The 96,909-nt window shown below is 71.1% G+C and carries 91 protein-coding genes and 2 pseudogenes; 50 read left to right on the top strand and 43 right to left on the bottom strand.

Annotated features, from left to right (window positions below):
• A partial coding sequence (locus tag ABD205_RS10355; protein WP_486348419.1) for a Y-family DNA polymerase occupies positions 1 to 490 on the bottom strand: 490 nt, incomplete at its 3' end.
• Between the two features lie 190 nt (positions 491 to 680).
• Here ABD205_RS10355 and ABD205_RS10350 point away from each other — a divergent pair.
• From ABD205_RS10350 to ABD205_RS10340, 3 genes are read left to right on the top strand one after another with little or no spacing between them, the layout of a single operon-like run.
• Complete coding sequence (locus ABD205_RS10350; RefSeq protein ID WP_344044724.1) at positions 681 to 1,688, top strand: DUF4192 domain-containing protein; 1,008 nt, start codon at positions 681 to 683, stop codon at positions 1,686 to 1,688.
• Positions 1,689 to 1,697: 9 nt separating this feature from the next.
• A complete protein-coding gene (locus tag ABD205_RS10345) occupies positions 1,698 to 2,822 on the top strand; it encodes a carboxylate-amine ligase (RefSeq protein WP_344044723.1) in 1,125 nt (374 codons plus the stop codon).
• Positions 2,823 to 2,835: 13 nt separating this feature from the next.
• The gene (locus tag ABD205_RS10340) at positions 2,836 to 4,296 is read left to right on the top strand and encodes a glutamate-cysteine ligase family protein (protein WP_344044722.1); all 1,461 of its coding nucleotides are present in this window, start codon (positions 2,836 to 2,838) and stop codon (positions 4,294 to 4,296) included.
• Here the strand turns inward: ABD205_RS10340 and ABD205_RS10335 are convergent.
• Positions 4,293 to 4,733, bottom strand: a complete 441-nt coding sequence (locus ABD205_RS10335) for a hypothetical protein (RefSeq protein WP_344044721.1) — start codon at positions 4,731 to 4,733, stop codon at positions 4,293 to 4,295. The two genes, ABD205_RS10340 and ABD205_RS10335, sit on opposite strands and share 4 nt — an antisense overlap.
• A 110-nt stretch (positions 4,734 to 4,843) precedes the next feature.
• On the opposite strand from ABD205_RS10335, the gene ABD205_RS10330 reads away from it, so the two are divergent.
• From ABD205_RS10330 to ABD205_RS10320, 3 genes are all read left to right on the top strand, one after another.
• Complete coding sequence (locus ABD205_RS10330; RefSeq protein WP_344044720.1) at positions 4,844 to 5,248, top strand: universal stress protein; 405 nt, start codon at positions 4,844 to 4,846, stop codon at positions 5,246 to 5,248.
• Positions 5,249 to 5,275: 27 nt separating this feature from the next.
• Positions 5,276 to 5,851 carry an HhH-GPD-type base excision DNA repair protein gene (locus ABD205_RS10325; RefSeq protein WP_344044719.1) on the top strand — a complete coding sequence of 192 codons (576 nt, stop codon included), beginning with the start codon at positions 5,276 to 5,278 and terminating at the stop codon, positions 5,849 to 5,851.
• A 138-nt stretch (positions 5,852 to 5,989) separates the two neighbouring features.
• Positions 5,990 to 7,468: an RNA polymerase sigma factor gene (locus ABD205_RS10320; protein ID WP_425573052.1), complete on the top strand. Its 1,479-nt coding sequence runs from the start codon at positions 5,990 to 5,992 to the stop codon at positions 7,466 to 7,468.
• A gap of 52 nt (positions 7,469 to 7,520) precedes the next feature.
• On the opposite strand, the gene ABD205_RS10315 is transcribed toward ABD205_RS10320, so the two are convergent.
• The 3 genes from ABD205_RS10315 to ABD205_RS10305 form a co-directional block, all read right to left on the bottom strand.
• Entirely contained in the window at positions 7,521 to 8,375 is an 855-nt protein-coding gene (locus tag ABD205_RS10315) for an EamA family transporter (protein ID WP_344044718.1), read from the bottom strand.
• Positions 8,375 to 8,851, bottom strand: coding sequence for a DUF456 domain-containing protein (locus ABD205_RS10310; protein ID WP_344044717.1), 477 nt, complete (start codon positions 8,849 to 8,851; stop codon positions 8,375 to 8,377). The genes ABD205_RS10315 and ABD205_RS10310 overlap by 1 nt, the downstream gene beginning before the upstream one ends.
• Before the next feature lie 84 nt (positions 8,852 to 8,935).
• Positions 8,936 to 9,163 carry a DUF7455 domain-containing protein gene (locus ABD205_RS10305; RefSeq protein ID WP_344044716.1) on the bottom strand — a complete coding sequence of 76 codons (228 nt, stop codon included), beginning with the start codon at positions 9,161 to 9,163 and terminating at the stop codon, positions 8,936 to 8,938.
• 376 nt (positions 9,164 to 9,539) lie between these two features.
• On the opposite strand from ABD205_RS10305, the gene ABD205_RS10300 reads away from it, so the two are divergent.
• The 3 genes from ABD205_RS10300 (at position 9,540) to ABD205_RS10290 (ending at position 12,518) form a co-directional block, all read left to right on the top strand.
• On the top strand, positions 9,540 to 11,567 hold the full coding sequence (locus tag ABD205_RS10300; RefSeq protein WP_425572801.1) for a DNA gyrase/topoisomerase IV subunit B: 2,028 nt from the start codon (positions 9,540 to 9,542) through the stop codon (positions 11,565 to 11,567).
• Positions 11,568 to 11,662: 95 nt separating this feature from the next.
• Entirely contained in the window at positions 11,663 to 12,061 is a 399-nt protein-coding gene (locus ABD205_RS10295) for a hypothetical protein (protein WP_344044715.1), read from the top strand.
• 4 nt (positions 12,062 to 12,065) lie between these two features.
• A complete protein-coding gene (locus ABD205_RS10290; protein WP_344044714.1) occupies positions 12,066 to 12,518 on the top strand; it encodes a PaaI family thioesterase in 453 nt (150 codons plus the stop codon).
• Between the two features lie 4 nt (positions 12,519 to 12,522).
• Here the strand turns inward: ABD205_RS10290 and ABD205_RS10285 are convergent, their stop codons facing one another.
• Together ABD205_RS10285 and ABD205_RS10280 are read right to left on the bottom strand one after the other, a co-directional pair.
• Entirely contained in the window at positions 12,523 to 13,194 is a 672-nt protein-coding gene (locus ABD205_RS10285) for a cytochrome b/b6 domain-containing protein (RefSeq protein ID WP_344044713.1), read from the bottom strand.
• Complete coding sequence (locus tag ABD205_RS10280; protein WP_344044712.1) at positions 13,181 to 13,960, bottom strand: molybdopterin-dependent oxidoreductase; 780 nt, start codon at positions 13,958 to 13,960, stop codon at positions 13,181 to 13,183. The genes ABD205_RS10285 and ABD205_RS10280 overlap by 14 nt, the downstream gene beginning before the upstream one ends.
• A gap of 44 nt (positions 13,961 to 14,004) precedes the next feature.
• Here ABD205_RS10280 and ABD205_RS10275 point away from each other — a divergent pair, with 44 nt between their 5' ends.
• The gene (locus ABD205_RS10275) at positions 14,005 to 14,208 is read left to right on the top strand and encodes a hypothetical protein (protein ID WP_344044711.1); all 204 of its coding nucleotides are present in this window, start codon (positions 14,005 to 14,007) and stop codon (positions 14,206 to 14,208) included.
• An 81-nt stretch (positions 14,209 to 14,289) separates the two neighbouring features.
• Here the strand turns inward: ABD205_RS10275 and ABD205_RS10270 are convergent, their stop codons facing one another.
• Complete coding sequence (locus ABD205_RS10270) at positions 14,290 to 15,378, bottom strand: TIGR03118 family protein (RefSeq protein WP_344044710.1); 1,089 nt, start codon at positions 15,376 to 15,378, stop codon at positions 14,290 to 14,292.
• Between the two features lie 184 nt (positions 15,379 to 15,562).
• Here ABD205_RS10270 and ABD205_RS10265 point away from each other — a divergent pair, with 184 nt between their 5' ends.
• Positions 15,563 to 18,160: a WD40/YVTN/BNR-like repeat-containing protein gene (locus tag ABD205_RS10265; protein ID WP_344044709.1), complete on the top strand. Its 2,598-nt coding sequence runs from the start codon at positions 15,563 to 15,565 to the stop codon at positions 18,158 to 18,160.
• A gap of 40 nt (positions 18,161 to 18,200) precedes the next feature.
• Here the strand turns inward: ABD205_RS10265 and ABD205_RS10260 are convergent, their stop codons facing one another.
• The gene (locus ABD205_RS10260; RefSeq protein WP_344044708.1) at positions 18,201 to 18,989 is read right to left on the bottom strand and encodes a PhzF family phenazine biosynthesis protein; all 789 of its coding nucleotides are present in this window, start codon (positions 18,987 to 18,989) and stop codon (positions 18,201 to 18,203) included.
• Positions 18,990 to 19,008: 19 nt separating this feature from the next.
• Between ABD205_RS10260 and ABD205_RS10255 the strand changes: the two genes are divergently transcribed.
• Complete coding sequence (locus ABD205_RS10255; protein WP_344044707.1) at positions 19,009 to 20,163, top strand: lysylphosphatidylglycerol synthase transmembrane domain-containing protein; 1,155 nt, start codon at positions 19,009 to 19,011, stop codon at positions 20,161 to 20,163.
• A 30-nt stretch (positions 20,164 to 20,193) separates the two neighbouring features.
• Positions 20,194 to 20,451, top strand: coding sequence for a hypothetical protein (locus ABD205_RS10250; protein WP_344044706.1), 258 nt, complete (start codon positions 20,194 to 20,196; stop codon positions 20,449 to 20,451).
• Between the two features lie 45 nt (positions 20,452 to 20,496).
• Here the strand turns inward: ABD205_RS10250 and ABD205_RS10245 are convergent, their stop codons facing one another.
• From ABD205_RS10245 to ABD205_RS10210, 8 genes are all read right to left on the bottom strand, one after another.
• The gene (locus tag ABD205_RS10245; protein ID WP_344044705.1) at positions 20,497 to 23,043 is read right to left on the bottom strand and encodes an ABC transporter permease; all 2,547 of its coding nucleotides are present in this window, start codon (positions 23,041 to 23,043) and stop codon (positions 20,497 to 20,499) included.
• A gap of 1 nt (position 23,044) precedes the next feature.
• Positions 23,045 to 23,812, bottom strand: coding sequence for an ABC transporter ATP-binding protein (locus ABD205_RS10240; protein WP_344044704.1), 768 nt, complete (start codon positions 23,810 to 23,812; stop codon positions 23,045 to 23,047).
• A gap of 109 nt (positions 23,813 to 23,921) precedes the next feature.
• The gene (locus ABD205_RS10235) at positions 23,922 to 24,101 is read right to left on the bottom strand and encodes a hypothetical protein (protein WP_344044703.1); all 180 of its coding nucleotides are present in this window, start codon (positions 24,099 to 24,101) and stop codon (positions 23,922 to 23,924) included.
• A 66-nt stretch (positions 24,102 to 24,167) separates the two neighbouring features.
• Positions 24,168 to 24,581 carry a DUF7144 family membrane protein gene (locus ABD205_RS10230; RefSeq protein WP_344044702.1) on the bottom strand — a complete coding sequence of 138 codons (414 nt, stop codon included), beginning with the start codon at positions 24,579 to 24,581 and terminating at the stop codon, positions 24,168 to 24,170.
• 93 nt (positions 24,582 to 24,674) lie between these two features.
• Positions 24,675 to 25,169 (bottom strand): beta-class carbonic anhydrase, encoded by a 495-nt coding sequence (locus ABD205_RS10225; protein WP_344044701.1) that lies wholly within the window; start codon positions 25,167 to 25,169, stop codon positions 24,675 to 24,677.
• 11 nt (positions 25,170 to 25,180) lie between these two features.
• Entirely contained in the window at positions 25,181 to 26,959 is a 1,779-nt protein-coding gene (locus tag ABD205_RS10220) for an MFS transporter (RefSeq protein WP_344044700.1), read from the bottom strand.
• A complete protein-coding gene (locus ABD205_RS10215; RefSeq protein WP_344044699.1) occupies positions 26,956 to 27,648 on the bottom strand; it encodes an LppX_LprAFG lipoprotein in 693 nt (230 codons plus the stop codon). Before ABD205_RS10215 ends, ABD205_RS10220 begins: the two co-directional genes overlap by 4 nt.
• 5 nt (positions 27,649 to 27,653) lie before the next feature.
• On the bottom strand, positions 27,654 to 30,131 hold the full coding sequence (locus ABD205_RS10210; protein ID WP_344044698.1) for a DNA gyrase/topoisomerase IV subunit A: 2,478 nt from the start codon (positions 30,129 to 30,131) through the stop codon (positions 27,654 to 27,656).
• A gap of 132 nt (positions 30,132 to 30,263) precedes the next feature.
• Between ABD205_RS10210 and ABD205_RS10205 the strand changes: the two genes are divergently transcribed.
• The 4 genes from ABD205_RS10205 to ABD205_RS10190 are packed head-to-tail and all read left to right on the top strand — an operon-like array spanning position 30,264 to position 35,343.
• A complete protein-coding gene (locus ABD205_RS10205) occupies positions 30,264 to 30,839 on the top strand; it encodes a dihydrofolate reductase family protein (protein WP_344044696.1) in 576 nt (191 codons plus the stop codon).
• Between the two features lie 45 nt (positions 30,840 to 30,884).
• A complete protein-coding gene (locus tag ABD205_RS10200) occupies positions 30,885 to 33,587 on the top strand; it encodes a bifunctional acetate--CoA ligase family protein/GNAT family N-acetyltransferase (RefSeq protein WP_344044694.1) in 2,703 nt (900 codons plus the stop codon).
• Positions 33,588 to 33,616: 29 nt separating this feature from the next.
• Positions 33,617 to 34,198, top strand: a complete 582-nt coding sequence (locus tag ABD205_RS10195; protein WP_344044693.1) for a DUF5998 family protein — start codon at positions 33,617 to 33,619, stop codon at positions 34,196 to 34,198.
• Entirely contained in the window at positions 34,195 to 35,343 is a 1,149-nt protein-coding gene (locus tag ABD205_RS10190; protein WP_344044692.1) for an alkaline phosphatase family protein, read from the top strand. The genes ABD205_RS10195 and ABD205_RS10190 overlap by 4 nt, the downstream gene beginning before the upstream one ends.
• Positions 35,344 to 35,510: 167 nt before the next feature.
• On the opposite strand, the gene ABD205_RS10185 is transcribed toward ABD205_RS10190, so the two are convergent.
• Together ABD205_RS10185 and sepH are read right to left on the bottom strand one after the other, a co-directional pair.
• The gene (locus ABD205_RS10185) at positions 35,511 to 36,173 is read right to left on the bottom strand and encodes a thymidine kinase (RefSeq protein WP_344044691.1); all 663 of its coding nucleotides are present in this window, start codon (positions 36,171 to 36,173) and stop codon (positions 35,511 to 35,513) included.
• Between the two features lie 44 nt (positions 36,174 to 36,217).
• Complete coding sequence (gene sepH, locus ABD205_RS10180; protein WP_344044690.1) at positions 36,218 to 37,246, bottom strand: septation protein SepH; 1,029 nt, start codon at positions 37,244 to 37,246, stop codon at positions 36,218 to 36,220.
• 117 nt (positions 37,247 to 37,363) lie between these two features.
• Between sepH and ABD205_RS10175 the strand changes: the two genes are divergently transcribed.
• A complete protein-coding gene (locus ABD205_RS10175; protein ID WP_344044689.1) occupies positions 37,364 to 37,999 on the top strand; it encodes a trimeric intracellular cation channel family protein in 636 nt (211 codons plus the stop codon).
• Between the two features lie 7 nt (positions 38,000 to 38,006).
• Here ABD205_RS10175 and ABD205_RS10170 read toward each other — a convergent pair whose 3' ends face one another.
• The 3 genes from ABD205_RS10170 to ABD205_RS10160 form a co-directional block, all read right to left on the bottom strand.
• Positions 38,007 to 39,149 (bottom strand): hypothetical protein, encoded by a 1,143-nt coding sequence (locus tag ABD205_RS10170; RefSeq protein WP_344044688.1) that lies wholly within the window; start codon positions 39,147 to 39,149, stop codon positions 38,007 to 38,009.
• The gene (locus ABD205_RS10165; RefSeq protein WP_344044687.1) at positions 39,146 to 39,670 is read right to left on the bottom strand and encodes a SigE family RNA polymerase sigma factor; all 525 of its coding nucleotides are present in this window, start codon (positions 39,668 to 39,670) and stop codon (positions 39,146 to 39,148) included. The genes ABD205_RS10170 and ABD205_RS10165 overlap by 4 nt, the downstream gene beginning before the upstream one ends.
• A 152-nt stretch (positions 39,671 to 39,822) precedes the next feature.
• Entirely contained in the window at positions 39,823 to 41,118 is a 1,296-nt protein-coding gene (locus ABD205_RS10160) for a D-arabinono-1,4-lactone oxidase (RefSeq protein ID WP_344044686.1), read from the bottom strand.
• A gap of 61 nt (positions 41,119 to 41,179) precedes the next feature.
• On the opposite strand from ABD205_RS10160, the gene ABD205_RS10155 reads away from it, so the two are divergent.
• The 3 genes from ABD205_RS10155 (at position 41,180) to ABD205_RS10145 (ending at position 43,497) form a co-directional block, all read left to right on the top strand.
• Positions 41,180 to 42,277, top strand: a complete 1,098-nt coding sequence (locus tag ABD205_RS10155) for a ferrochelatase (protein WP_344044685.1) — start codon at positions 41,180 to 41,182, stop codon at positions 42,275 to 42,277.
• Positions 42,274 to 43,068 carry an inositol monophosphatase family protein gene (locus ABD205_RS10150; protein WP_344044684.1) on the top strand — a complete coding sequence of 265 codons (795 nt, stop codon included), beginning with the start codon at positions 42,274 to 42,276 and terminating at the stop codon, positions 43,066 to 43,068. Before ABD205_RS10155 ends, ABD205_RS10150 begins: the two co-directional genes overlap by 4 nt.
• Before the next feature lie 138 nt (positions 43,069 to 43,206).
• Complete coding sequence (locus ABD205_RS10145) at positions 43,207 to 43,497, top strand: DUF4193 domain-containing protein (RefSeq protein WP_344044683.1); 291 nt, start codon at positions 43,207 to 43,209, stop codon at positions 43,495 to 43,497.
• Positions 43,498 to 43,610: 113 nt separating this feature from the next.
• On the opposite strand, the gene ABD205_RS10140 is transcribed toward ABD205_RS10145, so the two are convergent.
• Positions 43,611 to 43,919, bottom strand: coding sequence for a DUF4235 domain-containing protein (locus ABD205_RS10140; RefSeq protein ID WP_344044682.1), 309 nt, complete (start codon positions 43,917 to 43,919; stop codon positions 43,611 to 43,613).
• A gap of 21 nt (positions 43,920 to 43,940) precedes the next feature.
• The gene (locus ABD205_RS10135; protein ID WP_344044681.1) at positions 43,941 to 44,432 is read right to left on the bottom strand and encodes a DUF3093 domain-containing protein; all 492 of its coding nucleotides are present in this window, start codon (positions 44,430 to 44,432) and stop codon (positions 43,941 to 43,943) included.
• 94 nt (positions 44,433 to 44,526) lie between these two features.
• Here ABD205_RS10135 and dut point away from each other — a divergent pair, with 94 nt between their 5' ends.
• The 4 genes from dut to ABD205_RS10115 are packed head-to-tail and all read left to right on the top strand — an operon-like array spanning position 44,527 to position 46,754.
• Positions 44,527 to 44,985, top strand: a complete 459-nt coding sequence (gene dut / locus ABD205_RS10130; RefSeq protein ID WP_425573051.1) for a dUTP diphosphatase — start codon at positions 44,527 to 44,529, stop codon at positions 44,983 to 44,985.
• Positions 44,986 to 44,998: 13 nt separating this feature from the next.
• Complete coding sequence (locus tag ABD205_RS10125) at positions 44,999 to 45,628, top strand: DUF3710 domain-containing protein (RefSeq protein WP_344044680.1); 630 nt, start codon at positions 44,999 to 45,001, stop codon at positions 45,626 to 45,628.
• Positions 45,628 to 45,981 carry an OB-fold nucleic acid binding domain-containing protein gene (locus ABD205_RS10120; RefSeq protein WP_344044679.1) on the top strand — a complete coding sequence of 118 codons (354 nt, stop codon included), beginning with the start codon at positions 45,628 to 45,630 and terminating at the stop codon, positions 45,979 to 45,981. The genes ABD205_RS10125 and ABD205_RS10120 overlap by 1 nt, the downstream gene beginning before the upstream one ends.
• Positions 45,978 to 46,754 (top strand): DUF3159 domain-containing protein, encoded by a 777-nt coding sequence (locus ABD205_RS10115; RefSeq protein ID WP_344044678.1) that lies wholly within the window; start codon positions 45,978 to 45,980, stop codon positions 46,752 to 46,754. Before ABD205_RS10120 ends, ABD205_RS10115 begins: the two co-directional genes overlap by 4 nt.
• A gap of 100 nt (positions 46,755 to 46,854) precedes the next feature.
• Here the strand turns inward: ABD205_RS10115 and ABD205_RS10110 are convergent, their stop codons facing one another.
• Positions 46,855 to 47,526, bottom strand: coding sequence for a potassium channel family protein (locus tag ABD205_RS10110; protein WP_344044677.1), 672 nt, complete (start codon positions 47,524 to 47,526; stop codon positions 46,855 to 46,857).
• 1 nt (position 47,527) lies between these two features.
• On the bottom strand, positions 47,528 to 48,190 hold the full coding sequence (locus ABD205_RS10105) for a potassium channel family protein (RefSeq protein ID WP_344044676.1): 663 nt from the start codon (positions 48,188 to 48,190) through the stop codon (positions 47,528 to 47,530).
• 59 nt (positions 48,191 to 48,249) lie between these two features.
• Here ABD205_RS10105 and ABD205_RS10100 point away from each other — a divergent pair, with 59 nt between their 5' ends.
• The 9 genes and pseudogenes from ABD205_RS10100 (at position 48,250) to ABD205_RS10060 (ending at position 58,606) form a co-directional block, all read left to right on the top strand.
• Positions 48,250 to 50,274 carry an APC family permease gene (locus ABD205_RS10100; RefSeq protein WP_344044675.1) on the top strand — a complete coding sequence of 675 codons (2,025 nt, stop codon included), beginning with the start codon at positions 48,250 to 48,252 and terminating at the stop codon, positions 50,272 to 50,274.
• Positions 50,275 to 50,325: 51 nt separating this feature from the next.
• Positions 50,326 to 51,522 carry a class I SAM-dependent RNA methyltransferase gene (locus tag ABD205_RS10095; protein ID WP_344044674.1) on the top strand — a complete coding sequence of 399 codons (1,197 nt, stop codon included), beginning with the start codon at positions 50,326 to 50,328 and terminating at the stop codon, positions 51,520 to 51,522.
• A 4-nt stretch (positions 51,523 to 51,526) separates the two neighbouring features.
• Positions 51,527 to 52,402, top strand: a complete 876-nt coding sequence (locus ABD205_RS10090) for an LLM class flavin-dependent oxidoreductase (protein WP_344044673.1) — start codon at positions 51,527 to 51,529, stop codon at positions 52,400 to 52,402.
• Between the two features lie 145 nt (positions 52,403 to 52,547).
• Positions 52,548 to 55,385 carry an aconitate hydratase gene (locus ABD205_RS10085; protein ID WP_344044672.1) on the top strand — a complete coding sequence of 946 codons (2,838 nt, stop codon included), beginning with the start codon at positions 52,548 to 52,550 and terminating at the stop codon, positions 55,383 to 55,385.
• Between the two features lie 143 nt (positions 55,386 to 55,528).
• Complete coding sequence (locus ABD205_RS10080) at positions 55,529 to 56,608, top strand: glycoside hydrolase family 6 protein (RefSeq protein WP_344044671.1); 1,080 nt, start codon at positions 55,529 to 55,531, stop codon at positions 56,606 to 56,608.
• A 28-nt stretch (positions 56,609 to 56,636) separates the two neighbouring features.
• Positions 56,637 to 56,936, top strand: coding sequence for a thiamine-binding protein (locus tag ABD205_RS10075; protein WP_344044670.1), 300 nt, complete (start codon positions 56,637 to 56,639; stop codon positions 56,934 to 56,936).
• 282 nt (positions 56,937 to 57,218) lie between these two features.
• Positions 57,219 to 57,572, top strand: a pseudogene (locus ABD205_RS10070) (thioredoxin-like domain-containing protein); the annotation flags it as partial.
• A gap of 76 nt (positions 57,573 to 57,648) precedes the next feature.
• On the top strand, positions 57,649 to 58,095 hold the full coding sequence (locus ABD205_RS10065; RefSeq protein ID WP_344044669.1) for a Calx-beta domain-containing protein: 447 nt from the start codon (positions 57,649 to 57,651) through the stop codon (positions 58,093 to 58,095).
• Positions 58,096 to 58,201: 106 nt separating this feature from the next.
• Positions 58,202 to 58,606: a YjbQ family protein gene (locus ABD205_RS10060; RefSeq protein WP_344044668.1), complete on the top strand. Its 405-nt coding sequence runs from the start codon at positions 58,202 to 58,204 to the stop codon at positions 58,604 to 58,606.
• Between the two features lie 3 nt (positions 58,607 to 58,609).
• On the opposite strand, the gene ABD205_RS10055 is transcribed toward ABD205_RS10060, so the two are convergent.
• Positions 58,610 to 58,813, bottom strand: coding sequence for a hypothetical protein (locus ABD205_RS10055; protein WP_344044667.1), 204 nt, complete (start codon positions 58,811 to 58,813; stop codon positions 58,610 to 58,612).
• Positions 58,814 to 58,936: 123 nt separating this feature from the next.
• Between ABD205_RS10055 and dxs the strand changes: the two genes are divergently transcribed.
• Complete coding sequence (dxs, locus tag ABD205_RS10050) at positions 58,937 to 60,820, top strand: 1-deoxy-D-xylulose-5-phosphate synthase (protein WP_344044666.1); 1,884 nt, start codon at positions 58,937 to 58,939, stop codon at positions 60,818 to 60,820.
• Between the two features lie 9 nt (positions 60,821 to 60,829).
• Here the strand turns inward: dxs and ABD205_RS10045 are convergent, their stop codons facing one another.
• Both ABD205_RS10045 and ABD205_RS10040 read right to left on the bottom strand, forming a co-directional pair.
• Positions 60,830 to 62,071: a cation:proton antiporter gene (locus ABD205_RS10045; protein ID WP_344044665.1), complete on the bottom strand. Its 1,242-nt coding sequence runs from the start codon at positions 62,069 to 62,071 to the stop codon at positions 60,830 to 60,832.
• 8 nt (positions 62,072 to 62,079) lie between these two features.
• Positions 62,080 to 62,793: a L,D-transpeptidase family protein gene (locus tag ABD205_RS10040; RefSeq protein ID WP_344044664.1), complete on the bottom strand. Its 714-nt coding sequence runs from the start codon at positions 62,791 to 62,793 to the stop codon at positions 62,080 to 62,082.
• 72 nt (positions 62,794 to 62,865) lie between these two features.
• Between ABD205_RS10040 and ABD205_RS10035 the strand changes: the two genes are divergently transcribed.
• The 3 genes from ABD205_RS10035 (at position 62,866) to ABD205_RS10025 (ending at position 66,332) form a co-directional block, all read left to right on the top strand.
• Positions 62,866 to 64,359, top strand: coding sequence for an APC family permease (locus ABD205_RS10035; protein ID WP_344044663.1), 1,494 nt, complete (start codon positions 62,866 to 62,868; stop codon positions 64,357 to 64,359).
• A 147-nt stretch (positions 64,360 to 64,506) separates the two neighbouring features.
• A complete protein-coding gene (locus ABD205_RS10030; RefSeq protein ID WP_344044662.1) occupies positions 64,507 to 65,448 on the top strand; it encodes a proteasome assembly chaperone family protein in 942 nt (313 codons plus the stop codon).
• Positions 65,445 to 66,332, top strand: a complete 888-nt coding sequence (locus ABD205_RS10025; RefSeq protein WP_344044661.1) for an acyl-CoA thioesterase — start codon at positions 65,445 to 65,447, stop codon at positions 66,330 to 66,332. Before ABD205_RS10030 ends, ABD205_RS10025 begins: the two co-directional genes overlap by 4 nt.
• A 105-nt stretch (positions 66,333 to 66,437) precedes the next feature.
• Here ABD205_RS10025 and ABD205_RS10020 read toward each other — a convergent pair whose 3' ends face one another.
• Both ABD205_RS10020 and ABD205_RS10015 read right to left on the bottom strand, forming a co-directional pair.
• The gene (locus ABD205_RS10020; RefSeq protein ID WP_344044660.1) at positions 66,438 to 67,334 is read right to left on the bottom strand and encodes a MaoC/PaaZ C-terminal domain-containing protein; all 897 of its coding nucleotides are present in this window, start codon (positions 67,332 to 67,334) and stop codon (positions 66,438 to 66,440) included.
• A gap of 1 nt (position 67,335) precedes the next feature.
• The gene (locus ABD205_RS10015; protein ID WP_344044659.1) at positions 67,336 to 68,670 is read right to left on the bottom strand and encodes a 3-oxoacyl-ACP reductase; all 1,335 of its coding nucleotides are present in this window, start codon (positions 68,668 to 68,670) and stop codon (positions 67,336 to 67,338) included.
• 127 nt (positions 68,671 to 68,797) lie between these two features.
• Here ABD205_RS10015 and ABD205_RS10010 point away from each other — a divergent pair, with 127 nt between their 5' ends.
• Together ABD205_RS10010 and ABD205_RS10005 are read left to right on the top strand one after the other, a co-directional pair.
• Positions 68,798 to 70,090, top strand: a complete 1,293-nt coding sequence (locus tag ABD205_RS10010) for an acetyl-CoA C-acetyltransferase (RefSeq protein WP_344044658.1) — start codon at positions 68,798 to 68,800, stop codon at positions 70,088 to 70,090.
• A gap of 69 nt (positions 70,091 to 70,159) precedes the next feature.
• Positions 70,160 to 71,347 carry a serine/threonine-protein kinase gene (locus tag ABD205_RS10005; RefSeq protein ID WP_344044657.1) on the top strand — a complete coding sequence of 396 codons (1,188 nt, stop codon included), beginning with the start codon at positions 70,160 to 70,162 and terminating at the stop codon, positions 71,345 to 71,347.
• On the opposite strand, the gene ABD205_RS10000 is transcribed toward ABD205_RS10005, so the two are convergent.
• Together ABD205_RS10000 and ABD205_RS09995 are read right to left on the bottom strand one after the other, a co-directional pair.
• Positions 71,348 to 72,028 carry a TetR/AcrR family transcriptional regulator gene (locus ABD205_RS10000; protein WP_344044656.1) on the bottom strand — a complete coding sequence of 227 codons (681 nt, stop codon included), beginning with the start codon at positions 72,026 to 72,028 and terminating at the stop codon, positions 71,348 to 71,350.
• A gap of 52 nt (positions 72,029 to 72,080) precedes the next feature.
• On the bottom strand, positions 72,081 to 72,377 hold the full coding sequence (locus ABD205_RS09995) for an ATP dependent DNA ligase (RefSeq protein ID WP_344045853.1): 297 nt from the start codon (positions 72,375 to 72,377) through the stop codon (positions 72,081 to 72,083).
• Positions 72,378 to 72,430: 53 nt separating this feature from the next.
• Here ABD205_RS09995 and ABD205_RS09990 point away from each other — a divergent pair, with 53 nt between their 5' ends.
• Positions 72,431 to 72,793, top strand: coding sequence for a hypothetical protein (locus ABD205_RS09990; RefSeq protein WP_344045902.1), 363 nt, complete (start codon positions 72,431 to 72,433; stop codon positions 72,791 to 72,793).
• Between the two features lie 96 nt (positions 72,794 to 72,889).
• Here the strand turns inward: ABD205_RS09990 and ABD205_RS09985 are convergent, their stop codons facing one another.
• Positions 72,890 to 74,446: an ATP-dependent DNA ligase gene (locus tag ABD205_RS09985; protein ID WP_344044655.1), complete on the bottom strand. Its 1,557-nt coding sequence runs from the start codon at positions 74,444 to 74,446 to the stop codon at positions 72,890 to 72,892.
• A gap of 77 nt (positions 74,447 to 74,523) precedes the next feature.
• Here ABD205_RS09985 and ABD205_RS09980 point away from each other — a divergent pair, with 77 nt between their 5' ends.
• Entirely contained in the window at positions 74,524 to 75,444 is a 921-nt protein-coding gene (locus ABD205_RS09980; RefSeq protein ID WP_344044654.1) for a DNA-3-methyladenine glycosylase family protein, read from the top strand.
• 21 nt (positions 75,445 to 75,465) lie between these two features.
• On the opposite strand, the gene ABD205_RS09975 is transcribed toward ABD205_RS09980, so the two are convergent.
• Complete coding sequence (locus ABD205_RS09975) at positions 75,466 to 76,728, bottom strand: phospholipase D-like domain-containing protein (RefSeq protein WP_344044653.1); 1,263 nt, start codon at positions 76,726 to 76,728, stop codon at positions 75,466 to 75,468.
• A 48-nt stretch (positions 76,729 to 76,776) separates the two neighbouring features.
• Between ABD205_RS09975 and uvrB the strand changes: the two genes are divergently transcribed.
• The gene (gene uvrB, locus ABD205_RS09970) at positions 76,777 to 78,915 is read left to right on the top strand and encodes an excinuclease ABC subunit UvrB (RefSeq protein ID WP_344044652.1); all 2,139 of its coding nucleotides are present in this window, start codon (positions 76,777 to 76,779) and stop codon (positions 78,913 to 78,915) included.
• Positions 78,916 to 79,057: 142 nt separating this feature from the next.
• Here uvrB and ABD205_RS09965 read toward each other — a convergent pair whose 3' ends face one another.
• Positions 79,058 to 80,203: a flavin-containing monooxygenase gene (locus tag ABD205_RS09965; protein ID WP_344044651.1), complete on the bottom strand. Its 1,146-nt coding sequence runs from the start codon at positions 80,201 to 80,203 to the stop codon at positions 79,058 to 79,060.
• 86 nt (positions 80,204 to 80,289) lie between these two features.
• Complete coding sequence (locus ABD205_RS09960) at positions 80,290 to 81,948, bottom strand: LuxR C-terminal-related transcriptional regulator (RefSeq protein ID WP_344044650.1); 1,659 nt, start codon at positions 81,946 to 81,948, stop codon at positions 80,290 to 80,292.
• Between the two features lie 64 nt (positions 81,949 to 82,012).
• Here ABD205_RS09960 and ABD205_RS09955 point away from each other — a divergent pair, with 64 nt between their 5' ends.
• Positions 82,013 to 83,302 (top strand): MFS transporter, encoded by a 1,290-nt coding sequence (locus tag ABD205_RS09955; protein WP_344044649.1) that lies wholly within the window; start codon positions 82,013 to 82,015, stop codon positions 83,300 to 83,302.
• Here the strand turns inward: ABD205_RS09955 and ABD205_RS09950 are convergent, their stop codons facing one another.
• Complete coding sequence (locus ABD205_RS09950; RefSeq protein ID WP_344044648.1) at positions 83,303 to 84,358, bottom strand: AbrB family transcriptional regulator; 1,056 nt, start codon at positions 84,356 to 84,358, stop codon at positions 83,303 to 83,305.
• Between the two features lie 39 nt (positions 84,359 to 84,397).
• Here ABD205_RS09950 and ABD205_RS09945 point away from each other — a divergent pair, with 39 nt between their 5' ends.
• Positions 84,398 to 84,766 carry an MmcQ/YjbR family DNA-binding protein gene (locus ABD205_RS09945; RefSeq protein ID WP_344044647.1) on the top strand — a complete coding sequence of 123 codons (369 nt, stop codon included), beginning with the start codon at positions 84,398 to 84,400 and terminating at the stop codon, positions 84,764 to 84,766.
• A 10-nt stretch (positions 84,767 to 84,776) separates the two neighbouring features.
• On the opposite strand, the gene ABD205_RS09940 is transcribed toward ABD205_RS09945, so the two are convergent.
• Both ABD205_RS09940 and ABD205_RS09935 read right to left on the bottom strand, forming a co-directional pair.
• Entirely contained in the window at positions 84,777 to 88,688 is a 3,912-nt protein-coding gene (locus ABD205_RS09940) for a hypothetical protein (RefSeq protein ID WP_344044646.1), read from the bottom strand.
• Positions 88,689 to 88,795: 107 nt separating this feature from the next.
• Positions 88,796 to 89,443, bottom strand: coding sequence for an ion channel (locus ABD205_RS09935; protein WP_344044645.1), 648 nt, complete (start codon positions 89,441 to 89,443; stop codon positions 88,796 to 88,798).
• Positions 89,444 to 89,559: 116 nt separating this feature from the next.
• Here ABD205_RS09935 and ABD205_RS09930 point away from each other — a divergent pair, with 116 nt between their 5' ends.
• The 5 genes from ABD205_RS09930 to ABD205_RS09910 all read left to right on the top strand — a co-directional run bounded on the left by ABD205_RS09930 (position 89,560) and on the right by ABD205_RS09910 (position 94,521).
• The gene (locus tag ABD205_RS09930) at positions 89,560 to 90,537 is read left to right on the top strand and encodes an NAD(P)/FAD-dependent oxidoreductase (protein WP_344044644.1); all 978 of its coding nucleotides are present in this window, start codon (positions 89,560 to 89,562) and stop codon (positions 90,535 to 90,537) included.
• 85 nt (positions 90,538 to 90,622) lie between these two features.
• Positions 90,623 to 91,873: a glycosyltransferase family 4 protein gene (locus ABD205_RS09925; RefSeq protein ID WP_344044643.1), complete on the top strand. Its 1,251-nt coding sequence runs from the start codon at positions 90,623 to 90,625 to the stop codon at positions 91,871 to 91,873.
• Positions 91,860 to 92,588 (top strand): class I SAM-dependent methyltransferase, encoded by a 729-nt coding sequence (locus tag ABD205_RS09920; RefSeq protein ID WP_344044642.1) that lies wholly within the window; start codon positions 91,860 to 91,862, stop codon positions 92,586 to 92,588. Before ABD205_RS09925 ends, ABD205_RS09920 begins: the two co-directional genes overlap by 14 nt.
• On the top strand, positions 92,585 to 93,694 hold the full coding sequence (locus tag ABD205_RS09915) for a prenyltransferase (RefSeq protein ID WP_344044641.1): 1,110 nt from the start codon (positions 92,585 to 92,587) through the stop codon (positions 93,692 to 93,694). The genes ABD205_RS09920 and ABD205_RS09915 overlap by 4 nt, the downstream gene beginning before the upstream one ends.
• A complete protein-coding gene (locus ABD205_RS09910; protein WP_344044640.1) occupies positions 93,691 to 94,521 on the top strand; it encodes an SDR family oxidoreductase in 831 nt (276 codons plus the stop codon). The genes ABD205_RS09915 and ABD205_RS09910 overlap by 4 nt, the downstream gene beginning before the upstream one ends.
• A gap of 8 nt (positions 94,522 to 94,529) precedes the next feature.
• Here ABD205_RS09910 and ABD205_RS09905 read toward each other — a convergent pair whose 3' ends face one another.
• The 3 genes and pseudogenes from ABD205_RS09905 to ABD205_RS09895 all read right to left on the bottom strand — a co-directional run.
• Positions 94,530 to 95,699 carry a glycosyltransferase gene (locus ABD205_RS09905; RefSeq protein ID WP_344044639.1) on the bottom strand — a complete coding sequence of 390 codons (1,170 nt, stop codon included), beginning with the start codon at positions 95,697 to 95,699 and terminating at the stop codon, positions 94,530 to 94,532.
• 44 nt (positions 95,700 to 95,743) lie between these two features.
• Positions 95,744 to 96,346, bottom strand: coding sequence for an antibiotic biosynthesis monooxygenase (locus ABD205_RS09900; RefSeq protein ID WP_344044638.1), 603 nt, complete (start codon positions 96,344 to 96,346; stop codon positions 95,744 to 95,746).
• 130 nt (positions 96,347 to 96,476) lie between these two features.
• Positions 96,477 to 96,909: pseudogene (locus tag ABD205_RS09895) on the bottom strand (HNH endonuclease signature motif containing protein); the annotation flags it as partial.

Here is a 96,909-nt window from a genome sequence, read left to right as displayed (position 1 = left end):
GCTTCTCGAGGTCGCTGGCCACCTTCGCGATGAACTTGCTGGTGCCGACGCCCACGCTCGCGGTCAGACCCTCGGTCGCCTCGTGCACCCGGCGACGCAGGTCCTCGGCGAACGCCGTCACCGACGCCACCCCCAGGTCGCCGAGGGTCGACTGCTCGAGGTCCACGAACGCCTCGTCGAGGGAGAGCGGCTCGACCAGGGGCGACACGGTCCGGAGCAGGCCCATCACACGCTCGCTGATCTCGCGGTAGGCCGGGAACCGCGGGTAGAGGAACGCGGCGTGCGGGCATCGCGAGCGTGCCTCGCGTGTCGACATCGCGGAGTGGACGCCGTACTTCCTGGCTTCGTAGGACGCCGTCGCGACGACGCCGCGCCCCCCGACGCCGCCGACGATGACGGGCTTGCCGCGCAGGGACGGCTTGTCGCGTTGCTCGACGGACGCATAGAACGCGTCGAGGTCGAGGTGGAGGACGGAGGCGTGCTGGCGCACGCACGGAACCTACCCCGACGCGGCGCGCTGGCTCACCACCACCTGCCTCGGCGCCGTGTCGGCACTTCGCCCGTCACTCGCGTCACCGGACGGGCCGTCCATCCTCCACACCCATCCGTTCGTTCACCGTCGTCCCCAGGCATCTTCCCCTCCGACCGTGATCGTCGGCGCCCACGACGAGCGTGACGCCATGACCACCTTCACCGCGCGAAGCGCAGAGGACATCCTTGCCCTCGTCCCCGTCGTCATGGGCTTCGACCCGCACGAGTCGATCGTGATGCTCACCTTCGGCGGCCGGGAGTCGTTCCACGCCCGCGTCGACCTGCCGCCGCCCGACGACGTCGGCTCGTGCGTCGCGAGCCTGCTCGCCCCGGTCCGTCGGCACGGCGTCAGCGACGTCGTGTTCGCGGTCTTCAGCGGGCAGGACCGACTCGTCCGACGGGTCGCCAGGGCGCTGCAGCGCGCGTTCGAGACGGCCGGCGTGCGGGTGATCGACGTGATCCACGCGCACGACGGTCGTTGGTTCACGCCCCTCGGTCACAGCGGGGTCCCGACCCACGGGGTGCCGTACGACGTGAGCGATCACCCCTATCGCGCCCAGGCCGTCTTCGAGGGCCGGGTCACGGCCGCCTCGCGTGAGGAGCTGGCCGCGCGGCTGCGGCCCGTCCCGGCGGCGGTCGCCGCGATCGGCGACGCGCTCTCGGAGCTGTGGAGCCGTGTCCCGGAGCAGCTCCGGGACACCGTGGAGGAGTCGCCCTCGGAGGAGTCCGCTCGGGAGCTGGTCGACTCGGTCCGACCCGACGGGTCCGCTCTGCGGGCGATGCTGGACCGCCATCTGCTCGCCGGTACGGTGCCCGACGACGAGGAGACGGCGCGGATCCTGCTCGCCGTGCACAACGCGCAGATCCGCGACCACGCGTGGTTCGGCATGCGCAGGGTGGAGGCGGCGCACCACGTGCGGCTGTGGACCGACATCGTCAGGCGGGCGCCGGAGGGCCTCGTGGCCGGGGCGGCGGGCGTGCTCGCGTTCGCGGCTTGGATGCACGGGGACGGGGCGCTCGCCTGGTGCGCCGTCGACCGGTGCCTGGAGGATGAGCCCGATCACTCCCTGGGGCGGATCGTTGCCGATGCGCTCGAGCGCGCCGTGCCGCCGCTGGACGACTGGGAGGGCAGGTTTCCTGGTGGACTCGCTGGATAACGTTGGCCCATGGACGTCCGCACCGTCGGGGTCGAGGAGGAGCTCCTCCTTGTCGACACGGCCACCCGAGCCGTGAGTGGCCGATCAGTGGAGGTGCTCAAGCTCAACCGCGAGCACCTCAGCGGACGTGACCCCCACGTGGCGAGCGACGAGCTCGACCAGGAGCTGTTCCTGCACCAGATCGAGACCCGCACCGACCCGACCACCGACCTCGACGACGTCGCCCGCCAGCTCGTCGCGGCACGCCGGACCGCCGGAGACGCAGCGACGTCCGCCGGGCTCGGGGTCATCGCATCCGGCATCGTCCCGATCCAAGGTGATGAGCCCCAGGTCTCGCCGAACGCCCGTTACCGCGCCATGGTCGAGCTGTTCGGCGAGACCGCGCGCACCGGCAGCACCTGCGGCACCCACGTCCACGTCGCCATCGACTCGGCCGAGGAAGGCGTCGCCGTCATCGACAGGATCGTGCCGTGGCTCCCGATCCTGGTGGCGATCGGAGCGAACTCGCCCTTCGCCAGCGGCCACGACACGCGCTACGCCTCCTGGCGTTCGCAGGCGTGGACCCGCTGGCCGAGCGCCGGATCGACCGAGGCGTTCGAGAGTGTCGAGGGCTACCGGGAGGCGTCGCGCCTGCTGATGATGACGGGCGCGGCGCTCGACGACGGCATGCTCTACTTCGACGCGCGGCTCTCCGCCCATCAGCCGACCGTCGAGATCCGGGTGCTCGACGCGTGCACCGACCACGAGGACGCGGTCCTCGCGGCAGCGCTGGTGCGCGGTCTCGTCGTGACGGCCTCGCGGGAGTGGATGGCGGACGGGCCGATCGACCGGTGGCGCGCCGAGCTGCTCCGGGCCAGCCACTGGCGTGCCGCGCGGATGGGGCTGAGCAACACGCTGGTGCATCCGCGTCGACGCGAGCTCGAGCCCGCTCGCGACGTCCTGGACGCCCTCGTCGACCACGTGCGCGACGCGCTGGAGGAGGCCGGCGACCTGGAGCGCGTCGCGATCGGCATGGACCGGGTCATGCGGGCCGGAGGTGCGACGCAGCAGCGGGCGGCGTACGAACGCAGCGGCAGCGTGGAGGGCGTCGTCGACGACCTGCTCGCCCGCACCGAAGCCACTTGGCAGGGTTGAGGAAGGATCACGGATGGGTGAGGAAGTCGAGGAGCAGGAGTTCGGTGGGACCGACCGAGCCCGCTTCCGGGAGAAGCTGCGTCGCAGTCTCGACGTCCTGGCGCGGATGCTCGAGGAACAGCGGTTCGACGCGACCGACCCGATGACCGGCCTCGAGGTCGAGCTCAACCTGATCGACGACCAGGGGTTGCCGCTCCTCCGCAACGCCGAGGTGCTCGACGCCATCGACCATCCCGACTTCCAGACCGAGCTGGCTCGGTTCAACGTCGAGGTGAACGTGCCGCCGACGGCGCTCCACAGCGGTGGGCTGACCCGGCTCGAGGCGTCGCTGCGGGAGCGGCTCGACGACGCTCGAGCCCGGTCGACGACCGAGGGCGCCGACATGGTGATGATCGGGATCCTGCCGACGCTCGCGCCGGAGCACCTGGGGGCGCGGGCCATGAGCGCGGACTCGCGTTACTCGGTGCTCAACGACCAGGTCCTGGCCGCGCGCGGCGAGCACATCAGGATCAGCATCGAGGGTGCTGAGCGGCTCGAGATGGTGGCCGACACGGTGCTGCCAGAGGCGGCGTGCACCAGCACGCAGTTCCACGTCCAGGTTCGGCCGGACAGGTTCGCGGCGTACTGGAACGCGTCCCAGGCGGTCTGTGCCCTGCAGGTGGCGATCGGGGCGAACTCGCCGTACTTCCTCGGCAAGGAGCTGTGGCGCGAGACCCGCATCCCGCTCTTCGAGCAGTCCACCGACACCCGCAGCGAGGAGCTGCAGGCGCAGGGGGTGCGGCCGCGGGTCTGGTTCGGCGAGCGGTGGGTGACGTCGGTCTTCGACCTGTTCGAGGAGAACCGGCGCTACTTCCCCGCCCTGCTCCCTGTGGTCGACGACGAGGATCCGGTCTCGGTGCTGGACGGGGGTGGCACTCCGGGGCTCGCCGAGCTGCGGCTGCACAACGGCACGATCTACCGGTGGAACAGGCCGGTCTACGACGTCGCCGACGGCCTGCCCCACCTGCGAGTCGAGAACCGCGTCCTCGCGGCCGGCCCGACGGTCATCGACACGATGGCGAACGCGGCGTTCTACTTCGGCCTCGTCCGGACCCTGGCCGAGAGCGAACGACCGCTGTGGTCGCGGCTGCCCTTCGCCGCCGCGAGCGACAACTTCCACGCCGCCGCCCGCCGGGGCATCGCAGCCGAGGTCCACTGGCCCGGACGGGACCGGATCGCCGCGACCGACCTGGTGCTCGACCTGCTCGCGCCGGCCCGGGAGGGGCTGCTCGACTGGGGTGTCGAGCCCGCCGAGGCCGACCGCCTGCTCGACATCGTCGAGGAGCGGGCGAAGCGACGGGTCAACGGCGCGGAGTGGCTGGTCCGCCGGGTGCGGGAACGGTCGCGTGACGGCCGTCGCGCAGCGTTGCGGTCCACGCTGCTCGACTACCGCGACCGGATGCACACCGGCGAGCCGGTCCACACCTGGGACTAGGTGCCGGGGGAGCGGCGTCGCATCCGCACCCAGCTCATCTGCAGCCCGCTGCGGGGGTCGCGCCAGCCGTGCCGGTTGACGACGACGTAGACGAGGGGGAGTCCCGCCTCGCCGAAAGCCTGGCGGGCGCCTCCGAGCCATGCTGCGTCGACATCCTGGTCCACGAGCTCACCGGGCCGCGTCAGCCAGACGAGCGGAGTCCCGGCCAGGGCCGCACGCCGCACCAGGGCAGCGACGATGTCGGACCGCAGGGAGTGGTCGGTGGGCTCGTCCTGGCGGACGGGGTGCACGACGTCCCTGCCGCCTGGCAGCCCGAGATGAAGGATCGGCAGGTGCGTCTGGCGACGCTCGGCGACCGCGTGGTCGAGCACCGCCTGTCGCAGCGCCCGTCGCAGCGGCGTCGCGAGCGGCTCCACCAGCCCAGCCTCGTGTCCCATGGTCGCCAGACTGCCCGAGTCGGCTGCGGCGCGCCGACGACCGTCCACAGGCTGCCGCAGGCACCGCGTATGTGTAACGTGGCTCACACTGCCGAGCAATGGAGGTCGCGATGTCAACAGTCGTGGTCGGCTACGTGCCGAAGCCCGAAGGAGAGGCCGCGCTGGAGAAGGCGGCGCAGGAGGCTGAGCTCCGCGGGCTCAAGCTCGTCGTGGTGAGTTCCCACCGCGGCGGGCCGGACTACGACGAGAAGGCCGCCACCGAGCAGGACGCGGCGCTGGAGGACGTCCGGCGCCGGCTCGACGCCCGCGGAGTGCCGTACGTCATCCGCCAGCTCGTCCGCGGCTTCGACCCGGCCGACGACCTGATCAGCATCGCCGAGGCGAACGGCGCGGAGCTGCTCGTCATCGGCCTGCGCAGGCGCTCGCCCGTCGGCAAGCTGATCCTCGGCAGCAACGCGCAGCGCATCCTGCTCGACTCGCACTGCCCGGTCCTGGCGGTCAAGGCCGGCGACTGAGCACGCCGCCTGCGCGATGATGGCCCCATGGCCATCCAGATCGCCCAGGACCCCGCAGCCGACAAGGTGCTGGCGGACGACCCGTTCGCCCTCCTCGTCGGCATGATGCTCGACCAGCAGTTCCCGATGGAGCGCGCCTTCGCCGGACCGGCCAAGGTGCTGGACCGGTTCGGGACGCTGGATCCTGCGGCGATCGCGGCAGCGGATCCCGAGGCGTTCTCGGAGCTGTGCCGCCGTCCGCCGGCGATCCACCGCTACGGCGGCGCGATGGCGGCGCGGTTGCAGGAGCTGGCCACGGTCGTCGCGACCACGTACGACGGCGACGTCACGCGGGTGTGGACCGAGGCGACCAGCGGCGCCGACCTCCTCAAGCGGGTCATGGCGCTGCCGGGCTTCGGCAAGCAGAAGGCGCAGATCTTCGTGGCGCTGCTCGCCAAGCAGCTGGGCGTGCGTCCCGAGGGATGGGAAGCCGCCGTGGGTGCATATGCCGAGGAGGGGTACCGGTCCGTCGCGGACGTGGTCGACGCCGAGTCGCTGCAGAAGGTCCGCGCCCACAAGCAGGAGATGAAGGCGGCGGCCAAGGCTGCCGCTGCCCGTCAGTGAACGGCTGGTGACGGATCTTCGGGATCCGCGTGGCAGAATAGACACGCGGCTCTTGACGAAACCGGGCCTCGCCGCGCCCCGAAGCCACTTTCACGAGAGGTGTTCGTGTCCTCGAACGCACGCAAGATCCCCGCTGAGGTGCTGAGCCACCCGGCAGTCGTGTCGCTCATCGACCGGGCCAGGCCCACCGGTCGTGTGACGCCGGAGGAGGTGCGCCAGGCGACCGCGCAGGCCGCCGTCGAGCCCCGGCATCTCAAGGCGCTGCTCGGCCACCTGAGCACGTTGGGGATCTCGGTCGACCTGGGCGCACCCGGCCTCAAGGTCGCGGCCGCGACGTCGACCACCAAGAAGACGACGACCGCGAAGACCGCCGCCAAGAAGGCGGCTGCGACTCCGTCCCCGGCCGACGCGTCGGCCGCACCCGTCAAGGACGCGGACGACGAAGGCGACGAGCCCGAGCTCGAGGACGTCGACCCCGAGGAGACCGACCTCGAGGACGTCGCGGTCGTCGACACCGTCGACGAGGACGACGCCGCGGCCAAGGTCGGCCCCGACGGCAAGAAGATCCTCCCCGACATCCCGGACGACCAGTTCGAGAAGGACGTCGCGAGCGACCCGACGATCGTCGAGGACGAGAAGGAAGCCTCCTTCGTCGTCTCGGCCGCTGACGACACCGACGAGCCCGAGCAGCAGGTCATGGTCGCCGGCGCGACCGCGGACCCGGTGAAGGACTACCTCAAGCAGATCGGCAAGGTGCCGCTCCTCAACGCCGAGATGGAGGTCGAGCTCGCCAAGCGGATCGAGGCCGGCCTGTTCAGCGACGAGAAGCTCGCCAAGGGCGGCAAGATCACGCCGAAGCTCGAGGAGGAGCTCGAGTGGATCGCCGAGGACGGCCGCCGCGCGAAGAACCACCTGCTCGAGGCGAACCTGCGACTCGTCGTCAGCCTCGCCAAGCGCTACACCGGTCGCGGCATGCTGTTCCTGGACCTGATCCAGGAGGGCAACCTCGGTCTGATCCGTGCGGTCGAGAAGTTCGACTACACCAAGGGCTACAAGTTCTCGACGTACGCCACCTGGTGGATCCGGCAGGCCATCACCCGCGCCATGGCCGACCAGGCCCGCACCATCCGTATCCCGGTGCACATGGTCGAGGTCATCAACAAGCTCGCCCGGGTCCAGCGCCAGATGCTCCAGGACCTGGGTCGCGAGCCCACGCCGGAGGAGCTGGCCAAGGAGCTCGACATGACCCCGGAGAAGGTCATCGAGGTCCAGAAGTACGGCCGCGAGCCCATCTCGCTGCACACGCCCCTCGGTGAGGACGGCGACAGCGAGTTCGGTGACCTCATCGAGGACTCCGAGGCGATCGTCCCGGCCGACGCGGTCAGCTTCACCCTGCTGCAGGAGCAGCTGCACGCCGTGCTCGACACGCTCTCCGAGCGCGAGGCCGGCGTCGTGAGCATGCGCTTCGGCCTGACCGACGGCCAGCCGAAGACGCTCGACGAGATCGGCAAGGTCTACGGCGTCACGCGCGAGCGGATCCGTCAGATCGAGTCGAAGACGATGTCGAAGCTGCGTCACCCGTCGCGCTCGCAGGTCCTGCGCGACTACCTCGACTGATCCACGCCAACGTCATACGCCCCGGTTGCTCCAGCAGCCGGGGCGTATGACGTCACCCGGCCGCGACGAGTGCCACCGCGAGTGCGCACAGTCCGAGGCCGACCGCCTGGACCCGGTGGACGTGCTCGCGCAGGACGGTGACGGCGAGCAGCACGGTCGCGGCCGGGTAGAGCGCCGCGATGACGGCGGAGATCGCGAGCATGCCGTGGGACAGCGACTGCAGGAAGAGCGCCAGAGCGGCGGCGGCCAGGATCCCCGTGCTCGTCGACAGTGCGGCCGTCGCGTTGCGCGGCACCCAGTCCCCGCGGGCGACCGTGGCGCCGGCGATCACGACGACGGCGCCGACCAGCAGGCTCAACGAGACCGGCCAGAATCCGTCCTCGGCCGGGGCCTTCGCGATCGCCGCGAAGCCGACGCCGAAGCCGCAGCCTGCGAGCAGCCCGTCGGTGAGCCCGGATCGAGCGCCCGACGGACCAGCCGGCGAGCCGCCGGGTCGGTCGGCGGACGGCTCCCGTGCCACCAGGAACGTGGCCGGCACCGCGAGGACGATGCCGGCCCAGGCGAGCGACGACGGGCGGTCGCCGGTGAGGACGCCGACGGCGGCCGGCACCAGTGCGGCGAGCACTCCCGACGTCGGCGCGACGACGCCCATCCGTCCTGAGGACAGGCCGCGGTAGAGGAACGACAGTCCCACGCCGCTGCCGACGCCTGACAGGGCGCCCCAGGCGGCGCCGGCGGGGCTGAGCGAGCCGCCGTGGACGCCTGCCAGCACGGCGAGCGCGGCCGCCCCTGTGACCTGGGAGCAGAAGGCGGCGGTCCACGGTGGGATCCGGGAGGAGATGACTCCTCCGATGAAGTCCGACGTGCCGTAAGCGAAGGCCGACAGGAGGGCGAGCAGGACCGCCATCAGACCGCGACCACGCCGACGACCCAGACGACGGCGGCGAGGACGCCGAAGAGCAGCTCGATGAGAATCGACAGCCCCGCGGCCCGGAGGGCGTGCTTCGTCGACGGCCAGGCCTGGGCGCGGCCCAGCCGGAGCCACTCGGCGAGGAGGATGCCGAGGACGAAGCCGAGGAAGATCCCCACGACGGGGATGACGAAGAAGCCGACGATCCCGAGCACGAGGCCGGCCAGCTGCGTGGACATCGGGATGCCGACGTCCTTGAGCCGTCGGCCGGGGAGCAGGACCTTCACGACCGCCCCGGCGATCAGCAGCGCGGCGGCGACGACGAACACGAGCCAGGCCGTCGTACCGCCCGTCTCGGAGGCCCACAGGAGGATCGCCCCGCCGACGATGAGCGTTCCCGGCAGGATCGGGACGACGGTGGTCGCGAGGCCGAGCGCGATGGCGAGGGCGACGACGATCTCGAGGGCGGACACGTGGACACCCTAGGGAAGCGTCCCCGGGAAAGCAGAAGGCCCCGGACCGTGTCCGGGGCCTTCGTGATGATCAGGTCTGGGGGCTCAGTGCTCGTCCTCGGGCGCCGGGGCCGGAGTCGTGGTGAGCTTGTGGGTCTCGTCGATGACGTTGACCGCGATCTCCTTGAGCTTGTCACCGTGCTCGCGGGCGTGGTGTGCGCAGAAGAGAAGCTCGCCACCGGACTGCAGCTCGACACGAAGGTAGGCCTGGGCCCCGCAACGGTCACAGCGGTCCGCAGCAGTCAGCGGGGTGCTGGCAACGGCAGTTGTCACATCGGCCTCATTTCTCGATCTGTCGGTGACTGTTGCAACGTAGCCGTGGGGTTGAAGATTCCCCAGCGACTGTGTTGCCCACCACCTCAATCCAACCATGGTCCTGCATCGTGCTCATCACACATTCCGTGTCCTGAACAACACTGTCCGGGTACCCAGTCTGACGATCTCGCTACCGATCCGGAGGCGGTTTCGGCCAACCGGTGGCCGATCGTTTCCGCATCGTGACGTGCGTGCCTGCTTTCGGTCACCGTAAGCCTCCGCCGCGTGCGCGTCCCTGCACTGCGGCGCGGCGTGTCGCGGGTAGATTGCGGGTATCCCTCGGTTCGCAAGGAGCATCACGATCGACAGCACGTACAACGCCGCCCACCTCCTCGTGCTCGAGGGACTGGAGGCGGTCCGCAAGCGCCCCGGCATGTACATCGGGTCCACGGACACACGCGGCCTCATGCACTGCGTCTGGGAGATCATCGACAACGGCGTCGACGAGGCCCTCGCCGGGCACGCGAACCGTGTCGAGGTGACCCTCCACGCCGACGGCTCGGTCGAGGTGTACGACGACGGGCGGGGCATCCCGACCGACAAGGAGCCCAAGACCGGCCTGCCGGGCGTCGAGGTCGTCGCGACCAAGCTCCACGCCGGCGGCAAGTTCGGCGGGTCGTCGTACGCCGCCACGGGTGGCCTGCACGGCGTCGGCCTGTCGGTCGTCAACGCGCTGTCGTCGCGCATGGACATCGACGTGGACCGCACGCCGGCGCGTCAGGGTCTGAGCTTCAAGAGGGGCGTGCCGGGCGTCTTCGACGGCGACGGCCCCAACGCCGGCTTCGCGGCGCAGAGCGGGCTGACCCGCAAGGGCTCGCGCGTCGGCAAGGGCAAGTCGGGCACTCTCGTCAGGTTCTGGCCGGACCGCCAGATCTTCACCAAGGACGCCACGTTCGTCTACGACGAGCTGATCGGACGCGCCCGGCAGACGTCCTTCATCGTCCCGGGCCTCGAGCTGGTGATCCGAGACCTGCGCGGCCCCGACCCGGTCGAGGAGAAGTTCCGCCACGACGGCGGCATCGCCGAGTTCGCGGAGTTCCTCGCCCACGACGAGCCGGTCACCGAGGTGCTCCGGCTCCAGGGCGCGGACACGTTCACCGAGACAGTGCCGATGCTCGACGACCTGGGTCACATGACGCCCCAGGACGTCGAGCGCGAGCTCACCGTCGACGTCGCCGTGCGCTGGGGCGTCGGCTACGACACCGAGCTTCGCTCTTTCGTCAACGTGATCGCCACCCCGAAGGGCGGCACCCACGTCAGCGGCTACGAGCAGGCCATCACGCGGACCTTCAACGACTCGATGAAGGCCGCCAAGGTGCTGAAGGTCAACGACGCCGACGTCATCAAGGACGACGTGCTCGAAGGCATGACCGCTGTCGTGACGGTCCGCCTCGCCGAGCCGCAGTTCGAGGGGCAGACCAAGGAGATCCTCGGGACCCCGGCCGCCCGGACCGTCGTGCGCAAGGTCGTGTCGGCCGAGCTGAAGCGATTCCTCACCTCGACGAAGACCAAGGAGAAGCAGCAGGCGCGGCTGGTCATGGAGAAGGTGCTCGGCGCCTCCAAGACACGCATCGCCGCGAGGCAGCACAAGGAGACGCAGCGGCGGAAGAACGCCCTGGAGTCGTCGGCCCTGCCCGCCAAGCTGGCCGACTGCCGGGCCGCCGACAACGAGCGCACCGAGCTGTTCATCGTCGAGGGAGACTCGGCCCTCGGCACCGCCAAGCTCGCGCGCAACAGCGAGTTCCAGGCGCTGCTCCCGATCCGCGGCAAGATCCTCAACGTGCAGAAGGCGTCCGTCGCCGACATGCTCAAGAACACCGAGTGCGCGTCGATCATCCAGGTCGTCGGCGCCGGCTCCGGGCGCACGTTCGACCTCGACGCGGCACGCTACGGGAAGATCATCTTCATGGCGGACGCCGACTCCGACGGCGCCCACATCCGCACGCTGCTGGCCACGCTGTTCTTCAAGTACATGCCGGAGCTGGTGGCCGCCGGGCGCGTCTACTCGGCCGTGCCGCCGTTGCACCGCATCGAGCTGTCCAACCCGAAGAAGGGGATGGACCGCTACGTGTACACGTACTCCGACGACGAGCTGCAGCGCAAGCTCGCCGAGCTCCGCAAGAAGGGCGTCAACTGGAAGGACCCGGTGCAGCGGTACAAGGGTCTGGGCGAGATGGACGCGGACCAGCTGGCCGAGACCACGATGGATCCGCGCCACCGCACGCTGCGCAGGATGACCGTCGATGACGCCGAAGGTGCGGCGACGGTGTTCGAGCTGTTGATGGGCTCCGAGGTCGCACCGCGCAAGGAGTTCATCGTCGCGGGTGGGGGCAACCTCTCCGAGGAGGATCTGGACTTCTGATCGCGGGGGTTCAGCGGGTCGGCGCGGCGCGCAGCACTTCAGCGGTCCCGGCCCGCCTCGTCCACCCCGGGACGCACGGCACTAGAGTCCGAGACGTGGACCAGAAGGCGCGCCGGGCGGCAGTCGCGAAGGCGTTCCGCGCCCGGAAGGTCGCACTGCGGAAGGGGCACTGGCGGCTCCCGGGCGCACCGGGGGACCGGAGCCTCACGTGGTACGTCGACCTGCGCTCCGACGGCCCGGCCCAGGGCGCCGCGCTGCGGTTCGAGATCGGGGTCTGGGCGATCGCTCTCGGTCCGGAGCCGGACGGCGGCGCCGTCGACTGCGCGCTGCTGGCCGACGTACCACTCGAGGGAGACCCGGCTTCGGCGGCGAACGCCCTCGTCGACCGACTTTCGGCGCTCGGCACCATCGAGGACCTGGCGCGAGCCCGCCGTGACGGCGAGCTGGCCGACGCCCATGTCGACCGCGACCTGCGCGAGCTGTTGGGAGAGTGACGAGATGACGACGTCGATCCAGGACACGTGGTTCCCCGACCTGAACTGCTTCGGCTGCGGGCCGGCCAACGCCGACGGGCTGCAGCTCAAGAGCCTCGCCGACGGGGAGTGGGGCGCGACCGCGAGCTTCCTGCCCTGGCCCCAGCACGACAACGGGCTCGGCTATCTCAACGGCGGGATCATCGCGACGCTGCTCGACTGCCACAGCGCCGCGGCCGTCGTGCACGCAGCGCACGGGCACGGCTGGCCGCCGCGGCCGGGAGCCGCGCTGCCGTACGTCACGGCGGGCCTCGACGTGCGCTACCGGCGCCCGGCCCCGCTCACCGAGCAGGTGTCCCTCGTCGCTGAGATCACCGCGGCAGGCGAGGACGAGATGACCTGCCAGGTCGTGCTGGAGTGGGACGGCAAGGTGCGCGCCGAGGGCACCGCGCTCTGGAAGCGCTGGCGTCCACGCTGAGGAGTCAGGTGCGCGAGCGGTGGTCGGCGGTTTCGATCGGCGGGTCCCCGGCGACCTCGCGCGCCCACGCGGCATGCTCCCGGCGTGCCCAGCTCAGCGGCACCCGGCCGGTGCGCATCCCGGTCATCGCCCACGGGTCCCTGGTGGCCATCCAGACGTGTCCGACGACGAGCAGGCCGACGGCGAGCGCGAACCAGTCATGCACGAAGGTCGCGCCGCTGCGCCACGACAGCGGGGCGAGGTTCGTGAGGTACATGGCCAGCCCCGAGATCAGGAGGGTGCCGATCGAGCCCGCGGACAGGGCGGCGTTGAGCTTCTGGCCGGCGTTGAACTTGCCGACCTCGATCGTGCCGTCCCGGCGGGTCCGCGACCGCAGCCAGGCCCAGTCGCGGTGCGTGAAGCGGTTGAGGCGTCGGGTGTCGTCGCGATAGGCGCGACTGAGGGCCCCGGCGATCATCGGTACGGGGAGTGCGATCCCCGAGTACACGTGGATCTGCTCGACGAGGTAACGGTGGCCGACGATGACGGCGAGCGATCCGTTGTAGAGGACGGCAGCGGTCAGGATGCAGCTCGTCATGAGCGTCGCGGTGAGCCAGTGGACCCATCGTGAGCTCCTGCTGAACCGGTCGATCGTGCGACCCGCCTCCGTCGGCACGCCGGTCTCAGGTGCGCTCATCGATCCCTCGTCCGTTCGACCTGCCGACGAAGCCGTCGACGTCGTAGCCGCGGTGCTCCCAGTAGCCCGGGACCACTGCGTCGGTCACCTCGATGCCGGAGAGCCACTTCACGCTCTTGTAGCCGTACATCGGCGCGACGTAGAGCCGCACCGGTCCGCCGTGGTCGTGGGTGACGTCGCCGCCGAGCATCTTCAGGGCGACGAGCACGTCGGGCAGCCTCGCCTGGTCGAGGGTGAGGCTGTCGGTGTAGGTGCCGTCGAAGGACGACAGCCGCAGCGTCCGTCCGGAGGGCTGCACACCGGCCCGGTCGAGGACGGTCGACAGCCGCACCCCGCTCCAGTGCACGCGCGGGACCCTCCAGCCGGTCACGCACTGGAAGTCGCGGACGAGATCGGTCTGCGGCATCGCCTGCAGGTCGGCCAGCGTGAGGACGGTCGGACGGTCGACCAGGCCGCTGATCTCGAGACGGTACGTGGTCGCGTCGCGGATCGGCACGCCGCCCGTCACCGAGTAGAAGCGGAACGTGTCGCCGAGCGGCAGCAACGACGTCAGCCCGGTCGGGTCCCGGAGCTGGATCGGCTCCAGGAAGGAGGACAGTGCGCTCTGAGCGTGCCTGCCGGAGACGATGCCGAGCGCGCCGAGTCCGAGCAGCCCGAGCGCCACCCGACGTCCCACCGGGCGTCCGTCGTACGGCGACCCCTGGCCGTCCGCCATCGGGGCCGTCGAGGGAGCCCGGTCACGTCGGCCAGCCCACCAACCGCGCATGCGTCCAACGTAACCGGCCTGGCCAGGGGAGTACCTTGACTGGCATGGGTCGCCTCGCGATGTTGGTGGTCGGCGCCGTCCTCGTCCTCCTGGGTCTGCTCTGGATCCTGCAGGGCCTGGACGTCCTCGGCGGGTCCGGCATGAGCGGCCACGCGGTCTGGGCGGTCATCGGCGTGGTCGTCGGTGCCGTGGGCGTGCTGCTGCTCGTCCGCACGCTTCGGACGCCGCCGACCCGAGACCGTCTCTGACGCCGGACCGCTGCACGCGACGCCCGCCCCGGCGGCGTGAACCGTCGGGACGAGCGGTCGCTCAGCGGTCGGCCTGGTCGATCACCGCCGACCGTGCTCGGCGGCGCGCAGGAGGCCGAGCAGACCGTGCTGCTCGCCGTCCGGGCCGGCGCTGAACCACACCGCATCCGTGCCGCCGGCCACCGGGTCACCCACGACGAGCGCCCAGAGACCGTCGATCGTCAACGGGCGTCCGGACGTGGCGCGGAGGGTCCCCTGGAACCGTCCGGAGCGTGGGTCGAACGCGTGGATGCGTCCGTCGCCGAAGTTCCCGACGAGGAGGTCACCGGCGAACTGCCCGAACGACGGCGGCGCGATCGTCATGCCCCAGGGCGAGTTCAGCGCGCCGCGGCTGGCGAAACGGTGCAGGAAGCGCCCCTGGGTGGAGTAGACGTCGATGAACCCGTGTCCCGGGCCGGCGACGTCGTCCCCGGCGTCCGCATCCTGCAGGGCGTAGGTGACGAACACGCGGTCGCCGACGGCCGCCACGTTGAACGGTGCGTAGCCGGCCGGAAGGTTGGGATCACGGAACGCGTGCCTCGACCGGACCCGGTCGAAGCTCCCGTTGAACACGTCGATCCGGTTGCGGTGGAAGTTCGCCGCGAGCAGGTGCGGCCCGGCGTCCGTGTCGACCAGGGCCAGCCCCTTGTAGACCGAGTCACGCGTGTGCCCGACGGGGACGGCCGATGTCACGGGTGCGACAGCCTGGTTCCAGGCGGACAGGTCGCCGTCCTCCCCGGCGAAGATGAACAGGGCCGGCTTGCTGGTGCCGGGCACGGTGAACGCCGAGGTGCCGTTGAACACCTGACCTGTCGGAGCGCCGCCGGGGATGCTGACCACGAGCGGCACCTGTGTGACCGGGCTTCCGGGTGTGTCGGTGCGATAGAGCGTCGAGACGTCGGCGCCGTTGTCGGAGACCCAGATCGGTGTGTTCGGCCCGTGGGACAGTCCCCACGGGTTCACGAGGTTCGGGTCGGTGAGTGCCGCGACCCCCGGCTGGTCCGACACCAGGTTCTCCTGCTGGAACGTGGTCGCACCGTGCCGCATGTCGTGCGCCGCCGCCGGTGCCCCGAGTGCCCCGGCCAGCGCCACTGACAGCGCGGTGCCGATGAAGACCTTTACTGCAACCATCTCTCGCCTCCTCGATGCAGGGCCCACCGGTGCGGACCCATCTCTGGGACACGAGACGTCGCCGGACACGGTTCACCCACTGAGGTCAGAAGGGGTTGACGGTGCTTCCCGACCTGCCGAGAATCCGATTTGGACGTGTCGCATCCCTATCGCACCGCTGGTGCGCCTCGAGGAGATGAGTTCCATGCGGCGACGACTCGTAGCGTTCTCGGCGGTGCTCGCGGCCCTGCTCTTCGCAGGCGCACCCGGCTTCGGTGCCGGGACCGGATCCCCTCCGGACAAGGATGCGGGCGAGGAGAGCCAGGCGGTGGCGGACGCCACCGACTGGTTCATGTCGCAGCGGCTCTCGCCGAACGGCGCCGTCGACCCGAACGCCTACGCCGCCGGCGCCGCCCAAGCGGCCGCGCTGCCGACCGTGGGTGGCGCATGGACGGAGCGGACCGCCCGGCCAGGCACGGACGGGAACGACTTCTCGGACTCGCCGCAGTACATCGACCCGACCAGCGGCTTCAGCAACTCCGGTGCCGGTGACCGCTGGGTGTCCGGTCGGATGACCGCGCTGGCCACGGCTCCGGACGGGTCGCTGTTCGCGGGCGCCGCCGACGGTGGTGTGTGGAAGTCGACCGACGGCGGCCAGCACTGGACCCCGCAGACCGACTCACAGGGCACGTTGTCGATCGGCGCGCTCCTGGTGACGGGCTCCGGCAGCCGCTACACGGTGTACGCCGGGACCGGTGAGGCCAACACGAGCCAGGACAGCTACGCCGGCATCGGCGTGCTCGCCTCGAGCGACGGCGGCGCCAGCTGGCACCGGGTCGGCGGGCCCGAGCTCAACGGCGCGCTGATCTTCCGGCTGGTCCAGAACGGCAGCGCGCTCCTCGCCGCCACCTCCCACGGGCTCTACCGGATCGACACGACCACCGCGGGCGCGACCTGGACCGCCGTACTGCAGCCGGCTGGTCCACCGAGCGACGGCAAGAACTTCAACCTCGTCGTCGGCAACATGATCAGCGACGTCGCGGTCCGGCCAGGCACGAACGGGCGGCAGGTGCTGGCGGTCGCCGGCTGGCGCGGCGGCTGGCCCACCAACGGCCTGTACCTGTCCAACGATGCGGGCGCCCACTTCAGCTACCTCGCCAACCCGCAGGGCTGGGTGCCGCCGAAGGCGGAGGGCAGGACGACCCTCGCGTACTCGGCCGCCGGCGATCGGGCGTACGCGATCGTCCAGAGCCCCTACCTGCTCAACGTCGGCACCAACGGCAAGACGCTGCTCCAGGGCATCTACGAGTCGAAGAACGGCGATCCGGCCGGTCCGTGGACCAAGGTCGCCACCTCGAGCAAGCTGGCCGCGAGCGGGTCCGCGCAGAAGATCTCCCGCATCGGCAAGGGTTACGGGCCGGGCGTCCAGGCCTGGTACAACCAGTTCCTCATCGTCGACCCCGCCAACAAGGACCACGTGTACGCCGGTCTGGAGGAGGTCTACGAGAGCCAGGACGCGGGCGCCGGCTGGAACACCGTCGGCCCGTACTGGAACTTCGGGTTCGCGTGCTTCTCGTACACGCCGTTCGAGGGGACCTGCAACCACGACCAGGCACACTCCGACCAGCACGCCGCGGTCATCACGGGCGGCAAGCTGTACGTCGGCAACGACGGCGGCGTGTATGCGCGTGCCCTCACCGACCACAGCGTCGGCGACTGGGCCAATCTGAACGCTCACATGGACGCGCTGCAGTACTACGGGGCGCAGGGCAGCCGTGACTCGACCATCTACGGCGGCATGCAGGACAACGGCAGCAACAAGGTGTTCCCGACCACCGGCACGGTGCTCGACGACCGCAGCCGGCCGATCACCGTCAGCTCCGTGCAGGTCTTCGGTGGGGACGGCGGCTACACCCTCGTCGACCCTGACAACTCGCAGAACGTGATCACCGAGTACACCGGGCTCACCGCGCTGAAGTCGACCGACGGTGGCGCGAACTGGCACTTCATCACGCCGTCGGACCCCGACCCTCGCTTCATCGCGCCGATCAACATGGACCGCACCGACCCCAGGCACCTGGTGGCCGGCGGAGCGTTCGTCTGGACGTCCGATGCGGGCGTCGCCGGCACGACCGCCAACACCGGCGCGGCGACCGACTGGAAGAACGTCTTCGACGTCCGCTCCGCGCTGGGCGGGAACGCCACCTCCCAGGTGACGGCGCTCGACGCCGTCACCGTCGCAGGCACGCAGTACGTCGCCGCCGCCTGGTGCGGTCCGTGCAACCCGAGCTTCCCGAGCGGGAGCGGCTTCGAGGCCGGCGTCGTCATGCTGAGCAACAGCGGCGGCACCTGGCACGCCACCGCGCAGGAGTGCACCGGCAGCTCGGCCTGCTCGGCCGCAGGTCTCCCGAACCGCTACGTCACCGGCATCAAGATCGACACCGCCAACCCGAACCACGCGTACCTGTCGTTGTCCGGCTACTCGCGTCACTGGATCGTGGGCCCGGACGACCCCGGCGTCGGTCACGTCTACCAGACGACCACGGGAGGCGCGTCCTGGACCGACGTGTCCGGGAACCTGCCCGACATCCCGGCCAACGACGTCGCCCTCAACGGCCGGACGCTGATCGCCGCCTCCGACATCGGTGTCTACGCCTCCAACGACAACGGCAGCACGTGGAGCAGGCTGGGGACCAACCTGCCCAACGTCGTGGTCAGCCAGCTGCTCGTCGACCCCAACGGAAGCCTCATCGCAGCGACGCACGGCAGAGGAGTGTGGACGATCCAGGCCCCGGTGAGCTGACCCTCGACCGCGTCGTCGGGCAGTCGCCCGGCGGTGACCCTCACAGCTCGATGTGGCCCTCCAGGTAGAGAGCACACGACCCGCGCAGGTGCACTCGATCACCGACCAACCGGCAGGCAAGCTCGCCGCCGCGAGCGGAGGCCTGCCGGGCCAGGAAGGTGGATCTGCCCGTCTTCGCGGCCCAGAACGGAACGAGCGCGCAGTGGGCTCCGCCCGTGACCGGATCCTCGGCGATGCCCTTCGCGGGTGCGAAGTAGCGGCTGACGAAGTCGTGGGCGCCGTCGCCCGGTGCCGTCACCACCACTCCGGTGCGGTCGAGACGCGCGACGGCGCCGAGATCGGGCACCAGGGACGCGACGTCGGCGGCCGTGGCCAGGAGCGCGAGGTAGTTCGCTCCGTCGACGGCGCACTCGATCGGGACGGTGCCGAGCGCGGCGGACAGGGCGGGGGGCGTCGGTCCGGCGGTCACCGTGCGGGCGGGCAGGTCCATGCGAAACCCGCCGTCCTCCCGGTGCACGGACAGCGGGCCGCTGGCGGTGTGGAAGACGACGGTGTCGCGCCGCTGACCGACGTGATCGAGCAGCACCGCGGCCGCGGCCAGCGTGGCGTGCCCGCACAGAGCCACCTCGACGAGCGGCGTGAACCAGCGCAGGCGGAGCTCGCCGGCAGCGTCCGGTGCGACGAACGCCGTCTCGGAGAGGTTGTTCTCGGCGGCCACCGCCTGCATCAGCGCGTCGTCCGGGAAGTCGTCGAGCAGCACGACGGCGGCAGGGTTGCCGGCGAACCGCCGACTGCTGAAGGCGTCGATCTGGAAGATGGGGACCCGCACGGATCGCATGCTAGGGGCCTTGCCCACGTTCGGTGCGGCGGTGCGCGCGCGTGCGACGATGGCTGCCGTGGGTGACGGTACGGCGTCGAGCTCGGTCGGTGACCGCCTCGAGCGTGCCATCGAACGTCACGCCGACATCGCCGGAGAGATCCACCGCGGTGAGGAGGAGAAGCCGCGATCCCTCCTGCGGAACGTGGTGTGGCTGGCCGTCACCCTCGTCTCGCTCTACCTGGTGTTTCCGAGCCTGATCGACACGTTCTCCTCCTGGCGCGACATCACCAGCTTCTCCACGGCGTCGCTGCTGGCCATGTTCGGCCTGCAGGTGGGCTTGTGCGCGTGCCTGTGGGACCTCCAGCGGGTCGCGCTGGGCGGGGCGGCGTGGCGACCGGTGATCGCCGCGCAGCTCGCCTCCAACGCGCTGTCGAACATCGCTCCCGGCGGTGGGCCCGTCGGCGCAGCCTTGCAGTACCGGATCTTCGTGTCCGCCGGCCTGAACCGGACCTCGGTCGTCAGGGCGCTGACCGCGGTCAACCTGCTGGTGTTCGCCGTCGTGCTCGGCCTGCCCGTGCTGGCGATCCCCGCGGTGCTGCGCGGCGCCGTGGACCGCAACCTGCTCGAAGCGGCCGCGGCGACCGTGGTCGCGTTCGCCGTGATCGTCGGCGTGGGCGCGCTCCTGCTGAACACCGACCGACCCTTGACCTGGGTAGGCCGCACGGTGCAGACCGTCCGGAACCGGTTGCGCCGCAACGCCACGCCGATCACGGACCTGCCCGAGCGCCTGCGCGCCGAACGCGACCAGATCACCACCGTCCTCGGCCCTCGGTGGAAGCGGGCGCTCGCCGCGTCGGTCGGACGCTGGCTGCTGGACTTCATGACCCTCCAAGTGGCGCTCGCCGCCATCGGATCGCACCCGCGGCCGGGGCTGGCGCTGATGGCGTTCTGCGGGGCGAAGGCGCTGGGCAACATCCCCGCCACGCCGGGCGGCCTCGGATTCGTCGAGGCGGGCATGACGGCGCTCCTCACCCTCGCCGGCGTCGACCCCGGAGACGCGGTGGTCGCGACGTTCGCGTACCGCCTGTTCAGCTATTGGCTCCCGCTGCCGTTCGGACTGCTGGGGATGGCGTTGGCCCCGAGACGGCCCACTCCGCCGGCAGCCCCCGCCACAGCGACCTGAGAAGGGCATGGCGCATGGGACGATCGGTGCGTGTACGAGCCGCCGTCCGACACCGGTCGAGAGCCGCCCGGGCAGGTGCCCGGGCTCGTCGTCGGCGTCGCCGCAGGCCTGCTGCTGTCCACGGTGTGGGCCTTCGGCGCCTGGGACGTCGCGCTCGCTCTCACGACGGTGTTCGCCGGGCTGGTCCTCGCCATCGGGCTGGGAGCTCCGGCCTGGCGACGATTCGGGCTCGCGTTGCTCGTCGGCGCGGCTCTGGTCGCCGCCGCGTTCGTCCTCGTGGCCACCTGAGATCAGTCCGCCGATGGCCTCGCTGGACGTGACCGCCTCAGCGCGTCACTCCGTCGCGATGGCGCGGAGCACGTCGAGCCGTCCCGCCCTGATCGCCGGCACGATCGCGGCGAGGACGCCCACCACGACCGCGATCACCAGGAACGCGACGAGCTGACCCAGGGGGAGGCCGAGGCTGGTGAGGTCCTTGGCCAGCACCTGGCGCAGCAGCGCGCCGAAGATGACGCCGAGCACGAGTCCGAACACCGCGCCGAGGACGGCGATCGCCACCGACTCCAGCGTGACCATCCGGCGGAGCTGGCGCCGCGTCAGCCCGATCGCCCGGAGCAGGCCGAGCTCGCGGGTGCGCTCGAGCACGCTGAGGCCCAGCGTGTTGACGATGCCGATCACAGCGATGACGATCGCCAGCGCGAGCAGGCCGTAGATCATGTAGAGCAGCTGGTTCACCTGGCCGCGGATCGAGTCGCCGAACTCGCCCCGGTCCTGCACGCTGACGATCGGCAGCGGTGCGACGACCTTGTCGAGCGCTCGGTGCACCGTCGCCGCGTCGGCGCCCGGGGCGAGCTTGATGCTGAGCGAGGAGTCCTGTCGCTGGATGCCCATCGCCGTGAGGCGATCGAGGGGGACGTTGATCTGACCGGTCACCGGGTTGGGCTCGACGATGCCCGCGATCGTCGGCTTGAGCGTGCCGCCCCCCGGGAAGGCGAGCGTGATCGTGCTGCCGACCTTCCAGCCGTGCTTGTCGGCGATGTCCTTCGTCACGAAGGCCTCGTCACCACGGAGCGTGGTGCGGCCGGAGTCGACGTCGAGGTCGTAGATGCGGGCGAGCTGGTCGTCGTTGGCCATGATGAACGTCGTGTCGCCGTCGAGGCCGCCGAGTCGCGCGGAGGCGAACTGCTGACGGGAGAGGACGCCGACGCCGGGCACCTTCGCCAGCTCGTCGCCGATCTGGGTCGGGAACGGCGTGAAGGCGGCGCTCTGCACCAGGAAGTCGGCGTTGAACTGCTTGTCGACGAGATCGTTGACCGAGCTGTTGAGGGATGCCGCCAGCACTCCGATGAGCGAGACGAGCGCGAGCCCGATCATCAGCGCCGAGGCCGTGGCACCGGTGCGGCGCGGGTCGCGCAGCGCGTTCTCGCCCGCGAGCTGCCCGGGGGTGCCGAACAGGCGTCGGAACACACCGCGGCAGAAGACGAGCACGGGGCGGCCCAGAGCAGCGCTGATCGCCGCGACGGTCAGGATCCACAACACCGCGCCGACGCCGACCCACGCGGCGTCGTTGCCGGGCGGGTGGAAGAGGCCGGTGACGGCGATGGCAGCGCCGACCAGCAGGACACCCGCGCCGATGAGCGTACGACGGCGCAGCGGCCGCGACTGGGGGACGAGGTCGTCGCGCATGGCGGCCACGGGCGGCACCTTGGCCGCCCGCCTCGCCGGGAGGTAGGCCGCGACGAGAGTGACGAGCACCCCGACGACGTAGCTCAGCACGATCGTGCGCGTGGTCAGTGTGAGCGCGTTGCCGGCGATGTCGAGGCCCAAGGTGCGGAACAGCGCCGCCAGCCCCCGGGCGAGCCCCCAACCGAGCGCGATGCCGATCGTCGACGCGACGACTCCGGTCACCAGCGCCTCGAGCAGCACCGAGCCGGTCACCTGGCGCCTCGACGCACCGAGCGCCCGCATCAGGGCGAGCTCGCGGGTGCGCTGGGCGACCAGGATCGAGAAGGTGTTGACGATGATGAAGCCGCCGACGATGACCGCGATGATCGCGAAGACGAGCAGGAACGTGGAGATCACGCCGAGGAACTGGCCGACCGCGTCCTGGGACTCGGAGACGACACGGTCGCCGGTGACGGCGGTGAAGCCCGCGGGCAGCACCTTCTTCGCGGCATCGGCGAGCTGGGTCTGGCTGACCCCGTCGGCGGCGGTGAGGCTGACCGTCGTGAAAGCGTCGCGTCCACCGAGGAACATCTGTTGGGCGCCCGTCGTGTCGAAGATGACGAGGATGGCGCCGGCGGTGCCGCCGCCGTTGAAGTCGGCGATCCCGACGAGTCGCAGGCTCCGGACCGGGTCGCCCTGCGGGGCGATGACACGCACGGTGTCCCCGACGCGGTAGCCGGCGCGGTCGGCGGCGCTGTGGTCGAGCACGACCTCGTCGGGCGCCTGGGGCCACCGGCCGGAGCGGAGCTCCAGGATCGGCTCACCGAGCATGTTGGGGGCGCCGGAGCGGTTGAAGGCCAGGGTCGGCGCGCCCTGACCACCGACCAGCTTGTTGTTGTCGTCGAGCAGGAACATGCCCGCGCCCTCGACGCTCCCGTCGGCCCGTGCGACCTCCGGGAGGCCGGCGAGCTTCGCGATGTCCGCCGGCGTGACGGTGAGCGTGGACGGCGAGGACTGGCCGAACGAGTCCATGCCGACCGGGCGAACGAGGGCGTCCGGGGTGGACCCCTTGATGATGTTGTCGAACGTGTGACCCAGGCCGTGGCTGAAGATCAGCACGCCGGCGAGGAACGCGACGCCGAGCACGATCGCGAGTGCGCTCATCACCAGCCGCAGCTTGCGCGCGACCAGGTTGCGCAGCGTCAGTCGGAGCATCTCAGTCCACCAGGTTCATCGCGGCGGACTGCAGTGCCGCCAGGTGCTCGAGCACCTGGTCCCGGTCGGGGTGGGTGAGCTCGTCGACGACGCGGCCGTCGGCGAGGAAGACGACGCGGTCGCAGTAGGACGCCGCCACGGCGTCGTGGGTCACCATCACGACGGTCTGGTCGAACTCGTCCACGCTGCGTCGCAGGAAGGCGAGCACCTCGCCGGAGGAGGTGCTGTCGAGGTTGCCGGTGGGCTCGTCGGCGAAGACGATCCGCGGCTGGCTGACCAGTGCGCGTGCACAGGCGACACGCTGCTGCTGGCCGCCGGACAGCTCGCTCGGCCGGTGCCCGAGCCTGTCGCGCAGCCCCACCGCGTCGATGACGAGGTCGAACCACTCCGTGTCGGGTTTGCGACCGGCGAGGGACAGGGGGAGGAGGATGTTCTCCCGCGCCGTGAGGGTCGGGATGAGGTTGAAGGCCTGGAAGACGAAGCCGATCTTCTCGCGGCGCAGCGTGGTGAGCTGGGAGTCCTTCAGCGTGCTGAGGGTGACGCCGTCCACCACGGCGTCGCCGGACGTCGGCGCGTCGAGTGCGGCCAGACAGTGCATCAGCGTGGACTTGCCGGAGCCGGACGGGCCCATGACGGCCGTGAACTGGCCGGCGTACAGGTCGATCGTCACGCCGTCGAGGGCGCGCACCTCGGAGTCGCCAGAGCCGTAGGTCTTGTGCAGGTCGACGGTACGGGCCGCGACGCCCGCGTCCGGAACAGAGTCGGTCACCCGCCCACTCTGGACCGATCCGGGCCGCGGTGGCTATGGGATATGCCCCTGAGTCACCCCTGAGGGCAGGTCCGGGCGCGGCTGATCCGGCCGCGCCCCGCTGCGTCGGCTAGCTGAACATCCCGGTCAGCAGCCGCACGACCGCGTACATCGCGGCGCCCACGAGCCCGGCGACGAGGGCGACGAGGGCGACGATCGCCATGACCCCACCCGCCAGGGCCCGCAGCGTCTGATGATGCGGGACGCCCCCGCCGTGGGCGTGCCTGCGCCAGTGATAGATCTCCGCCATGGTCCCTCCCCGACGAACCGGCGCCCGCATCGCGGGCGGGATGATTCACATGACGTCAGGCACCGACTATGCGCGGCGGCCGTACTGGGCGCACAGCGCCCAGATGACGAGCCCGTACATGCCGATCACGACCAGCGACCACACGGGGTAGTAGGGCACGAAGGCGAAGTTCACCACCGCGCCGATCACCGCCAGCACGATGCCCACGACCCGCGCCCAGGCCTGATCCATGAAGATCCCGACCGCGGAGCCGATGGCGACCGCCCCGACGACGATGTGGATCCAACCCCACGTCGTCACATCGAACTGGTAGACGTAGGCGATCCCGGTGACGTAGATGTCGTCCTTCGCCACCGCGGCGATGCCCTCCATCAACTGGAGGAAGCCGACGATGCCGAGCATCGACGCCGCGAAGAGCGCCGCACCAGCGACGAGCATCTCGCGGCTCTCTCCATCACGCCGTCCAGCAGTTGTGCTCATCCCGACCTCCGACTGTCGACGCCTGACAGATCGGACGCTAGGGGCCGATGCGGCCGGAGGGATCACCCGCATCGGGGGAACGGGTGAGGGGGATCAGACCTTCTGGTCGATACGACCGGTGTCGACGTCGTAGACGAAGCCGCCGACCCTGACCGTGGCGGGGACAAGCGGGTGCGACGTCACCTTGGCGACGTCCTCCGCGAGGGCCCGGACCTGGTCGTCGACCACGTGGAAGGGCTGCCAGGACGCGTCGACGCCCGCCGACTCCGACACCCTGCGGCGCAGCTCGTCCTCAGTGCTGGTCGCCACCGCGCACCGCGTGTGGGGGACGATGAGGATCCGGTCGACGTTCAGCAGGTGTACGCCGAGCACGATCGCCTCCAGCGCCTGCGGCGTGATCCGGCCGCCCGGGTTGCGGAAGATCTTCGCGTCGCCGGGCTCCAGACCGAGCATGCGGAGCGGGTCGATGCGGCTGTCCATGCAGGTCACGATCGCGACGCCGGCTCGTGCCACACCGTCGAAGCCCTGGAGCTTGAAGTCGGCGGCATAGTCAGCGTTCGCGGACAGGAGGTCGTCGAAGTCGCCCATGACCGCAGAATCTAGCCGAGCGCGCGAAGCGCCGACGCCGTGCCCACCCCTCGAGTCGTCGCGCCCCGCAGCAGCACGAGGGCGAGCGCCCCGGCGACGAGGGCGGCGACGGCCGCGCCGGCGAAGACGGTGTGCTCCTGCGCGACCCCGGCAGCACGGATCAGGTCGCTGAAGGCCGCGCAGCGGCTGGCGCCGCCGCAGACCTCCTTGACCGGGGGGAGATCGGCCTGCTCGGCGTAGTAGCGGCGCAGACCGAGCGTCGTGAGCCCCGCGACACCGACCAGCATGCCGACCATCCGGGCGACGACGACGAGCGCGCCGGCCAGGCCGTGGACGCCGGCATCGGTCGTGGCGAGCACCGCCGCGTTCACGGGTGCCAGCGCGAGGCCGAACCCGAAGCCGCCGATCACCAACGGCAGCGTCGCGGTCCAGGACGACAGGCTGTCGGGACCCCAGGAGGACATCCACCAGAAGCCGGCTGCGGCGAACGCCATGCCGGCCGCGGCGATAGCGGCCGCCGGGAGCCGGCGCAGGAGCACGCCGCCGACGACCGCGCCCACCGGCAGCGCGACGAGGAACCGGACCAGGACGAGCGCCGCGAGCAGCTGGCTGTCGGGGTAGACGGTCGACCGGGCGAAGAGCGGCACGTCGATGAGCGCCGCGACGAGGGCGGCACCGACGAAGAAGGACACCAGGACCGACCCCCAGGCGGGTCGCGCGGCGAGCGCGCCCCGGGGGATCAGCGGCGCCTCGGCGTGGCGCAGGTGCACGACGAGCGCGACGGTCGCGAGCGCGGCCGCGACGAGGTACCAGCCGCCCTGCGCGGACATGACCTGCACCTTCGGGTCGGCGGTCGCGAAGGCGAGGACGACGCCCCCGAGCGCGATCGCGAGGAGTACGGCGCCGGTCAGGTCCGCCTCGCGCGCGCTGGCTCCCCACCCGCGCAGGTCCACGAGCGGCCGCCGCGCGGTCAGGCAGCGGACGACGAGCAGCAGCCCGGCCGCGATCGTGGTCAGGCCGAGCGGCGTCATCCAGTCCGACGTCCCGACCGTCGGGATCCAGAGCTGTCCCCACGTGAGGTCGCTCACGAGTGCGGCCGGCCGGACTCGGAGGACGATGCCGGCCGTCAGCATCAGGGCGAGGAGCGCAGCGCCCAGGAGGTCGGGTCTCGACGCGCCGGCCGGTCGGTCGCTCCGCCGCCGACCGTCCCCCGAGTCGGCCCGACCGCCGGAGACCCGGGCGATCGCCGTCGCGAGGACGACGCCCGCCAGCAGGTTGACGGCGAAGATGGCCCGCCAGTCGGCGACGGCGAGGATCACGGCGCCGAACAATGGGCCGATGACGGAGCCCAGCTCCTGGACGGCCGAGACGACTCCGAGGGGGACGCCGCGGCGCTCGACGGGGTAGAGGTCGGCGACCAGAGCGAGCGTCGCAGGGACGAGCGCGCCGCCGCCGACGCCCTGGAGGAACCGCCCGGTGACCATCATCGGCAGGTCGTAGGCGAGCGCTGTGACGAGTGAGCCGAAGGCGAAGACCACCAACCCGGCGACGAGCACCGGCGGACGGCCACGCAGGTCGGCGATCCGTCCGATCAGCGGGAGCATGGCGACGTACCCGAGCAGGAAGCCGGAGACGATCGGGGCGCCCTTCTGCAGCTGCTCGACGGACAGCCCGACGCCGTGCATGATGTCCGGCAGCGCGAGCACGACGACGTACGTGTCCGCGGCGGCGAACGCGACGGCGACGGCTGCGAGCGCCAGCAGGCCACGCCCGGCCCGGACCTGCGTCACGGGGCCTTGATGTCCTTCTCGGTGCCGTAGGCGTCCACCGTCACGGTGTAGGTCTCGGTCTTCCCGTTGCCGTAGAAGTCGCCGGTGAGGACCGCCTGGCGCAGCTCGTCGTCGGCCGTGACGGTGTACGTGGCGTCGACGTCGCCCGACACGCTCGGCAGGATCACCTTGGCAGAGGACGCAGGGAGCGTGCCTTCGTAGGAGGTGAGGACCTCCTTGTTGCCCACGCCGCCTCGGACGGAGTCGCCCTTCTTCACGTCGGTCGTGGCGGTCAGCATCGAGGAGAGCCCGGTGTCGGGCGACATGAGACCGGCCGGGTCCGGCGCACCGTAGTCGCCCGGGTCGATGGGCTGCCAGCCCGTCGTCAGCGGCAGCTGGGCGTAGACCTTGCCATCGACCGCGACGACCGGGACCTCGGGCTTCAGGCCCGCGAGCTGCACGACGATCTTCCCGTCGAAGGCCGGTGCGTGGGTCAGCACACCCTCAGCGGACAGCAGGCCGTTGGTCGCCGCGTCGACGTTCTTCGAGTCGAGCGTGAAGTGGACCCCACTGGTCTCGTCGAGGGTCTTCTTCGCCGCTGCCAGCACCTGCTCCGGCGTCTCCTCGGCCTTCTTCTTCGAGTCGTTGTTGCCGGTGCACCCGGTCAGCAGAAGGGCGGCCGCCGCCGCAGCCAGGACAGTACGCCGCATGGCGCTCACCCTCCCACAGCGTCTGTGCCGACGAGCAGTCCGGCGGGGCCGGAGCAGGCGTCGATCGGCTGCGGCGCCGGGATGCCGGAGCCGTCACGGCGCCCGTCGGCGCGGGGGAGCTCGATGGGCGTCCCGCTCGCAGCCGCGGCACGTGCCGGAGCCGGGCCCGCCCAGGCGAAGACGAGGGTGTCCTCACCCTTGAGGTAACGGTGGCACCGGACGCCACCGGTCGCGCGCCCCTTGCCCGGGAACTCGCCGAACGGGGTGACCTTCACCGAACCCGGCTCGGTGCCGGGCAGAGCGGTCGAGGAGCCGGAGGCGGTGACCACCACCGCGTCCACGCCCGACGGGAGGGCCCCGAAGAACGCGACCCGCGAGCCGTGCGCGACGCGGATGCCCGCCATACCGCCCGCGTTGCGCCCCTGCGGACGTACCGTCTCGGCCCCGAAGTGCAGCAGCTGCGCGTCAGAGCTGATGAAGCAGAGCGTCTCGTTTCCGGTGGCGAGCTGGACGGCACCGACGACCTCGTCGCCGTCGGCGAGGTTGATGACGTCCCACTCGTCCCGGTTCGGCACCTCCGGGTTGACCCGCTTGACGACGCCGAGCCTCGTGCCGAGCGCAAGGCCGGGGCCGTCGACGGCGAGCGTGGTGAGTGCCAGGACGCGCTCACCGGGCTCGACGGTGAGCAGTGCCGAGAGCGGTACGCCGCCCTGCAGGTTGGGATCGACGTGCGTCGGGGGCAGCGCCGGCAGGTCCAGGACGCCGAGGCGCAGCACGCGGCCGCGCGAGGTGACGGCGCCGATCTCGCCACGGACGGTCGTCCGCACGACGGACGTGACGACGTCGTGGTTGGCGCGACCCTCGCCGGTGGTGATCGGCTCGGCATCGGACGTGCGCGCCAGCAGCCCGGTCGAGGACAGCAGCGCGAAGCACGGGTCGTCGGCGACCTCGACCGACATCTTCTGCGCCTCGACGGCGGCGCTGCCGGCGCTGGCCAGGAGCACCGTGCGGCGCGGCGTGCCGTAGGTCTTGGCGACGTCGGCGAGCTCGTCGGAGACGACCTTCTGCAGCAGCGACTCGTCACCGAGGATCGCGTCGAGCGCCTCGATCGTGCGCTGGAGCTCGTCCTTCTCCTTCTCCAGCTCGATCTTGGAGAACCTGGTCAGGCGGCGCAGCTGCATCTCGAGGATGTACTCCGCCTGGGCGTCGCTCAGATCGAAGACCGAGATCAGGCGCTGCTTCGCCTCGGCGCCGTTGTCGCTCGACCGGATCAGCTGGATGACCTCGTCGATGTCGAGGATCGCGATGAGGAGGCCCTCGACCAGGTGGAGCCTGGCGGCGGCCTTGTCGCGACGGAACTGGCTTCGGCGGCGTACGACGTCGTAGCGGTGCTTGAGGAAGACCTCGAGGAGCTCCTTGAGGCCGAGGGTGCGCGGCTGGCCGTCGACGAGCGCGACGTTGTTGATGCCGAAGGAGTCCTCCATCGGCGTCTGCTTGTAGAGCTGCTCGAGCAGCACCTCGGGCACGAAGCCGTTCTTGACCTCGATGACGAGGCGGGTGCCGTTGTTCTTGTCGGTGAGGTCGACGACGTCGGCGATGCCCTGCAGCTTCTTCGTCTGCACCAGCGTCTTGATCCGCTCGACGACCTTCTCGATGCCCACCCCGTAGGGGAGCTCGGTGACGACGATGCCCTTGCGGCGACCGACCGGCTCGACACGGGCGGTGGCACGGATCTTGAAGCTGCCGCGGCCGTTCGTGTAGGCGTCCTTGATGCCGTCGAGCCCGACGATCGTGCCTCCGGTCGGGAGGTCCGGCCCGGGCACGAACCGCATCAGGTCCTCCACGCCCATGGCGGGGTTCCTGATCATCTCGCGGAGCGCGGCGACCACCTCGACGAGGTTGTGCGGCGCCATGTTGGTCGCCATGCCGACCGCGATGCCGGTGGTGCCGTTGACGACCAGGTTGGGGATCGCGGCCGGCAGCACGGAGGGCTCGAGCTCGCGGGAGTCGTAGTTGGGTCGGAAGTCGACGGTGTTCTCGTCGATGTTCGCGGTCATGGCGACGGCCGCGGGCGCCATCCGGCACTCGGTGTACCGCATCGCCGCAGGTCCGTCGTCGATCGATCCGAAGTTGCCGTGCCCGTCGATGAAGGGGAGCCGCAGCGACCAGGGCTGGGCCATGCGCACGAGAGCGTCGTAGATCGCGCCGTCGCCGTGGGGGTGCAGGCGACCCATGACCTCGCCGACGACGCGTGCGCTCTTGACGTGGCCGCGGTCGGGGAAGAGCCGCATGTCGCTCATCGTGTAGAGGATCCGGCGCTGCACGGGCTTGAGACCGTCGCGTGCGTCGGGGAGCGCCCGGGAGTAGATGACGGAGTAGGCGTACTCGAGGAAGGACGACTCCATCTCCTGCTTGATGTCGGTGTCGAGGATGTGCTCCTCGAAGTCGTCAGCCGGGAGCTCGGGGGTGTTGCGTCGTGCCATGGGGGCATTCTCCCCGGCGGCGGTGAGACTGCGGCGACCGCCACGCCGCACGGACTGCTCAACCGGGGGGTTGACAACGTGTGGCGGGTGGCGTTGAGTCTTGCTCAACTAAGTGGTTGAGGAAGGTGCGCCATGGGCAAGGTGATCATGCACGCGGTCGTGTCGGTGGACGGGTTCATCGCCGACGACAACGACGACGTCGGTCCACTCTTCGACTGGTACTTCAACGGGGACCGGCCGCTGGAGCACATGGGCATGGCCCTGTCGGCGGCCTCCTACGACTACACGCGTCCGCTGTGGGACTCCATCGGCGCGACCATCATGGGGCGTCGGCTCTTCGACCAGACCAACGGCTGGGACGCCAAGCCGCCGACCGGCGACCACCTGGTCGTCGTCTCGCACCGGCCCAAGCCCGACGGGTGGCACCCGGAGGCCGACGTGCCCTTCTTCGACGACGTCACCGACGCCGTGGCCGAGGCCAAGCGGCGGGCCGGCGACCGGGTGGTGGCGGTGACCGCCGGCCAGATGGGTGGCCAGGCCCTCGCCGCAGGCCTCGTCGACGAGGTCGCGATGGACGTCGTGCCGGTCGTCTTCGGGCGCGGCAAGCGCTACTTCGGCGACATCGACGGCCAGCTCATGCTGGGGGACCCGGAGGTCGTCGTACGGGGGCACCGCGTGCTGCACGTGCGCTATCCCGTCACTCGTTGACGCCCGTGGGGCCGGCAGCGGCTGGGCGCCCGATAGATTTCTGTCGTGACCCAGGCCGACGCCCCCGCCTACCCCTCCCACTGGGAGGCCGACGTCCTGCTGCGCGACGGGCGGACGGCGCACATCCGGCCGGTCACCGCCGAGGACGAGGACCTGCTCGTCGACTTCTACGACAACCGGGTCTCCGACACCTCGAAGTACTACCGGTTCTTCTCGCCGATGCCCCACCTCTCGCAGCGTGACGTCACGCGCTTCACCCACGTCGACTACGTCTCGAGGGTCGCGTTCGTGCTCATGCTGCGCGACCGGATGATCGCCATCGGCCGCTACGACGTGGTCGCACCGGGGGAGGCCGAGGTCGCCTTCCTCGTCAGCGACGACCACCAGGGTCGTGGCATCGGTCAGGTCCTCCTCGAGCACCTCGCCCAGGCCGGCCGCGAGCGTGGGATCGAGAAGTTCGTCGCGGAGGTGCTGCCCGACAACGCCCGGATGATCCAGGTCTTCCGTGACGCCGGCTACCACGTGGCGAGCGGCTACGAGGAGGGTGTCATCCACCTCGAGTTCCCGATCGAGCCGACGCCCACGGCGATCGGCGTCATGCTCAACCGGGAGCACGAGGCCGAGTCGGCCTCGATCAGTCGCTTCCTCAATCCCAGGTCGGTCGCGATCATCGGCGCCTCGCGCCGACAGGAGACGGTCGGCCAGGTGCTGGTGCGCAACATGGTCAACGCCGACTTCTCCGGGCGCGTGTACGTCGTCAACCCGAACACCCCCGCGGTGTCCGGCATGCCGGCCTACAAGTCCGTGCAGGACATCGAGGGTGACGTCGACGTCGCGATCGTCGCCGTGCCCGCCGAGGCGGTCCAGGACGTCGTGCTGGACTGCGCGGCCAAGGGCGTGCACGGGCTCGTCGTCATCTCCAGCGGCTTCGCCGAGACGGGTGAGGAGGGCCGCCACCGGCAGCGCCGCCTCGTCGGGCTGTCGCGCTCCTACGGGCTGCGCCTGATCGGGCCGAACGCGCTCGGCATCATCAACACCGATCCGTCGGTCCGTATCAACGCCTCCCTGTCGCAGGTGATGCCGCCGCGTGGCCGCGCGGGCTTCTTCTGCCAGTCCGGCGCACTCGGCAGCGCGATCCTCGAGAAGGTGCAGAACCGGGGTCTGGGTCTGTCCACGTTCGTCTCCGCAGGCAACCGCGCGGACGTCTCCGGCAACGACCTGCTGCAGTACTGGGAGGAGGACGACTCGACCGAGGTCGTGATGATGTACCTCGAGTCGCTCGGAAACCCGCGCAAGTTCTCCCGCATCGCCCGTCGGGTCTCGCTGCGCAAGCCGATCGTCGCGGTCCGCTCGGGCCGGACGACGCAGGGCGTCCCGATGGGTCACGCGGTCCGCAAGATCGCCGCGCCGCCGCAGGCGGTCGATGCCATGTTCCGCCAGGCGGGCGTCATCCAGGTGGACACGCTCGAGGACATGTTCGACGTCGCCCAGCTGCTAGCCCACCAGCCGTTGCCGCGGGGACGCCGGGTCGCGATCGTCGGCAACTCCGACGCGCTCGGCCTGCTCGCCGCCGACGCCGCCGCCGGCGCGGGCCTCGTCGTCAACCGGCAGATCCCGCTGCCGGCCGAGCCGACCGCCGAGGACTTCGAGGACGCGCTCGACGCCGCGATCGACGATCCCGAGGTCGACGCGGTCGTGGCCGTCTACATCCCACCGCTCAGCGTGTCGGGCGAGGACATCGCGAACGTGCTCGCCGCCGTCGGGGAGCAGTCGGACAAGCCGCTCGTCTCGTCCTTCCTCGGGGCGGAGGGCGTCCCGGAGCTGCTCCGGGTGCCGGACGTCGCCGGCTCGACGGCCGGCCGCGGCTCCGTGCCGTCGTACTCCTCGGTGGAGAGCGCGGTGCGTGCCCTGGCCCGCGTCGTCGAGTACGCCGTCTGGCTGCGTACGCCGGACGGGCCGGCGTCCGACGCCGAGGCCGACGTCGACCGCGACCGGGCGAAGCGTCTGGTCAGCACGGTGCTGTCCCAGAGGCCGGCCGGCGGCGACCTCGAGCGCGACGAGCTCGCCGAGCTGCTCGCGAGCTACGGCGTCACCCTGTGGCCGACGCTGCCGGTGACGACCCTCGGGGAGGCCCAGGGCGCGGGCCGTCTCCTCGGCTGGGACGTCGTGCTCAAGGCGACGGCCGATCACGTGCGCGAGCGGCCCGACATGGCCCACGTGTGGCGCAACATCAACGACGACCACGAGATGGAGGAGGCCTGGCGCTCGCTCACCGCGTTCGTCGGTGACGTGGACGCCGCCGGCTTCGTGGTGCAGAAGGTCGCCGGACCCGGCGTACCGCTGATGATCCGCAGCATCGAGGACCCGCTCTTCGGCCCGGTGGTCTCGTTCGGGCTCGGTGGCCCGATGAGCGAGCTGCTGGGTGACCGCAGCTACCGCATCCCGCCGCTCAGCTACCGCGACGCGGCCGCCATGGTGCGGGAGGTGAAGGCCGCTCCGATGCTGTTCGGCTACCGCGGAGCGGAGGTCGTCGACGTCGAGGAGGTCGAGCGCCTCATCCGGCGGGTCGCGAGGCTGCAGAACGACCTGCCCCAGATCAGCGCGCTCACCCTTGACCTGGTGCTGGCCGGTCCGAACGGCGCGCACGTGCTGACAGCGAGCGGTCGGGTCGAACCGGTGATCGACCCTCGCTCGGACTGGTTCGTCCGGCGGATGGCGACTCTGCCCGGAGACACCATCCCCAACTAGGGCGCCGCGCGCGTGACAGACTGGCCACCATGAGCACCACCCGCACCGACGACCGCGCCCTCGAGCTGCGGAAGGCGATCGACCGCACCGGCTACTACCCGGAGGTCGTCGCCGACGGTGTCCGCGCGGCCGTGGCCGGTGAGCAGGTGGTCTCGTTCTTCGTGCACCACGAGCCGACCTTCGACCACGACGAGGTCCGGCGCCACCTCTCGGTCGTGGTGCTGACGCCGTCGCGGTTGATCCTCGCCCACACCGACGAGCATCCCGGCGACGACCTCCTGCCCGAGCCGTACACGTCCACCTCGACCGAGGCGGTCCGGCTCAGCGCCGTGCGGTCTGTCGTGGTGACCCGCATGGTGGCCAACCCGAGCAGCGGCCCGGGGTCGCCCGCCGAGGTCGTCATGACGATCGGCTGGGGCAGCGTCTCGCGTGTCGACCTCGAGCCCGCAGGTTGCTCCGACCCGCAGTGCGATGCCGACCACGGCTACAGCGGCGTGCTCTCCGCCGACGACTTCTCCTTGCGGGTTTCCGCGGCGGCGGACGGCGCGGACGCGGTGACGAGCCTGCTCGCCTTCGTCGAGGCGCTGTCGGCACGAACGCACGCCGCGTGAGCGGCAGTCCCGCCGCGGCCCCTGGGACAGGGTTCGTCGCGCCGGCGTACGGCGTCCGGTCGCTCGGCGACGTCGTGCCCGCCGTCGCGACCGCCGTCGGGACGAGCCCCGCCAGCACAGGCCTCGTGCTGCCCGAGGCAGCGTCCTACGTCGTCTTCCTCGTGGACGGCCTGGGCGCTCGGCTGCTCGAGCGGTACGCCCACGCCGCGCCGTACCTCTCGTCGCTGCTCGGTGCCCGGCCGCCCGGCACCGCCGGGGTCCCGTCGACCACGGCGACGAGCCTGACCTCGCTCGGCACCGCGCTGGCGCCGGGCGGGCACGGCATCGTCGGCTTCACCAGCCGCGTCCCGGGCACCGATCGCCTGCTCAACGCGCTGCAGTGGAGCAAGGACGTCGACCCGCACGAGTGGCAACCGAACAAGACGGCGTTCCAGACGCTGCGCAGCCTCGGGACGACCGTCACGGTCGTGAACAAGCGGGAGTTCCAGGGCACGGGGCTCACCGAGGCGGCCCAGCGCGGCGCCGAGTACGTCGGCGCCGATCGCGTCGGCGAGCGGATCGCGGCCGCGGTGGCCGCGTCGGCCGAGCCCCGCTCGCTGACCTACCTGTACGACGGCGACCTGGACTGGACCGGGCACCGCTACGGCATCTCGTCGAGCCAGTGGTTGCAGCAGCTGTCGATGATCGACGCGGAGGCCGAGCAGCTGCGCGAGGCTCTGCCGCGCTCCGTCCGGCTGCTCGTGCTGGCCGACCACGGCATGATCGACTCGCCGACCGAGTCGCGCATCGACATCGACGAGCACCCGGAGACGTCGTCGCTCCGTGACGGCCTGGCCCTGCTGGGCGGGGAGGCCCGCTTCCGTCACCTCTACTGCCACCGTGGCGCGGTGGACGGCGTCGCCGCCACCTGGCGCGAGGTGCTGGGGGAGCGCGCGACGGTGCTCACCCGCGAGGAGGCGATCGGGCGCGGCTGGTTCGGCCCGGTCTCGCCGGCCGTGCTGCCGCGGCTGGGTGACGTGATCGTCGCGTCGCACGGCGACTTCGCCGTGATCTCGACGGCGAACTTCCCCTACGAGGCGACGCTCGTCGGCCTGCACGGTTCGCTCACGCCCGACGAGATGCTGATCCCGCTGCTGGTCGACTGACCTCCGGGCCACCGGTCACCGGTCACCGGCCTCGACGTAACTATCACCGTGATGGTTGGCGCGGTCGGTGACAGTTGGTAACTGTCACCGACGGACGCAACTGTCACGGTGATAGTTGGGGGCAGTCGCCCACGGGCCGCCGGCCCACCGCGTACGGCGGCGGCTCCTCAGGCGAAGGGCAACGGCTCGGCGGACAGCGAGACGGCCTTGGCCCGGGCCGCGGTGAGCTGGCGGCGGTGGTGCTGGCGACACAGCACCTCGTAGGTGACGACACCCGGCCGGAGTGCGGCCGGCGTCTGGTCGTCGGTGTCGCCCACCACGATGACCTCGCCCTCGGTCACCATGATGCCGTCCTCGACACGGGCGTTGTGGGTCGCGCGCTTGCCGCACCAGCACAGTGCCTCGACCTGGAGCACCTGGGTCGAGTCGGCGAGCTCGACCAGGCGGGCGGACCCCTCGAAGAGCCGCGTGCGGAAGTCGGTGAGGATTCCGAAGCAGAAGATGTCGATCTGAAGCTCGTCGACGATCTTGGCGAGCTCCTCGATCTGCGCGGCGGAGTAGAACTGAGCCTCGTCGCAGATGAAGTAGTCGATCCGCGCGCCATGGGTGAGGGCGTCGACCGTGTAGCGCCAGAAGTCGAAGGTGGGGCCCACCTCGACGGCGTCGTGCGTGAGCCCCAGGCGGCTGGAGACGGTCGCCGAGCCGGCCCGGTCGTGGGCGGTGAAGATGCGACCGGCGCGCCCGCGCGCAGCGTGGTTGTGGTTGGTCTGCAGGGCGAGGGTGCTCTTTCCGGAGTCCATCGGACCTGTGTAGAAGCGCAGTTCAGCCACGGGGGGTCATTCTGTCAGCAGGGGTCGGTCGATCGTGTGGGGCGTCAGTCGGACGAGCTGCCGCCGAACATGATCTCGTCCCACGACGGCACGGAGGCACGGCCACGCTTCTTCGCCGGCGTACGTCGCGCGGGCGGCTCGGCGGCCGGCTTCCGCTCCGGCTCGGCCTCCGGCTCCTCGGCCTGATGCGGCGCGGCAGGCGCGGCCGGCGCGGCAGGCGACTCCGGCAGGAAGGCCTCGAGAGGCTCCTCGATCGGCAGCAGGTCGTCGAACGACTCCTCGACGGGCGACCCGACCGGTGGGGCCGGGGGTGCCGGCACGAGTCGCCGCACCCGGGCCTCGGCCAGGTCGTCGCGGAGCGGCTCCGGCTCGGGGCTGGCAGGTGCGGTGACGCCGTCGCCGACGAGCCAGTGAGCGTCCTCGTTGTCGAGCGACACGAAGTTGCCCGGCGGGTCGAACGTGAGCTCGGCGGTGCCCGAACGTGCCGACGTCGCGTAGAGGGCGACCAGCGACCAGCGACCGTCGTTGCGTCGCCAGGAGTCCCACTCGACCGAGTCGGTGTCGGCATCGAGACTGCGCAGGTGCGTGGCGACCGCGTCTCCGAGCGTGCGCGCGGCGCCGGCAGCGGTGCTCGTCGACTCGGCCGGACGCCTCCGGACCGATGCCTTGAGGGCTCGCTCGGCGATGTGCTCGCGCTCGGCGATGACGGGAGCCGCGAACGGCATGATCTTCTCGACCGTGGTGCCGGCGGCATCGGCGACCGACTCGGGGCTCTCACCCGAACGGATGCGTGCCTGGATGTCGCGCGGGCGCAGGGTTGGTGTGCTCATGGGCGTCTTCTCCGATCGCCGCGACTGGTCGGCCGCCGCCGGGGGTTTCGGAAGGGCCGTGCGGAGACTGTCGTCGACGGCGATGGCGAACTCGTTGCCTTCCTGGTCGACGAGGATGAGCCTCGACCCGTCCCGGGTGACCGTGACAGGAGTGAGCTGCCGAGGACGACCCGACGGATCGGGTTGCGCCGGGCCCGCGTCGGGGACCGGTCTCGTCAGGTGGGGCAGCTCTTCGGCGGACATCCTCTTCGTCTCTTGCTCGTCGGGTGCCGCAACCTTACGACAGCCACCACGCCCATCCTGGCGCGCCACGCGGCGCGCCGCACAACTGTCGAAGCCGCGCCCGATACGGTCGTCCGCGTGGCGCCGGAGCACTCCTTGACATTGGTCGTCACCGATCTGGTCGGCATCTTCGTGTTCGCCGTCACGGGCGCACTCGTCGCGGTCCGCAAGGAGCTCGACGTCTTCGGTGTGCTGGTGCTGGCGCTGACGACCGGCCTGGGCGGCGGCTTCATCCGCGACGTCCTGATCGGTGTGACCCCTCCGGCGGCGCTGCAGGACTCCCGCTACCTCCTGGTTCCGGTCGTCGCTGGCATCCTGACGTTCTGGTTCCACCCCGCGCTCGGCCGGATCGAGAAGGCCATCAACGTCTTCGACGCGGCCGGCCTCGCGCTGTTCGCCGTCGCAGGTGCGCTCAAGGCGATGGACGTCGGCCTCGGGCCCCTGCCCGCGACCGTGATGGGCCTGGTCACGGGTGTCGGTGGCGGCATGTTGCGTGACCTGCTCGCGGGCCGTGTCCCCGCGATCCTGCAGCGCGGCGAGCTCTACGCCATCCCCACCGCGGCGGGCGCCGCGGTGGCGGCCTTCGGGCGCGAGGTCGGCTTCGGCTCGCTCCTGGTGGCGACGGCCGGCGCAGCACTCTGCTTCGTGTGGCGCATCCTCGCCATGTGGCGCCACTGGCACGCGCCGATGCCTCGGGGCTCGGCCTCGGTGTGAGGCGACCTCACTGGTCGTCGGACGACCAGTGACCGTCGGGCAGCGTGGCGATCGCGTAGCCGGCGCCCACCTTGCCGACCGTGGCGACCCGCCGGCAGCTGCCTGACGGCAGCGAGCAGCTGAACAGCGACGGGTCGATGGTGTCGCCGGTGAAGGGCGGATTCCCGAACAGCCCCATGACCTGCAGCGTCGCGTCGCCCAGCCACACGCTGGGCACGGCCACCCACCGGCCGCCGGGGAGGTGGAGGGCGGTCGCTGCGTGGGTGCGTACGTCGTACACGTTGAGACGGGACTCGATCTCCTGGCTGTCGCCGGAGCCCGTGACCCGGATGTGGGCGACTGCGACCCATCGGCCGGTCGGCGACAGCACCACTGGCTCGTCGCCACCGTGGGTGTCGAGCGACCAGGCGACGATCGGCTTGGCGTCCTCCAGTGACGAACCGACCTTGAGGTCGCGGGTCGCGTCGGCGAAGGCCAGCACCGAGTTCTTGACGTCGAACAGCTGCAGCCGGCCGTCCGCGAACGGCGTGACCTTGCCCGTGTCGGCGTTGACGGTGACGACCCCCGCGCCGCTGCGCCAGTAGACGGTCCGGCCGTCCAGCGCCAGGACACCGCCTCCGTCGGAGGTCCCCGCGAGGTCGCCGAAGCTGCGCGTCGTGCCGGCGAGCTGGTCGAAGACGACGAGCTCGTCCGCGGGGTCGATCCACGCCGCCAGGGTGCCGTTGCGGTCCGCCACGAGTCGTTCCTGGCCGCCGACCTTGCCGATACGCCGCTGCCCCGCGTCGGTGACCGACCAGACCGACTGCTGACCGTCCATCAGCACGAACCCGGACGACGTGCGCAGGAAGCCGTGGATGAGGAAGCCGACGTCGATCTCGTCCGGGCCGACATGGATGGTCGACCCGCGCGACCACGTCACCGCGTCCGCGAGACCGCCGCCGGTGACGACCTCGTCCGGGTGTCGGATCGCTCCGGCCACCACGGCCCCGCCGCCGACCACGGCCGTGACGACGGCTGCGGCGGTGACGGCCCGGAGCCGACGGCGGCGGACGCGCCGGTCTCCTTCGGCGACGATCTCCGCCAGGTCCGGTGGCCGGAAACCGACGGCGTCGGCGCGCTCCTCGAGCAGGTCGCGCAGCTGACCGGTCATCGGTGCACCTCCTCGGGCGGCAGCCCGTCCTTGACGAGCGGCCGGAGCTTGGCCAGCCCGGCCGCCACCTGGCTCTTCACGGTCCCGATCGCACAGCCCATGGTCTCGGCCGTCTCGCGCTCGGTGAGGTCCTCGTAGTAGCGGAGCACGATCGCGGCGCGCTGGCGGACGGGCAGCCGGAGCAGGCACATCCACAGCCAGGTGCGCTCGTCGACGTCGCCGGCATGGTCAGGGGTGATCGTGTCCGGGGCCGCCTCCGGCAGTGGCATCGCCCGCTCGGCACGCCAACGGCGTCGGCGCGACCAGTCGATCACGGTTGTCGTGATGGCCTTCCTGGCGTACGCCTCCGCACGGTGGGGGTCGCGGAGCTTCGGCCAGGCGATGTAGGTGCGGGTGAGTGCCTCCTGCACCAGGTCCTGGGCGAGGCCGACGTCGCCGACCATGAGGTACGCCGCCCGCTGGAGCGCAGCCGAGCGCAGCGCGACGAACTCCGCGAACGCGTCCCTCGACCCTGCCGCCACGGCCGTCTCCCTTCCGCACCTCTCATGGTCCTCCGACGAGATGGGGAGGCGAAATGGTTCGGTGAGAGGATGCGCCGACTCGGCACTCCTGGAGTGCGAGGACGCGCCGACTCGGCACTCCTGGAGTGCGAGGATGCGCCGACTCGGCGATTTCAGGGGCCGAGGACGCGCTCCAGGTAGGGGTTGGCGAAGACCCGGTGGGGGTCGAGGCGGTCGCGCATCGCCAGGAAGTCGCCGAACCGCTCGTACGCCGGCTCGAGGTCGGCCCGGCTCCGGGTGTGCACCTTCCCCCAGTGCGGGCGCCCGCCCGCCGCCCGCAGGACGGGCTCCATCAGCGCGAAGTACTCCTCGTGCGGCGCGGCCCGGTGGGTGTGGAAGGCCAGGTAGAACGAGTCGCGGCCGTGCGCGGTCGACAGCGGCACGTCGTCGGCGGCGGCGACGCGCAGCTCGACCGGGAACGAGATGCGCAGGTCGGAGGCCTCCACCAGGCGCCGGCACTCGGCCAGCACGGCCAGGCCGTCGGCCCGCGGGACGGCGTACTCCATCTCGCGGAAGACGACGCGACGCTCGGTGGTGAAGACGCGGTGCGCGGCGTCGGAGTAGGTGCGCGGTGCGAGCAGCCGTGCGTTCACGCGGTTCATCCGCGGGATGACGTCGGGCGCACGGTTGGCGGCCGCGGTCAGCGCGCCGAAGGCGGTGTTCTGCAGGAAGTCGTCGTCGAACCACGCCCGCCAGCGCGGCAGCGGCCGGACGGCGTCGACGGCGACCCGGGTGTTGCGCTTGGTGAGCAGCCGGTCGGTGTGCGGGAACCAGTAGGCGTCCACGTGGTCGGCCGAGCGGGTGAGGTCGTCGAAGGAACCCCGGAACTCGTCCCACGACATGGGCTGCTCGACCGCCTCGAGCCCGAACAGGGGCTCGACCCGGAAGGTGATCGTCACCAGGATCCCGAGGGCGCCGAGGCCGACCCGTGCCAGGTCGAGGACGTCGGGGTTCTCGTCGGCCGTCGCCGTCACGAGCTCGCCGGTGCCGGTGACGAGGGTCAGCCCGACGACCTGCGCAGCGATTCCCGCCACCCGGCCGCCGGTGCCGTGCGTGCCGGTCGAGATCGCGCCCGCGAGCGTCTGCTCGGCGATGTCGCCCATGTTGTGCAGGGAGAGACCGAGGTGCTCGAGCGCGACGTTGAGGTGCTTGAGCTGCGTCCCGGCGTACGCCGTCACGGTCAACGCCTCGCGGTCGACGGCCGTGATCCCGGTCAGGCCGGTGGGGGACAGCATCACGCCGTCCGGGGCGGAGATCGCCGTGAAGCTGTGCCCGCTGCCGACCATCTTGACCCGGCCACCGTCGTCGCGGGCCTCGGCGACCGCGGCGACGACCTCCTCGACGGACCTCGGGGTGACCACACGGGTGGGGTCGGCCGTCTCGAGGCCGGACCAGTTGCGCCACTGCATGGCGTCACGCTAGCGGCGGCCCCGGGGAGCGTGGACGTGCTCGTGCAAATAGGGTGTCGGCATGGACGTCAGCGCGTGCGACCCCCGTCCCTACGACGCCGTGTTGCTGGTCTCGTTCGGCGGTCCCGAGAAGCCCGAGGACGTGGTGCCGTTCCTGGAGAACGTCACCCGCGGTCGCGGCATCCCGCGCGAGCGGCTCGAGGAGGTCGGCCAGCACTACTTCCGCTTCGGAGGACGCTCGCCGATCAACGACCAGAACAGGTCGTTCCTCGAGGCGCTGCGCGCCGACCTGCGAGCGTCCGGGATCGACCTGCCGGTCTACTGGGGGAACCGCAACTGGGACCCCTACCTGGCCGACACGGTCGCGCAGATGAAGGCCGACGGCATCACCCGGGCGGCCGCGTTCACGACCAGCGCCTACTCGTCGTACTCGTCGTGCCGGCAGTATCGCGAGAACCTCTTCGACGCCGTGGCGGCGGTCGAGGGGGCGCCGGTGATCGACAAGCTGCGCCACTATTACAACCACCCGGGCTTCACCGAGCCCGTCGCCGACGCCGTGCTCGCGGCGATCCACGACCTCCCGGAGGAGCTGCGTGGCGAGGCACGCCTGGTCTTCGTGACCCACTCGATCCCGACGGCGATGAACGACACGTCCGGCCCGGACGGAGGCGCCTACCTCGCCCAGCACCTCGACGTCGCCGCCGTCGTGGTACGGAGGGTCGCGGCGGAGACGGGCGTCCGGCACGAGCACGAGCTCGCGTTCTGCTCGCGGTCCGGCGCCCCGCACGTGCCGTGGCTCGAACCGGACGTCAACGACCGGCTCGAGGAGCTCGCCGCCGCCGGCACGCGGGCGGTCGTGCTCGTCCCGGTCGGGTTCGTGAGCGACCACATGGAGGTCGTCTACGACCTCGACACCGAGGCGCTGGCGACCTGTGAGCGGGTCGGGATCGCGGGCCGCCGCGCGGCCACGCCGGGCGACGACGCACGCTTCGTCGCCGCCGTCCGCGACCTGCTGCTCGAGCGCGCCGCCGTCGAGCGCGGCGAGGAAGTCGCCCGGGCGGCCGTCGGCGACATCGGCCCCTTGTGGGACCGCTGCCCGGTCGGCTGCTGCCGCAACCTGCGCGAGGACCGCCCGGCGCTCTGCGGGGAGTCGGCATGAGTGAGGAGCTGCTCGACGTCGCCGTCCGAGCTGCCCGCGTCGCGGCGGCGCTCGTGCGCGAGCGCGCCGCGGCGGACGTCACGGTCGCAGCGACCAAGTCCAGCGACGTCGACGTCGTCACGCAGGCGGACCGGGACTCCGAGGCGCTGATCCGCGCCACGATCCTCGCCGAGCGGCCCGACGACTCGTTCCTGGGCGAGGAGGGCGACGACGTCGCCGGCACGACCGGTGTGCGTTGGATCGTCGACCCGATCGACGGCACGGTGAACTTCGTGTACGGGCTGCCGGAGTACGCCGTCTCGATCGCCGCCGAGGTGGACGGTCGGGTCGTCGCCGGGATCGTCCTCAACGTCGCGACGGGTGTGGAGCACACGGCCCGTCGGACGGAGGAGGGCGTCGTGGCGCGTCGGGGCGACCAGCCGGTCGGCGTACGGGGTCCCGCGCCGCTGGCGCAGCGCCTCGTCCTGACGGGGTTCAGCTACGACGCCGTGATGCGCGAGCGGCAGGCCGAGGGCCTCGTCCGGCTGCTGCCCCGGGTGCGCGACATCCGCCGGCACGGGTCGTGCGCCCTCGAGCTGTGCCATCTCGCCGACGGGCAGGCCGACGGCTACTTCGAGGTGGGCGTCAACCTCTGGGACCACGCCGCCGGGGCGCTCGTCGCCGAGGGTGCGGGCGCCCGGGTCGAGGTGCTGCCAGGACTCGCCGGTCGACCGCTCGTGGTGGCCGCTCCCGAGCACGGTTTCGAGGAGCTGCGCGACGCCGTCCTGGCCGCCGGCTACGGCGGGGAATAGTCACCCGTCACCTGATGTTCACGTCCTGCACCGTGGACCGGTGTGCGGGGTGGGCCCGGCATGGTGCACAATCTCGCCCCGACGTGTCGGCTCGGGGCCCGACACGCGTGGGCTTGGAATGAAGGGAGTTGGTGACGCATGGCAACGGACTACGACGCTCCGCGCAAGACAGAGGAGGAGCAGTCCGAGGAGAGCATCGAAGAGCTCAAGGCGCGCCGTCACGACAAGAACTCCGGCAAGGTCGACGAGGACGAGGCGGAAGCCGCCGAATCCTTCGAGCTCCCTGGCGCGGACCTGTCGCACGAGGAGCTCGCCGTCGAGGTGAAGCCCAAGCAGGAGGACGAGTTCACCTGCATGAGCTGCTTCCTGGTGCACCACCGCAGCCAGCTGGCTGACGAGAAGCGGATGATCTGCAAGGACTGCGCGTAATCAGATCGGGGTTCGGGCCCTTCGAGATCCGGGCTCGGGCCACTCCGCGCGGCTGATCGCCGCGTGAGTGGGCCCGAGCCCGGATCTCGAAGGGCCCGAACCCCGATCTCGATTTACTGCTGGTCGTCCTTCTCCAGCTGTGGGGGCAGGTGGCCGGCCGACTTCACGTAGTAGTTCGCCGCGCGGCGCTGGGCGAACATGCGCGCGAGCGCCACCGCCGCTCCGGTTGCGGCGGACCAGGCGACGGCCTCCCACAGCGCCACGTCAGGGTCGGCAGGGTTCTCCGGGGGCTTGCGGCGGGTGGCCACCTGCCACCCCTTGTCGAGACCCTTGCGCGCGACGGTGGCGGCGCCGAGTGCCGAGACCAACGAGAAGATCGTCCAGACCTTGGACCCCTTGGAGTCCTGCGAACCCTTTGCCATGGATCCACCCTAGTAGGTGCTTCAGTCGCGATCCGCCGCGGTCAGGGCGGCGAGCGCGGAGGCGAGCGCCTCGGGGTGCCGGGTGGCCAGGAGCCAGTACGGCGCGGGGTCGGCGGGGTCGGCGATCCGCACCTTCACTGCGCGCTTGACGTAGGGGCGCAGCAGCAGGAACGCGCGGGCGTCCGCGTCGACACCGGCCGTCCGGCGCGCCGCCTCGGCGTCGAGCGCCTCGACCGTGCCGAGGTGGACCGCCTCGATCCGCGCGCGCCCGGCACGCAGGTGCCCGTCGGCCACTTCGATGCTGGCCGAGCCGTAGCCGACGAACGCGAGGGCCATCAGCGCGAGCACGGCCGCGGTCGCCGACCAGGCCCAGAGGCCGGGGACGGCGACGACGAGCGCGAGCCACAGCGTCGCCACGAACATCACGCCCTGGACCCACCAGCGCAGAGGGACGAACAGGCGCTCCCGGTAGGCCGGCACTGGCCCGGTGCTGCCGGGGGCGGAGGTGGTCACGAGGGAAGAGTTTTTCATCCGCCTGTCGACGCCGGACGATAGGGTCCCGCGGGTGCCAGAACGACTGCCCGAACATCTGCCCGGCCAGCCCTCGCTGGAGGTGGCTCTGCACCGGCTCGACCCGGATCTGCCGCCCCCGTCGTACGCGCATCCCGGCGACGCCGGCGCCGACCTCATGTCGGCCGTGGACGTTCGCCTGGCGCCGGGGGAGCGGGCCCTCGTGCCGACCGGCGTGGCGGTCGCCCTGCCGGAGGGGTACGTCGCCCTGGTGCACCCGCGCTCGGGGCTGGCGGCCCGCCACGGACTGTCGATCGTGAACGCGCCCGGCACCGTGGACGCGGGCTACCGGGGCGAGGTCAAGGTGCTGCTCATCAACCTCGACCCCGTCGAGCCGATCGAGCTGTCCCGTGGCGATCGGATCGCCCAGCTGGTCATCCAGCGTGTCGAGCGGGCCGTGTTCGTCGAGGTCGACGTCCTGCCTGAGTCCGTGCGGGGCGCCGGGGGTTACGGTTCTACTGGAGGGTTCGGCAGCCCCGAGCCCCGTCAGTCTTGAGAGAAGAGTCCAGGTGAAGTTCCGCCGCAAGTCCGCAGGTCCCGACAACCTCTCCGACGACGTCGACGCGTCGGCGGAGATCGGGGGGCTGCCGGCAGGGCCGTACGACGCCGACGAGATGTCGGACGCCGTCGCCGACGTCGAGCGGATCGACCTCGGCTCCATCGCCCTGGCGCCGTTCCCGGGTCGCGAGCTGCGTCTGCAGGTGGACGACGCGACCGGCGCCGTGCAGGCCGCGCTGCTGACCGCCGAGGACGGCGCGCTCGAGCTGCGTGCCTTCGCCGCGCCGCGCAACGGTGACCTGTGGGGCGACGTGCGTCCTCAGCTCGCGACCGACGTCCAGCGTCGTGGCGGGACCGTCACCGAGCGGGAGGGCCGCTGGGGCCCCGAGCTCGTCTGCCAGCTCGGGGTGCAGATGCCCGACGGGCAGGCAGGCACCCAGATCTCGCGGATCATCGGCATCAACGGGCCGCGGTGGCTCCTGCGCGCCACACTGCTCGGCCGCCCCGCGGTCGACGACGACTACGCGAAGTCGTGGGAGGACGGCATCACCGATGTCGTCGTGCGGCGCGGCGCCGGGGCCATGCCGGTCGGCGAGGCGCTGCCGCTCACGCTGCCGCCCGAGGCTCAGCGGGTGCAGTGATGGGACGTCTCCGCGACAAGCTCAGTGACTGGGCGAACACCGCCGACCAGGAGGCGCGCGACCTGCGCACCGTCTACGAGGCCAAGGACGTCGTGTCCATCGCCGACGCGGTCGACCGTGAGGTGGTCCGGCTGCGCGGGACGCTCCGCACCGTCACGCTCCGCCCGCGCGGTGGCGTCCCGGCCCTGGAGGCGGAGCTCTTCGACGGCACCGGCCTGCTGACGGTCGTCTGGCTCGGCCGCCGCCACATCGCCGGGATCACCCCCGGCCGGTCACTCCAGGTGCAGGGCCGCATCGGCGTCCACGACGGCGTCCGGACGCTCTACAACCCGCGCTACGAGCTGATCCCGTGAGCGAGGCGTCCTCGAGCGGGGAGACCCAGAAGGCGCAGGTCATGAGCGAGCCCGACCACACCTCGCCCACGTCCGTCGAGACGGTGGAGTCCGTCGTACGACGCCAGATGGCCCAGTCGCTCGGCGGTCGCCGGGGGATGGTCGAGGCGGGGGTGCCCGGCCTCGTCTTCACGCTCCTCTGGCTCACCACCAAGGACCTGCGGCTCGCGCTCGTGGCCGCCGGCGGTGTCGCCGTCGCGGCACTGGTGGTCAGGCTGGTCCAGCGCTCCACGATCCAGTACGTCGTCAACGCCATCGTCGGCATCGGCATCGGCTGGGTCTTCGTGCGGCTCGCGGCCAGCACCGGCGGCAGCGAGGCCGACCAGGCGCTCGCTTTCTTCCTGCCCGGGATCATCTGGAGCGGCGTCTACACGGTCGTGATGGTGGTGTCCTGCCTCGTGGGCTGGCCCTTCATCGGCTTCATGGTGGGCTCGGTGACGGGTGACCCGACGGCGTGGCACCACGACAAGCAGATCGTGAGCCTGTGCACGCGGCTCACCTGGCTGTTCCTGGCGCCGGGCGCGGTCGGCGTGTTGCTGCAGGGGCCGGTCTACCTGCTCGGCCACGCCGGCACGATCGACACCGCGACCGCGGTCGGCATCATCGGTGTGCTGCGGCTGGGTCTCGGCTGGCCGCTGCGGATCGCGGCGTGGGGGACGATGGTCTGGCTGCTGGCGCGCAACGCGACTCCCATCGAGCAGCAGCCCGACAGGTCGGGCCCCGTCACCGACTAGCGCACCTGGCGGCGCGCCGGGTGATGAGGCGCCGACCGACCCAGCGCCGACCGACCCAGCGCCGACCGACCCAGCGCCGAGCGGCTCAGCCGCCGAGCGCTCAGCCGCCGTGCGACTTGGGTGCGAGCAGGCGCTCGAGCCCGTCCTCGCTCTCGGGCGGGACGACGAACAGCAGCTCGTCGCCCGACTCGACCGGCTGCTCGGGGTCGGGGGTGTAGACCATCCCGTCGCGCAGGATCGTCACGAGCGCGCAGTTCTCGGGGATCGGGATCAGGCCCGACGGCTTGCCGACGTACGGGCTGTCCGAGGGAAGGGTGAGCTCGACCAGGTTGGCGTTGCCCTGCCGGAACGTGAAGAGCCGGACCAGGTCTCCGACCGTGACCGCCTCCTCCACGAGCGCGGACATGATGCGCGGGGTGGAGACGTTGACGTCGACACCCCAGGCCTCGGTGAAGAGCCACTCGTTGTTCGGGTGGTTGACCCGGCCCACGGTGCGGGGCACGCCGAACTCGGTCTTCGCGAGGAGCGAGGTGACCAGGTTGACCTTGTCGTCGCCGGTGGCGGCGATGACCACGTCGCAACGGTCGAGGCGGGCCTCCTCGAGCGAGGAGAGCTCGCAGGAGTCGGCCAGCAGCCACTCGGCGTCGGGGACGCGCTCGGGCTTGATCGAGTCGGGGTCCTTGTCGATGAGCAGGATCTCGTGGCCGTTGGTGATCAGCTCGCGTGCGATCGATCGGCCGACGGCGCCGGCTCCGGCGATGGCAACCCTCATGTCAGTGCTCCTGGGGGCCGTTGTTGAAGACCTGGTAGGCGCGCTGCGCGTTCTCCTCGCGCATCACGATGTGGAGCAGGTCGCCCTCCTGGATGACGCTGTCACGGGTGGGCAGCACGCCCTCGCCGAGTCGGTCGATCCACGCGATGCGGCAGCGGGCCTGCTCCTGGAACTCGACGGTCCGGTGGCCGATCCAGACGTCCGTGACGGGCACGTGGTCGAGCCGGATGGTGCCCGACGGGTCGCGGTAGTCCGGCTCGGCCCCGGCGGGAAGGAGCCGGCGCAGGACCTGGTCGGCGGTCCACTTCACCGTGGCGACCGTGGTGATGCCGAGCCGCTGGTAGACCTCGGCGCGGCCGGGGTCGTAGATCCGCGCGACGACCTGCTGGATGCCGAAGCTCTCGCGCGCGACCCGCGCGGCGATGATGTTCGAGTTGTCGCCGCTGGAGACGGCCGCGAAGGCGTCCGCCCGGCGGATGCCGGCCTTCTCCAGGACCTCCTGGTCGAACCCGATCCCCGTGATCTTGTCCCCGTTGAATCCCGGTCCCAGGCGCCGGAAGGCGTCCGGCTCGCTGTCGATGATGGAGACCGTGTGGTTGCGGTCCTCGAGGCTTCTGGCGAGCGTCGAACCGACCCGGCCGCACCCCATGATCACTACGTGCACGCGCCCACCGTATCCGCAGACAGCGGCGGGTGGCGCAACGTGCCGTAGCCTTGCCGCTCGTGGGTGTGGGTGACGTCTCCAAGCGAATATTGCTGGGCCGCAAGCTCAGAAGCTCCCAGCTGGGGGAGACGCTGCTTTCCAAGCGCATCGCGCTTCCAGTGTTCGCGAGTGACGCGCTCTCGTCGGTGGCCTACGCCCCGGACGAGGTCTTCATCATGCTGTCGCTGGCCGGCGCGTCGGCGTACGTGTGGTCGTGGAAGATCGGCATCGCGGTCGCGGTGGTCATGTTGACCGTCGTGGCGTCGTACCGACAGAACGTGCACGCCTATCCCTCCGGCGGCGGGGACTACGAGGTGGCCACGGTCAACCTCGGCCCGAACGCCGGTATCACGGTGGCCAGCGCCCTGCTGGTCGACTACGTGCTCACCGTCGCGGTGTCGATCTCCTCGGGCGTCCAGAACGCCGCTTCGGCGATCGGGTTCATCAACGGCCACGAGGCCACGGTCGCGACGATCCTCGTCATCGTCCTCGCCGCGATGAACCTGCGCGGCGTGCGCGAGTCGGGCACCTTCTTCGCGATCCCGACCTACGGGTTCATGGTCGCGATCCTCGGCATGGGCGCCTTCGGCATCATCCAGGACGCCGCCGGCACGCTCCACCCGGTCGAGAGCGCCAGCCTCACCGTCGTGCCGGACGCCGACCACCAGGGCACCCTCACCCAGGTCGCGCTGATCTTCCTGCTCGCGCGGGCGTTCTCGTCCGGCTGTGCCGCACTGACCGGCGTCGAGGCGATCAGCAACGGCGTCCCCGCGTTCCGGAGGCCGAAGAGCCGCAACGCCGCGACCACCCTGCTCCTGCTCGGCGGCATCGCCGTCACGATGCTGATGAGCATCATGCTGCTCGCGAACCGGATGGGCCTGAAGTACGTCGACCCCGGTGACGTCGGCCGCCTGCGCGACAGCAGCGGCAACCCGCTTCCGGCGAGCTACGAGCAGCACACCGTCGTCGCGCAGCTCTCGCGGGCCGTCTTCCACGACTTCCCGCCCGGCTTCTACTTCGTCGTCGCGATGACCGGCATCATCCTGGTGCTGGCCGCCAACACCGCGTTCAACGGCTTCCCGGTGCTCGGATCGATCCTCGCCCGCGACGGCTTCGCGCCCCGGGCGCTCGGCTCGCGCGGCGACCGACTCGCCTACAGCAACGGGATCCTGTTCCTCGCCATCCTGGCGATCATCCTGATCCAGGCCTTCGACGCGCAGACGACGCGGCTGATCCAGCTCTACATCGTGGGCGTCTTCGTGTCGTTCAACCTCAGCCAGCTGGGCATGATCCGGCACTGGACCCGACACCTGAAGACCGAGAAGGACCCGGCGGCCAGGCGGCGCATGCACCGGTCGCGGCTGATCAACACCTTCGGTCTCGGCATGACCGCGGTCGTGTTCGTCATCGTGCTGCTGACGAAGTTCCTCGCCGGCGCGTGGATCGCGATCCTCGCGATGGTGTTCTTCTACGCGCTCATGCGGGGGATCCGCAAGCACTACGACCGTGTCGAGGAGGAGCTCGCGGCGGGTGACGAGGACAAGGTGATGCCGACCCGCGTCCACGCGATGGTGCTCGTCTCCAAGCTGCACAAGCCGACGCTCCGGGCCCTCGCGTTCGCCCGCGCGACACGCCCGAACACCCTCGAGGCCGTCACCGTCTCGATCGACGACGAGTCGACGGCGCGACTGCTCCAGGAGTGGGACGACCGCAACTTCGACCTCCCGCTGAAGGTGCTGCACTCGCCGTACCGCGAGCTCGTGCGCCCGGTCGTCGAGTACGCCTCGGCCATCCGCAAGGCCAACCCGCGGGGCGTCGTGGCCGTCTACATCCCGGAGTACGTCGTCGGCCGCTGGTGGGAGCAGCTGCTCCACAACCAGACCGCGCTGCGGCTCAAGGGCCGGCTGCTGTTCACGCCGGGAGTCATGGTCATCTCGGTGCCCTACCAGCTGCGGTCCTCCATCGAGCACAAGCCCGAGGACTGGGTGCGTCCGAGCTACCGCGACGGTGTCTCCTCGGGTCGCGGTCGCCAGATCGGTCGCTGACCGGACGACCGCGCCTGTAGCGCCGTCCGTGTCCTCTGGCAGGCTGAGCGCGTGAGCAGCAGGCAGCGTCGTCCCGTCCGTCATGCCCGGGCGAAGCAGCCCCGCGGCCGCTCGCGCATCGGGGAGCGTTTCGAGGTCGAGGTCGGTGCGATCGCGCACGGAGGGCACGTCGTCGCGCGCGTCCCGACCGGCGGAGTACACGAGCCGACGGGCGAACCGGAGACCCGGGTCGTCTTCGTCCGCCATGCCGTCCCCGGCGAGCGCGTGGTCGTCGAGATCACCGAGGGCACCGACGGCGACCGGTTCTGGCGCGGCGACGCCGTCGAGGTGCTCGCGCCCTCGCCGGACCGCGTGGTGCCGCCCTGCCCGTACGCCGGCCCGGGAAAGTGCGGCGGCTGCGACTTCCAGCACGTCTCGCCGACCGCGCAGCGTGACCTCAAGGCCGCCGTGATCCGCGAGCAGCTCGTGCGACTGGCCCGGCTCGACCCCACCGACCCGCTGCTCGAGACCCGGGTCGAGGCGGTCCCCGGCGACGAGGACGGGCTGCGCTGGCGCACCCGGCAGTCCTACGCGCGCACCGCCGACGGCTCGCGCGCCATGCGGCTGCACCGCTCCCACGACGTCATCGCGGTCGGGGACTGCCTCATCGCGCGCACCGACGCCCGCGAGCCTGCGCCCGGCACCGTCACCGAGCGCGTGCTGGGCCGCGACTTCACGGTGGCCACCGACGGCTTCTGGCAGGTCCACCCTGGTGCGCCCGAGACGCTGGTGACGACGGTGCTGGACCTGCTCGACCCGCGGCCGGGGGAGCGCGCGCTGGACCTGTACGCCGGCGTCGGCCTGTTCGCGGCCTTCCTCGCCGATCGGGTCGGATCCGAGGGCCGCGTCGTCGCGATCGAGGGAGACGCCCAGGCGTCGGCGCTCTCGCAGGGCAACGTGCCGTCGGCGGAGTGCTCGGTCGGTGACGTCCTCCCGGCCCTGTCGTCATATCCGGAGTCCTTCGACCTCGTCGTCCTCGACCCGCCCCGCGAGGGCGCGCGGCGAGCGGTCGTCGAGGAGGTCGTGGCGCGATCGCCCCGTGCGGTCGCCTACGTCGCGTGCGACCCGGCGGCGCTGGCCCGCGACCTGGCGATCTTCGCCGAGCACGGATACCGCGCGGCGGCCCTCCGAGCGTTCGACCTGTTCCCGATGACGCACCACGTCGAGTGCGTCGCGCTGGTGGTCCCGAGTGACGCGACCGAGGGGTGAACCGATGAGGCTCGGGGTCGTCGTCCTGCAGACCCGGCCGTGGCGTCAGCTGGCCGCGGACTTCACGCTGATGGAGGAGCTCGGCTACGACGCCGCCTACGTCTACGACCACCTGACCCACCCGAGTGCCGCCGGCGGGTGGCTCGCCGACGGGTTCACGACCCTCGCGGCCGCGGCCGGCGTGACCGACCGGATCGAGCTCGGCCCGCTGGTCGCGTCGGGGGCGCTGCACTCGCCGGTCGCGCTGGCGCGGCTGGCGGCGACCGTGCAGGACGTCTCCGGCGGACGACTCGTGCTGGGGCTCGGCGCCGGCGCACCGGGCTGTGCCCTCGCCGACCGCGACGAGGACGTCACGGGAGGGCAGCTCTCAGCCCGTCTCGCCGACGTCGTCGAGGGTTTGGAGGCGGTCTGGGGCGGGGCCGCGGAGTGGAACGGCAGACGGATGTCCTTCTCCGGTGTGGAGACCGCGCCCCTCCCGCCCGGGGTGGACCGGCCGTTCCTGCTGCTGGCCGCCCACGGGCCGCGGGCGCTCGCCCTGGCGGCACGGCACGCCGACGGTTGGAACACCTACGGTGGCCCTGGATCGACGGTGCTCGACCCGGAGGGGTTCTGGGGCGCCGTACGCGACCAGTCGGCGCGGCTCGAGGACGCCTGCGTCGCCGAGGGTCGCGATCCCGCGACGCTGCGGCGCTCGTTGCTGCTGGGTTTCGGGACGGTCCGTCCGACGGCGTCCGTGGAGGCCTACCGCGATGCGATGGGGCGGGCCGAGGAGCTCGGCTTCGGAGAGCTGGTCGTCTACGGACCGTTCGCCGAGCCGGGGGACCACTTCCACTCGACGCTGGACGTGCATGCGGAGGTCCTCGCCGACCGGCGCGGCTGACCGTTCAGCGTTTCCCCTCGACATCGTGTATCTTGACGTCGAGACAACAGCGACGCATCGGCAAGGCAAGCCTTACTTTCGGCCCCACTTCCGCGCGCGGCAGGATGGGGTCGACGTTGCTCGTGCAGGACCCACGACAGAGGAGATGAAGGCGTTGGCCAGCAAGGACAGCTTCGGTGCGAAGAGCACCCTGGACGTGGACGGCACGTCCTACGAGATCTTCCGGCTCGACGCCGTGACCGGCGACGGGCTCGACGTCGCCAGCCTTCCCTACAGCCTCAAGGTCCTGCTGGAGAACCTGCTCCGCACCGAGGACGGCGCCGACATCACGGCCGACGACATCAAGGCGCTCGCCGGCTGGGACGAGACCGCGGAGCCCGACAAGGAGATCCAGTTCACGCCGGCGCGCGTGATCATGCAGGACTTCACCGGCGTCCCCTGCATCGTCGACCTGGCGACGCTCCGCGAGGCGGCGGCCGAGCTCGGCGGCGACGCGTCGAAGATCAACCCGCTCGCCCCGGCCGAGATGGTCATCGACCACTCCGTCATCGCCGAGGCCTTCGGCACGCCCGAGGCGTTCGTCCGCAACGTCGAGATCGAGTACGACCGCAACAAGGAGCGCTACCAGTTCCTGCGCTGGGGCCAGACCGCCTTCGACGACTTCAAGGTCGTCCCGCCGGGCACCGGCATCGTCCACCAGGTCAACATCGAGCACCTCGCCCGCACGGTCTTCACGCGCCAGGTCGACGGCAAGCTCCAGGCCTACCCCGACACCTGCGTCGGCACCGACTCGCACACCACGATGGTCAACGGCCTCGGCGTGCTCGGCTTCGGCGTCGGCGGCATCGAGGCCGAGGCCGCGCTGCTCGGCCAGCCCGTCTCGATGCTCATCCCGCGCGTGGTCGGCTTCAAGCTCCACGGCGACCTGCCCGAGGGCTCCACCGCGACCGACCTGGTGCTCACGATCACCGAGATGCTGCGCAAGCACGGCGTCGTCGGCAAGTTCGTCGAGTTCTACGGCGCCGGCGTGACCGCGCTCCCACTGGCCAACCGCGCCACCATCGGCAACATGAGCCCCGAGTTCGGCTCCACCATCGCGATCTTCCCGATCGACGAGGAGACCATCAACTACCTCCGGCTCACCGGCCGCAGCGACGAGCAGCTCAAGCTCGTCGAGGCGTACGCCAAGGAGCAGGGCCTGTGGCACGACCCGGCCGCCGAGCCGCGCTTCTCCGAGCAGCTCGAGCTCGACCTGTCGACGATCGTCCCGTCGATCGCCGGCCCGAAGCGCCCGCAGGACCGGGTCGCGCTGACCGACGCGAAGACGGCCTTCCGGGGCTCGCTGGTCGACTACGCCGGACCGATCCAGGACAACACCGGCTACGACGAGGCGGTCGAGGAGTCGTTCCCCGGCTCCGACGTGCCCTCCCACGACCCGGCGCAGTCCAACGGCTCGGCCGCGCCGAGCGACCACCTCTCCGCCGCTCCGAAGGACGGCGGCCGGGTCAGCGACCCGATCGAGGTCACCCTCGAGGACGGCACGACGTTCACGCTCGACCACGGCGCCGTGACGATCGCCTCGATCACCTCGTGCACCAACACCTCGAACCCGTCGGTGATGCTCGGCGCCGCGCTGCTCGCGAAGAAGGCCGTCGAGAAGGGCCTGACCCGCAAGCCCTGGGTCAAGACGACCCTCGCGCCCGGCTCGCAGGTGGTCAGCGACTACTACGACAAGTCCGGCCTGACGCCCTACCTGGAGAAGCTCGGCTTCAACCTGGTCGGCTACGGCTGCGTCACCTGCATCGGCAACTCCGGGCCGCTCATCCCCGAGGTCTCGGCCGCGGTGCAGGAGAACGACCTCGCGGTCGTCTCCGTCCTCTCGGGCAACCGCAACTTCGAGGGGCGGATCAACCCCGACATCAAGATGAACTACCTGGCGTCCCCGCCGCTCGTCATCGCCTACGCGCTGGCCGGCACGATGGACATCGACCTGTTCAACGACGCGCTGGGCACCGACTCCGAGGGCAACGACGTCTTCCTCAAGGACATCTGGCCGGCCCCGACCGAGGTCGAGGACGTCATCCGGCAGGCCATCGCCTCCGACATGTTCACCAAGGGCTACGCCGACGTGTTCGCCGGCGACGAGCGCTGGCAGAACCTGCCGACGCCCACGGGGGACACCTTCACGTGGGACGAGAACTCGACCTACGTCCGCAAGGCGCCGTACTTCGACGGCATGGACAAGTCGCCGTCGCCGGTCACCGACATCGAGGCTGCCCGCGTCCTGCTCAAGCTGGGCGACTCGGTCACCACCGACCACATCAGCCCGGCGGGCAACATCAAGAAGGACTCGCCCGCGGGCACGTACCTCACCGAGCACGGCGTCGAGCAGCGTGACTTCAACTCCTACGGCTCGCGCCGCGGCAACCACGAGGTCATGATCCGGGGCACGTTCGCCAACATCCGCCTGCGCAACCAGATCGCGCCCGGCACCGAGGGTGGCGTCACCCGCGACTTCACCCAGACCGACGGCCCGGTGACGAGCGTCTACGAGGCGTCCCAGAGCTACCAGGCGGCCGGCACCCCGCTGGTCGTCCTGGCGGGCAAGGAGTACGGCTCCGGCTCGTCCCGTGACTGGGCCGCGAAGGGCACCGCGCTCCTCGGCGTCAAGGCGGTCATCGCGGAGTCGTACGAGCGGATCCACCGCTCGAACCTCATCGGCATGGGCGTCATCCCGCTGCAGTTCCCCGAGGGTCAGAGCGCGGAGTCGCTCGGCCTGACGGGCGAGGAGACGTTCTCGATCTCGGGCATCACCGAGCTCAACGAGGGCCGCACGCCGAAGACCGTGAAGGTGCGGGCCGCCAGCGGCGAGAAGAGCGTCGAGTTCGACGCCGTCGTCCGCATCGACACCCCCGGCGAGGCGAACTACTACCGCAACGGCGGCATCCTGCAGTACGTCCTGCGGAACCTGCTCAACGGCTGATCCCTCGGCTGACGTCATACGCCCTGGCTGCTCCGGCAGCCGGGGCGTATGACGTCTTTCGGCGAAGACCTCACCTTCCGCCTGCCCGTTCCAGGTTGTGAAACAGGGGGTGTGGGTGCCGGTACGGCGGATACTGACCCCAGATGACCGGACGCACCGTCATCCACCGACTCCTCGTCGCATCCGTGGCCGCACTGCTCGCGTTCGCACTCGCGCCGGCTGTGCCCGCTCGAGCGGCGTCGACGAATCCACTGGCCGGCCGGTGGGGCCTCTACACGGGCACGTGGGACCGGACCTACCCGGCGTACCGCCATGCCCGTGGCCGTCAGAAGCGGCTCTTCGCGAAGGTCGCACTGCGCCCGCACGCGGCCTGGTTCGCCAATCCGGACCTCGGCAAGCTCGTCGACCACCTGGGCGAGTACATCCGCAACACGCAGCACGGCGACCCGAACGCCCTCGTGCAGTTCGCGCTGTTCCACCAGTGGCCGCACCGCGAGGCGGGGCGCCACATCCCGATGACGCAGCAGGAGCAGTCGGCGTACCGGACCTGGATCGACACTGCCGCGCGCACGATCGGCAACACCCGCGCGATGGTGATCCTCGAGCCGGATCTCGCCCTCGACGCGCCCAGCGGCCACACGGTCGACCGCGGGGTCCGGCTCTCGCTCGTGCGGTACGCCGCGCAGCGGCTCTCGACCCTGCCGCGGACCACCGTCTACCTGGAGGTGGGGGCGCCCGACTGGCTGAAGGCCCCGACCGCGACACGCCTCCTCGTCGACGCCGGTGTGCGCTACACACGCGGCTTCGCCGTCGGGGGCACCCACCACACGAGCGTCGGTGCCGACGTCGACTACGCCACCCGGATCGTCTCCCGACTCGCTCGGTCCGGCTACCCCGGCAAGCACGCGGTGCTCGACACCGCCGACAACGGCCGGCCGTTCACCTACCAGCAGTCGGCCCGGAAGTACCCGCGTCCGAGGTTCCACGCCGTCGGGATCTGCCGCACCAAGCGGGAGAGGCGCTGCATCACGCTCGGAATCCCGCCGACCACCCACGTCACCGGCCACCGCAGGGCGCTCCACCTCACCCGGCGGCAGGATGCCCGCCTCGCCGCGGTCGTCGACGCCTTCGTGTGGATGGGTCGGCCGTGGCGCGCGAACGGCGGGGGGACCTTCGCCCCGAAGCGCCTGCTCCAGGCCGCCCGCACGACGCCCTTCCGGTGACCGGCACGCCCTGATCTAGGCTCGGGCCATGCTCGTCGCCTTCTCGATCGCCCCGGCCACCTCCGACGAGAGCGGCGGCGTCGCGGAAGCGGTCGCCGCAGCAGTCAAGGTCGTGCGCGACTCCGGACTGCCCAACGAGACCAATGCGATGTTCACGAACGTCGAGGGGGAGTGGGACGAGGTCATGGCAGTCGTCAAGAGGGCGGTCGAGGTCGTGTCCGAGCACACTCCGCGGGTCAGCCTCGTCCTCAAGGCCGACATCCGCCCGGGCTTCACCGGGGAGCTGACCGCCAAGGTCCAGAGGGTCGAGCAGGCGCTGGGTGAGTGATCCCGTCGGCGCCCCGTCAGTCGTCTCGCTCGGACCCACGCCGCCCCCGCCGAACCGGCGGCGCTACGCCGTCGTCCTCGCCGCGACGGTCGCCGTGATGCTGGTCGCCGGTGCCGCTGCCATGCCGATGCTCACGAAGGACGGGCCGGGCCGCCGCGGACAGCGCACGGACGCCGGGCTCGGCGCCGTCATCACGTACGCCGGCCTCCGCGTCACCCACACCGAGGGCGACGTCACCTATCCGATGACGCCCCCGGCCGGCGGGCCGCACGACCCGTCTGGCTCGAGTGCGGCGTCTACGACGTGCCGGTGCGCAACGAGAACGCCGTGCACGACCTCGAGCACGGTGCCGTCTGGATCGCCTACGACCCCGCCATCTCCACCTCCGCGGTCCGGACGCTGGAGAAGCAGCTCCCGCAGAACGGGATCATGGCGCCGTACCCGGGACTGCCAGCCCCTGTCGTCGTCACCGTGTGGGGGCGACAGCTCCGGCTTGGCCGGGCCGACGACGAGCGGTTGGCGCGGTTCATCGCCGACTTCGGCCACGGCGAGACGGCACCGGAGCCGGCGGCGTCCTGCGCGGGCGGCAGCCGGGACCCGCAGGGCGGCCACGGGCCCGAGGGCACCCAGGTCTGAGCGACCGGTCCAGACCACTTCGGGCTTTCTCGGTCACTCGCGTAACAGGGCGGGCACGCCGTGACATGTACGGGGCATGAACGCACTCACCAAGGCCACCGTGGCCATCGCCAGCGCCTCCGCTCTCGCTCTTTCCGCCTTCGCGACCGCCGGCCCCGCGAGCGCTGCTCCGAAGAAGCCGAAGGTGTCGATCGCGTCCGTGACCGTCGACGAGGGTGCCGGTCAGGCGACCATCACCGTCACCCTGAACAAGAAGGCCAAGAAGAAGCTCAAGCTCAACTGGGCGACCCAGGCCGCGCCGAAGTCGGCCACCCGCGGCAAGGACTTCACGGCCGTCAAGGGCCGCCTCGTGCTGCAGCCCGGCACCAAGACCGCCGACCTCGTCGTCCCGATCATCGACGACACCGAGGTCGAGGGCACGGAGTTCTTCTTCGTGAAGTTCAACGGCAAGACCGTCAAGGTCAAGAACCCGCGCGTCCGCGTCACGATCACCGACAACGACGTCGCTGCCCCGGCTTCCTGAGCCGGACCCCCCGAAGCCTGCAGGCGCTGCCTCCCCACAGGTAGCGCCTGCAGGCCGTACGACTGCTGAGGACGGGCCCGATCCCCGGCTCCTACCATGGGGCCGCATGGACTCCGAGACGCGCTCGTTCCGCACCGGCGCCCGTGAGGTCGTCCTCGACATCACCGGTGACGCCGCCGACTTCGTGGCAGGCCGCGGCGACGGCCTGCTGCACGTCTTCGTGCCGCACGCGACGGCCGGCATCGCGATCATCGAGACCGGCGCCGGCAGTGACGACGACCTCCTCGCGGCGCTCGGCGACCTGCTGCCGAGCGACGACAGGTGGCGGCACCGCCACGGCAGCCGCGGGCACGGCCGCTCGCACGTGATGCCGGCGCTGGTGCCGCCGTACGCGACCGTCCCGGTGCTCGGCGGCAGGCTCGCGCTCGGCACCTGGCAGTCGGTCTGCCTGGTCGACCTCAACGTCGACAACGGGCTCCGCGAGGTGCGGTTCAGCTTCCTCGCGGGTTGACTCTCAGCGTCGTCGACCGACGACCCAGTACGTCGCCGAGCCGGCCGTGTTCGCCGTGCCCAGGATGCGCCAGATCCACTTCGGGCCGCGCACCTTCTCCGCAGGCCGCCGGGAGAGGTCGCGCAGCGTGAGCAGCGCGATGACCAGCTGGACGGCAACAGCGGCGCCGACGACGCGCTTCTGCTGGGGGGTGAGGGTCTTCGCCATGGCGCCAGTCTGCCGCACCGTGCTGGGCTGCGGCGGGCCGCTCGGCATGGAGGCGGTGACGGTGATCACCGCACGAGCCCGCCGGGGCGTCGTTCCGGCCCGGCGACGGGTAATCTCGCGCCTATGGCTCTTCTCGATCAGGTCGCGTCACCCCGGGACCTCGACGGTCTGAGCGACAGCGAGCTCACCGCGCTCGCCGCCGAGATCCGCGACCTCCTCGTGACCTCGACCGCAGTGGCCGGCGGCCACCTGGGCCCCAACCTGGGCGTCGTCGAGCTGACCATGGCGATCCACCGGGTCTTCGACTCGCCGCGCGACCGGATCGTCTTCGACACGGGCCACCAGGCCTACGTCCACAAGATGCTGACCGGCCGGGCCCGTGACTTCGCGCGACTGCGCCAGGAGGGCGGCCTCTCGGGCTACCCGAGCCAGGCGGAGTCGCCCCACGACATCGTCGAGAACTCCCACGCCTCGACCTCGCTCAGCTACGCCGACGGCCTGGCCAAGGCCTACGTCATCCGCGGCGAGGACCGACATGTCGTCGCTGTCATCGGCGACGGCGCGCTCACCGGCGGCATGGCCTGGGAGGCGCTCAACAACATCGCCATCGCCAAGGACTCGAAGCTGGTCATCGTCGTCAACGACAACGGCCGCTCCTACACGCCCACGATCGGCGGCCTCGCCACCGCGCTCACCAGCCTGCGGACCAACCCGCGCTACGAGCGCGTCCTCGAGCTCATCAAGCGCCGGTTGCCCGCCCTGCCGGGCGGCGGTGCGACCTACGAGGTGCTCCACGCGGTCAAGAAGGGCCTCAAGGACGCGCTCGCGCCTCAGGGTCTCTTCGAGGACCTCGGGCTCAAGTACGTCGGCCCGGTCGACGGCCACGACCGCGCGGCCATGGAGCAGGCGCTGACCAACGCCAAGGGCTTCGGCGGTCCGGTCATCGTGCACGCGATCACGCGCAAGGGGTTCGGGTACGACGCTGCCGAGCGTCACGAGGCCGACCAGTTCCACAGCCCGGGACCGTTCGACGTCCACACCGGGGACGAGCACCCCAAGGCCCGGATCTGGACCGACGTCTTCGCCGACGAGATCGTCCACATCGGCGAGCGGCGCACCGATGTCGTCGCGATCACCGCGGCGATGATGCACCCCGTCGGGCTCCACCACTTCCAGGCCCGGTTCCCCGAGCGCACCTTCGACGTCGGCATCGCCGAGCAGCATGCCGCGACGTCGGCGGCAGGTCTGGCCCTCGGCGGCCTGCACCCTGTGGTGGCGATCTACGCGACGTTCCTCAACCGCGCCTTCGACCAGATCGTCATGGACTGCGCCCTGCACCGGCTCGGCGTCACGTTCGTGCTCGACCGGTCGGGCGTGACCGGCGACGACGGCGCGTCGCACAACGGCATGTGGGACATGTCGGTGCTCCAGGTCGTCCCGGGGCTGCGCATCGCCGCGCCGAGGGACGGGGCACGGCTGCGCGAGCTGCTGGACGAAGCGGTCTCCGTCGCGGACGCGCCGACCGTGGTGCGCTTCCCGAAGGGGCCGCCGCCCGACGACATCGCGGCCGTCGGCACGGTCGGGTCGGCCGACGTGCTCGTGCGGAGCGGGCCGAAGGACGTGCTCGTCGTCGCCGCGGGCGCAACGGCCGAGATCGGCATCGGAGTCGCCGAGCGCCTCATCGCCCAGGGCCTCGGGGTGACGGTCGTCGACCCGCGCTGGGTCAAGCCGCTCGACGAGGCGCTGGTCGCGCTCGCCGCCGAGCACCGACTCGTCGTCACCATCGAGGACAACGGCGTGATCGGCGGTGTCGGCGCGGTCTTCCTCCAGCAGCTCAGTGCAGCCGGCGTGACCACTCCCGTCCGGATCCACGGCATCCCGCAGCAGTTCCTGGACCACGCCAAGCGCGCCAAGATCCTCGAGCGGATCGGGCTGACGCCGCAGGCGATCGCCCTCGGCGTCATCGAGGAGCTCGCCGAGCTCCCGCGGGTCCCGGCCGAGCGTTAGGCGTCCGGACTACAGAGCGTCCGACTCGTCCGGGAAGCCGCCCGCGTCGACCCGCCCGCCACGGATCCGTGTCGCGGCCAGCGGGAAGATGAGGACCGAGAGCATCCCGGCTCCGACGAGCGCAGCGGCCGTCGCAGGGTGCAGGGTGCCGTCGTCGACCCCGAGCCCGGTGATCACCACGATGAGCGGCAACGCGGTGGAGGCGTAGACCGCGGCGCCGACCCGGTCCCGACCGAACAGGCTGCCGCGCAGCGAGAGGTGCGTCGGCCCACCGCGGATGAGCAGGAAGAGGACCAGTGCGAGCGGGACCAGCAGCATGGCGCCCGCGTCGGAGAGCAGCGCGTCGAGGTCGAAGCGGATGCCGCTGACGACGAAGAAGATCGGGATCAGCAGACCGAAGCCGACCCCCTCGATCCGAGCCACGGTGGCCTCGTGGGTCTCGTCGTCGGTTCCCGAGAGGAAGTAGCGGGCGACCAGTCCTGCCGTGAACGCTCCGAGCAGCACGTCGAGCCCGAGCTCGGCAGCCACCCAGACCATGAACAGGACCAGCAGCATCGCCGTGCGGACACCCAGCTGACCGCTGGACGAGAGCGTGCGCCGCAACAGGTGCGTCAGGCGGTCTGGATGTCGGTGCTGGGCCAGACCGAAGACGATCGCGGCGACGACGAGGAAGGCGATCAGCACGACGACGGTGTGCCAGACCGAGTCGCCGGAGAGCAGCAGGGCGATCGCGACGATCGGCCCGAACTCGCCGATCGCGCCGGCGGAGAGGATGAACGACCCGAACGGGGTGTCGGCGTCGCCGGTGTCCCGCAGGATCGGCAGGATCGTGCCGAGCGCCGTCGTGGTGAAGAGCAGGCCCACCAGGAGGCCCGCGGTGAGGTCGTCCTCGGGGCGGAAGGTCTTCACGATGACGATGCCCGCGCCGAGGCCGACCAGGAGTGAGCCGGCCCAGCCCCACAGAGCCGAGCGCAGCGGGGGACCGGCCACCCGGGGGAGCTGGATCTCGTAGCCGGCCAGGAACATCAGCAGCGCCAGCCCCAGCTCGGAGAACGCCGAGACCACGACGTCGTCGTGGGCGAACCCGAGGACGGCCGGGCCCAGCAGGATGCCTCCCAGGATCTCCAGCACGACCGCCGGGACCGGCAGGAAGCGACCGACCAGGTCGGAGATGACGACGGAGAGCACGCCCACCAGCAGGCAGAGCATCAAGGTGGTGGCTGCCTGCAGGGCGATCTCCTCAGCAGTCACCGCAGAGCTCAGAGCACCTTGACGGTCGTCGTACGACCCGCGGTGAAGTCCCAGACCCGGTCCGCCATGCGCTGGGAGAGTCGGATGCAGCCGTGGGAGTCGCCGGCGAGGTTGGTGCCGAGGTACCAGTCGGGGTGGATCTGCGCCCCGGTGGACATGCGCCGCGGGATCCGGTGGAAGCCGATGCCGCACGGAGCGAACCGCACGAAGTCGTCGAGCCACAAGGACCCGCTCCGGTTCAGCCGCACCCGGGCCGGTCGACCGCAGTAGGACCCGGTGTGCCAGGTGCCCTTGTGCAGCACGGCCGGGTTGTCCACGATGCCCGCCTGAGCGACGACCTGGCCGCCGGAGGCCACCAGCCACAGCCAGTTCTGGGCCTGGCTGATGACGACGCGCCGGCCCGATCCCGAGTGCCGCGGCACGGGCCGCTGGTCGCAGCGGTCCGCGTCGCCCGAGCGCAGCAGCCGCCGCGTCGGGCGGTCCAGACGGCCGTTCGTGGGCAGGCCGTGCCGTGACTGCAGCCGTACGACGGCCGAGCGGGTGTGTGCTCCGACCTGGCCGTCCACCGGCCCGGCGTCGCAGTGGAGCGCGTTGAGGTCACGCTGCGCCTCACGGATCCAGGACGTGCCGCTGGCGTCTGCCGGCAGGGCGAGCCCGGTCGTCAGCAGGGCGGTCAGTCCGGTGGTCAAACCGGTCTTCAGCAGGGTCGCGAGGCACCTCATGGGCGCCATCCTGCACTGCCGTCACCGATGTTGAGGCGTTTGACGACCCGATCCGTGTGAAACTGATGGGCCATGGACGTTCTTCGGACGAAGTCGATCGAGCAGTCCCTTGCGGACACGGAAGATCCCGAGTTCCAGCTGAGACGCAAGCTGAGCGCGATCGACCTGACCGTGTTCGGCATCGGCGTGATCATCGGAGCCGGCATCTTCACCCTCACCGGCAAGGCGGCGGCCGACTTCGCCGGCCCCGGGGTGGTGTTCTCCTTCGTGCTGGCCGGCATCTGCTGCGGCCTGGCGGCCCTCTGCTACGCCGAGTTCGCCTCCACGGTCCCGGTCTCCGGGTCGGCGTACACGTTCTCCTACGCCACGCTGGGCGAGCTGGTGGCCTGGATCATCGGCTGGGACCTGGTGCTGGAGCTGATGCTCGGCGCCTCGGTGGTGGCACAGGGCTGGAGCACCTACTTCGTCACGCTGCTCGACGAGATCGGGCTCGGCTGGCCCGAATCGATCGGCCCGGTGGACGCGGCGCACTTCTCGTGGGGCCACGTCAACGTGCCGGCCCTGCTGCTGGTGGTGGCGCTGACCGCGCTCGTCGCCGTCGGCATCAAGGAGTCGCTGCGCGTCAACCTCGTGCTGGTCGGGATCAAGCTCTTCATCGTCCTGTTCGTCATCATCGCCGGGCTCTTCTACATCACCGGCTCGAACTACCACCCGTTCGTGCCGCCGCGGTCCGGCGCCGTCGACTCCAGCGGCCTCGCGCAGCCCCTCATCCAGTGGGCGTTCGGGCTGGCGCCGCAGACGTACGGCGTGCTCGGGATCATCTCGGCCGCCTCGGTCGTGTTCTTCGCCTACATCGGCTTCGACGTGGTCGCCACCACCGCCGAGGAGGCCCGCAACCCGCAGCGTGACCTGCCGCGCGGCATCCTCGGCTCGCTCGCCATCTGCACGGTGCTGTACGTCGCCGTCGCGCTCGTCATCACCGGCATGGTGCGCTACGACAAGATCGACACCCAGGCCGCGCTGGCGAGCGCGTTCCGCGACGTCGGGCGTGACGGCTTCGCCACTCTGATCGCCGCGGGTGCGGTCGCCGGTCTCACGACGGTCGTGATGACCCTCATCATCGGCGCCATCCGGGTGCTGTTCGCGATGAGCCGCGACTCCCTGCTGCCTCACAACTTCGGTCGGACCAGTCCCCGCTCCGGCACACCGGTCCGGATCACGCTGACGGTCGGCGCCCTGGTCGCCGTCGTCGCCGCCTTCACCCCGATCGAGAAGCTCGAGGAGATGGTCAACATCGGGACGCTGACGGCCTTCGCGCTCGTCTCGATCGCCGTGCCGGTGCTGCGTCGCACGCGGCCTGAGCTGGAGCGCCCCTTCCGGGTGCCGTTCAACCCGTGGCTGCCGATCCTGGCCGCCCTGATCTGCGTCTACCTCGCGATCAACCTCAGCCTCGAGACCTGGCTGCGGTTCGTCGTCTGGATGATCATCGGCTTCGTGATCTACTTCAGCTACGGCTACCGCCGCAGCCGGGTCGGTCGCGGACGGGTCGCGACGACCAACACCTGACGCCTGTCCGGAGCAGCGCCGCGCGGGGAATATCGTGGACCCGCGCGGCGCTGCTGCTTCGCCATGTGGAACATCTTCAGGAGCCGCGACGACGGGCAGAGGCCCGACCGAGGGGCGACACGGATCGACAGGACGAGGGAGGACCGGGTGGCGAAGTCGAAGCTCGTGCACATCGTCGACAGCGTGCCGGCGCTCGACGACCACGAGGGCCCGCTCGTCATGGTGCAGGTGCTCGACGGGTTCCTCGACGCCGGCAACGCCTCGGTGCGTGCCGCGCAGCACATGGTCGAGGCGTCCGTGTCCGCGCCGGTGGTGGCGACGTTCGACGTCGACGCGTTCCACGACTACCGGGCTCGGCGGCCGCCTGTCACCTTCGCACGCGACCACTACGAGGACTACGAGGCGCCGCGGCTGGTCGTACGGCTGCTGCGCGACACCGGCGGGACGCCGTACCTGCTCCTGCACGGGCCGGAGCCCGACAACCGCTGGGAGGCGTTCGCCCGGGCGGTGCGTGACGTCGTCGAGCGCTTCGAGGTCGACACGGTCATCAGCCTCGGCTCGGTGCCCATGGCGGTGCCGCACACGCGTCCGATGACGCTGACGCACCACGCCAACAACCCGGACCTCGTCACCGTCGAGAGCCCGTGGAACGGCGAGCTGCGGGTCCCGTCGAGCGCCCAGGTGCTCGTCGAGCTGCGGCTCGGCGACTGGGGTCGCGACGCCGTCGGGTTCGTCGCCCACATCCCGCACTACCTCGCTCAGCTGGACTACCCGCACGCCTCGGTGGCGCTGCTGGAGCAGGTCGAGCTTGCCGGCCGGCTCACCATCGACCTCACGACGCTCCGCCAGGAGGCGGCGACCCGTGATGCCGAGATCGCCGGCTACCTCGAGGAGAACGCGGAGGTGGCCGAGGTGGTCCACGCGCTCGAGCGCCAGTACGACGCCTTCCAGCGTGCCGAGGACGCCGGCTCCAACCTGCTCGCCCCGAACCAGCCGCTCCCGACCGGTGAGGAGCTCGGACGTGAGTTCGAGCGGTTCCTGGCCGGCCTCGACGACGACGGCGACGACCCCGAGAGGCCGACTCCGTGAGTGATCCCGTGAACCTGATCCAGCCCGGGAGCGAGGAGGCGGTGAAGGCGCTGGTCGACGTCCTCGACCTCGAGGCGATCGACGACGACCTCTTCCGCGGGCACTCCCAGGACAACGGCCGCGGTCGGTCGTTCGGCGGGCAGGTGGCCGCACAGGCGCTGATGGCCGGCATGCGGTCGGTGCCCGAGGAGTTCTTCGTGCACTCGATGCACTCCTACTTCCTGCTGCCGGGCGACCCCTCCGAGTCGATCGTGTACGACGTCGAGCGGATCCGTGACGGACGCTCGTTCCTGACCCGCCGGATCGTGGCGCGGCAGCACGGCCGGTCGATCTACTACATGACGGCCAACTTCCACCGGCACGAGGAGGGCTTCGAGCACCAGGACGTGATGCCCGACGTGCTGCCGCCGGAGCAGGGCGTCGACGTCCTCAAGGGCATGCGCCGGCGCACCGATCTCGAGGGTCAGCGACTGGCCCAGGAATGGGCGGTCGTCGAGGGTCGCGCCGTCGGCCACTCGCTCCAAGGCGGCATGGAGGAGGACCCCGCGCACCCGTCGCGGCAGCGCGTCTGGCTCAAGATCAACGGTCGGCTGCCCGACGACCCGCAGATCCACCTCGGCGCCTTCACGTGGGCGAGCGACATCTCGCTGCTCGGCGCCTCGCTCGCGGCCCACACGTCGGACTTCGGCGGCATCCAGATGGCCTCCCTCGACCACGCCATCTGGTTCCACCGGCCGTTCCGGGCCGACGAGTGGTGGCTCTACGACCAGGTCTCGCCGTCCGCCCAGGGTGGTCGTGGCCTGTCGATCGGGCGGGTCTTCACCCAGGACGGACTGCTCGTCGCGACGGCCGCCCAGGAGGGCATCATCCGTCCACCGCGCTGAGACGCCGAGTCGGCGCAACCTCGCACCCCTGAGACGCCGAGTCGGCGCATCCTCGCAGACTCGGCTGCGAGGATGCGCCGACTCGGCGTCCTCATGCCGGGTGGATCAGAGCGACGTCGTGCGCCCCACCAGGTGCACCGTGTGCGACTCGGGCTTGGTCATCGTGAACGCGAAGCCGTCGTCGAGCGGTTGCGACCCGAACGCGACCTTGCCCGGCAGGAAGACCGGCTTGCGGAAGGCCGCCTCGATGCGGACGGCGTCCGGCAGCCGGTTCTCGAGCTCAGCGACCGACCGGGCCAGGGTCCACATGCCGTGAGCGATCTGGCGGTCGAAGCCGAGTGCCTTCGCGGTCAGCCCGAACAGGTGGATCGGGTTGTAGTCGCCCGACACGGCGGCGTACCGCCGGCCCAGGTCGGCCGGCAGCCGCCACACCGTGGCGCCGGGGGAGACGTCGGGGAACTCCGTGCCCCAGCTCGCGCCGGCGTCGCCGGCACCGCGCCGCAGGTACGTCGACGTCGAGTCCCACACGATCTCACCCGCTCCGTCCGGCTCGGCTGCACGGACGGTCGTCACGAACTCGAACACCTGCCCCTTCGGGTGCGGCTTCGGCGGCGCCACCGACGCCGCGACGTCGAGCGTCTCGCCGACCCGGACGGGACGGTGCTGGGTCAGGGAGTTCTCCAGGTGGACCGTGCCGATGGCGGGCGCCGGGAACGTCGGGTCCGTCATCAGGGCCATGTGCAGCGGGAAGGCGAGCAGGTGCGGGTACGTCGGCGGCACGGTGTCCTTGGCCGGGAAGCCGCAGACGCCGGCGTACGCCTCCACGTGGTCGCGCTCCACCGTGACCGGCGGCCGGGTGACGCTCAGGCCGTCGAACCGCCTACCGCTCTTGCGTACGCCGGGCAGCGACCCGATCCCGGGCAGGGACGGCAGCGCGGCCCGCAGCAGCGTGCCGATCCCGCCCTCGCCGCTGACGACCCGCGTGTCCTCGGTGCCCGTCACGTCAGGCGCCCAGCATCATCTGGCCGCAGACCCGCACGACGTTGCCGTTGACGGCCGTCGAGCCGGGGTTGGCGTACCAGGCGATCGTCTCGGCCACGTCGACCGGCAGGCCGCCCTGCGCCATCGCATTGAGACGCTGACCGACCTCGCGGGTCGCGAACGGCACGGCCGCGGTCATCTGCGTGATGATGAAGCCGGGCGCGACCGCGTTGACCGTGATGCCGTCGGTGAGCTCGTCGGCGAGCGAGTCGACGAGGCCGATCACGCCGGCCTTCGAGGCGGCGTAGTTGGTCTGGCCGACGTTGCCGGCGATGCCCGCGATGGAGGCCACGCCGACGATCCGGCCGTTCGGGTTCACGACCTTCTGCGCGAGCAGCTCGGCGGTGATCCGCCCGGGCGCGACCACGTTCACGTCGATGACCGACGTCCACCGGTCCGCGTCCATGTTCGCGAGCTTCTTGTCGCGGGTGATGCCCGCGTTGTGAACGACGATGTCGACGCCTCCGTGCCTGTCCTTCAGGTGCTGCGCGATCCGCTGGGGCGCGTCGGGGGCGGTGATGTCGAGGGTCAACCAGTCACCCCCGAGCTCGTTCATGAGCTTGACCAGGCCGTCCGCGGCCTGGGGCACGTCGACGCCGACGACCGTCGCACCGTCGCGGTGGAGCACGCGCGCTATCTGTTCGCCGATGCCGCGGCTGGCGCCGGTCACGAGGGCGACCTTGCCGGTCAGGGGCCGCGTCCAGTCGCTGACCGGCTCGGCCGTCTTCGCGCCGTGGGCGCCGATGCGGACCACCTGGCCGGAGACGTAGGCGGACTTGGGGGAGAGCAGGAACGCCAGCGTCGAGGTGGCAGCGGCCTCGGCTCCCTCGGCGACGTAGACGAGCTGCACGGTGCCGCCTCGGCCGATCTCCTTGCCGAGGCTGCGCGTGAATCCCTCGAGCGCACGCTGGGTGATCCGCTCCTCGCCCGCGACCTGCTCGGGCGGCGTGCCGATCACCACGACCCTCGGGCAGCGCTCGAGCGAGCGCAGCACGGGGGTGAAGAAGTCTCGCAACGCCTCGAGCTGGCCGGGCGAGGTGAGGCCGGAGGCGTCGAAGACGAGGCCCTTGTAGCGGACGCCGTCGGCCCGGGCGTCGTCGGTCGCGATGCCGAGCGGACCGAGCAGGCCCGGCAGCGACTCGACCAGCCGTCCGCTGCCGCCGAGGAGGACGGCGCCGTTGACGAGTGGGTCGCCGGCGGCGTACCGCTCGAGCTCGACCGGGTCCGGAAGCCCGAGGTTCTTCACGAGCAGTCTGCCGATCTGGCTCTGCGTGAAGCTGAGGTACTTGTCGCTCATGTCCGTCCTTCGTCAGTGGCGTCTGCCTGTGCACAAGATGTAACTAGAGGTGTAACTCAGTGTCCACATTTCGTGGTCTCCCTCTCATACCCTTCACTCCGCCCGCACGCGAGGCAAGGATGAGCGCATGACAGCTCCCAACGGTGGGTCCACCCGTCGCGTCGCCGTGCTCGGCGGCAACCGGATTCCGTTCGCGCGCTCCAACGGCGCCTACGCGACCGCGTCGAACCAGGACATGTTCACGGCCGTGCTCGACGGCCTCGTGGCCCGCTTCGGCCTCGAGGGCGAGCGGCTCGGCGAGGTGGCCGGGGGTGCGGTGCTCAAGCACAGCCACGACTTCAACCTCGTCCGCGAGTCGGTGCTGGGCAGCAGGCTCGCCCCCGAGACCCCGGCCGTCGACCTGCAGCAGGCGTGTGGGACGGGGCTGCAGGCGATCAACTACATCGCCGGCAAGATCGCGCTCGGCCAGATCGAGGCGGGTGTCGGCGGTGGGGTCGACACCACCTCCGACGCGCCGATCGCGATCTCGGAGAGGCTGCGCAAGAAGCTCATCAAGCTCAACAACGCCCGGACCATGAAGGACCGTCTCGCCGTCCTCGCCTCGATCCGTCCCGGTGACATCGGGCTCGCAATCCCGTCCAACGGCGAGCCGCGCACCGGCCTCTCGATGGGCGAGCACCAGGCGCTGACAGCGCTCGAGTGGCAGATCACCCGTGAGGCTCAGGACGAGCTGGCCGTCGCGTCGCACCAGCACCTCGCGGCGTCGTACGACGACGGGTGGCAGGACGATCTCGTGACGCCGTACCGCGGGCTGGAGCGCGACAACAACCTGCGGGCCGACTCATCGGTCGAGAAGCTCGCGAAGCTCAAGCCCGTGTTCGGCAAGGGCGCGGCCGCGACGATGACGGCCGGGAACTCGACGCCGCTCACCGACGGCGCGTCCGCGGTGCTGCTCTCCTCCGAGGACTGGGCCAGGGAGCACGGGGTCGAGCCGCTGGCGTACTTCGTCGACTCCGAGGTCGCCGCGGTCGACTTCGTCCATGGTCGCGAGGGCCTGCTCATGGCCCCGGCGTACGCCGTCCCGCGGATGCTCGCCCGCCACGGCCTGACGCTGCAGGACTTCGACTTCTACGAGATCCACGAGGCGTTCGCCTCGCAGGTGCTCTCGACGCTGAAGGCGTGGGAGGACCCGGTGTTCTGCAAGGAGCGCCTCGCACTCGACGCGCCGCTGGGGTCGATCGACCGGGCCAAGCTCAACGTGAAGGGCTCGTCGCTGGCCGCGGGGCACCCGTTCGCCGCGACCGGTGGCCGGATCGTCGCCAACGCCGCGAAGCTGCTCGCGCAGAGGGGCGAGGGGCGTGCGCTGATCTCGGTCTGCGCGGCCGGCGGCCAGGGCGTGGTCGCGATCCTCGAGCGCTGAGGGACCGGGGTTCCGGCCGGGGTCGCCGGTGGCGTTCGTCGCCTGCCTCCGAGGGGTACCGGCGCCCCTGTGAGAGACGTCGAGGGGGCGCTGGTCGCCGGCCGCTACGAGTTGCGTGAGCAGATCGGGGCCGGCGGGTCGGGGGCGGTGTTCCGCGCGTACGACCGAGTGCTCGACCGCGACGTCGCCGTGAAGCGGATGCGGCCGGGAGCAGATGACGACGCCCGCGCACGACTCCGGATCGAGGCCCGGCTCGCGGCGCTCCTCGCGCATCCGGGCATCGCACGCGTCCACGACTTCGGCGAGGACGAGACCGGCGGCGAGGCCGCGCCCTTCCTCGTCATGGAGTACGTCGACGGCATGCCGTTGCGCCGAGTGCTCGAGGAGCAGGGCCCGATGTCGCCGGACCGCGTCATGGAGATCGTGGCGCAGCTCGCCGACGCGCTCGCGGTCGCCCACGGCGCCGGCATCGTCCATCGCGACGTGAAGCCGAGCAACATCCTGGTCCGGTCCGACGGCGCCGTGACGCTCATCGACTTCGGCATCGCCCGCGGTCACGACGCCGAGCCGGTGACGTTGACCGGGACGATCGTCGGCACCGTCGACTACATCAGTCCGGAGCAGGCCGGTGGCGCTGGCGCGACCCCGCTCTCCGACCTCTACGCGCTCGGTCTGGTCGCCTACGAGTGCCTGACGGGCATCCGTCCCCTCCGGCGCGACACACAGGTCGCGACCGTGATGGCACACCTGAACGAGGACGTGCCCACCCTGCCCCGGACGGTCCCCGACCCGGTCCGCGATCTCGTGCGCCGCCTCACCGCACGTGACCCGCGCCGGCGCCCTGCGGATGCCGCCACCACAGCCGTGCTTGCCCGTGCCGCTGTCGGCTCGACGGTCGCGTTCGCGGCACTCCCGGCCCCGCGCCGAGCCGTCCGTCGGCGGTGGCTGGGCGTGGCGACCGCGGCGGCCGCCATGGCATTCGTCGTGTGGATGATCGCGAGCCAGGGCGCGGGGCGCCCGACGGCGGCCGCGCAGGCGGATGCCGTTCCCCAGGTGGGCCTCAGCTCGTCGAGCTCGACGTCGGCGTCCGTGTCCGCCCACGCAGCGAGGCCGACGCAGGCGGCGCCGACGCGGGCTGCTGCGAGGCGAGTCGCGCCGAGACCTCACGCGACGCATCACCGCCCCGTGAAGGCGAAGCCGCACGCCGCGGCCCGGCACGGCAAGCACGGGAAGCACGGGAAGCCGCGCAAGCACTGATCAGCGTGTGACCGCCAGTGCCGCGGTCACCAGGTGGTCGCGCACCTGCTCGACGGAGACCTCGCCGACCCGCGGGACGCCGGGCGCAGCCTCCGTCACGAGGATGCCGACCCGGGCGAGCTGGAGCGTGCCGAGCCCGCTCGCGTAGAGCGTGTTGGCCAGCAAGGTCGGGTCGGCGACGTGGAAGTCGCCGGTCGCATTGCCGTCCTCGAGGATCGCCACCATGATCGACAGGCACCCCGTGATCGCCCGGCCGAGTCGGAGCAGGGCGCTCTCGGAGATCTCGTCGAGCAGCTCCGACCAGTTGCGGCGCATCAGCGTCAGCGCGCAGTCGGTGAAGGCGGGGTGGGCGACGCCGTACTCCACGAAGGCGCCGACGGCGGCGGCGAGCCGGTCGTGGGCCGTCGCGGCGCTCTCCTGCGCTTCGGCCAGCAGCGCCCGCAGCTCGTCGAGGTATTCGACCAGCGTGAGCGCGAAGATCTCCTCCTTGCCCGTGAAGTGCCGGTAGACGATCGCCCGGTTGATCCCCACAGCACGGGCGATGTCCTCGATCTGGGCGTCGCGGACGCCGCGCTCGTCGAAGAGCTGCCGCGTGGCCGCGATGATCTCGCTCTCGCGCGCCTTGCGGCGCGCGGCCGCGGTCGAGCGGCGTCCGTCGATCGACGTGGGGCGACTCGTCATAGCGTCAGAGTACGGCCTGTGCAACTCGGAGTTGCACAGGTGTGACAGAACGTCAGGGAGCGAGCATCGCCCGGACCGTCTCGATCGCGTCGGCCTGCTCCGCCGTCTTGTCGTCGCGGTAGCGGACGACCCGGGCGAACCGCAGAGCGACTCCGCCGGGGTAGCGCGTCGAGCGCTGCAGGCCGTCGAAGGCGATCTCCACGACCTGCACCGGGCGGACGTTCACCACCCATCCGTCCGTGCCGTCCGTGGCCAGCTCGGTGAACCGCTCCGTCTGCCAGCGCAGCATCTCGTCGGTCATGCCCTTGAACGTCTTGCCGAGTGGTGACGAAGTGTCGACATGCGCGATGCGGCATGATCGCCGGCGAGGTCTGAGCGGACGAAGATGGCGGAGGAGACGACGTGACCGATGGGGACACCGCGCTGGATATCGCGCGGTTCGACCGAGGCTGTCTCGTTCTCCGCCGCGATGGTCAGGTGATGGGACACGTCGCGACGAGTCTCGGTCACTTTCGGTCGCTCGCCAACCCGCTGCGGAAGCAGCCCTGGGTGTGGCTCGTGGTGGTGTGGTCCGATGGTCGCCGCGAGCGCTCGGTCGAGGACTATCCGCCATGGACCTACGTCCGCGAGATGCACGCCGGCAAGTTCGTTTGGCTCGGAGCGCCGGATGTGGGCCGTGATGGCGAGTACGACGTCGAGTTCCTGCCAGAGGCAGAACGCGACCGTATGTGGGCCGAACTCGGGATCACAGCGACCGACTTCTAGGTCCAGGGACGTCGTTGGGACTAAGTGGTGGCAAGTGGCAGGTCAGCCCGCTTCGGATCCGGCACTTGCCACCACTTACTTGGCGACAGGCGGGGGTCAGGGGCCGAGCATCGCCTGGAGCGTCTGGATGGTGTCGGCCTCAGCCGGGCTCTTGTCCTCGCGATAGCGGACGACCCGGGCGAAGCGCAGAGCTACCCCGCCCGCGTACCGGCTGGACCGCTGCACGCCGTCGAAGGCGATCTCGACCACCTGCTCGGGGCGGACGGTGACGACCCACCCATTGTCATCGATCTTCAGCTCCTGGAACCGCTCGGTCTGCCAGGCCAGCATCTCGTCCGTCATCCCTTTGAACGTCTTGCCGACCGGCACCCAGCCTTCAGTCATTTGGGGACTCTGCATCGTCTTGCCCAGCATGACGAAGCCGCCGGTCCCGGGGTCGCGGGCGCCGACGTGGATGTTGGAGAGCCATCCGCGGCGGCGGCCGGAGCCCCATTCGACGGCGAGCACGACGAGGTCGAGCGTGTGCACGGGCTTGACCTTGATCCAGCCGGCACCACGACGGCCGGCCTCCCACGGAGCGGCCAGGCTCTTCACCACGACTCCTTCGTGGCCCGCCCTCAGCACGTCCGCCGCGAAGTCCTCGGCGGTCGCCGGGTCCTCCGTCATGACCCTGGCGACCCGGCTCGCCTCCGGCACCAGATCGTCCAGCTCGGCGAGGCGCTCGGACAGTGGCTCGTCGTGCAGGTCGCGGCCGTCGCGGTGCAGCAGGTCGAAGAAGTACGCCGACACGCGCACCCCCGAGCCGTCGCGGGTGGCCGTGCGCGACGCGGTCTCCTGGAACGGGCGGGGGCGGCCGTCGTCACCGATCGAGATCGCCTCGCCGTCGAGCACGAGCCGGTCGGCCGGGAGGGAGCGCACCAGGTCGACCACCTCGGGCAGCCGGTGGGTGATGTCGTCGAGCGTGCGGGTCGCGACGACCACGTCGTCGCCGGCGCGGTGGACCTGGATGCGGATGCCGTCGAGCTTGGTGTCGACGGCCACCGGACCGCCCACCTTCGCGACCGCCTCGGCCACGGTCGGTGCGCTCGAGGCGAGCATCGGCAGCACCGGTCGGCCGACCTCGAGACCGACCTCGTCCAGCGCGTCCTCCCCGGCGAAGGCGCGTGCGGCGACGGCGACGGTCGAGCCCGCGAGCATCGCCGCGCGGCGTACGGCCGTGAGAGGCACGCCGGCCGCCGCCGCGAGCGCCTCCTGCACGAGCGAGTCGAGAGCGCCCTGCCTGACCTCGCCCGTGACGATCCCGCGCAGCCAGGCCTGCTCGTCGGCGGTGGCGCGGCCGAAGAGCTGCTCGGCCGCCGCGGTGCGCGCGGCGGCGGAGCCCGGGCCGGACAGTGCGGCCATCCGGTCGAACGCCGCATCCACCTCGGCCACGGTCAGGGTCGGCGCATCCGCCGGCTCCGGAAGCGTGGCGAGTGAGCGCCAGCCCAGGCCGGTACGCCGCTGCAGCAGCGAGCCGGCCAGGTAGGACGTGACGACCTCCAGCTCGTCGGGCGTGGCGACCGCGAGCCGTTCGGCGAGGGCGGCGGTCTTCGACTTGCGAGACCGCGTGGCGGCGACGGCGGCGGAGGTGGCGACCAGGTCAGCGAGCAGCACCCGACGAGCATCCCACCGGCCACCGACGGTGCCGCGATGGTTCGGTGGCCGTCGGCGCCGTCACGTACCGTCGCCGCGTGGAGACGAGCCTGACCCGCACGTGGCGACTGGCGCACCCGGTCGGTCTCGGGCGGATGCTGCTGGGTCGCCGGCGCGGGCCGGGCGACCCGACGTACCGCCTCGAGGGCGTGGGGGAGCGGGCCCGGCACTGGCGTGGCCTGCGCACTCCCGAGGGCGCCGCGGCACTCGTGCTGCACCAGGACCCGGACGGCACCGTCCACGGCGAGGCGTGGGGCCCGGGCGCGCGTTGGGCGTTCGACTCCGTCCCCGGCCTGCTGGGCCAGCATGACGACCCGACCGGCTTCACCCCCGACCACCCCGTGCTCGCCGACGCGGCGCGGGTCGTCGGTGAGGTGCGTGTCGGCGCCGGCGGCCTCGTCATGGAGGCACTCGTCCCGGCCGTCATCGAGCAGAAGGTCACCGGTCAGGAGGCGTTCGCGGGCTTCCGGCGCCTCGTCCAGCGGTACGGCGAGCGGGCACCCGGCCCCCACGAGCGACTCTTCGTCCAGCCCGACCCCGAGCGGCTTCGCACGATCCCGTCGTGGGAGTGGCTCCGCCTCCCCGTCGACCCCGCGCGCTCGCGGGCGGTCGTCACCGCGGCCCGCGTCGCCGACAGCCTCGAGCGCACGATCGGCCTGCCGGGCGACGAGGTCGAGCGGCGGCTCACCAGCCTGCCCGGCATCGGGGTCTGGACCGCGGCGGAGGTGCGGCAGCGGGCGCACGGCGACGCCGATGCGGTCAGCTTCGGCGACTACCACGTCGCCAAGGACGTCGGCTGGGCGATCACGGGGGAGCCGTGGGACGACGGCGAGCTCGCCGCGTTCCTCGAGCCCTACCGCCCGCATCGCAACCGGGTCGTGACGCTGCTCCTCCTGGCCGGCGCGCGCCGGCCGCGGCACGGACCGCGGATGGCCCCGCGGACCCACCTGCCCCGTTAGACCCCTGATCGGCGGCAGGGCTCAGAGCAGCGGGCGCAGGGGCTTGAGGACGAACTCCGTGAACTTGCGGTGCACGTCGCGGGCCTCCCACTCGTTGCGGGTGAGCTCGAGCGAGTTCGACGAGTCCAGGTCGAAGATCTCCTCGAGCACCGCGGCGAACGCCTCGTCGATGACCTCGACGTTGATCTCGTAGTTGCCGGTCAGGCTGAGCCGGTCGATGTTGGCGGTGCCCACCGTGACCCAGGTGCCGTCGACGGTCGCCGACTTGGCGTGGATCATCGCACCCGTGAAGCGGAAGATGCGGACGCCGGACTCGAGCATCTGGGAGAAGTAGCCGCGCGAGATCCAGTCGGTGACGATGTGGTTGGACTTCAGCGGGATCAGGATCCGCACGTCGACGCCGCGCTGCGCCGCGTCCTTGAGCGCGTCGACGAAGTCCTGGTCGGGCAGGAAGTACGCGGTCGTCAGGTAGATGCGCTCGGACGCGCGGGTGATCGCCTCGAGGTACATCGACCGGATCGGGAACATCCACAGCCGCGGCACGTTGCGGTGGAACCTGATCGTCGGCTCCCACACCGACGACGTCTCCAGCAGCAGGGGCCGCTCGCTGCTGCGGAACCGCTTGCGGCGGTTGAGGTTCCAGAAGTCGGCGAACGCGCGCTTCAGGTCCCAGACGCCGGGGCCGGTGATCCGTACGTGCGTGTCGCGCCACTCGGAGGCGTACGCCGACCCGACGTTGTAGCCGCCGACGAACCCGACCGCGTCGTCGACCACGAGGATCTTGCGGTGGTCGCGGCCGTAGCGGGTCACGTCGAAGAACCGCAGCCCGGCGGCGTACACGGGGAACCGCAGCACCTTCACCGTCGAGGGGAAGCGCTTGAACCGCGGCGGGACCACGAGGTTGCCGAAGCTGTCGAAGATGACGTAGACGTCGACCCCGCGCTCGGCCGCGGCGATCAGGGCGTGCTTGAACCGCTCGCCGGTGAGGTCGGCCTTCCAGATGTAGGTCTCGAAGAGGATCTGCCGCTGGGCGCCCTCGATGGCGGCGAGCATGTCGGCGTACAGGTCCTTGCCGAAGGTGTACGTCGTGATCTCGCCCTCGCCGACCGTGGTGGTGCGCGGCGGGGTGGTCGGGAACGGCTTCGGTCGACGACCGCGGCTGCGGTAGGCGTCGACCAGGCTCATCACCACGGCCAGCAGGATCGGCACCCCGAAGAACACCAGCAGCGTCCGCCGCAGGATGGACGCCAGCCGGTCGACCGGGATCAGGGAGGGCCGTTGCACGGTCACAGGCTAGCGGGACTGTCGGTGGGCCCCCGTAGGCTCGATCCCATGCGACCAGTGACCGATCTCGAGCGGCGTGTCGCCCCACTCGAGGTGATCTCCGACTTCCAGCCCGGCGGCGACCAGCCTGCTGCGATCAAGGAGATCTCGCGCCGGCTCAAGGACGGCGAGAAGGACGTCGTCCTGCTCGGCGCCACCGGCACCGGCAAGACCGCCACCGTCGCGTGGGTGGCCGAGCAGGTGCAGCGTCCGGTGCTCGTGCTGCAGCCCAACAAGACCCTCGCCGCGCAGTTCGCCAACGAGCTGCGCCAGCTCTTCCCCGACAACGCTGTCGAGTACTTCGTCTCCTACTACGACTACTACCAGCCCGAGGCGTACGTGCCTCAGACCGACACCTACATCGAGAAGGACTCCTCGATCAACGAGGAGGTCGAGCGGCTGCGCCACTCGGCGACCAACAGCCTGCTCACCAGGCGCGATGTCATCGTGGTCGCCACGGTCTCCTGCATCTACGGTCTCGGCACACCGCAGGAGTACGTCGACCGCATGCTCCGCCTGCGGGTCGGCGAGGAGCACGACCGGGACTCGATCCTGCGCCGGCTGGTGGAGATCCAGTACACGCGCAACGACATGTCCTTCACCCGCGGCACGTTCCGGGTGCGGGGCGACACCCTCGAGATCTTCCCGGTCTACGAGGAGCACGCCGTGCGCGTCGAGTTCTTCGGCGACGAGATCGAGCGCCTGATGAGCCTGCACGCGGTCACCGGCGAGGTGCTCACCGAGGACGAGGAGCTCCACGTCTTCCCCGCGACTCACTACGTGGCGGGCCCCGCTCGCATGGAGCGGGCGATCAACGGGATCGAGCGCGAGCTCGAGGAGCAGCTGGCGGCCTTCGAGAAGCAGGGCAAGCTGCTCGAGGCGCAGCGGCTGCGGATGCGCACGACGTACGACGTCGAGATGATGCGGCAGGTCGGGTCGTGCTCGGGCATCGAGAACTACTCGATGCACATCGACGGGCGTGCTCGGGGGACCGCCCCCAACTGCCTGCTCGACTACTTCCCGGAGGACTTCGTCCTCGTCATCGACGAGTCGCACGTGACCGTCCCGCAGATCGGCGGGATGTACGAGGGCGACATGTCCCGCAAGCGCAACCTGGTCGACCACGGCTTCAGGCTGCCGAGCGCGATGGACAACCGGCCGCTGCGCTGGGAGGAGTTCCTCGAGCGGATCGGCCAGACGATCTATCTGTCAGCGACGCCGGGCAACTACGAGCTCGACAAGGTCGGCGGCTCGATGCCCCCGCACGTGGTCGAGCAGATCATCCGCCCGACCGGTCTGATCGACCCCGAGGTCATCGTGAAGCCGACCAAGGGCCAGATCGACGACCTCATCCACGAGATCAACCTGCGCACCTCCCGCAACGAGCGGGTCCTGGTCACGACGCTCACCAAGAAGATGTCGGAGGACCTCACCGACTACCTGCTCGACGCCGGCATCCGGACCCGCTACCTGCACTCCGAGGTCGACACCCTCAAGCGCGTCGAGCTGCTCCGCGACCTCCGCCTGGGCGACTACGACGTGCTGGTGGGCATCAACCTCCTGCGTGAGGGCCTCGACCTCCCCGAGGTCTCGCTGGTGAGCATCCTCGACGCCGACAAGGAGGGCTTCCTGCGCTCCGACAAGTCGCTGATCCAGACGATCGGCCGTGCCGCGAGAAACGTCTCCGGCCAGGTGCACATGTACGCGGACAGGATCACCCCCTCGATGGAGTCCGCCATCGACGAGACCAACCGGCGCCGTGCCAAGCAGGTCGCCTACAACGAGGCCAACGGCATCGACCCGCAGCCGCTGCGCAAGAAGATCGCCGACATCACCGAGATGCTCGCCCGTGAGGACGAGAGCACGCAGGCGCTGCTCGAGACCTGGGCCGGCACCGAGGCCAAGGGCCGCGCCGGCGGCGTCCGCAAGAAGTCGCCCACACCGGTCCTCGGTGACGCGGCGGCCGAGGCGCGTCAACACGGCCTGATCGGGTTGCCCAGCGCCGACCTCGCCCAGCTCATCCAGGACCTCACCGACCAGATGAAGGGCGCCGCGGCCGAGCTGCAGTTCGAGGTCGCCGCCCGCCTGCGCGACGAGATCTCGGACTTGAAGAAGGAGTTGCGACAGATGATGGAAGCGACGAAGTGAGCCCCGCCCGGGGCACGCATCGGCTGCGTTGTCGTCGCTCGACGTCCCGCTTCGCTTGATGGACGCCTTCGCTCCTCCGCCTTGCCGCTACGCACCCCGGACGAGGCTCACCTGCTCGCGTTGCGAGGAAGTAAGCCACCCGCTAAGCACTCCGGACGACGCTCACCGGCTCGCCACGGCTCGACGTGAGCCCCTCGACGTACGTCGCGACATGGCCGGCGATCCGCTCGGCGTCGCGCCCGACGCCGCCGATCAGCATCGAGTAGAACCCGCGCTGGAACAGCAGGCCCATGAAGTAGAGACCCGGCACGTCGCGCATCACGCCGCCGTCGTCGGTGGGCCAGCCGTCGGGGCCCGTCACGGGCGGTCGGACGAGGGAGAAGTCCTGGCGGTAGCCGGTGCACCAGAGCACGTTCGTGACGTCGACCGTCGTGCCGTCCTCGAGCATCGGCAGACCGTCGTCGTCGACCGACGTCGTGTGCGCGGGCAGGTGGTGGACGCCGGCGGCGCGCAGGTGCTTCGACTTGACGCGCACGAGCGGAGCGGCGCCGTTGCGCACCTTCGGCCGGGCGCGGCGACCGATCGGTGTGCGCGTGGTGAGCACGTGGTTCCACACGAACCACAGCACGGGGAAGGCACGACGGAAGCGGAACGTGCCGATGTCGACGGGGATCTCGCTGCGAATCGGCCCGGACAGCCAGGTCTCGTGGCCGGCCGCCACGGTCTCCATGGCCAGGTCGGCGCCGGACTGTCCGGCGCCGACGACGAGGACGGGGCCGGGGAGCAGCTGGTCGGGGTTGGCGTACTGACTCGCGTGCAGCTGCCGGATCCCGGGGTCGAGCCGACCGGAGACGTCGGGCACCTTCGGCACCCGCTCACCGCCGGTGGCCACGACGACGGCATCTGCGACGAGCACGGCGTCACCGCAATCGACGCGGAACGTCCCGTCGTCCAGGCGCTCGACGGACGAGACGGTCGTCCGGTGCAGCACGTCGAAGCCGGCGGCGTACTGCTCGAGGTAGTCGGCCATGTCGCGACCCGTCGGGTAGGACCACTTCGGGGCGGGGAACGGGCGTCCGGGCAGGCCGTCGCGGTAGGCGGGCGAGTTGAGCAGGAGCGAGTCGTAGCGTCGCCGCCACTGGTCGCCGACGCGGGGGTGCTCGTCGACGAGCAGGCAGGAGAGGCCGAGGCGACGCAGGTGGTACGCCGTCGCGAGACCGCTCTGGCCGGCGCCGATGATGACGGTGGCGACCCGTCGGGTGTCGCTGGTGCTGTCGGGAGTGTCCATGCCGCGACGCTAGGAGCGTCCGGGGTGCGCCCGCGTCGGGCGACCTGACCATCCTGCTCGCGGCAGGGATGGTCCGAATGATGTAGTCAGGTCATCAGCCCGTGGTCGTAGGCGTAGGCGGTCGCCGCCGAGCGCGACGAGATCCCGAGCTTGGTGTAGATGTTCGCGAGGTGCCGGGCGACCGTCTTGTCGCTCAGCACGAGCGCGTCGGCGACAGCACGGTTGGAGAGGCCGGTCGCGACCAGGCGGACGACCTCCATCTCCCGCGCGGTGAGGCCGCCCGGCAGGCCCTCCGCCGACACCAGGGCCGCGGCCTCGGCGGCGGCACCGAGCGACTCGAAGGACTCCCGGGCTGCGTCCCGCTCGTAGGCGGCCGCATCCGCGTCGCCGAGGAGGTCGAGCGCCTCCGCGACTCGGGCTCGTGCGCGGGCGGCGTGGTAGGGGAGCCCGAGGTCGACGAACTGACGGCACGCGACGCGCAGGCAGTCGAGCGCCTCGGCGGGCGCCCCGGCAGCGAGCGCGACCGCTCCCTTCGCGGCGGCCGCGTGCCCCGCGAGCACCGGGGAGGCGAGGGAGGCGGCGGCGCCGGCCAGCTCGTCGGCCGCCGCCCGCGCTGCCACCAGATCTCCGACGGCGACCATCACCTCGGCGTGAGCCACCAGCACGTCGGGCCGGTCGAGCCGCCCCTCCTCGGCCACCAGCCGCCGGGTGGCCGAGGCGGCCGCCGCCGTACGGCCCTGCGCGAGCCTGAGCAACGCGAGGCCGGGCTCGGGCTGCCGCCCGGCGGAGTTCGCCTTGCGGTAGGCGTCCTCGGCCGCCTCGACGTCGCCGCGAAGGCGCTGGAGCTCGCCGAGGTGGTACCACGCGTCGCCCTGCGGCGGCCCGGCGAGGTGCGCGCATGCGAGCCGCCCTTGGGCGTCCGCGGCCGTCCAGGCGCCCTCGAGGGTCAGCACCTGGGTGCGGTGCACCAGGCACTGCCCGCGGTAGGGGACCAGCCCGGACTGCGTCTCGCACCAGTCGGCCAGTGCCGTCGTCCACTCCGCCGCCCGGCGTACGTCGTGGAGGCTGAGGCAGGCGGCGAGCACCGCGCAGTAGGCGAGTCCGGCGACGGTCGGGGTGAGCTCGTCCGCCTCGACCCCTGCCATCACCTCGTCGAGCCGCGGTAGCGCCTCGGCGCCCCGGCCGAGCCGGATGAGCGCCATGCTGGCGGCCAGCAGACCGAGGACGTGCAGGTCGGGGGCGCCGAGCCGCCGGCCGGTGGCCGCCGCCCGATCGGCGAGCTCGAGCGCCTCGTTGGAGCGGCCGAGCTCGACGAGGTGACGCGCCTCGAGCGTGGCAGGCAGTGCGGCGACCGCCTCGTCCACCTCGTGCTCCTCGGCGATCGTGTGGGCTCGCGCCAGCCAGCCCGCGGCACGGGCGTGCTCGCCGGCCAGGAAGAGCATCCAGGCGTGCCAGAACGCCGTCTCCGCGCCGGCCGTCCAGTGGCCCTGCGCAAGGGCGACCCGATGGCTCCGCACGATGGTCTCGACGCTCCCCGCGGCGTCCCCCGCGAGGAAGCGCGCGATCCCCAGGCGGCGCAGGTCGGGAAGCTCCAGTGCCACCACGCGGTCGGACGCTTCCAGCTCCGCGACGCACCCCGGCCAGTCGCGGGCGTCGTACGCCACGCGACCGCGCTCGACCGCCTGCGCCACGTCACCCACTGGCTGCGCGCCATCCCTCGGTGGCTGCGCCGAAGCCTGGCTCATCTGGCGAGAGTACGCCCGGCAGCCGGTGCGGAGTGAGCCCCATCACGGGCGTAACCTCCAGGGAGTGAGCGAGACCTGGGGCAGCGGACGCCGCGCCTGGGTGGTGTGGTCGATCGCCATCGCGGCGTACTTCCTCGCCGTCTTCAACCGCTCATCCCTCGCGGTCGCGGGACTGCTCGCGGCCGACCGGTTCGGGATCTCCGCCGCGCAGCTGGCGACCTTCACCACGCTCCAGCTCGTCGTGTACGCCGGCATGCAGATCCCCGTCGGGATCCTGGTCGACCGGTTCGGACCGCGCAGCGTGATGCTCAGCGGGATGATCGTGATCAGCCTGGCGCAGGCGGGTTTCGCGCTCGCCGACTCCTACCCCGTCGCCCTGCTGGCCCGCGTCTTCGTGGGTGTCGGCGACTCGATGACCTTCATCTGCCTGCTGCGCATCGTGGCGGCCTGGTTCACCCCGCGGCGGATCCCGCTGATGACGACGCTCTCGGGCACGCTGGGCCAGCTCGGCTCCATCGTCGCCGCGATCCCGATGACGTGGGCGCTCGGCAACCTGGGCTGGACGAAGGCCTACCTCGTGGCGGCCGCGGCCGGGCCCGTCGTCGCGGTGCTGGGGCTGTTCCTCCTGCACGACGCCCCCGGGAAGTCGCACGTGCGCGGCGTGAGCAAGACGATGCGCGAGGTGATCGGCGGGATCGCCGAGTCCTGGCGCCACCCCGGCACCCGGCTGGGCTTCTGGATGCACTTCACGACGCCGTTCAGCTCCAACGTGCTCGGGCTCCTGTGGGGGCTGCCGTTCTTCGTGCGCGGGGAGCTGCGCACGGACGGCGAGGCCGGCGTCCTGCTGACCCTGATGACGGTCACGGCGATGGTCGTGGGGCCTGTGCTCGGCTGGGCGATCGGTCGCGAGCCGTGGCACCGCTCGACGCTCGCGCTGTGGATCATCGGTGCGACCGTGACCATGTGGACCGTGGTGCTGCTGTGGCCGGGAGAGGCGCCGTTGGGGCTGCTGATCGTCCTGGTCATGGTCGTCGGGGCCGGTGGTCCGGCGTCCATGATCGGCTTCGACATCGCCCGCACCTCCAACCCGGGCCATCGCCTGGCCAGCGCCAGCGGGATCGTCAACCAGGGCGGCTTCATCGCATCGCTGGTGCTCGTGCTGTCGATCGGCTGGATGCTGGACTGGCGGACCCCGGGGAGCGGCTCGGCCTACACGGTGAGCGCCTTCCGCTGGGCGATGAGCCTGCAGTACGTCCTGTGGGCGGTGGGGCTGGTGCAGATCGTCCGCTACCGGCGCCGTGCGCGCGCGGTGATCTCGCGGGCCTCGCTGACGCCGGTCACCGGGCAGCCGTGATCAGCCCTGCGGAGCGCGCGTCAGGAGCTTCGCGAGGAGGGGTGTGAAGGCCAGGATCACGAGCAGCCTGACCAGCTGGACGGCCATCACGAAGGTGGTGTCCGATCCGGCGTCCGCGGCGGTCGCGAGCACGGCGAAGAGACCGCCCGGCGTCGTCGCGAGGTAGGCCGTCAGACCGTCGACCGGCGTCAGCAGCGCGAGCAGGGAGCCCATCAGGGCGGTCGCCACGATCATGCCCACCATGAGGAGGAGCACCACCGGCAGCATCCGGGTGATCGAGGCGAGGCTCGCCCGCGTGAAGCGCAGACCCACCTGGACGCCGATGAGGGCGAATCCCAGCCACTGCAGGGGAGCGGGCACCGCCACCGCGCCGAGCCAGCCGCTGGAGGCCAGGAACGCCGCGACAGCCAGCGGCGCCAGCAGGATCGACGTCGTGACAGGCACCAGCCGGGCCAGCGCGAGGCCGAGGACGAGCGAGATCGCGACGTACAGGAGGTCGCGGCCCAGGCCGGTGTGCGCCGTCGCGAGCCGGCTGCCCGCGTGGTCGGGGTGGAACACCACGGCGGTGATGACCGGCATCATCACCAGCACGAGCAGGACGCGGAGGTACTGCACGACGGTGACGACCCGATCGTCCGCCCCGAGGTCGCGCGCGACGGCCACGACGCCCGAGGCGCCGCCCGCGATCATGGCGAACGCCCCCGTCACGCGGGACACGTCGCTGCGCAGCGAGAGGAGCGCTCCGGCGGCGAGGCTGATGAGGATCGTGCCGACGGTCACGAGAGCGATGCTGACGACGTCGTCGCCCATCGCGGTGAGCGCGTCGATGCTGATCGTCGAGCCGACCACGACGCCGATGAGCGCCTGACCGAGGCGGAACGACGATGGCGGCAGGCGCAGGTCGGTGGACGACGTCAGAGCGTGGACGATGCCCCCGAGCAGGGATCCGAACATCACGGCCGACGGCACCCCGAGGACCTCGAAGACCGTGCTCGCCACCACCGTGACGGTGAGGACGAGGGCGAGGCCTGTCGCTCGGGTTCGCTCGCCTGACATCGTGGCCGATCCTACGAGGAGGGCTCCTAGAGTTCAGTCATGGACGTCGCCCGCCTCCAGGAGTTCTGCCTCTCGCTCCCCGGTGCGTGGCCGGACAACCCGTGGGACCACGAGCATCCGGTCATGAAGGTGGCGCCGGGCGAGCGCGGCAAGATCTTCGCGTTCCTCGGTGCCGAGAGCGTGGGCATCAGGGGTGGCCCGTCCCGCGAGGCGGCCGACGAGTGGCTGCAGCGCTACCCCGATGCCGCCTCGGTGATGGCCTACATCGGCCGCAGCGGGTGGAACAACCTGCGTCTGGACGGCGGCATCCCGGACGACGAGATCCACGAGGCGGTGGCCGAGTCCTACCGCCTCGTGGTCTCGAAGCTGCCGAGGTCGTTGCGCCCCGACGGCTGGGATCGAGTGTGAGAGCTCCTTCCTAGGGGGTCGCGAACCAGGTGAGCGTCCGGGTGACCAGGTCGGCCTTCTGCGCCGCAGTCCCGTAGGCCTCCAGCGGGAAGGCGAGGAACTCGACCTTGTAGCCCGCGTCAGCCACCGTCAGGGCGTCGGCTGCCGCGGACGTGTCGGTGAACGCCGCCGTCGCCGGGGCGATCGGCGTGATGCGGTCCTCGAAGTTCGCACCGAGGACGCTGTGGTCGAGCGGCACGGTGCCGATGCCGTCGCTCACCGGGTTGCCGGCGACCGAGGTGACGGACGCTGTCGCCTTGTCGTTCTGGACCTCCGAGCCGTCCCAGGCGATGTGCAGGTAGTTGTGGACGAACGGCGTCGTGCCGGCGGCCTGGTCGAGGATGTCCTGACCGCTCATCATCAGTCGGCCTCCGCCGTCCAGGAACGCCTTGAGCGCCGACTCGTAGCCACTCAACGGTGCTGGGTAGCTGTTGCCGGTGAACCACACGACGTTCTTGTGCGCGGACAGGTACGACGCCGGCAGGGTCGGCTTGGCCGCGAGGTCCCAGTAGCCGAAGGTCGCACCCGCCGTGGTGAGAGCCGTCTTGTAGGCGCCCGCCACGTCAGGCTTGTTCCCGTCCTCGTCGACGAGTGCGGTGTCGGACGAGACCGCGACCGTGGTCAGGGTCGCCGACGCCTTCACCGTGCTGTCACCGACCGAGGTCGCCGTCAGCGTGGCCGTCGTCGTCGAGTCGTCGGCGGCCCCGGCCGGTGCCGTGACCTTGACGCAGACGTCGGTCGAGTCGCCCGGCTGCACGGTCGGGGTCGTCGACATCGGCGTCGAGCAGTCGGCCGCGAAGACCGAGCCGCCGGACGCCGCCACGGCGTAGGAGTCAGGCTGGTAGCCCTTGTTCGTCAGGTGCTCGGCGAACGAGGCATCGGTGCCGACCCTGGCGCCCTCGAGCGTGCTGCCCGACACGACGACGCTGTGCGCCGGGCTGATCGCCTTGACGACCGGGCTGCCGTTGGCGTCCACGCCCTGCGCCGAGCCGACGTGCAGGCCGTCGTCGAGGATCGACGTGACCGACGCCGGCAGGCTGGACGCGATGGTGACGGTGAAGGACACCGACACCGACCCTCCGGCCGGCACGGTGAGGCCGCTCCAGGACACCTTGCCCGCGGACAGGGTGCCGCCGTCGGTCGCCGAGGCGAACGACGTGTACGCCGGCACGGGGTTGCTGATCGTCACGCCCGTGGCGGGGGCGTTGCCGAGGTTCTTCACCGTGACCGTGTACTGCAGCGGACGGCCGGGGCCGACCGGGGAGTCGGACGTCGACGTCGACGCGACGAGCGCGGGCAACGGCGACCGGTTGGTCAGCGTGTAGGCGCCGCGCCCGTGGGTGCCGGCGAGCATGACACCGTGGCTCGGGTCGTAGTCCATGCTCCACACGGCCACCTTCGGCATGCCGTCGCCGAGACGCTGCCACGTCGCGCCGCCGTCGACCGTGACGAAGGCGCCTGCATCCGTGCCGACGTACACCGTGCCGTCCGCGGACGGGTCCATCACGATCGTGTCGACCGGCACGTCAGGCAGGTTGCCCGTGACGTCCTTCCAGGAGCTGCCACCGTCGGTGGTCGCGTAGACGTGCCCCGTCCGGGACGGGGTCGCCTTGCTGAAGCCGCCGTACGCCGCGTAGGCGACGCGCCAGTCGGACCGGTCGACCGCGATCTGGTTGACGGGCCGGTTGGGCAGCGCCTTCGCGCCGACACGCGTCCACGTCGGGTTGCTCGAGGTCACCGCGTCGGGGCTCACCTGGATCCAGCCCTCGTCGGTGCCGGCGTACACGCCGGTCCCGCCGTCGGCCAGGCCGATCGCCGAGACGTAGCAACCCCGGGCGCCGTTGGAGGCGGTGCCGGTGCAGCCGCTCGTGAGGTCGCCGCTGATCGGCGACCACTTGACGTCACCGGCGGCCGGAGCCTCGGCGTTGTCCGTCCGGTAGAGCCGATAGGTGCCGAGGAACAGCTGGCTCGGGTTCGCCTGGTTCTCGGTCCACGGCACGTAGAACTCCGCGCGGTCGTTCAGGTTGAGGCCGCCGCGGATGTACTCGTTGCCGAAGATCGTCCCGGTCTCGGACGGGTCGAAGCGGTACGGGCTGATGCCGAAGTACTCGCCGAAGACGTACGCCGCCGCTGCCGGGTTGATCGGGTTGAGCGTGCTCTTGTCGACGAGCGCGTAGCCGCCGTCACCACTGGACTGGTCGAACCAGCGGTTGTTCGCGGTCGACTTGCGCAGCGTCCCGTTGTCCTGGGTGCCGCCCCAGTACTGGCCGGGCACCTGCGGGACGGTCGAGACTCCGACGAACTGACCGATCTGCAGGCCGGTCGAGTGGACGAGCACGCCGTTGGCCGGGTTGACCTGGCCGTTGAGGTTCTGCCAGTCGGCTGCGCTGAGCGGGTCTGCGGCGCCCTTGCGGCCGCCGCCGGTGTGCGAGTCCCAGACGCCGCCGTCGTTGCCGATGGCGATGTGCTGCGTGTCGTTCGGCTGGAACGCGATCGCGTGCATGTCCGGGTGCAGGTCGTAGCCGAGGCTCTTCCAGGTCGCTCCGCCGTCGGTCGAGCGGTAGACGCCGCCGGACTGCGGGGAGAGGTCGTAGCCGTAGGAGCCGAGGACGTAGACCACGTTCGGGTTGGTCGGGTCGGGCTTGACCTCGTTGTCGTAGAAGCACTGCGTGCCGCAGTAGTCCTCGACGTTGTCGACGTCATCGGTGCCGGTCCCGGCCTGGGTCCAGTGCGAGCCGCCGTCGACGCTCTTCCACACCCTCGCCGGGTGGTAGGTGTTACCCGGGTCGGTGTAGTCGAAGCCGGTGTACAGCGTCGCGGTCGCGGCGCCGGCCGGGTGGGAGACGCCGAGCGAGAACCGTGTCGCGCCGGCTGCGAACTGCCCGGCAGGCAGGTCGCCCATCGCCTTGGTCCAGGACTTGCCGCCGTCGGCCGTCCGGTAGATGCCGTCGCCCCAGAAGGAGGCCCACATCACCTTCGCGTTCTGCGGGTCACCGACCAGGTCGGTGGCGCCGGCGAACTCGTTCTGGGTGCCCTTGCGGACCACCCAGCTCGCCCCGCCGTCCACCGACTCCCAGATGCCGTACTGCCGGCTGCTCGGGGCCGTGGTGCGGTGGTCGCCGCCGCGCCCGCGCAGCGTCGAGATCCACAGGTGGTCGGCGTTGTTCGGGTCCACGACGATGTCGGAGATCGACTGGCCGGCGAAGAGGTGCGTGCGGTTCGTCCAGGTCACGCCACCGTCGGTGGAGCGGTAGACGCCGTCGCCGTAGTAGCTGTCGCCGGAGAGCGCGCCCTCGCCGGACCCCATGTAGACGATGTTGTCGTTCGACGGGGCGATCGCCAGGGCGCCGACGGACTGGGTGTCGGTGTCCGGGGTGCGTGAGATCCAGGTGCCGGCGGTGGCGTCGTAGGTCCAGACGCCGCCCTGCGCCGCACCGAGGATGATCGTGCCGTCCTTGCGGATCGCGAGCGCGCCGATGCGGCCGCTCATCGCCGAGAACGTGTTGGAGGTGCGGACGACCTGGACGATGGGGGTCGGGCCCGCTGCCGTCCACGTGCCGCCGCGAGAGGCGCCCGGTTGGACCGCCTTCTTGAGCTGGCCGGCCGCGACGTTGGCGTTGGAGCGCAGCTGCGCCGCCTTGTCGAGGCTGATGGGGTCGTCGCCGGCGAGCAGTCGCGTCGTGTAGTAGGCGTCCCGCAGCTTGGCGAGGCTGTCTTCTTCCTCTCCACCATCGCCGCCGGCGGTGCCCTTGGGGGCGACCCGGACCGGTGCGTCATCGGAGGAGGTGGCCCCGTGCGTCGGTGGCGCGATCGAGGCGAGTGCGCCTGCGGTCAGCAGGGCAGTGGCGATGGAGATGAGCTTTCGTGAAGAACGATGGGTCATACCGAGCTCCCGATGGACAGTGCCTCGGGGCCCCATCGGGTGGAGGGGTCCTGCCGAGGGCTGATCGGCACTTTGCTCCCGCACTCCGGAAATCGTCAATAGCGTCGCTATGGACGACTAGGCCGGCTGGCGATGCTGACGATGCGGGCGATGACCAGCGCGACGTACAGCACGCCGGCCACCTGCTCGATCATCGACACCGATCGGGCGTGGCCGAGCACCGGGTAGATGTCGGACAGGCCGACGCTGGTGAGCGTCGTGAACGAGAGGAACAACAGCTCGTACCAGCTCTGCTCGGGCCCGAACGAGCCGGACCAGAGCACCTGCACCGCGGCGTACAGATAGGCGAACGCCCAGGCGACGACCGTGAACGCCGCACCTGTCGCGAAGAGCTCGTCGGTCGTGACCTTCTCGTCGTGGAACAGGTAGCGGAGCATCGCGTAGGAGACGAAGCAGTAGAACGGCACGTGGAAGAGCGCGGACACCAGGATCACCCAGTCAATGTTCGGCGCGACCGCCTCCCAGACGGCGAACACCGTCGCCGGGGCGCCGAGCAGCAGGCCGACCCAGGTCAGCGCCGGGGTGAGCCGTACGGCGGCCACCGCGCTGAGCACGACGATGAGCTGGAGCACTCCCAGCATCGCGCGCCCGGCCGTCGACCCCGAGAGGAACGGATAGGCGATGATCGCAGCGACCTGCCCGGCGAGCAGGATCCCGGACGGGTGGGAGCGCACGGTGCGCAGCAGGCCGCTCACGCGCGCTCCCGGGTCTCTGTCACGGTGCTCACCCTAGGAGACGGTGGCCACCCCAGACGGACGGTGGGCGGTTCGGGTGCTTGCTGGCCGGCCCGCCAAGGTGAAGGATCGCGACCGTGACCAAGCCTGCGCAGGTCGACGTCGACCTCCTCGTGATCGGCGCCGGGCCGACAGGTCTGTTCGCGACCTACTACGCCGGCTTCCGGGCGATGAAGGTCGCGGTCGCCGACTCGCTGCCGGAGCTGGGCGGCCAGATCACGGCGATGTATCCCGAGAAGCAGATCTTCGACGTCGCGGGCTTCCCCACGATCAAGGGCCGCGACCTGGTCGAGGCACTGGTCACCCAGGCGGCGACTGCCGAGCCGACGTACCTCCTGGGCCGGACGGCGACCAGCCTGGAGCCCGCCGACGAGTCGCTCTCGGTCGGGTTCGACGACGGCACGGTCGTCGTCGCCCGGGCGGTGCTGATCACGGCCGGCATCGGCACCTTCACGCCCCGCCCGCTGCCCGCCGGAGATGGCTGGCTCGGGCGCGGGCTGGAGTTCTTCGTCCCCTCGTTCGCGCCGTACGCCGGCAAGGACGTCGTGATCGTGGGAGGCGGCGACACGGCGTTCGACTGGGCGCTCCACCTCGAGCCGGTCGCGGCCTCGGTCACCCTGGTCCACCGTCGCGACGCGTTCCGTGCCCACGAGCGGACCGTCGCCGCGGTCCGGGCGGCGGGCGTCGAGATCATCACCCACGCCGAGGTGACGGCCCTGCGCGGCGACGCAGGCGTCGAGGAGGTCGACCTCTCCGTGGCGGGGGAGCCCGAGACCCGCAAGGCGCAGGCGGTGATCGCCGCGCTGGGGTTCATCGCCGACCTCGGGCCGCTGCAGGAATGGGGGATCGAGACGTCCAAGCGACACGTGGTGGTCGACCAGGCGATGCGGACGAGCCTGCCTCGGGTCTTCGCCGCCGGCGACGTCACCGACTACCCGGGCAAGGTCCGGCTCATCGCGGTCGGCTTCGGCGAGGCGGCCACGGCCGTCAACAACGCCGCCGCGGCCATCGACCCCTCCGCACACGTCTTCCCCGGACACTCCAGCGAGGCCTGACGAGGGCGCGGCTAGGCTGGCGCCTGCTAGCTACCGGCTAGTAGCAGAGCCTGTTCTACTTCGAAGCCGTGAGAGGGTCGGGACCATGCGGATCGCGCTGCTCTCCTACCGCAGCAAGGCTCATGTCGGAGGGCAGGGCGTCTACGTCCGGCACCTGACCCGCGAGCTGGCGGCCCTGGGGCACACTGTCGAGGTCCTGTCCGGGCAGCCCTATCCCGAGCTGGACCCGGGCGTCACGCTCACCGAGGTCCCGAGCCTCGACCTCTACCGCGAGCCGGACCCGTTCCGGGTGCCGAGGCTCGACGAGTTCCGCGACCTCGTCGACGTCGAGGAGTTCCTCACCATGTGCACCGGCGGCTTCCCCGAGCCGCGCACCTTCTCCCGCCGCGTCCTCAAGGTCCTGGCCGAGAGGGCCGGCGACTTCGACGTCGTCCACGACAACCAGACCCTCGGCAGCGCGCTGCTGGACGTCGAGTCGCTCGGCGTACCGCTGGTGGCGACGATCCACCACCCGATCACGATGGACCGCCGGATCGAGATCGCCGCGGCTCCCACCCGGCGCAGGAAGTACGGCGTCTGGCGCTGGTACGGCTTCCTCGGGATGCAGCAGCGGGTCGCCCGCAGGGTCCGGATGATCCTCACGCCGTCCGAGGCATCGGCCCGTGACGCCGTGCGCGAGTTCGGGCTCGACGCCGACCGCGTGCGCACGATCCTGCTGGGCGTCGACGAGCGCTTCGTCCCACCGACCGAGCCCCGCGTCCCCGGCAGGATCCTGGCGATGGCCAGCGCCGACGCGCCGCTCAAGGGCATCGCCACGCTGCTCGAGGCGTTCGCCAAGCTCCGTACCGAGCGCGACGTCCACCTCGTGCTGGTCTCCAGCCCGAAGCCTGGCGGCGTCACCGAGCGCCTCGTCGACCAGCTGGGGATCGGTGAGGACGTGCGGTTCGTGAAGGGGCTCAGCGACGACGAGCTGGTGGCCCTCATGGGGTCGGCCGAGGTCGCCTGCGTCCCGTCGCTCTACGAGGGCTTCTCGCTGCCCACCGCCGAGCTGATGGCCTGTGCCACGCCGCTGGTGGTCTCGCGGGCAGGTGCGATACCCGAGGTCGTCGGGGCCGACGGTCTGGCCGCCGACATCGTGACCCCGGGTGACGTCGCCGAGCTCACCACGGCCCTGGAGCGCCTGCTCGACGACCCGGAGCGCCGGGCGGGCCTGGGCGCGGCCGGCCGGCGCCGGGTGGAGGAGCTGTTCAGCTGGAAGGCCGTGGCCGAGAAGACGGTCGCGGCGTATGAGGAAGCGATCGCGCAGTTTCAGGAGGAGACCCGTGCTCACCGTTGACTTCGATCGCCTGGGCGTGCGGCCCGGCGACAGGCTTCTCGACATGGGTGCCGGCGGTGGCCGGCACGCGTTCGAGGCCTACCGGCGAGGCGCCGACGTGGTCGCGTTCGACCAGGACGCGGACGAGATGGGACGTGTCCGCGAGTGGTTCGGTGCGATGAAGGAGGCCGGCGAGGTGCCCGAGGGTGCCGAGGCCGACGCCAAGGAGGGCGACGCGCTGGCGATGCCGTTCGCTGACGGCGAGTTCGACCGGGTCATCGCCGCGGAGGTGCTGGAGCACATCCCCGCCGACATCCAGGCGATCGACGAGCTCGTCCGGGTGCTGCGGCCGGGCGGCACCCTCGCGGTGAGCGTCCCGCGGTGGTTCCCCGAGGTTGTGAACTGGAAGCTGTCGGAGGAGTACCACAACAACCCCGGCGGTCACATCCGGATCTACACCGAGGAGGAGCTGCGCGACAAGGTCACCAAGGCCGGCCTGGTCTTCGACGGTCGCGACTACGCCCACGGTCTCCACTCGCCGTACTGGTGGCTGAAGTGCGCCGTGGGCGTCCGCAACGACGACCACCCGCTCCCGAGGGCGTACCACAAGCTGCTCGTCTGGGAGATCATGAAGAACCCCAAGGCGCTGCAGTGGGTCGGCAAGGTGCTCGACCCGCTCATCGGCAAGAGCCTGGTCCTCTACTTCACGAAGCCCCTCGCGGCGCAGGGCGCGTGACCGTGCCGGTCCCGTACGTCGACGGGGTGATGTCGGCCGACCAGGTGCGCGCCACCGCACGGTCGATCGCCTCGATGCAGGAGCCGTCCGGGGCCATCCCCTGGACGACCGGGCAGCACGCCGACGCGTGGAACCACGTCGAGGCGGCCATGGGACTGCTCGTCGGCGGTGAGGTGGACGCCGCCGAGCGGGCCCTTCGCTGGGCGCCGACGCAACAGGCCGCCGACGGCTCCTGGCCGATGAAGATCGTCGACGGCGAGGTCACCGACTCGCGCGGTGACAGCAACTTCTCGGCGTACCTGGCCGTCGGGGTGTGGCACCACTGGCTGATCCGTCGCGACCTCGACCTCGTGCGCGAGCTGTGGCCGTCGGTGCGCGCCGGGCTCGACTGGGTGGTCTCGCTCCAGGTGCAGTTCGGCGGCATCCTCTGGACCCCGTCGGAGGACCTCTGCCTGCTCACCGGCGGGTCGTCGATCTACCAGTCCCTGCGCGCCGGCGTGGCGCTGGCCGAGCTGCTCGGGGAGCCGCAGCCGGAGTGGGAGCTCACCGGTGGACGGCTCGGGCACGCACTGCGCCGCCACCGTGACCTGTTCGCTGACAAGTCGACATTCTCGATGGACTGGTACTACCCGGTGCTGGGCGGTGCGGTGCGCGGTTGGCCGGCCTTCGAGCTGATCCAGGACCGGTGGGAGCGCTACGTCGTCCCCGGCCTCGGGGTGCGATGCGTCGACACCAACCCCTGGGTGACCGGCGCCGAGACGTGCGAGCTCGTGCTGGCGCTCGACGCCATCGGCGACCACGACCGGGCGCTCGTCCTGCTCGCCGACATCCAGCGCCTCCGTGCCGAGGACGGCGGCTACTGGACCGGCTGGGTCTACGGCGACGCGTCCTACCCCAACGACAACCCCGACGTCTTCTGGCCCGAGGAGCGCACCACCTTCACCGCGGCGGCGGTGATCCTGGCCGTCGACGCGCTGGGGGAGCGGTACGGCGCCTCGACGCCCGGCTCCGGGATCATGCGTGGCACCTCGCTGGCCCCCGACTTCCCCGAGCTCGCGCTCGAGTGCGGGTGCGTGCCAGACGTGGCCGCCGCGAGGCTGCGGTGACGGCCGGGCGGGCGGGCGCGGTCGTCACCGGCGCGGCCGGCGGACTCGGCCGGCAGATCGCCCGGATGCTCGCCGGCCGCGGCTACCAGGTGCTCGTCACCGACCTCGACGAGGCGGCTGCGGCCGCCGCCGCGAGCGACATCGGTGGGGCGGCCGGCTCGATGGGCGTCGACGTACGCGACCACGTCCAGCTCGACGCTGCGCGCGACGCCATCGTCCGACGCGCGGGCAGGCTGGACGTGTGGGTCAACAACGCCGGTGTCCTCCTGACCGGTCCGGCATGGGAGCAGACACCCGAGCAGCGTCGACTCATGCTCGAGGTCAACGCTCTCGGGTCGGTGAACGGCACCGTCACCGCGATCGAGGCGATGCGGGCCACGGGCGGTCACATCGTCAACGTCGTGTCGCTGGCGGGGCTCACCGCTGTCCCCGGGGAGGCCGTGTACGCCGGCACGAAGCACGCCGTGCTCGGCTTCAGCCTCAGCACCCTGGCTGACCTGCGGCTCGCCGGCATCACGAACGTCGACATCTCCTGCGTCTGTCCCGACGGCATCTGGACGCCGATGCTCCACGACAAGCTCGACGACCCGGCATCGGCGCTGTCGTTCTCCGGCAGGCTGCTCCAGCCCGAGGAGGTCGTGGCGGCGGTCGCGAGGCTCCTGGACCGGCCGCGGCCGGTGACCGCCGTCCCTGCCTGGCGCGGGGTCCAGGCCCGGCTGGCCGACGCGCTGCCGGGCGTCGGGCTGCGTGCGCTGCCGCTCGCGGTGGCGTTGGGACGTCGCAACCAGCGCCGACACAGCAGTCGAGGTCTGCGCGCGGGGGACTGATCGGGCGTTCAGCGCGCGAGGTCGGTGAGGACGGCCACGGCCTCCGACGGTGGCGGCAGCTCGCGCATCGCAGCGGCGACGCGGCCGGCCGACTCGGCGTACTTGGCGATCTCGAGCAGCCGAGGGATCTGCTCGGCCGCGCGTCCCACGACTCCGGGGCCGATCTCCGTGGTGACACCGGCTCCGGTGGCCGCGACGTGGTCACCGTTGACCGCCTGGTCGAAGGAGAAGAGGGGCGCGATCGCCTGCGGCACGCCGGCCGACAGAGCGCCCATGCTCGTGCCGAACCCGCCGTGCCCCAGCACCGCAGCCGCATGGGGCAGCACGGCGTCCTGAGGCACCCACTGCAGGACGCGGGCATTCGGGGGCAGCGGGCCGAGGTCGTTGGGATCGAGCCTCCGTCCGACAGTCATCAGGACGCAGACGTCGAGCCCGGCGAGTGCGTCGAGCGCCTCGCGGAAGATCCCGGCGAACGGAGGCAGCGACCCCGCGACCGAGCCGAAGGTGACATAGACCAGCGGGAGGTCCGGGTCGCCCCACGCGGAAGGGCGCTGTCCGTCGGCCGCCGAGCCGGGTTCGTGGAACCGCCGGAACGCGTCCGCCTCCGGCGGCACCTCGCCCGTGGAGTGGTCGAGGAGCTCGGGGACCAGGCTGAGGACGGGCTCGCCGGCCAGCGCCGCCTGCATCTGCCCGTCCGCGAGGCCGGCGAGACGACCCAGCTCCTCCCGCGCCTCGGCGGTGGCCTCGGCGAACCGCGTCGCGACCTCGTGCATGCCGATGCAGACGTGCGCGTGCGGGACGCCCGCGCGCTCGGCTGCGGCGAGCGAGGCGAGCTCGGCAGACTCGCGGACGATGACGTCGGGCTGCCATCGCTCGACCGTGTCGAGAAGTGCCGGCAGTGCGGCCTGAGCGTCGACGCGGCCGAACACCTCGCGGAGCACCAGGTCGTCCGCCTCCGCGAACGACAGGGTGGGCAGCCTGGCCATGATCGGCCCGATCAGGTCGGGCGGGGCGTCGTCGAACGGCTCGTGGATGAGCCCGGCGCGGTCCAGCGTGCCGGCGTACGACGCGGGTGCGGCCACCCGGACCTCGTGGCCCGCACCCGCGCACGCCCGCGCGAACGGCAGGAGCGGTCCGAGGTGGCCGTCGTTGGCCGTCGTCGAGAACAGCACACGCACCCGGCGAGAGTCCCACCCCGCCGCCGATCGGGGCAACGGTCCCGTCAGGCCATCTCGGGGATGTGCAGGTGTGCGTACGCGAGCTCGAACTCGTGTACGTCGACGATGTCGCCGCCGCTGTCGCTGGCGGCGCGCCTGCGCATCTCGTCGGCCGACGTGCGGCTGGCCTCCATCGCGGCGCGACTCTCCCAGACCGTGGTCGCGCAGCCGAGCCCGGTCGCGCGGTCGGCCAGCAGGCTGGCACTGCAGAACCCGGCGGTCTGCTCGAGGTCGGGCAGGATCCCGAACCGGAAGGACTCGGTCAGCGCCTCGAGGTCGCCCTGGAGCCAGCTGACGCGGCAGCACTCGCCGTGACTCGCACGATGCATGACGACGACCTCCCACTCGTCCATCTCCATGGTGCCGCCGAGGATGTCGCGTCCGCGATCGCGGATCGGGCGCAGCTGCGCTTCACTGGCGTGCATCGCTGCCTGGCTCTCCCACGAGCTGGTGACGATGCAGTGTCCGGTCTCGCGGTCGACCAGCATCGAGAGACCGAGGCAACCCTCGATGTCGTCGAGCATGGGCTGGACCTCGTTCTTCACGAACGCGATGCCTGCCTCGATGTTGCTGGGCCTTCCGTGGAGCGTGGTCGAGCGTGCGTACACGGCCCTCTCCTCTCGGGGACGGGGCAGTGCCCGGACCGGCACCGCCGGTTCGTCCTGTCTACTCCGCCGGGCGCGGGGGCGCTATAGCCCGCCGAAGATCTCGCACCCGGGCGCCGACTTCGTGAGTCGACTATTGGCGTCGGTGGATGTGGATGCGTCCGGGGCGTAGGTGTTCGATGCGGTAGTCGGGGTGGTCGGCGAGGGTGTGGTGTCGGCTGCAGAGCAGGGCGCCGTGGGTCAGGTTGGTGTGGCCGCCGTGTTGCCAGGCGATGAGGTGGGCTGCTTGGGCGGTGGCGGCGGGTCGGTCGCAGGTTTGGACGGCGCAGGTGCCGTGTTGGGTGATGAACATGGCAAGGCGTTGCTTGGCGTTGTGGAGCCGTGCTTTGCGGCCCAGGTCGAGGACCTCGCTGTGGGTGCCGAGGACGGCGGGGATGAGTCCGTGGCGGGCGGCGAGGCGGCGGGTCAGGCCGGGGCTGATGGCCTGGCCGGTGTCGAGGTGGGCGGCACGGAGGTCGCCGAGCAGAGTGGCTAGGTCCATGGTGACCACGACGGTGGGCTGGCAG

Origin of the sequence: Nocardioides panacihumi (genome assembly GCF_039530925.1) — a bacterium.
Taxonomy (GTDB): Bacteria; Actinomycetota; Actinomycetes; order Propionibacteriales; family Nocardioidaceae; genus Nocardioides; species Nocardioides panacihumi.
This window is presented reverse-complemented; position numbering and strand designations above follow the sequence as displayed.

Excerpts from the sequence above, each read along its gene's own strand:
- ABD205_RS10160 (WP_344044686.1), bottom strand. The coding sequence starts at position 41,118 with ATGCAGTGGCGCAACTGGTCCGGCCTCGAGACGGCCGACCCCACCCGT.
- ABD205_RS10035 (WP_344044663.1), top strand. The coding sequence starts at position 62,866 with ATGGACGTTCTTCGGACGAAGTCGATCGAGCAGTCCCTTGCGGACACG.
- ABD205_RS10065 (WP_344044669.1), top strand. The coding sequence starts at position 57,649 with ATGAACGCACTCACCAAGGCCACCGTGGCCATCGCCAGCGCCTCCGCT.
- ABD205_RS10215 (WP_344044699.1), bottom strand. The coding sequence starts at position 27,648 with ATGCGGCGTACTGTCCTGGCTGCGGCGGCGGCCGCCCTTCTGCTGACC.
- ABD205_RS10195 (WP_344044693.1), top strand. The coding sequence starts at position 33,617 with ATGAGCACCACCCGCACCGACGACCGCGCCCTCGAGCTGCGGAAGGCG.
- ABD205_RS09925 (WP_344044643.1), top strand. The coding sequence starts at position 90,623 with ATGCGGATCGCGCTGCTCTCCTACCGCAGCAAGGCTCATGTCGGAGGG.
- ABD205_RS09960 (WP_344044650.1), bottom strand. The coding sequence starts at position 81,948 with ATGAGCCAGGCTTCGGCGCAGCCACCGAGGGATGGCGCGCAGCCAGTG.
- ABD205_RS10155 (WP_344044685.1), top strand. The coding sequence starts at position 41,180 with ATGGACGTCAGCGCGTGCGACCCCCGTCCCTACGACGCCGTGTTGCTG.
- ABD205_RS09950 (WP_344044648.1), bottom strand. The coding sequence starts at position 84,358 with ATGTCAGGCGAGCGAACCCGAGCGACAGGCCTCGCCCTCGTCCTCACC.
- ABD205_RS10325 (WP_344044719.1), top strand. The coding sequence starts at position 5,276 with ATGGCCATCCAGATCGCCCAGGACCCCGCAGCCGACAAGGTGCTGGCG.
- ABD205_RS10150 (WP_344044684.1), top strand. The coding sequence starts at position 42,274 with ATGAGTGAGGAGCTGCTCGACGTCGCCGTCCGAGCTGCCCGCGTCGCG.
- ABD205_RS09940 (WP_344044646.1), bottom strand. The coding sequence starts at position 88,688 with ATGACCCATCGTTCTTCACGAAAGCTCATCTCCATCGCCACTGCCCTG.
- ABD205_RS10040 (WP_344044664.1), bottom strand. The coding sequence starts at position 62,793 with ATGAGGTGCCTCGCGACCCTGCTGAAGACCGGTTTGACCACCGGACTG.
- ABD205_RS09945 (WP_344044647.1), top strand. The coding sequence starts at position 84,398 with ATGGACGTCGCCCGCCTCCAGGAGTTCTGCCTCTCGCTCCCCGGTGCG.
- ABD205_RS10280 (WP_344044712.1), bottom strand. The coding sequence starts at position 13,960 with ATGCGCGGTTGGTGGGCTGGCCGACGTGACCGGGCTCCCTCGACGGCC.
- ABD205_RS10145 (WP_344044683.1), top strand. The coding sequence starts at position 43,207 with ATGGCAACGGACTACGACGCTCCGCGCAAGACAGAGGAGGAGCAGTCC.
- ABD205_RS10085 (WP_344044672.1), top strand. The coding sequence starts at position 52,548 with ATGAAGGCGTTGGCCAGCAAGGACAGCTTCGGTGCGAAGAGCACCCTG.
- ABD205_RS10340 (WP_344044722.1), top strand. The coding sequence starts at position 2,836 with ATGGGTGAGGAAGTCGAGGAGCAGGAGTTCGGTGGGACCGACCGAGCC.
- ABD205_RS10120 (WP_344044679.1), top strand. The coding sequence starts at position 45,628 with ATGGGACGTCTCCGCGACAAGCTCAGTGACTGGGCGAACACCGCCGAC.
- ABD205_RS10290 (WP_344044714.1), top strand. The coding sequence starts at position 12,066 with ATGACGACGTCGATCCAGGACACGTGGTTCCCCGACCTGAACTGCTTC.
- ABD205_RS10205 (WP_344044696.1), top strand. The coding sequence starts at position 30,264 with ATGGGCAAGGTGATCATGCACGCGGTCGTGTCGGTGGACGGGTTCATC.
- ABD205_RS10060 (WP_344044668.1), top strand. The coding sequence starts at position 58,202 with ATGGACTCCGAGACGCGCTCGTTCCGCACCGGCGCCCGTGAGGTCGTC.
- ABD205_RS10265 (WP_344044709.1), top strand. The coding sequence starts at position 15,563 with ATGCGGCGACGACTCGTAGCGTTCTCGGCGGTGCTCGCGGCCCTGCTC.
- ABD205_RS10015 (WP_344044659.1), bottom strand. The coding sequence starts at position 68,670 with ATGAGCGACAAGTACCTCAGCTTCACGCAGAGCCAGATCGGCAGACTG.
- ABD205_RS10335 (WP_344044721.1), bottom strand. The coding sequence starts at position 4,733 with ATGGGACACGAGGCTGGGCTGGTGGAGCCGCTCGCGACGCCGCTGCGA.
- ABD205_RS10000 (WP_344044656.1), bottom strand. The coding sequence starts at position 72,028 with ATGACGAGTCGCCCCACGTCGATCGACGGACGCCGCTCGACCGCGGCC.
- ABD205_RS10210 (WP_344044698.1), bottom strand. The coding sequence starts at position 30,131 with ATGGCACGACGCAACACCCCCGAGCTCCCGGCTGACGACTTCGAGGAG.
- dxs (WP_344044666.1), top strand. The coding sequence starts at position 58,937 with ATGGCTCTTCTCGATCAGGTCGCGTCACCCCGGGACCTCGACGGTCTG.
- ABD205_RS10275 (WP_344044711.1), top strand. The coding sequence starts at position 14,005 with ATGGGTCGCCTCGCGATGTTGGTGGTCGGCGCCGTCCTCGTCCTCCTG.
- ABD205_RS10075 (WP_344044670.1), top strand. The coding sequence starts at position 56,637 with ATGCTCGTCGCCTTCTCGATCGCCCCGGCCACCTCCGACGAGAGCGGC.
- ABD205_RS10350 (WP_344044724.1), top strand. The coding sequence starts at position 681 with ATGACCACCTTCACCGCGCGAAGCGCAGAGGACATCCTTGCCCTCGTC.
- ABD205_RS10230 (WP_344044702.1), bottom strand. The coding sequence starts at position 24,581 with ATGAGCACAACTGCTGGACGGCGTGATGGAGAGAGCCGCGAGATGCTC.
- ABD205_RS10330 (WP_344044720.1), top strand. The coding sequence starts at position 4,844 with ATGTCAACAGTCGTGGTCGGCTACGTGCCGAAGCCCGAAGGAGAGGCC.
- ABD205_RS10080 (WP_344044671.1), top strand. The coding sequence starts at position 55,529 with ATGACCGGACGCACCGTCATCCACCGACTCCTCGTCGCATCCGTGGCC.
- ABD205_RS10140 (WP_344044682.1), bottom strand. The coding sequence starts at position 43,919 with ATGGCAAAGGGTTCGCAGGACTCCAAGGGGTCCAAGGTCTGGACGATC.
- ABD205_RS10090 (WP_344044673.1), top strand. The coding sequence starts at position 51,527 with ATGAGGCTCGGGGTCGTCGTCCTGCAGACCCGGCCGTGGCGTCAGCTG.
- sepH (WP_344044690.1), bottom strand. The coding sequence starts at position 37,246 with ATGTCCGCCGAAGAGCTGCCCCACCTGACGAGACCGGTCCCCGACGCG.
- ABD205_RS09965 (WP_344044651.1), bottom strand. The coding sequence starts at position 80,203 with ATGGACACTCCCGACAGCACCAGCGACACCCGACGGGTCGCCACCGTC.
- ABD205_RS10170 (WP_344044688.1), bottom strand. The coding sequence starts at position 39,149 with ATGACCGGTCAGCTGCGCGACCTGCTCGAGGAGCGCGCCGACGCCGTC.
- ABD205_RS10345 (WP_344044723.1), top strand. The coding sequence starts at position 1,698 with ATGGACGTCCGCACCGTCGGGGTCGAGGAGGAGCTCCTCCTTGTCGAC.
- ABD205_RS10225 (WP_344044701.1), bottom strand. The coding sequence starts at position 25,169 with ATGGGCGACTTCGACGACCTCCTGTCCGCGAACGCTGACTATGCCGCC.
- ABD205_RS10270 (WP_344044710.1), bottom strand. The coding sequence starts at position 15,378 with ATGGTTGCAGTAAAGGTCTTCATCGGCACCGCGCTGTCAGTGGCGCTG.
- ABD205_RS10110 (WP_344044677.1), bottom strand. The coding sequence starts at position 47,526 with ATGAGGGTTGCCATCGCCGGAGCCGGCGCCGTCGGCCGATCGATCGCA.
- ABD205_RS10315 (WP_344044718.1), bottom strand. The coding sequence starts at position 8,375 with ATGGCGGTCCTGCTCGCCCTCCTGTCGGCCTTCGCTTACGGCACGTCG.
- ABD205_RS10055 (WP_344044667.1), bottom strand. The coding sequence starts at position 58,813 with ATGGCGAAGACCCTCACCCCCCAGCAGAAGCGCGTCGTCGGCGCCGCT.
- uvrB (WP_344044652.1), top strand. The coding sequence starts at position 76,777 with ATGCGACCAGTGACCGATCTCGAGCGGCGTGTCGCCCCACTCGAGGTG.
- ABD205_RS10010 (WP_344044658.1), top strand. The coding sequence starts at position 68,798 with ATGACAGCTCCCAACGGTGGGTCCACCCGTCGCGTCGCCGTGCTCGGC.
- ABD205_RS10285 (WP_344044713.1), bottom strand. The coding sequence starts at position 13,194 with ATGAGCGCACCTGAGACCGGCGTGCCGACGGAGGCGGGTCGCACGATC.
- ABD205_RS10245 (WP_344044705.1), bottom strand. The coding sequence starts at position 23,043 with ATGCTCCGACTGACGCTGCGCAACCTGGTCGCGCGCAAGCTGCGGCTG.
- ABD205_RS10235 (WP_344044703.1), bottom strand. The coding sequence starts at position 24,101 with ATGGCGGAGATCTATCACTGGCGCAGGCACGCCCACGGCGGGGGCGTC.